We start from the raw sequence: 109,233 nt of genomic DNA, 5'->3' as shown, positions 1-109,233 counted from the left end.
ACACCACGCCTCAAGCATGTGGTCGCGCGCTGCGGCAGGGGCGCTCTGGCCTTGTCGTCGGGGCTTTGACCTGGTTCGCGTCAGGGCGCAAGCCGGTGCAGCCGTCACGCGGGGATGCCGAGTCGGCCATGTCTCCTTTCGGGGGCGGGCGGCCCGTGCGTCCTTGGCTTGTCGTGAATCCTGGCGAGGGAACGGCTACGCCTTGGGCTTCATGGCCGCAACCTTCCAGCGAAAACAATTTCCCCGCCGCTGCGCGGCTTCCTCGCGCGGCAAATTCTTTTCGCTTCCAGGTTCTCCACGGTGTTGCGACCGCTGCGCGGTGCGGCCAGCCCATCCCCCGCCGGCCGGATCACAACAAGGACGCACTGGCGCGACCTTGTTCAACCCGAAAGGAGAAACATCATGGCTAACATCGGCACCTTCACCGCAGAGAAAGACGGCTTCACCGGCCAGCTCCGCACCCTGACCCTGAACGTCAAGGTCAAGCTGGTTCCCAACGACAAGGGCGACAGCGAGAACGCCCCCGACTTCCACCTTCAGGCGGCCGGCCACGAGATCGGCGCGGCGTGGAAGAAGACCAGTGAGGCCGGGCGCGAGTACCTGTCCGTGAGCATCGACGACCCTTCGTTCCCGGCGACGGTCTATGCCCGCCTGATCGAGAACGAGGACGGCACGCACGACCTGATCTGGTCGCGCAGCAAGCCCAAGGCAGCCTGACGGCCGCCCACCGCGCCCCGTCCATTGCGGCGGGGCGCCGTGCTGCTGGCGCAGCACGTCACGCACGCGCCTACGGCGTGTCGCGTTCCTTCAACACCGCCTCCAGCTCCTGGCGCACCTGCGCCAGAAGCTGATCGGCCCTGCGCGTGCTGTCGCCGGCATAGGCCAGCGTCAGCAACGTGAGCGGATGCACGTCCATGACCTCGCACAGCTCGGTCAGCTTGTGCATGGTCGGGCTCTTCAGGTCGCGCTCCAGCAAACTCAGGTAGGTACGGCTGGACACGTCGGAGAACGCTTCCTGGCTCAAGCCGCGCGCTTTCCTGACCGTCCGTATTGCTGTCGCCAATGAGTCTTTCGCCGCCACCTATGGTTTTCCTTAGAAAACCAAGATGACAGCCGATTGCGCACTATAGGGCTACAAACTATAGTGCGCATTTGGTGTCGTTGATTTCCGTATTCGTGCCTTTGCAGAAATCCGCATGGGCGGATTCCGACAGAATCTGGGAACCGCATCTGTGTCTTTCCTGGCCTGCGCAATTCCGCTTCCGCGTTTCCGTGCATGTACGGATTCGATGGCTTGCGCCTTCGTGCTTTCCCGCCAAAGCACGCATCCGCTTCGGCGGTTCCGCGCTTCGGTGGAAAATCGTATCCGTGCATCCTCGGATGCGTGGGGATTCGGGCCATGACCCAGCCGCTCGTCACCGCTGAACAGCGGGCGCAACTGCTCGCCGTCGGCGCGGCACGCGCCGCTGGCCGAAGCATCGACCCAATGCCGGCGGTGCGACTGTTCACCCCCGACGCGCACGCCACCTGGCTGCTGGCCGCGCTCGACCCGGCCGATGGCGATACGGCATGGGGGCTGATCGACCTGGGAATAGGCATGCCCGGCCTGGGCCATGTGAAGCTGTCCGATCTGGCGTCCATCGTCGGGCCGCACAAGCAACCTGTGATGCGCGATCGCTACTTCCAGCCCGTGCGGCGGCTGTCGGAGTACCTGCGGCTGGCCGAGGAAAACGGTTCGATCACCGACTGAGCAGTCCCAGCCAACGACGGCGCATTCTGACTATTTCAGTCTTACCCAAGACCTGATTGGTCTGAATCCGCACTCTTGCACCGAAGCGGTGCGCTTCTGATGCAAACAGTCATGATCTATGGCGCGGGCTGCTGCACGGTGCTCCATGCTGCGCACCATTTTTGTGGCGCGCAACCGTCGCATTCAGACGATTTCCGCAATGCCCTGGAGCCAATCGGTCTTGACACCGCAGTTACAGAGTACCCCGATTTCGATGACGACTTGATGGCGACTCGATAGCTCCCGCACAGCGGAATCCGTGGCGACGTTCCTGCTGAATGACAGGAGGCTGCGTCATGGCTGACCCGAGCGCCGAACACTGGTATCCGACCGCCGCGTATCTCTACATGCTGCACCTCGACGGCCCCGCGCTGGCGTGGGAATACCTGCGTCGCCACCCCGACTACCGCCGCGACTGGCTGCGCCGCCGCCGCCGGCCAGAGGCCGCCGCGCGCTGGGGACTGCGCCTGCTGGAAGATCCCGCCCTGGATGCGCGCGACGCGCACCCGGCCTGGTTCCCCGATCACGATGCGGTAGTGCAGCTCTACCCGGACGCCGACCCGCCGCCCGACGCGGTGGCTTTCGCGTTCTGGTGCCTTCCCGGCCAGAAGCACCTGATCCACGACGGCAAGCGCCTGGTGCTGCTGACACGCTGGCTGGGCTGCTGCCTGCGGCTGGTGATCGCTCCCGGCCTGGCCGACGGCATGGCTTACGCCTATGCCATTCGCGCCTGCGCCGCATCCTGCGGACGCTATCAGGCGCTGGCGGCCGAACTGGACAAGCTGGCCGCCGCTGGCGATGCAGCGCCAGCGGGAACGGCACGGTCGCGGCCGGCACCCGCTGCGCTGCTGGAGTTGAACACGCTCCAGGCGCTCGACGGCACCCTCGCGGGCGCGTCCCTGCGCGACGTGGCCGAAGGGCTGTTCGGCGTCGATGCTGTCGCCGCCGACTGGTACGCCGATAGCGCCTTGCGCGCCCGCGTGCGGCGACTGGTGCACCGGGGCGATGCGCTGATGCGCGGCGGCTATCGCCGCCTGGCACAGCTTCCGCCCGTTGCACAGGGACGCGCTGCATCCCCTGCAAAACGTCCCTGAGCAGGAAGCCTTGCTTTCTTGAAAGTGCCTCTATCCGGCCGCGTGGTGTGGCCGGGCTTGATGGAGGTACATCCCATGCGACCCGCTCCCTTGCGGCCTGCCGCCGCTGCTGTCGCTGCGCCCGTGCAGCCCCAACGCTACCTGACCAACGACGAAGCCGCCGAATACCTGCGTCTGTCGCCGCGCACGCTGGAGAAACAGCGCGTGATCGGCGGCGGCCCGAAGTTCCGCAAGTTCGGCCGCCGCGTCATGTACGCGGTGGCCGACCTCGATGCCTGGGCCGACCAGCGCAGCTACGAGGCCACGTCCGACCCGGAATATGCCGAGCGTCACGCGGGCGACTACCGTGATGGCCGCTGATCGTCGGCTCGCCGGTGGCCATCGTCATGTCCAGCCCATCGCTGCCGTCGGGGCAGCGATCGCAGCAGCGGGAACAGCTCGACCTGTTCCGCGCGCTGCCGGGCGACGGCATGGCGCCGCGCGACAGCCAGGACTTGATGGCCTTTCCGTTCTTCTCGCTGGCGAAGTCGCGGCGCACGGCGCCGATCGACTTCCGCAGCGGGAACATCACCATCCGCGTGGAAGGCACGGCCGAGCACGGCATCGCCACGATATGGGATGCCGACGTGTTGATTTGGGCGGCCTCGCAGATCGTGGAGGCGCGCGACGCAGGCATTCGCCCGTCGCGCTGGATACACGCCACGCCCTACGAAATCCTGCGCTTCATCGGGCGCGGCACGTCCTTGAACGACTACCAGCGCCTGAAAGCCGCGCTCGACCGGCTGCAATCGACCAGCGTGGCGACTTCCATCCGCGAAACCACCGGGAGGCGCTTGCACCGCTTTTCGTGGGTGAACGAATGGCGCGAGCTGGCCGACGCCAGCGGCACGCCGCTGGGCATCGAGCTGATCCTGCCGGACTGGTTCTATGCCGGCGTGCTCGATGCCGCCCTGGTGTTGACCATCGACCCGGCCTATTTCCGCTTGAAAGGTGGCATCGAACGCTGGCTGTATCGCCTGGTGCGCAAGCACGGCGGGCGGCAGGAACACGGCTGGCAATTCGACTTCCGGCATCTGCACCGCAAGTCCGGCAGCGCGGCGCGCTTCTCGGACTTCGCCTACGACCTGCGCGTGCTGGTCGCGCGGCAGTCGCTGCCCGGCTACGTCCTGGGCATCGAGTCGATGCCGGACGAGAAGCTGGAACTGCTGACCTTCCGGCCCGTGCCGTTCACGGCACGGGGATAACTGCGGGAAAAGCTGTGGACGGCCTCGTGCTATCAGGAGTGCCGGGTATCGTGCTATCGGGAGTACGCCTATCGTGCTATCAGGAGTACGAAAACGCCGCAAAGCCAGTAACGGCGCGGGTTTGCGACCCCTCTAACTTACCTAACTATAAATCTCTAACTTTTAGTAGAAACGCGTCGTTTCGGTGGACAACCACGAAACGGCACGGCCAGGCCGGCTTTCCAGCAGGGAGGGCCGCGCCATGATCTTCGCGTTTCTCAACCAGAAAGGCGGCGTCGGCAAGACCACACTCGCTACCCACATCGCGGGCGAGCTGGCGATGCGCGGGCTGCACGTCATCCTGCTGGACGCCGACCCGCAGGGTTCTTCGCTGGACTGGACGCAGCGCAGAAGCCAGCAGGGCTTGCCACGGCTGTTCAGCGCCGTGGGCCTCGCCCGCGAAACGCTGCATCAGGAAGCGCCGGAGCTGGCCCGCCGCGCCGATCACATCATCATCGACGGCCCGCCGCGCATCGCCGCCCTGGCGCGTTCCGCGCTGCTGGCGGCCGAGCGCGTGCTGATTCCCGTGCAGCCCAGCCCGTATGACCTTTGGGCCAGCGCCGAGATGGTGGCGCTGATCCGCGAGGCACAGGTGTTCCGGCCTGCGCTGCGCGCGGCCTTCGTCATCAATCGGCGCGTCAGTACCACCATCATCGGCAGGGAAGCACGGCAATCGCTGGCCGAACAGCCGCTGCCGGCGCTGCACAGCGAAGTGCGCCAGCGCATCGTCTTCGCCGACAGCGTGGCCGCTGGCCGGCTCGCCCGCGAAACCGCGCCCGACAGCGCCGCCGCACGCGAGATTGCCGTGCTCACCGATGAACTGCTGCGGTGGCCGACATGAGCAGCCCGCGCAGCAAGCGCGTCGGCATCGGCGCACGTCCGCCCGCGAATCCGCACGCCGAGGCGTGGATTCGCCAGGGCGATGCCGATGCACTCAACAAAGGCGACCTCTACACCGCACGCCTGACGCTCGACGTGACGCCTGCGCTGCGCGCGCGCATCAAGATCGCCGCCTTCGGCCAGGGCGTGACCGTGGCCGAACTGCTGCGCGGCCTGCTGGAGCGGGAGTTTCCCGACAAGCGCCCGGAGAACCTGCCATGAACGGATCCGCCTTGCCTGCCGCTCATGCGGCGACGGCTGCACCGGCTGCTGCGCCGCCGCCTTCGCTTTCGACGCTCGCCGACCAAGCTGGCAGCGTGCCGCTGACTCGCGTATCGCTCGCCTACATCGAACCGCGCTTCAAGCTCTACCTGCGCTTCGGCGAGCCGGCGCGCACGCTGCGGCTCGACCGCTGGCGGCGCTGCGCGGTGTTCCTGCCGCGTGCAATGTTCTGCCGCGTGCGCTGGGAAGCAAACGACTACGGCACGATCCGCTGGCAACTCATGGTGATGCAAGCCGCCACGCCGCTGGACGACATGCAGCGCATCCCCGGCGTGCGGCCGGGCGCACGCCTGCTGCTGCACGCCGAAGGCGAAAACGCGGTGCCTGCCGTGCTGGAACGCATCGACGGCATCGAAGGGCAAGGCATCGCCGCCATCGACGTGTCGCCCGCGTACTGGCGCACGCTGGGCAACCGTCTGGCGGCCCGCCTGGCGCTGCCCGAATACACCGCCGAGCGGCACGCCGCCTGGCTGGCCGGAAAGGCGCTGCCATGACGACCCAATCCAACACCACATGCACGCACGAAGCCGCGCCGCATCCTCGCTCGCGCCTGCGCGTTCGCATCGTGCTGGCGGGCTTCGCTGCCGTCGGCCTCGCTGCGCTGGCCTGGGCGGCTTTCGTGTCGCCGCTGCCGCGTCTGACCTACAACCCGTCCGACAGCGTGGCGGTCGGCTGGTATCGCATCGAACCGTTCGACCCGCGCACCGCCTCGCTGCCACGTCCGTTGTCCGTGGACAGCATCGTGCTGGTGCCGCTGCCCGACAGGGCCGCCATGCTGGCTGCGCAGCGCGGCTACCTGCCGACCCGCGTTCCGCTGCTCAAACGTGTGGGCGCGGTCGCGCCGCAACACGTTTGCATGGTCGCCGGGCAGGTACGCATCGACGGCGTGCCTGCGGCCGCCTCGCTGCCTGCCGACCGGCTGGGCCGGCCGCTGCCATCCTTGCAGCTTTGCCGCCGCCTCGAACCGGGCGAGCTGTTCCTGTTGAGCGTGACCAATCCGGCATCGTTCGACAGCCGCTATTTCGGCCCGGTCAGCGCATCCGCCGTGATCGGCGTCGCGCACCCGGTCTGGCTGGAGACACGCCCATGATGGCCGTCGATTCGCTGCACGTTGCCGTGCCTCTCGTCGTGCCATCGAGCATGTCGTTCCAGTGGCTGCCGCCGTGTCGTCGCGCGTGCAGCGCGGGCGCATTCGCGCCGCGCCTCGCGCAACATCCGGCGCAGCCGTCCAGCGTGCAGGTGTCTTGCCTCGAACGCGCCCGGCCTGCGGCCATTGGCGCGTTCGCCGGCGGGCTGGCTGCAAGCAGCGCAGCGCCGCCGGGCCGCCGACGCCCGGAGCGACAGCGAGGGGCAAAGGCGGAAGGCAAGACAAAAGGACGCGGCACCGGGCCGCGTCGAAAGCCAGTCTGCACGTGGGGTTGGCGCGGCACGCAGCGGCTTCGCCGCCGTGCCGCGTGGGGCGCGAGGCCCGCGCCAATGCAGGCATGTCCGCGTGCTTCGCACGACAGGACACGCCAGAGCTTGCAGGAAGCGCAGCCATGAGCGGCCGCCGCGACGACGATTTCCGCGTGCGCCCCAGCGCCCCGAAGAACCGGGGCAAGGGCCAGGGGCAGAGCTTCGTTTCCAAGGTGCTCAAGCAGGCGGGCAAGGCCGGCAGCGGCAAGTCCACGGTGCGCCGTCCTGGCGCGACGGGTGGCACCGGCCAGCGGCCCGGATCGCGCTTGGGGCGCGGCCATACGGCGGCGCGCTTTGCCGGGGCGAAGCTGACGCCCATGTCGCGGCGCGTGACCATCAAGACGCTGCTGGTCAATCACCAGCGGGCCAGCTCGCAATCGCTCGCCAAGCACCTGCGCTACATCGAGCGCGACGGCGTGGGCCGCGACGGCGAGCCGGGCCAAGCCTATGGGCCACAGACCGACACCGCCGACCTCGACGCCTTCAAGGAGCACTGCGCCGACGACCGGCACCATTTCCGCTTCATCCTCTCGCCCGAGGATGGCGCGGAGCTGGAAGATCTGCGCACCTACACGCGGCACCTCATGGGCCGCATGGAGGCCGACCTGGGTACCGGCCTCGATTGGGTGGCGGTCAACCACTGGAACACCGACAACCCGCACACGCACATCGTCGTGCGCGGGCGCGACGACACCGGCAAAGACCTCATCATCGCGGGCGACTACATCGCCGATGGCTTCCGGCACCGGGCCTCCGAACTGGCGACCGAATGGCTGGGGCCGCGCACCGAACTGGAGATCCAGCAGACCTTGGGGCGCGAGGTGGAGCAAGAGCGGTGGACGAGCCTGGATCGCACCCTCAAACGTGAGATAGGCGAGGCCGGCGGCGATGGCCTGGTGCATGTCAAACGGCTCAACGAACCCCGGCTGCAACGCCAGCGCCTGCTGCTGATCGGCCGCCTGCAACGCTTGCAGCGCCTGGGCCTGGCCGACGAGACGCAGCCGGGCACCTGGGCCATCCATGCCGATGCGGAAAAGACCCTGCGCGCCCTGGGCGAGCGTGGCGACATCATCCGCACGATGCAGCGGGCCATGCGCGGCGAGCCGCGCGAGCTGGCCGTGTTCGAGCCGGGGGACGATGGCCGAACCATCCTCGGCCGCGTGGCCGCGAAGGGGCTGGCCGACGAGCTGCGCGACCGGGGCTATCTGGTCATCGACGGCGTGGACGGCAAGGCCCATTACGTCGCGCTCAACGCCCACGATGAGCTGGCGAACTACCCGACTGGTGCCGTAGTGGAGGTGAAAGGCTCGGCCGACGTGCGCGCAGCCGACAAGAACATCGCCGCGCTGGCGAGCGATGGCCTGTACCGCACCGACCACCACCTGGCCGTGGCACAGGGCCAGGCCGTCCCCGGACGCGACCCGCAGGAGGTCGTGGCCGCCCATGTCCGCCGGCTGGAGGCCCTGCGCCGTGCCGGCATCGTTGAGCGCGTGGCCGAAGGGCTATGGAAGGTGCCGGGCGACCTGCCCGAGCAGGGCCGCCGCTACGACGCGCAGCGCCTGGGCGGCGTGGCCGTGGAGCTGAAATCGCACCTGCCTATCGAGCGGCAGGCCCGCGTGATCGGGGCCACCTGGCTCGACCAGCAGTTGATCGGCGGTGGCTCGGGCCTGGGCGACCTGGGCTTTGGTGGCGAGGCCAAGCAGGCGATGCAGCAGCGCGCCGACTTTCTCGCCGAACAGGGGCTGGCCGAGCGGCGTGGTCAGCGCGTGATTCTGGCGCGCAACCTGCTGGGCACGCTGCGCAATCGGGAACTGGCGCAAGCCGCGAAGGACATAGCCGCCGATACCGGCCTGGAGCATCGCCCGGTGGCCGACGGCCAGCGTGTGGCTGGCATCTACCGCCGCAGCGTCATGCTCGCCAGCGGGCGCTACGCGATGCTCGATGACGGCATGGGTTTCTCGCTGGTGCCGTGGAAGCCGGTGATCGAGCAGCGGCTGGGGCAGCAGATCGCCGCCACGGTACGCGGTGGCGGGGTGTCGTGGGAGATTGGGCGGCAGCGCGGTCTATCAATCAGTTAGTGCCAACCCATGTATTTCGCTTTGTTTGAACGCCTCCGTCAGTTCCGAGAGTGCGGATTGCCAATGTGGATTCAACTCACGCATCACGTTGATCCCACGTTCAGTCAAGACAATTTCGATAACTCTACGATCTTGCGTGCGATCCACACGCTCCTGTGTCGCTCTTTGAATCATGCCCTTGTTGTCGAGACGGTCCAACAGCCTGGTCACCGAAGCCGAATCGACTGCCAGATTGCGAGCCAAATTGCTGGGCGTAGATGCTGGAGTGACTGACACATGGTGTAGTGCCATCATCTGCACGGCGGTCAAACCAAACGGAGCAGCCATGCGATTCAGCACTTGATTCCTGGCCGTGGAAAGCCGCGTGATGGCTGTAGAAAGCTCCATCACCCGAAGGGCATCGCTTGCTTTCCCCGTTTCGGTTGACCGATTCGGCATCATGATCGGGAACGTTTACTGGTCGCTTCCTCGCCTCGGCCGTAGGCACGCATGAATGTCACCACGGCTGCGTTCGCCCACTGGTCAATCTGCGCCGAGGAAGGCGCGGCATCCGGATGAGTCAGGCACTGAAGCTGAGGCTCGCCCCGAACCAGGTTGATGAACAGATTGGCGGCCGTCTCGCGGCCAATCTCGCCAAGATCGACCTCACCGGATGCCGCCGCATTGGCCAGTTGTTCGGCCACCATCGTCGTCATGACCTGCGGGCCGGCCAGGTAGAACGTCCGTGCCAGCCTAGGGAAGCGCTGCCCTTCGGCGATGACGACGCGGAATAAGGCCAGCCCGCCAGGGGAAAGCACAATGTCCAGATAGGCCTTGGCGAGCATGGTCAACGTCTCCCGCAGCTTTCCGGGGCGGAACTCGATGCCATGCACCGTGTTCGTGAATGACGCACATTCGGCCTCGATCACCGCGGTGAAGAGGGCCTCCTTGTTTGCGTAGTGCGCGTACACCGTGGACTTGGACACCCCAGCCTCGCGCTGGATCATGTCGGTGGTTGCTGCGCTGAACCCATGGGTCAGGAAGACGTTGCGCGCAGCGCGCAGGACGGTGAGAGCCTTGGCGTTCAGCTCGTTGCTGCTCGGCGTCGGGGCGGTCATGGCTTGGTTGGTGCGTGGCATCTGCTTGGCCTGGAAGTTTTGACACGGTGGCTTGATTTCGGTATAGTACCAAACCGCTCGGTACGAATCAACTTAGCCAACCATCTCATGGGTAGCTGCGCTTAGCAGTTACTGAAATCCCCTGTGAGTTGGTGGCCTAAATTTTGTTGTCGTAGTAAACCGAGCGGTTCGGTACTATTCGCATATTGGATGAGCCTTCATGACGTCACAACCGCTGCTCTCACAACTGCTGCGACAAGCAGGCACGGCGCTCTGCACGATCTCCCTGGTCGGCTGCGCGGTTGGTCCTGACTTCGTGAAACCCGACGACAGGCTCGCAGCCGTCCAACTGTCGCCCAGGGCGGACTACACGCAGGCTCAGGAAACATCCGCCGCGAGCTTCCCATCTTCATGGTGGACGTTGTTCAACGATGACGTGCTGGCGGATCTGCAAGTCCGTGCGCAGGCGGGCAACCTGAACCTGCAGATGGCTTCCGAGCGCATCGAGCAAAGCCGGGCGCAGTTGGGGATTGCCTCCTCGCTGCTGCTGCCCAGCGTGGGTGCCTCGGCGGGCTATTCCCGCGAGGCCCTCAGCGAGCACGGCAAGTTTGCCGCGCTGGGCGCACCGACGAGTGCGAGCGACTTCTGGCAGTTGGGGTTCGACGCCAGTTGGGAACTTGACCTATGGGGCCGTGCGCGGCGATCGCGCGAAGGTGCTGCGGCCGCCTTCGAGGCCACGGTGTATGAGCGCGAGGCGGCACGGGTGGCCCTGTCCGCCGAGGTGGCCCGCGCGTATCTCCAGTTGCGCGGTACGCAAGCGCAACTGGACATCACCCGGCAGAACCTGGATGTCGCCGATCGCACCCTCCGCCTTGCCGAAAGCCGTGAGCGCAATGGTGTCGCCACGCGCTTTGAAACCGCCTCGGCGCGCGCGCAACTGGCAACGGTCGAGGCGCTGGTGCCCGAACTGGTCCAGCGCCGCAACACGCTGATGAACGCCTTGGCACTGCTGCTGGGGGAGCAGCCGCGCGCCCTCGATGCGCAGTTGCTTGAAGCGATGCCCCTGCCGTCGCTTCCTTCCAATGTGCCGGTGGGCCTGCCTTCCGAATTGGCGCACAGGCGACCGGACATACAGCGCGCCGAAGCCCAACTGCACGCTGCGACGGCGGCCATCGGCGTCGCCAAAGCCGATTTCTACCCACGAATCGGCCTGAAAGGCAGGGTCGGCGTCGAAGCCTTCGAGTTCAACGACCTCGACAGTTGGGATTCCCGGTTCTTCTCCGTCGGCCCGACGGTCTATCTTCCTATCTTCCAGGGCGGGCGTCTGAAGCAGCGCCTTGCGCTGAACGAGGCACGGCAAAGAACTGCCGCCATCGCCTACCGGCAGACAGTGCTGCAAGCCTGGCATGAAGTGGACAACGCCCTGGACGCCTGGGCTGCCCAGCAGAACCGCCATACTGAACTGCTGGTTTCGTATGAACAGAACAAGCAGGCGCTGCATGCTGCCGAGCGCGGCTATCAGGAAGGTGCTGCCGACTACCTGAATGTCCTGGCCGCGCAGCGTGGCGTTCTTGCCAGCCAGACCAGCCTCAATGCCAGCGCCACCAACGCCGCGCTCACCCTGGTCAATCTCTACAAGTCGCTGGGCGGTGGCTGGGACCCCGACGCACTCACATCCGAGCGGCAGGCCGGCGGCGATGCGCCCCTGACGACCGCCGCATCGTCGGCCATCTCGCAACCCAAGGTTGAGCAATGAGTGCCGCAGCGTTACAGCCGACAGCGGCGCCGCCCGCACCTGCTGCTGCGGCAGCCCCGCCGAAGCGGGCGATTGCCGGGCTGGTCGGCATCCTCATCGCCGCCATGATGGCCGGACTGAACAACCGCGTGGGCGCATTGGCCCTGGCGGACGTGCGCGGCGCGCTGGGTTTCGGTCTGGACGATGCCTCCTGGCTCACCACCGTCTATAGCGCGGGTGAAGTGATCGCCATGCCGTTCTCGGCATGGTTCGCCATCACCCTCTCGGTGCGCCGATTCGAGCTGTGGATGATCGGTGTATGCACCTTGCTGGCGGTGTGCATCCCCTTCATCCATGACCTCGATCTGCTGCTGGCCATGCGCTTCCTGCAAGGCATCGCCAGCGGCACGATGATTCCCGTGCTGATGATGGCGGCATTGAAATTCCTGCCGCCTCACATCCGGCTGCACGGACTGGCGCTGTATGCGCTGACGGCCACCTTCGCGCCGAACCTTTCGATCTGGCTGGCGGGGCAATGGACCGATGGCCTGTTCGATTGGCGCTGGGTGTACTGGCAGATTCTTCCTCTGGCCGCCATTGCTGCCTTGCTGATCGGGTGGGGTCTGCCGAAAGACCCGATCCAGACAGACCGTTTCCCGCAGGCCAACTGGCCCGGTATGGCTTTCGGCGTGCCGGCATTCGCCCTGATTACCGTCGCCTTGGATCAGGGCGTGCGGCTGGACTGGTTCAATTCACCCCTCATCGTCGTCTCGCTGGTGGCTGGGCTGACGCTTCTGGGGGCCTATCTGCTGACGGAGTGGTATCACCCGGCGCCGTTCATCAAGTTGCAGATGCTCAGCCGCCGCAACCTGGCGCTGGGTTTCACCCTGTTCATCTGCCTTCTGGTTGTGCTGACCTCTGGCGTGATGTTGCCGATGACCTTTCTCGGGCCGCTACAGAGCTACCGACCACTTCAGATGGCACCGATCGGTCTGGTCGTCGCGCTGCCTCAACTGATCCTGGGTTCCGTGGTGGCGCTATTCCTGTACCGGAAATGGGTCGATGCCCGATTCGTGTTCGCGGGCGGCCTATTGCTGATCGCCCTGGCGTGCTTCTTTGGCGCACAACTGACTTCTGACTGGAACCGCGACCAGTTCGTGCTGACGCAGACGCTGCAAGCCTTCGGCCAGCCCATGGCTGTCGTCTCGCTGCTGTTCCTGTGTACCAGCGTCGTGCACCCCAGCGAAGGCCCGTATGTGTCGGGAAACATCAACACGCTGCGCGCCCTGGGCTCGGTATTCGGCGGCGCAATGGTCGGGCAGCTCGTGACCGTAAGGCAACGGTTCCACGCGGAAATGCTGCTGGATCACGCCGCGTCCGTAGGCAACTCCGTTCCGCTTGTCCCGGAGCCCGCTCAACTGATGGGAATCATCGGCCAGCAGGCATTGGTGCTGTCGGTCGCGGATGCCTACCGCGTGCTGGGCGTTCTGGCGCTGGTGATGGTCCCCTTCGTATTGCGGCTGACCTACATTCCCGCCCCCGATTTGCAGCCCGCTGCCCCTCATTCCACATCGTCGTCCCAAGGATAGTTCCACCATGGCCATGCCGAAGAAAGCCAAGATCACCAGTGCCCTGCTACTGCTCGCAGTGGCAGTGGGCTGTGTCATTTATCTGAATCGCCCCGAATCCAGCGCATCGACCCAATCCACGGACGACGCCTATGTACAGGCCGACTTCACCCTCGTCGCACCCCAGGTGTCGGGCGTAATCGGCAAGGTGCTGGTCGAAGAAAACCAGCCAGTGAAGGCTGGCGATCTGATCGCCGCGATCGACGATCGGGATTTCATCGTTGCGGTGGATGCGGCAAAGGCGCAAGTCGCTGCCGCCGAGGCCAGCGTCGCGGGGCTTGCCGCACGTGTGGCGCAGCAGGAAACAGCGATACGTCAGGCGCAGGCGGCCGTCGCGGTGGACGACGCAGAACTCAAGCTGGCAGAGGCCAACCAAAAACGCTACCGGAACCTCGCTTCAGACGGATCAGGCTCGATCCAGGCACAGCAGCAGGCCGAGGCGCAGTTGGCCATTCGGCTGGCCAGCCGCGACAAGAACCGCGCGGGCCTGCAAGCGGCGCGACAGCAGACGGACATCCTGAAAGCCGATCTTGAAAAGGCCAAGGCTGCACTTTCCCAGGCGCAGGCGGCGCAAGCCGCTGCGGAGTTGAAGCTCTCCTATACCCAAATCACGGCGCCCATCAACGGCGTGATCGGTCAGAAGTCGGTGCGCGTCGGCGCATTCGTGAATGCCGGCAAGCCATTGGTGGCGGTGATCCCGCTCGACGCGGTTTACATCACGGCCAACTTCCGCGAAACGCAATTGGCGCGTGTGCAGCCAGGGCAATCGGTGGACATCAAGGTGGACGCCTTGCCGGGTGCCGTACTGAAGGGGACCGTGGAAAGCCTGGGGCCCGCCAGTGGCGTCAGCTATTCGGCCGTCGCGCCGCACAACGCTACGGGCAACTTCACCAAGATTGTCCAGCGCCTGCCCGTGCGTATTCGCATCGACCCAGATCAGCCTGACGCCGAGAAATTGCGTGTCGGAATGTCGGTAACTCCAACGATAGAAATAGGGGGTGGTCATATCGCATCTAAATGAATGCCGTAATCATCGAACGAAATATGGAAGATCGACTTGCTATCAGACCCCAACTTTCAGCGAGCCTGAAAGCGAATCGATATTTGTCTGTGCATTTACACGGAGGTTGAATCATGAAAGCACAAACAGCGCTAATCGGTTTTGTCATTCTGGCAAGTTCGTCCCTATGTTGGGCAGGTTCCAGCAACCAAACCACAGGAGGTCAGTCACTAACCCGCGAACAAGTGAGGGCTGAACTGGAGGAGGCACGCCGCCAAGGTCTGCTGATGGAAGGTGATGTTTATCCGGTCGAGATACCGAAAACAGGCCGCAGCAAAACGCGCGCAGAGGTGCTGCAAGAGCTTCAGGAAGCTCGTGAGCAGGGCTTGCTGTATCTCCATGAGGGCGAATATCCGGGCAAATTTCAGCGTGATACGGGTCCGGGGAAAACACGTGCCGAAGTGTTGCGCGAACTTGAGCAAGCGCGCCAAGACGGCACCTATGTTGTGAATGAGCCTTGATGCCGGTGAGGTTGCAACTGTAATTCAAGAAACGGGTGTGCAAGTGCGCACCCGGGTCCGAGGCACCCATGGAGAGCGGAAACCAAGGGTCTGCCATGTCGGCCTATGAAACCCAGCTTCAATTGCTAACAGATGGGACTACATGACATGAAGAGACATCGCTATCGCTTGACCGTGGAGCATATTTCCGATTCCAGAGGTGGCCCTGTTCACAACAAGCCGCTGCAATTTGAAGTCATGAACCACGACGACATCATCGCCGTCGTAACGTGGCTTCGTGAAAGAGGAGATTTCAGCGACAAGGAATCAGCAGCGGCCCTTGGTGTCGGGCTGAAACTGCTTGGAGGCGTCCTGCTAGATAACAAGGACAACCCGCTGTTCTCTTCATTTCTGCCGCACCTATATCAGTTCGTGAAAGAGCTCAAAGCGGGAACAACCGACAGCCAAGGAAATGATTGATTCGGCTTCTTAGCGCGACACGGGGTATGAATCACTATGGAGCTTCGTCACCTTCGATACTTCCTGGCTGTGGCCGAAGAACTCCGTTTTGCTCGTGCAGCGGAGAAGCTACATATTGAGCAATCGCCGCTGTCGCGAGCCATCAAGGAATTGGAAGAAGAACTCGGTGTGTTGTTGTTTGCTCGAACCACGCGCAGCACACGACTAACTCATGCCGGAACACTGTTCTTGGAGCACGTGCGCCGCGTGCTGGCGGCCTTGGAACAAGCACGAGACAGCGTGAAGGCAGCGGCCAACGGCTTTCATGGGCAGTTGCGTGTGGCGCTGTCCGATGGCATCACGCCGTCGCGCCTATCTGCCTTGCTCGCGCTTTGTCGCCAGGAAGAGCCCGAAGTAGAAATCCGCTTCTTCGAAGTGCCGCTATCGCAGCAGATCAAAGGGCTTCATAACGATCTGTACGACGTGGGATTTGCCCAATCCAACGAGGTTGGCGATGGCATCGTCGCCATGCCTGCCTGGAGCGATGCGCTGATGGTGGCGGTGCCTGCCAGGCATCCGCTGCTGGCCCACAAGCGCATTCCATTAGACGAACTGCTGCGCTATCCGCTCGTCTTGTGCGATCCGCAAGTATGCGAAGGCCATGCCAAGCATGTCGAACGGGTGCTGCGCCGTACCGAAATGGAACCTCTGATCGCAGAGCGCGTCGCGTCCTGCGATCTGATGATGGCCTTGGTGTCGGCCGGGTTCGCGCTCGGGCTGGCTGGCGCTGCGCACATTGCCGCCAGCCGTGAGCCAGGTGTCGTGGCCCGACCGCTGGCGTTGCGCGTGCCGCCGTTGACGACCTACTTGCTCCACCTTGACGGCGATCCGTCCGACGAACTGGCGCGGTTCATTGAGCGCGTGCAGACCATCGAATCGCTGGAGCCTCCCAGGCCCATACGAGGTCGCAATCCCGATCAATCGGAGGAACTAACGCCATGAAGAAGATCGTCTCGTTCTTGCTGGTGGCCGCGTTGACTGCCTGCGGCCAGTCTGAAACGCCACAGAAGCCCGCTGATTCCGCAGCCAACATCCCGACGGTGGAAGAACTCGCGGCTAACCCCGAGCGGCTCAAGGAACTGCGCCAGCAGTGCAAGACCGAGCGCCCCAAGCTGGGCGACGTGCTGTGCAACCGGGTGGCCGAGGCCACGCGCAAGCGGTTCTATGGCGACGGCGAAACCCCGTACACACCGCCGAAAGAAGCGCCCAAGTTCTGATTGTTGGCGGTTCGCCGCATCACCTTCATTTTTCTGCCCGACACGCCGCAGCGCGCCCGCGCTTGCGGCGTTTTTCGTTGGCTCGCTACCGCGCTAATTCTTTCTTTTTCCTCGATCTTTCTGCTTAAAACGGTCTTTGACCGGCACTGACCCGGCACCGATCCTGACGCCTGCGGCACGTCCTTGTGCCGCTTTTTCCATGAGGAATCAGCGCAGGAGAAATCGGAGGCCAGGTCATGCAAGGGACGAACGTGCTGTTCGGTCAGATCGCCGTGGTATTCGGCATCGTGATCGCCGGAGTGTGGGGCGCCACACAATGGACAGCAGCCGCCCTTGGTTATCAAGTACGCCTTGGCTCGCCCTGGTTCGATCTTCTTGGCACGCCGATCTATCACCCGTGGAAGCTGTTTGAGTGGTGGTTTTCTTACGGCGCCTATACCCCGGAAATCTTCGACACCGGCGGAGCCATCGCTGGCAGCAGTGGCATGGTCGCCGTGGCCGTCGCCATTGCTATGTCGGTCTGGCGCTCGCGGCAGGCACGCCTTGTCACGACCTACGGATCGGCCCGCTGGGCGAACGCGCAGGACATTCGCAAGGCGGGACTCACGCAGCCGGCCGGCGTGTTCCTCGGTCAGCACGACCGCCAGTACCTGCGCCATGAAGGGCCAGAGCATGTCCTGACGTTCGCGCCCACGCGCAGCGGCAAGGGCGTCGGCCTAGTGGTGCCCACGTTGTTGAGCTGGCCGGCTTCGGCGGTCATCCACGACATCAAGGGCGAGAACTGGCAGATCACCGCTGGCTGGCGCAGCCGTTTCAGCCACTGTCTGCTGTTCAACCCCACGGATGCGAAGTCGGCGGCCTACAACCCGCTGCTGGAGGTGCGGCGCGGCGCGCATGAAGTGCGCGACGTGCAGAACATCGCGGACATTCTGGTTGATCCCGAAGGCGCGCTGGAGAAGCGCAACCATTGGGAAAAGACCAGCCACGCGCTGCTGGTCGGCGCCATCCTGCATGTGCTCTACGCGGGCGAAGACAAGACGCTGCGCGGCGTCGCCAACTTCCTCAGCGACCCGGCCAGCCCGTTCGAGCTGACCTTGCACCGGATGATGACCACGCCACACCTCGTGAACGAGGAAGGTGGTGGCCCGCATCCGGTCGTCGCTTCGGCCGCGCGCGAAGTGCTCAACAAATCGGACAACGAGCGTTCCGGCGTGTTGAGCACCGCCATGTCGTTCCTCGGCCTGTACCGCGATCCCACGGTGGCCGAAGTCACGTCGCGCTGTGACTGGCGCATTGCCGACCTCATTTCAGCCGCGCATCCGGTGTCGCTGTACCTGGTGGTGCCGCCTTCGGACATTAGCCGCACGAAGCCCTTGATCCGGTTGATCCTCAACCAGATCGGGCGACGCCTCACCGAATCGCTCGACGGGAGCGACGGCATCGAGCGCCGCCACAAGCTGCTGCTGATGCTCGACGAGTTCCCGGCCCTGGGCCGGCTCGACTTCTTCGAGACGGCCTTGGCCTTCATGGCGGGCTACGGCATCCGCAGCTTCCTCATCGCGCAGTCGCTCAACCAGATCGACAAAGCCTACGGCCAGAACCATTCGATTCTGGACAACTGCCACGTCCGCGTGACGTTTGCGACCAATGACGAACGCACGGCCAAACGTATTTCCGAGACGCTGGGCACCGCCACCGAACTGCGCGCACAGCGCAACTACGCGGGCCACCGGCTCGCGCCGTGGCTGGGGCACCTCATGGTGTCGCGCCAGGAGACGGCCCGCCCGCTGCTGACGCCGGGCGAGGTGATGCAGCTACCGCCGGACGAGGCCGTGGTCATGGTGTCCAGCGTGGCCCCGATCAAGGCCCGGAAGCTGCGCTATTACGCCGACGCCAATTTCAAGCGGCGCGTGCTGCCGCCGCCGGCGCTTGCGGGCGGACAGTACGCCGACGCGCCGCCGCTGCGCCCGGACGACTGGAGCGGGCTGGCGATTCCTGCCGTGCCCGCCGCGCCTGCGGCCGATGCCGCCGAAGGCTTCGGCGCGTCGGCCGACGACGGCGGCCCGCGCCGTCAGCCCGAGCTAACGGAGGCCGTCGCCTACGCCCCCGAGCTGGCCGCGCCCGCGGCCGACCTGGCGTTGCTCGATGACGACGACGACCTGCCGCTTCCCCTTCCTCGCCAGCTTGATCCGGCCATGCAGCGCGTGGCCCGGCTGGCGTCCCTCGATCCCAACGACGGCATCGACCTATGACCTACCGCCTGAATCTCTTTATCCAGCCCGAGCACGCCAAGCGGCTCGATGAACTGGCCGCCAAGAAAGGCGTGTCCAAGTCCAGCATCGTCGCCGCTGCCTTGGCGTCCTGGCTGTCGCCGGACGCGGCCGACCAACGTGAGGCGGCGATCGCCAAGCGGCTGGATCGACTGTCGCGCCAGGCCGAGCGCATGGAGCGTGACCAGAGCATCGCCATCGAAACGCTCGCGCTGTTCGTCCGCTACTACCTGACCGTCAGCACGCCGGTTCCCGAGGCGCACCAAGAGGCGGCCCGCGCTCAGGGCAAGGCGCGCTTCGAGCAGTTCGTGGAGCAGCTTGGCCGCCACCTGCTGCGCGGGCGCAGCCTGGTGCGCGACGTGGTGGAGGAACTGCACCCCGACCCGGTGCGGATGGAAGACGCGGCGGCAGCAGCCCAGGCGCGGGAGCGTGCGTCATGAGCGCCGTTCCGCAACTCCCGCCCGAGCCACGCTCATCCGCTGCGGCTTCGCTCGACCGGCGCATCCAGATGCTGCGCACGGCAATGGGGCCGCTGATCGCCACCGCGCTCGAAGACCCCGACGTGGTGGAAATCATGCTCAACCCTGATCGCACCCTTTGGCTGGATCGCCTGTCGTCGGGCCGCGCGCCTATGGACGTAGAGCTGCCCGAGGCCGATGGCGAGCGAATCATCCGCCTGGTCGCCGCCCACGTCGGCGCGGAGGTGCATCGCGGCCAGCCGCTGCTATCCGCCGAACTGCCCGAAACCGGCGAACGCTTCGAGGGCATCTTGCCGCCCGCTGCGCCGGGGCCGGCCTTCGCGCTGCGCAAGCGCGCCATCGGCGTGATCCCGCTGGAGCGGTACGTCGTGGACGGAATGATGACCGCCGCCCAGGCGGGCTTTCTGGTGCGCGCCGTGCGCGAGCACCAGAACGTCCTGATCGCCGGGGCCACCAGCAGCGGCAAGACCACGCTCGCCAATGCCTTGCTCGCCGAAATCGCCGCCACCGGCGACCGCGTGCTGGTGCTCGAAGACACGGTAGAGCTGCAATGCGCGGCCCGCGACCACGTGCCGCTGCGCACGCGCGCAGGCGTGGTGTCCATGACCGAACTGGTGCGCTCGTCCATGCGCCTGCGGCCGGATCGCGTCGTCGTCGGCGAAGTGCGCGGTGCCGAGGCGCTGGATCTCATCAAGGTGTGGGGCACGGGCCACCCCGGCGGCATCGCCACGATCCACGCGGGTTCCGCGCTGGGCGCACTGCTGCGCATCGAGCAACTGATTCTCGAAGTGGCGGTGAACCCGCCGCGTGCGCTGATCGCCGAGGCGGTCAACGTGGTGATCCACATCGCCGGACGCGGGCGCAAGCGCCGCATCGAGAGCATCGCCCGCGTCGTCGGCTTTGACGGCGTGGGCTACCAACTGGCGGACGCGCTGGAGACGCCGTTTCCCGAACTGCCGCCATTTCCCAACGCCGCACCCGCTGCGGCGACTTCACCATCCCTCGACCTTTCTGGAGAACTTCCATGACGACGCACGCCCATGCTTTCCGTGTTTCCGTAAATCCGCATTTCAGCCTGTCCGGCCCCGATGGCCTCTCGCGGCTGCACAGCCTGGCCCGTCCTGCGGCGCAAGGGCTGATGCTGGCCGCGTTGCTGCTGTTCCTGGCCGGAACCGCGCAGGCCGCCGGTTCCTCGATGCCCTGGGAAGGCCCGCTGCAATCCATCCTCGAATCCATCCAGGGGCCGGTGGCGCGCATCGTGGCCGTCATCATCATCATCGCCACAGGCCTCGCGCTGGCCTTCGGCGACACGTCGGGCGGCTTCCGAAAGCTGATTCAGATCGTGTTCGGCCTGTCCATCGCGTTCGCAGCTTCGAGCTTCTTCCTGTCGTTCTTTTCGTTCTCGGGCGGGGCTGTCGTATGAGCGGCCCGGATAGCTTCGCGGCCGGGTTCGAGGTGCCTTTGCACCGCTCGCTCACCGAGCCGATCCTGCTGGGCGGCGCGCCGCGTACCGTGGCGATCGCCAACGGCACGCTGGCCGCCGCCGTCGGGCTGGGCCTGCAACTGTGGATTCCGGGCGTCGTGCTTTGGATCGTCGGCCATTCGCTGGCGGTATGGGGTGCGCGCGTCGATCCGCAGTTCATGGCCGTGTTCGCCCGGCACATCAAGCACCGCCCGCTGCTGGACGTGTGAGGGGATGCCGCCATGCTGAACCTCGCCGAATACCGCCAGCGTCCGGCCTTGCTCGCCGACTGGCTGCCCTGGGCCGGACTGGTCGCGCCGGGCGTCGTGCTGAACAAAGACGGCTCATTTCAACGATCGTTCCAGTTCCGCGGCCCCGACTTGGACAGTGCGACACAGGGCGAATTGATCGCCACAGCGGCGCGGCAGAACAACGCGCTTCGCCGCACCGGCTCTGGCTGGGCCTTCTATATCGACGCCGAGCGGATGCGGGCATCGCGCTATCCGCAGTCCTCGTTTCCCGAGCCGCTGTCCTGGCTGGTGGACGAGGAGCGACGTGCGGCGTTCGAGGAGTCGGACAGCCATTTCGAGAGCATCTACCACTTCACGCTGCAATACCTGCCGCCGGAGGAGTCGCGCGCCCGGGCCGCCAAGATGCTCTACGAGAACACGCCGACGAATGGCGTGGACTGGCGCGAACGGCTGCAATCCTTCGTTGCGGAAACGGATCGGGTCTTTGATCTGCTCGATGGCGTGATGCCGGAAGTCTCCTGGCTGGACGACAGCCAGACACTGACCTATCTGCACTCGACCATCTCGACGCGACACTACCGCATCGGCGTGCCTGAAGTGCCGTTCCACATCGACGCACTGCTGACCGACTCGCCGCTGGTCGGTGGCCTCGCGCCCATGCTGGGCGACCAGCACCTGCGCGTGGTGTCGGTGCGGGGCTTTCCGACCTCGACCTGGCCGGGGATTCTGGACGACCTCAACCGCCTGGGATTTGGGTATCGCTGGAGTACGCGCTTTCTGTGCCTCGACAAATCCGAGGCGGAACGGGAATTGGGGCGTCTGCGCCGCCAGTGGTTCGCCAAGCGCAAGAACGTCATCGCGCTGCTGCGCGAAACGATCTTCCAGCAGGAAAGCCCGCTGGTGGATACCGACGCCAACAACAAGGCCGCCGATGCCGATGCCGCCTTGCAGGAGCTGGGCAGCGATCAAGTCGCCTTCGGCTACCTGACGGCGACCGTCACCGTCATGGACGAGGACGCCGGCGCAGCCGACGAGAAGCTGCGCATGGTGGAGCGCGTCATTCAGGGGCGCGGCTTCGTCACCATCCCCGAAACGCTCAATGCCGTGGATGCGTGGCTGTCCTCGCTTCCGGGCAACGCCTATGCGAATGTCCGGCAGCCGATCATCTCGACCCTCAATCTGGCGCACATGATGCCGGTGTCCGCCGTGTGGGCTGGCCCCGAGCGCAATGCCCACCTCGACGGCCCGCCGCTGATCGTCACCCGCACCGATGGCGCGACGCCGTTCCGGCTGGTGACGCACATCGGCGACGTGGGCCACACGCTGGTCGCCGGCCCGACCGGCATGGGCAAGTCGGTTTTGCTCGCCACGCTGGCGATGCAGTTTCGCCGCTATCGCGGCTCGCGCATCTTCGCGTTCGACATGGGGCGTTCGATGCGCGCCACCATCCTCGGGCTGGGGGGCGAGCACTACGACCTGGGCATGGATGGAGAAATCGCCTTCCAGCCCTTGGCCCGCATCGACCGCGAGGGCTACCGCACCTGGGCCGCCGAATGGATCGAGGGGCGCTTGCTGCACGAAGGCGTGGCGGTCGGCCCGGACGAGAAGGCGGCCATCTGGTCGGCGCTGCAAAGCCTTGCCGGTGCGCCGGTGGAGCAGCGCACGATGACCGGGCTGTCCGTGCTGTTGCAGAGCAATGCGCTGCGCCAAGCGCTCGCGCCTTATGTGCTCGGCGGCGCGCACGGCAAGCTGCTGGACGCCGATCACGACCGGCTGGGCATGGCTGACGTGCAGTGCTTCGAGATGGAGGAGCTGATGCACAGCAAGGCCGCCGTCATGGCCGTGCTGCACTACCTCTTTGCGCGCTTCGATGAACGCTTTGACGGTGCGCCCACGCTGCTGATCCTCGATGAAGCGTGGCTGTTCCTTGATGACCCGGTGTTTGCCGCGCGCATCCGCCAGTGGCTCAAGACGCTGCGCAAGAAGAACGTCAGCGTCATCTTCGCCACGCAGTCGCTTGCGGACATCAAGGATTCGAGTATCGCGCCCGCGATCATCGAAAGCTGCGCAAGCCGCATCTTCCTCGCCAACCCACAGGCGACCGAGCCGCAGATTCGCACGATCTACGAGGGCTTCGGCCTCAACAGGCGGCAGATCGAGATCGTCGCCACCGCGCAGCCCAAGCGCGACTACTACTACCAATCCCGCCTCGGCAACCGCCTGTTCGACCTCGACCTGGGGCCGGCGACGCTGGCCTTTGCGGGCGCTTCCACGCCGCAAGACCAGCGCGCCATTGATGAAGTTCTTGGCCGCGTGCTGCTGGACGCCGGCACGCCCGGCTTCGCGGGCGCCTGGCTGCGCCATCGCGGCCTCGATTGGGCGGCTGACCTGCTGCCCTCGTTCCCCGGCCTCGCGCCGGGTTCCCTCGCTGACCAACCCCTGGAGAACCTGCCATGAAGAAGCGCCTTGTCGCCGCTGCCATCGCGGCCATGCTTTGCACCGCCACCGCCCATGCGCAATGGGTCGTGATCGACCCTACGAACCTCGTGCAGAACACGATGACCGCGATCCGCACGTTGGAGCAGATCAACAACCAGATTCGCCAGCTCCAGAACGAAGCGCAAATGCTCATGAACCAGGCGCGCAACCTCGCCAGCTTGCCGTCCAGCGTGGTCGGCCAGTTGCGCGCCAACCTGGCAACGACCGAGCGGCTGATCGCTCAGGCCCGAGGATTGGCCTACGACGTGACGAATCTGGATCGGGAGTTCGCCCGCCTGTACCCGGAGCAGTACGCCGCCACCGTCAGTGGCGACCAGATGTACCGCGATGCCCAGGAGCGGTGGAAGAACACGCTCAACGGCTTGCAGACCACCATGCAGATGCAGGCGCAGGTGTCGCAGAACCTGGGCGAAGACGAAAGCGTGCTGGCCGATCTGGTCGGCAAGAGCCAGTCGGCGCAAGGCGCGTTGCAGGCGATGCAGGCCATGAATCAGTTGCTCGCCTTGCAGGCCAAGCAGTCGATCCAGTCGCAGCGGCTCCAGATCACGCAAGACCGGGCCGCCTCGCTGGAACTGGCGCGGCAGGCGGCGGCCACCGAGCGCGCCCGCGAAGTGCGGCGGCGCTTCCTCGGGGAAGGCACGCCGTACACGCCGCAGTCCGTCAACTTCTACCGCGACTGACGGGGGCCGACATGCGATGCGTCCTCGTCCTTGGTGCCGTGCTGCTGGCCGCTTGCGGCGAGCAGCCGGCCGACAACCTTGCCGATGCCTTGGCCGCCGATCCCGTGCGGCTCAAGGCATTGCGCGCGCAATGCGCGGCCGACCGGCAGGCCACGGGCGAGGACGCTTGCCGCGCCGCCGCCGAAGCCTTCCGGCGGCGCTTCTTTTCCGGCGAGGCCGGGCCAGATGAATACCAGACGCTGGCCGACCTGCCGCCGATCCCGCCCAGCTTCGAGGAACCGGAGGGCACGCCATGAATGACGTGACCATCATCGACCAGTTCCTCAACACCTTCGCCACCTACATCGACTCGGGTTTCGGGCTGCTGCGCGGCGAAGTGGCGTTCCTCACGGCCACGCTCATCGTCATCGACATGACGATCGCCGGCCTGTATTGGGCCATGAGCCACGCCACCGGCCAGGGCGAGGACGTGATCGCCAAGCTGCTGCGCAAGGTGCTCTACGTCGGTGCCTTCGCCTACATCCTCAACAACTTCAACTGGCTGGCCAGCATCGTGTTCCGCTCGTTTGCGGGATTGGGCATCACCGCCACCGGCTCGGCCATCACGATGGAGAACTTCTTGCAGCCGGGCCGGCTTGCCAAGACCGGCATCGACGCCGGAGCGCCGATTCTGGAACAGATCGGCGAGATGGCGGGCTTCCCCGAAGTGTTCGCCAATCTCGATCCAATCGTGGTGATGTTCCTCGCGTGGCTGGTCGTGGTGCTGTGCTTCTTCGTGCTGGCGATCCAGCTTTTCATCACGCTGATCGAGTTCAAACTGACCACGCTCGCAGGGTTCGTGCTGGTGCCGTTCGCGCTGTGGAACAAGACCAGCTTTCTCGCCGAGAAGGTGCTGGGCAATGTCGTGGCCGCCGGCATCAAGGTGCTGGTGCTGGCCGTGATCGTCGGCATCGGCTCGGGCCTGTTCTCGCAGTTCCAAGTCCATCCCGCCGAGCCGAACATCGACCACGCGCTGGTCATCATGCTGGCCTCGCTCACCTTGCTGGCGCTGGGGATCTTCGGCCCTGGCATCGCCACGGGCCTCGTGTCCGGTGCGCCCCAGCTCGGCGCGGGCGCGATGGCTGGTGCCGCTGTCGGCGCAGCCGGAACGGCGGTGGCTGTGGGTGCGGCGGCTACTGGCGTCGGCGGTGCGGTGGCCGCTGGTGCCCGCATGGCCCCGGCCGCCGCCAAGCTGGCCGGCAGCGGCGCGCGTGCCGCCACGTCGGCGGCTGGCAGCGCGAAGTCGGCGTTCCAAGCGGGTTCCGCCGCAGCAGGCGGCGGTGCCAAGGGTGCGATGGCCGGCTTGGGCAACGTCGCCAAGACCGGCGCGCAGTCTGCCGGACGCGCTGCCGCATCCCGCGCTTCCGCTGCTGGGCAGCGCATGGCCGCACCGTTCCGCGCCGGCTGGAACGGCGACGCCGGCGCGTCAGCCGGTCAGACCGCCACCAGCGAAGCCCCCGCAGGCGCTGCCGCTGCACAGCCCCCCGAGCAGCCTGCCTGGGCCAAGCGGCTGCAACGCCGCCAGCAACTCACCCACGCCGCGACCACCACCGCCCACACGCTGCGCGGTGGCGATGGCGGTGGCTCCGGCCAGGGGCCGAGCCTGCGCGATTCCGATTCATAAGGAGAACTGACCATGCGATTCAAGAAGCCGCAGGTGCGCTACGCCGACACGCCGCAGCCTGCCACGCCGTACCAAGCCGCCGGCCAGGTGTGGGACGACCGTATCGGCTCGCCGCGCGTGCAGGCGAAGAACTGGCGCTTGATGGCGTTTGGGTGCCTGACGCTCGCGCTGCTGATGGCCGGCGGCCTGGTGTGGCGCTCGGCGCAGTCCATCGTCACACCCTACGTCGTGGAGGTGGACAACGCGGGCCAGGTGCGCGCCGTCGGCGAAGCCGCTACGCCATATCGGCCCAACGATGCGCAGACGGCGCACCACATCGCGCGCTTCGTGACGCTGGTGCGCTCGCTGTCCATCGACCCCATCGTCGTCCGCCAAAACTGGCTGGACGCCTACGACTACACGACCGACAAAGGCGCAGCCGTGCTCAACGATTACGCGCGGGTCAACGACCCGTTCGCGCGCATCGGCAAGGAGTCGGTGACGGTGCAGATCACCAGCGTCGTGCGCGCCAGCGACACGTCTTTCAACGTGCGCTGGACGGAACGCCGCTACGTCAACGGTGCCGCGGCGGGCTTGGAGCGGTGGACGGCGGTGGTGTCCATCGTGCTTCAACCGCCGCGCACCGAAGAACGCCTGCGCAAGAACCCGCTGGGCATCTACGTCAACGGCCTGTCGTGGAGCCGCGAACTGGATTCTTCCGAAGGAGCAAAACCATGAACCTGTCTTTCCGCTTTCACGCTTTGCCGTTGATGCTTGTTGCCCTGGCGGGCTGCGCCACGCAGGGCAAGCCGCCGCCGACCATCTCGCTCGATGAGCCGGTGCAGGCCCAGCCGCTACCGGAGCCGCCCGCGCCGGTGGAAGTCGTGGCCGTGCCCGAAGTGCTGCCGATGCCGGCGCAGTTGATGCCGGTGCCGGAAGCCGAGGACGCCAAGCCCGCGCCCGAGCCGGCCGACGAGAAGGTGCGCGTCTCGCGGGCCAATGCCGAGGCCCGCGTCGCGCCGACGCGCGAGGGCTACGTCAACGCGATTCAGGTGTGGCCCTTCACCGATGGCGCGCTCTATCAGGTCTATGCGGCCGTGGGCCGCGTGACCGTGGTGTCGCTCCAGCCCGGCGAGGAGCTGGTGACGGTGGCCGCCGGCGATACCGTGCGCTGGATCGTGGGTGACACGTCCAGCGGCAGCGGTGCCGACTTGCGCGTGAACGTGCTGGTGAAGCCCATCCGCTCGGGCCTGAAAACCAATCTGGTCATCACCACCAGCCGCAGGACGTACCTGCTGGAATTGACTTCCACGGACAAGACATGGATGGCGTCGGTGTCCTGGGAGTACCCGCGCGACCGGATGCTGGCCTTGCAGCGCCAGGCGCAGGCGGCCAGCGCCGCCGCGCCGGTCGATAGCGGCCTGTCGCTGGAGAACCTGCGCTTCCGCTACGCGATCAGCGGCAGCAATCCGCCGTGGAAGCCGCTGCGCGCCTTCGACGATGGCGCGAAGGTCTATATCCAGTTTCCCGCCGGCATCGCGCAAGGCGACCTGCCGCCGCTGTTCGTGATCGGGGCCGAAGGTGACGGGCAACTGGTGAACTATCGCTTCCGCTCGCCGTACTACATCGTGGATCGCCTTTTTGGCGCGGCCGAGCTGCGCCTGGGCGGTGACAAGGGCGACGTGGTGCGGATCGAGCGCACGGATGGCGTGGCACGGAGGAACTGACAATGAGCCAGGACGACACCCCCGACCTCGCCACGCCGCAGGCGGGCAAGGTCGCGCCCGAGGCGGTGGCGCTGCGCGCCCAGCCGCGCCCGGTCACTCGCCTGAACCGGCGCACGCTGGCCGTCCTTGTCGGCGGCCTGTCGGTCGCCGTGCTCGGCGCCACGATCTGGTCGCTGCAACCGCAGAGGCGCGGCGCGGGCGAGCAGACCGAGCTTTACAACGTCGATCGCGTCTCGAAATCCGAAGGGCTGGACGGCCTGCCGTCCGACTACTCGAAGCTGCCGCAGAAGGTGCCCGAGCTGGGGCCGCCACTGCCGGGCGATCTTCGCCCAGCCATCGTGAACTCGCAGCAGCCCGCCGTGGCCGCCTACGCGGCCCCCGGCCACGATCCCAACGACGCCTTGCGCAAGGAGGCGGAAGCCGCAGCGGCTTCGTCGGTATTCTTCCGCTCGGGTGGCCAGGCGCAAGCTGCCGCCACGGTGGCGCAGGCGGCACCGGGGGCACCTGGCGCTGCCAGCACGCTCGCGGCCTTCGACCCGCTCGCGGCTGGGCCGGCCTCGGTGGCGGCCCAGCTTGCCGCCCCAGCCGCCGCGCAGAGCCGGCAAGACCAGAACGAGGCGTTCCTGCAAAGCGGTTCTAAGGAAACCCGCAATTCCGGCCATCTGGCGCTGCCGGCGTCTCCGTATCAGGTTATGGCCGGAACGGTGATCGCTGGGGCACTGGTGACGGGCATCAAGTCCGATCTTCCGGGCGACGTGATCGCCACGGTGACGGAGCCGGTCTATGACTCGGCCACGGGCAAGTTCCTGCTGATCCCGCAGGGATCGCGCATCCTCGGGCGCTACAACAGCCGGGTCAGCCACGGGCAGAGCCGCGTGCAGGTGGTGTGGAATCGGGTCATCCTGCCCGACACGTCCTCGCTGACGCTCGACAACCTCATCGGCACCGACCCGGCCGGCTACTCCGGCCTGGAGGACGACGTGGACTGGCATTGGGATCGCGTCGTCGCTGGCGCGGTGCTGACGACGCTGCTGGGCGTCGGTGCCGAGCTGGCCGCACCCGAGAACCGCCAGGACGGCAACCGCATCGTCATCGCCGGGCGCGACAGCGCCCAGGACAGCATCAATCAAGTCGGCCAGGAGATTACCCGGCGCAACATGGACATTCGGCCGACGCTGACCATCAGGCCCGGCCTGCCGGTTCGCGTCATCGTGAACCGGGATCTGGTGCTGCGGCCGTACCAGCCGCTGTTCTTCAACAGAGGGGCTTCGCAATGAGCGCGGCTAAGAAACTGCGGCTCGGGCCGCTGCCCAAGACCGAGAGCGTCAAGCTGGCCTTTGCCTGCCCGGCCAGCCTGAAAGCCGACCTCGACCGCTATGCCGCGCTGCACGCGCAGACCTACGGCGAGGCGGTCGATGCAGCAACGCTGATCCCGCACATGCTGGAGGCGTTCATGGCAGGGGATCGAGGATTCAGGAAGGGCACCACGACGCGGAGCGTGTCGTCCAAGCCGACATGATGGCCTCGAACACTGCCCAGCAGCATCCATCGAACGCGCGGCCCAAGGCCGCGCGTTCTTCATTCTGGATGCCGCCAAGAGCTGCCTGGGCTATGATGACAAGACAAGCCCGCCGTCCCTCGGCAATCCAGCACGACATAGTGCGATGCGGCTTTCTCTCCCAACGCTCCTATGTGGCTCCTAGCCCATGAGGCCACACTTCGCCAAAGTGGCCGAGAAAAGAGCTAACCTACTGTCCCATATACGGTTTCAAACCCTACGTGATTTGCACGAAGGACTTGACACCAGAACTTTTTTGTTTCCGGGGTCAGATGCACCGCCGTGTCGACCAAGGTCGACACCTACCAACAGCCGCAGGAAATTGTCGAAGGCAGGGTGGGCCCGGTTGCAGGGGCGTGAGCGCCATGGATGGCGCGACCGAGCCTCCATGGACGGATTCACGGCGTCCCCTGCAACCGGGCCCACCCCGCCATTCCACGGAGAGTCAGCTTTTGCTTTTGCCGTTGCAGTTGAAGTTGAAGTTGAAGTTGAAGTTGAAGTTGATTCAGCAGGTGCAGGGCTGCAAGCCCTGCCGCACCCACACTCCTCACACCACCGGAATACTGTGCTGTCCCAGCCCGCGATACGGCGGCGTGGCCATCACCATCTCGGCCAGCGAATAGGCCAGCTCACGCTCGGCCATCACCGTGCCATCCGCACCGTGCTCCAGCAGATGCTTCACCTCCGCATCGCTGTGCGCACGCGCCAGCAGGGTCAGCTCCGGATTGATCGCACGCAGCTTGGCCAGCGCCTCACCGGCTTCCAGCGGCTGAGGAATCGCCAGCACCGCAATCTTCGCGCGTTCCGGATGCGCTTCGGCCAGCACGCGGTCGGCAGCAGCACTACCACGGATCGCCGCCAGGCCCTTGGCGTGCGCCTGTTCGACGTGCTCCTTGTTGTCATCGATCACCAGCACCGGCACGCCACGATCGCGCAGCACCTGCGCCAGCTCGCTGCCGACCCGGCCGTAACCAATGACGATGGCATGGTCATGCAGGTCACGCGAGGGACCGGTGGCCTCTTCCGGCTCGGCGGCCTGGGGCGACTGCTCCTGCTTGGCCTGCCAACGGTCAAGCAGCCCGAACACCAGCGGGTTGAGCATGATCGACACCAGCGCACCGGCCAGCACCAGCGACTGGCCTTCCTTCGGCAGGATCTGCAGCGCGACGCCGAGGCCGGCGATGATGAAGGCGAATTCGCCGATCTGCGCCAGGCTGGCCGAGATGGTCAGCGCAGTGCTGGTCGGGTGGCCGAACGCGCGCACGATGAAGAATGCGGCGGCCGACTTGCCGAACATGATGATCAGCACCGTGGCCAGCACCTGCCACGGGTGCTGGACGAGGATGTTGGGGTCGAACAGCATGCCGACCGAGACGAAGAACAGCACTGCGAACGCATCGCGCAACGGCAGCGAATCATGCGCGGCCTTGTGGCTCAGCTCCGATTCGTTGAGCAGCATGCCGGCGAAGAACGCGCCCAGCGCGAAGGACACGCCGAACAGCATCGCCGAACCGAACGCCACGCCCAGCGCGATCGCCAGCACCGACAGGGTGAACAGTTCGCGCGAACCGGTGCCGGCGATACGCTCGAGGATCCACGGGATGACCCGGCGCCCGACCACCAGCATCACCGCCACGAACAGGCCCAGCTGCACGAAGGTCCAGCCGATGTCGGCCAGCACGCTGCCCAGCGAGTGCGATTCCTTGGCCGCATCGGGGCCGAACACACCGGCCATCACCGGCATCATCACCAGCGCCAGCACACAGGCCAGGTCTTCCACGATCAGCCAGCCGACCGCGATCTTGCCGCGCATGGTTTCCAGCAAGCGGCGTTCCTCCATCGCCCGCAGCAGTACCACGGTACTGGCGGTGGCCAGCGAGAAACCGAAGATGACGCCATGCAGGGCTGGCCAGCCCATCAGCGAGGCCACGCCCCAGCCGAGCAGGGTAGCGACCGCGATCTGGCCGATGGCACCGGGGATGGCGATGGCCTTGACCGCCATCAGGTCCTTCAGCGAGAAGTGCAGGCCGACGCCGAACATCAGCAGCATCACGCCCAGCTCGGCCAGCTGGTTGGCCAGCGCCTGGTCGGCGACGAAGCCGGGGGTGAACGGGCCTACGCAGATGCCAGCAACCAGGTAACCGACCAGGGGAGACAAGCGGAGCTTGTTGGCCAGCGCGCCGAAGATGAAGGCGAGCCCGAGGCCAACGGCAACGATGTTGATCAGGTCGGTGTCATGGTGCATCGGCACTCGCAGGAAAACGGGGGTATCCCGATTTTCACCGATGACGCCAGATACGGCAAACCTTAAATGCGAATGGGGTCAGATCCCTCTCCCGCAGGAAAAAGGATCTGACCCCACCAGGGAGTTGCCGGCCAGCGGCCGGCACTACCAGAGAGGCGCCCGCCAGCGCTTACCAGGTGTACTTGACCCGGCCGTACACGTACGCGCCGTTGAAGCCGAACGGCGAGTAGTTGCTGTACGGCAGCATGCCGAAGGTGGAGTTCTGCAGGTCTTCGGTGCGGTCCGGGTACTTGTCCAGCAGGTTGTCGGCGCCCACGGTCAGGGTCCAGTTGCTGCTCGGCTTGTAGCTGGCCGAGGCATCCACCACCCAGGCGTCGCCATAGGTCTGGTCGCGCAGCGCGGTGGCCGAGTTGCGCACGGTGAATTTGCCGTAGCGGGTCGCCGCCAGCCCCAGTTCCCAGTGGTCCGAACGCCAGGTGCCGCTCAGGATTGCCTTGTCGCGCGGATAGCTGTCCTCGATGCGGCCGATCTCATCGCGGCCGATCAGCGACTGGGTCAGGCCCAGCGTGCCGAACACCGCCGGGGTGCCGCCGACGCGGCGCACTTCGGTGTCGTTGTAGCTGTACGCGGCGGTCAGTTCCAGGCTGCTGGCGCTGAAGGGCAGCGTGTAGCTGGACACGAAATCGACACCGCGGGTGCGCGTATCCAGGCCGTTGGTGAAGTACGAGAACGCGGTCACCTGCGGCAGGCCCAGCGTGCCCAGCAGCGCGCTGGTGGCGGTGTTGGTGGTGATGCTGGACGACAATGCGATGCGGTCATCGATGTCGATCTGGTAGGCGTCGACGGTGATGTACAGGCGGTCGACCGGCTGCAGCACCAGGCCCAGGCTGTAGGAGGTGGAGGTCTCGGCCTTCAGCGGCGAGGCGCCCAGCGCCTGCGCAGCCGGGCTGGTGGTGGGGAAGGTGCCGCGCTCGACGAACACGCCGTTGAGGAACTGGCTGGTGACCGCCTGGTAGCCCTGCTGCGCCAGCGACGGTGCACGGAATCCGCTGGACGCGGTGGCCCGCAGCGCAACCTTGTCGGTGAACGCGTAGCGCGCCGACAGCTTGCCGGAGAAGCGGTCGCCGAAGTCCGAGTAATCCTCGTAGCGGCCGGTGATGCCGGCCGAGAACTTCTCGGTCAGGTCCGCTTCCAGGCCGGCATAGACCGCGTAGTTGTGGCGGTCGGCATGCACTTCATTGGTCGGGGTGAAGCCACCGAAGCCCTGCGCGCCACTGCCGGTGTACGAGTTCAGCTCGCCCGGCTTCTGGTCCCACTTTTCCTTGCGGTACTCACCGCCGAAGGACAGCGTGACCGGGTAGGCCAGGCCCCAGTCCAGCGACTTGGTCAGATCGGCGTTGAAGATGTCCTGCTGGTACTTCAGCGTGCCGTCGTAGAACGAGCGCGGGCTGGTCGCACCCAGGCTGTAGTTGATGCTGTTGCGGGTGTGGAAGTCGAGGGTGTTCTCGCCGTGGTTCAGGCTCAGGTCCCAGGTCCAGCCGTTGTCGGTGTTGCCCTTGACCCCGGCCACCAGCGAGCGGTCCTTGGAGTACTGGTTGATCTCCGGCACGAAGCCGTCCGGGTAGGTCTGCGCCAGCAGCGCGCTCTGCCCACTGTGGTTGCGCGAGCGGTAGAACGCGAACGAGGTGATGTCGCGGTTGCTGAGCAGCGCGCTGGCGTAGCCGGTCACGCGGTCGCTGAAATCGAAGCTGGCGTTGACCGAAGCCGCAGTCGCATCCACGCGCGGGTCGCCGACGATGAAGGTCTTCTGGCCGATGCTCGGGAAGTTGCCGGTGTTCGGGGTGGTGCCGCGGTACGGGCCGGCGCGGTTGCTTTCGTCCTGCTGGCTGATCTGGCCGGCCACGTGCACGCGGCCACGGCCGTTGCCGAACTCGACGCCGGTATCGCCGGAGAGCTGGTACTTGTTGCCGTCACCGGCCGAGTACTGGCCGTAGTCCACCGCCAGGCTGCCGCCACTGCCGCTGCCCTTGAGCACAATGTTGATGACGCCGGCGATGGCGTCCGAGCCGTACTGCGCCGACGCACCGTCACGCAGCACTTCCACGCGCTCGATGGCGGCGATCGGGATCGCATTGATGTCCACGGCCGATGAGCCACGGCCGATGCTGCCGTTGACGTTGATCATCGCCGAGGTGTGGCGGCGCTTGCCGTCGACCAGGACCAGCACCTGGTCCGGTGACAGGCCGCGCAGCTGCGCCGGGCGCACGCCGCTGGTGCCATCGGTCAGGGCAGGGCGCGGGAAGTTCAGCGAGGGCAGGGCGCGCGACAGCGCGGTGGCCAGCTCGCTGGTGCCGGTGGACTGCAGGGCTTCGGGGGTGATGATGTCGATCGGCGACTGCGACTCGGCCACCGTGCGGTCGGCCACGCGGGTACCGGTGACGATCACCGTGTCCAGGGTATTGGCGGCGGTGCCGGCCTGCTGGGCAGCGGCAACGAACGGAGAGCCACCGAGTGCGACAGCGACGGCGGCGGCGATCAGGCTGGTCTTGCGGGTCATCGGGACGGAGCTCCGGTTGGCGGGGGCGGCACCGGAATCGACATCACGGGGGTGAGGCGGACGGCGGTTGTTGCGGTGCGCAAAGCAGGAATTAACGGGATATTCAGTGCGTGTCAAATGCCGGTCATCGGAAAAAACGTTGCAGCAGCAACCATTTAGCCCGGATCGGCACTGGCGGGGGAGGGAGCCCGGGACGCGCGCGGCAAGGACGTGGGAGAGAGGAACGCCGGCCGCCGCGCATCCCGGGACGCGTCAAGTATTCGTTAACGCTAGAATTGCGTCGCAGGAACAGTGCTCACCAGCACATTCCATCTGGTTATATGGACGCCTCCCCCGATGATTTCCCTTCGTAATTTCGCCTTGCGCCGCGGCGAGCGGCTGCTGTTGTCCAATGTCGACCTGACCCTGCACGCCGGTTACCGGGTGGGTGTGGTCGGCCGCAACGGTGCTGGCAAGTCCAGCCTGTTCGCGGCGGTGAAGGGCGAGCTGGAGGCGGACAAGGGCGATGTCGATCTGCCCGGCAAGGTGCGCATCGCCAGCGTCGCCCAGGAAACCCCGTCGCTGCCCGACCCGGCGCTGAGCTTTGTGCTGGGCGGGGATACCGATGTGGCTGCGGTACTGGCTGAAGAGGCTGAAGCAACCGCGCGCGAAGACTGGGAGGCGGTGGCCAACGCGCACACGAAGATGGCCGAGATGGGGGCCTACGACGCCGAAGCGCGCGCCGGCAAGCTGCTGCACGGCCTCGGTTTCCCGGCCGAGACCCACCACCGCGCGGTGTCCTCGTTCTCCGGCGGCTGGCGCGTGCGCCTGAACCTGGCCCGCGCGTTGATGATGCCCAGTGACCTGCTGCTGCTGGACGAACCGACCAACCACCTGGACCTGGACGCGGTGTACTGGCTGGAGCAGTGGCTGCTGAAGTACCCCGGCACCCTGCTGTTGATCTCGCATGACCGCGAGTTTCTCGACAACGTGGCCACCCACACCCTGCACCTGCACGGCGGCGGCGCCAAGCTCTACCCGGGCGGTTATACCGATTTCGAGCGCCAGCGCGCCGAACAGCTGCGCCAGCAGCAGATCGCGCACGAGAAGGAACAGGCCGAGCGTGCCCACCTGCAGAGCTTCATCGACCGCTTCAAGGCGCAGGCCAGCAAGGCCGCGCAGGCGCAGAGCCGCATGAAGCGCCTGGCCAAGCTGGCCGGCACCGAAGCGGTGCGTGCCGAGCGCGAGTTCCGCATCGAGTTCGCGCCGCCGGCCAAGCTGCCGTTCTCGCTGATCCGCCTGAACCACGTCGAGGCCGGCTACGGCAAGGACGCGGTGATCCTGCACAACGTCGGCTTCGGCCTGGAAGCGGGCCAGCGCATCGGCCTGCTCGGCCCCAACGGTGCCGGTAAGACCACCCTGGTGAAGACCCTGGTGGGCGAGCTGGCGCCGATCGTCGGCGAGCGCATGGCGCACCCGGACCTGAAGATCGGCTACTTCGCCCAGCACACGGTGGAGTCGCTGCACGAAGGCCAGTCGCCGATGGAGCATTTCCGCGAGATCGCGCCGGACGCACCGAACCAGTCGTTCCGCGATTTCCTTGGCAAGTGGAACTTCCCGGGCGACCGCGCGTTCGAGCCGGTCGATGGTTTCTCCGGCGGCGAGCGCGCGCGCCTGGCGCTGGCGCTGATCGCCTGGCAGCAGCCGAATGTGCTGCTGCTGGACGAACCGACCAACCACCTTGACCTGGAAATGCGCGAAGCGCTGGCTGAGGCACTGGCCACCTTCGAAGGCGCGATCGTGATGGTCTCGCATGACCGCCATCTGATCGGCCTGGTCTGCGATACCTACTGGCGCGTGGCCGATGGCGTGGTCGAGCCGTTCGACGGCGACCTCGACGCCTACGCGGCCTGGCTGCGCACCCGTCCGCAGGCGCAGGGCACCAAGGCGCGGATGGAACAGGTGGAAGAGCCGGTGGTGGTCAAGACCGCGCCGGTGGCTCAGGTGGTCCAGAAGAAGCCGGTGAACCCGCACAAGCTGGCCGCCGCCGAAGCCAAGGTGGCCGAGCTGGAAAGCGCCCTGGCCGAGCTGGACCGCCAGCTGGCCGACCCGGCCAACTACGCCGATGCCACCCGCATGGCGGTGATCGGCCGTGACCGCGAAACCGCTGCCGCCCAGCTGGAAAAAGCTGAGGCAGCGTGGATGGAACTGCTGGAGTCCTGACCGGTAGTGCCGGCCGCTGGCCGGCAGCGCGATGCGCCCACGACGATCAAGGGGTTGCCGGCCAGCGGCCGGCACTACCTACGCGCCCTGCGCCTGCAGCCATTCGCGGAACCGCTTCGCCGGTTCACGCTCGGCACGCGAGCATGGCGGTGATCGGCCGTGACCGCGAAACCGCTGCCGCCCAGCTGGAAAAAGCCGAAGCCGCGTGGATGGAACTGCTGGAGTCCTGACCGGTAGTGCCGGCCGCTGGCCGGCAGCGCGATGCGCCCACCACGATCAAGGGGTTGCCGGCCAGCGGCCGGCACTACCTACGCGCCCTGTGCCTGCAGCCATTCGCGGAACCGCTTCGCCGGTTCACGCTCGGCACGCGAGCGCAGTCGCGTGAGCCAGTAGCGCCCCAGCTCCAGCGTGGTGCTGAATGGCTGCAGCAGGCGACCCTCGGCCAGTTCCTGCTCGAACATGCGCAGCGGCAGCAGCGCCACGCCGGCACCACCCACCGCGGCCATCGCCACCGTCAACGACGAATCAAACACCGGCCCGCGGGCTTCCACGCCACTCACTCCTGCCGCCTGCAGCCAGCGCGGCCATTCGTCGCTGCGGTAGGAGCGCAGCAGGGGCAGGGTGCCCAGGTCGCGTGGCTGTTTGAGCCGCCGCGCCAATGCTGGTGCGCACAGCGGTGCAAACGGCGCATCGAGGATCGCTGTGCAGGCCTGGCCCTGCCAGTCGCCATCACCGAAGCGGATCGCCAGGTCCAGGCCCTCGCCGGCCAGATCAATGCGATTGTTGTGGGTCTGCAGTCGCAGCTCGATGTCCGGGTGCGCGGCCTCGAACGCAGCCAGCCGTGGCAGCAGCCAACCGGTGGCGAAGGTGCCGACCACGCCCAGCGTCAGTACTTCACGGGCCGGGCCACCGGTGTAGCGCGCGATGCTGGCCGAGATGCGCTCGAACGATTCGTTGAGCACCGGATACAGCGCCGCGCCCTCCTCGGTGAGCGCCACGCCGCGCGGCAGGCGATGGAACAGGCGGATGCCGAGCCGGTCCTCCAGCCCGCGGATGTGGTGGCTCAGCGCGGCCTGGCTGACGCACAGCTCCAGCGCGGCACGCGTGAAGTTCTGGTGGCGTGCGGCCGCCTCGAAGGCACGCAGGGCGTTCAGCGGCAGGGTAGGGTGCAGCATCAGAGTAGTCGTGAGCCAGGGTGATGGCTGATCCTACCTGCCTCGCGCCCAGTTCAGGAGAATTAAGGGGTTGATTGCGACAGCCATTAATCCGGCTAATGCCTCCCGCTGATTTTTCGCGCTGGTCGCCTGCGTGCGAGGCTTCAATAATCGGGCGGTCCCCCAGGAGAACCCGCATGCTCGCCCGTCGCCGATTCCTGCAGTTCAGTGGTGCCGCCGTTGCTTCCTCGCTTGCCCTGCCGTTGCTGGCCCGTGCGGCGGGCAAGACCGCCGCCAGTGCACCGACCGATGCCGCCCTCACCGCCGCCACCGACTTCGCCGCACTGGAAAAGGCCTGTGCCGGCCGCCTCGGCGTGACCCTGTTGGACACTGCGAGCGGTCGCCGCATCGGTCATCGCCAGGACGAGCGTTTCCCGATGTGCAGCACGTTCAAGAGCGTGCTGGCCGCCACCGTGCTCAGCCAGGCCGAGCGCAGGCCCGCGTTGCTGGACACGCGCGTACCGGTGCGCGATGCCGACCTGCTCTCGCACGCGCCGGTCACCCGCCGCCACGCCGGCAAGGACATGACCGTGCGCGATCTGTGCCGTGCCACGATCATCACCAGCGACAATACTGCCGCCAACCTGCTGTTCGGCGTGGTCGGTGGCCCGCCCGCGGTGACTGCGTTCCTGCGCGCGAGCGGTGATGCGGTGAGCCGCAGTGATCGCCTGGAGCCGGAGCTGAACAGCTTTGCCAAGGGCGATCCGCGCGACACCACCACGCCGGCGGCGATGGCTGCGACCCTGCAGCGCGTGGTGCTGGGCGAGGTGCTGCAGCCGGCGTCGCGGCAGCAGCTGGCCGATTGGCTGATCGACAACGAAACCGGCGACGCCTGCCTGCGCGCGGGCCTAGGCAAGCGCTGGCGCGTCGGTGACAAGACCGGCAGCAACGGCGAGGACGCGCGCAACGACATCGCCGTGTTGTGGCCGCTGGCCGGCGGCACGCCCTGGGTGCTGACCGCCTACCTGCAGGCGGGTGCGATCAGCAACGAACAGCGTGCCACGGTGCTGGCACAGGTAGGCCGCATCGCCGATCGGCTGATCGGTTGAGGTAACCGGGGTCATTCAGAAGTGGCTTGCCGGATCGGTTCGGCGCGCGCATCCTGCGCGCGTTCGAACCACACGGAAGTTCCCCATGAGCCATGAACTGATCTACCTGCTGCTGATCTTCGCGCTGCTGGTGATCCCGCGCGCGCTGCAGCGTTTCAGCCTGCCCGCGCCGCTGACCTGCCTGCTGTTCGGTATCATCGGCATGCTCTGGCTGGGCGACCAGGCGCACGACGCGGTGATCGGTCTGTTGGCCACGCTGGGCATTTCCTCGCTGTTCCTGTTCGCCGGCCTGGAAGTGGATCTGCAGGCGCTGCGCCGTGGCATGTGGCCGCTGCTGGCGCATCTGGTGATCCGTACAGGCACGCTGTTCGGTGTGGGCTGGCTGGCCTGGCGTTACGCGGGGCTGCCGTGGCAGGCCGCCGGCCTGCTGGCGCTGGCGCTGCTGACGCCGTCCACCGGCTTCATCATGGATTCGCTGTCGCGGCTGGGCCTGAGCGAGGACGAGCGGTTCTGGGTGACCAGCAAGGCCATCGCTGGCGAACTGCTGGCGCTGGCGGCGTTGTTCATCGTGCTGCAGGCCGGCGACCCGGGCCACATGGCGCTGTCCAGCCTGGCGCTGCTGGCGATGATGATCGGCCTGCCGCTGCTGTTCATCGCGCTGGGCCGCTGGGTGGCGCCGCATGCGCCGGGCTCGGAGTTCTCGCTGCTGGTGATGGTCGGCATGGTGGCGGCCTACATCACCTATCTGCTGGGCGTGTACTACCTGGTCGGTGCGTTCATCGCCGGTCTGGTCGCGCGCCTGCTGCACCAGCGCATGCCGCTGCTGGCCTCGCATGAGAACCTGCACGCGCTGCGCCTGTTCGCCTCGTTCTTCGTGCCGTTCTATTTCTTCAATGCCGGCACCAAGGTGCCCAGCGAAGCACTCAGTTTCGAGGCGCTGGGGCTGGGCATCGTGATCACCCTGGTGGTGCTGCCGCTGCGCATCGGCGTGGTCTGGCTGCAGCGCCGGGTGATGTTCGGCGAGAGCTTCCGCAGCAGCCTGAGGGTCTCGCTGGCGCTGGCCCCGACCCTCATCTTCACCCTGGTGCTGGCGGCGATCATGCGCGAGCGCTTCCAGATCCCGGCGGTGCTGTTCGGCGCGCTGCTGCTGTATGCGGCGCTGACCACGCTGCTGCCGTCGCTGGTGTTCCGCACGCCGTTCGATGTCGATCCGGTTGAACAGGAACCTGCGGGTGAAGGCGAAGCCGCGCCGGTGGCGGTCACCGAAACGCTGCCAGCGGCATCTGCAGTCGATCGCTGAGCGGATGCTGCGCGTGCGGTTTGCGCACTTCGGCCATGGCCGTTAGGGTTGGGGCATGAAACTGCCTGCCGTTGTCACCGCTTCCGCCCTCCTGCTCAGCCTTGCTGCGTGTTCGCAGCGCTCCGATACGGTCGCCCATGATCTGGCGACCGCACCGGCCGATGCCTTCATGGCCGCCATCGCCGCGCATTGCGGCCAGGCTTACGCCGGCAAGGTGGTGGAGGACACGCCGGCACCGACCGGCAAGGATCCGTTCGCCGGGCAGCGCCTGGTCATGCATGTGCGCGGCTGTGCCGATCCGGCGCACGAGCTGCGCATCCCGTTCCATGTCGGCGATGACCACTCGCGGACCTGGGTGCTGACCCGTACGGAAACCGGCCTGCGCCTGAAGCACGACCATCGCCACGAAGACGGCAGCCCCGACGCGATCACCCTCTACGGTGGCGACAGCACGCCGCCGGGCACCGCCGAGCGCCAGCAGTTCCCCGCCGACGCCGATTCGGTGGCGATGTTCCGCCGCGCCGACATGCTGGCCTCCACGCACAACACCTGGGCGATGGAGATTGATCCCGACCAGACCTTTGTCTACGAGCTGACCCGCCCGGAGGGCCGCCGCTTCCGCGTGCAGTTCGACCTGAGCAAGCCGGTTGCCCTGCCGCCTGCACCGTGGGGCGACGATAAAGCGTCCGCCCCGTGATCCCAGGGTCGGATCCCTCCTGCGGAGGGCCTCGACCCCAGAAAGGCCCTCAGTAGATCCACGCCATGCGTGGATGCGGGATACCGGACCGGGGTCAGAGCCCTGGCCGTCGGCCAGGGATCCGACCGTGTACTTACCGCGTACCGAAACGCGCGCGGCAGCCGTTGCTCACCCACACCTGGCCACGTGAGTAGCCCCAGCTGCGGCCTTCCTGGCAGGCACTGCCGGACAGCTGCTGCTGCAGCACCGGGCGGCCCTGACGCTCATCCCAGTCGCAGGTCTGCGAGCGGTTGTTGTTGCTGCTGCAGGTAACCGAGTAATTGCTGTTGCCGCCGCCCCAGCCACCGCCACCGCCGCCCCAGCCGCGGGCTTCGGCGAATTCGGCACGGCAGCCGCCACTGACCCAGACCGCGCCGTTGCGCACGCCCCAGGTACGCCCTTCGTTGCAGGGGCTGCCGGACAGCTGGCGGACCAGGCGGGCATTGCGCCAGCCGACCGGGCAGCTGCGCTCACGGTTGTTCTGGCTCTCGCAGCGGATGGTCTCGCCAGGCCGGCCGTTGTTGCCGCCCCAGCCACCGCCATTGCCATTGCCATTGCCGCCGCCCCAGCCACCGCGGGCCTCGACGAATTCGGCGCGGCAACCGTTGGTGACCCAGATGCTGCCGTTACGGCTGCCCCAGGTGCGTCCTTCATCGCAGTCCGAGCCGGACAGCTGGCGCACCAGCTGCGCATTGCGCCAGCCGGTGTTGCAGACCCGTTCGCGGTTGTTCTGGCTTTCGCAGCGGACCACGCCGCTCTGCGCATGCGCGGAAGGGGCGGGCAGGGCAAGGGTGCCCGCGGCACCCAGGCTGAGGGTTACGGCCAGGCTGGCCAGGGACAGCGGTTTCATGGCGGCATCCCATACGGTGGCAGGTGCCCGACTATAGGGAGGGGGGCGATCAAGCCGGTGTGACTGGCCGGATTTGCCCCGGCCGGGGCCTCGGCCGCAGAATACGAGGCTTTCCGGCCCCCATCCGGTGCCGGCGTTCTCCAGCGGAGCTTCCCCCCATGCGTACCCACTTCTGCGGCCTGGTCGATGAGACCCTGATTGGCCAGACTGTCACCCTCGCCGGCTGGACCGACGTGGCCCGTAACCAGGGCGGCGTCTGCTTCATCGATCTTCGAGATCATGAAGGCATCGTGCAGGTGACCGTGGAAGTCGACAACGCCGACGTGTTCGCCGTGGCCGCGTCGCTGGGCTACGAGGACGTGCTGCAGGTGGAAGGCGTGGTGCGTGCCCGCCACGCGGTGAACGACAAGATGCGCACCGGCAAGGTGGAAGTGATCGCCACCGCCATCACCGTGCTGAACAAGGCCGCGCCGCTGCCGTTCCACGCCCACGAGAATCCGGGCGAGGAAACCCGCCTGAAGTACCGCTACCTGGACCTGCGCCGCCCGGAAATGCAACGCATGCAGCGCACCCGCATCAAGCTGGTGCAGGCCCTGCGCCGCCATCTGGACGAAAAGGGCTTCCAGGACATCGAGACCCCGATCCTGACCAAGGCCACCCCGGAAGGCGCGCGCGATTTCCTGGTGCCGGCGCGCATGCACCCGGGCGAGTTCTACGCCCTGCCGCAGAGCCCGCAGCTGTTCAAGCAGATCCTGATGGTGGCCGGCTTCGACCGCTACTACCAGATCGCGCGCTGCTTCCGCGACGAGGCCCTGCGTGCCGACCGCCAGCTGGAATTCACCCAGCTGGACATGGAATTCGCCTTCGTCCGCGAGCGCGACGTGCAGGATTTCGTCGAGGACATGATCCGCGCCATCTTCAAGGAAGTGGTCGACGTCCAGCTGGATGCCTGCTTCCCGCGCATGACCTGGGCCGAGGCAATGCGTCGCTACGGCTCGGACAAGCCGGACCTGCGCATCGCGCTGGAGCTGGTCGACGTGGCCGAGCTGGTCAAGGACAGCGAGTTCGCCGTGTTCACCGGCCCGGCCAATGACGCCGAAGGCCGCGTCGCCGCGCTGCGCATCCCGGGCGGTGCAGCGCTCAGCCGCAAGCAGATCGACGAATACGCAGCGCATGCCGCCAAGTACGGCGCCAAGGGCCTGGCCTACATCAAGATCGCCGACAACGGCGAAGTCAGCTCGCCGATCCAGAAGTTCTTCAGCGAGGAATCCTTCGCTGCGCTGGTCGCCCACGTCGGCGCCGGTAACGGCGACATCGTGTTCTTCGGCGCCGGTGGCTACAACAAGGTCTCCGACTTCATGGGCGCGCTGCGCCTGAAGGCCGGCAAGGACTTCGGCCTGGTCGCCGACGGCTGGGCACCGCTGTGGGTCACCGACTTCCCGATGTTCGAGTGGGACGAGGAAGAACAGCGCTACGTCGCCCTGCATCACCCCTTCACCGCACCGGCCGTGGACGACATCGCCGACCTGCGCGCCAATGCCCGTACCGCCGTTTCGCGCGGCTACGACATGGTGCTCAATGGCAATGAAATCGGCGGCGGTTCGATCCGTATCCATCGTCCGGACATGCAGAGCGCGGTGTTCGAACTGCTCGGCATCGGTGCCGAAGAGGCCCGCGCCAAGTTCGGCTTCCTGCTCGACGCGCTGAACTACGGCGCGCCGCCGCACGGTGGCATCGCCTTCGGCATCGACCGCATTGCCGCGCTGATGGCCGGCACCGAGTCGATCCGCGACGTCATCCCGTTCCCGAAGACCACCGGTGCACAGGATCTGATGACCGACGCGCCGTCGCCGATCGTCGACGCGCAGCTGGCCGAAGTGCACATCCAGGTTCGCCCCAAGACCAACTGATCAGGAGATCCAGGCAATGACCGAGTTTGCGTTTTCGCTGGAGTGGGAAAAGCTGGGCAATGAAGGCTCCGAGGCCACCCTGGTCACCGAGCGTGCGCGCGTGTTCGGTGGTTGGCTGGTTCGCGTCGGAACCAACCCGGCGGCGATGGCCCTGACCTTCGTCGCCGACGGCGAAGGCCGTTGGGACGGTGAAGACTTCGGCGTCGAGGATTACGAGGACGACGAAGAGGAAGAGTACGACGAGGACGAGGAAGGCGAAGAAGAGGACGAGGACGAAGAGGAGTACGAGGAAGAGGACGAGGAAGAAGAAGCGGAATCGCCTGAAAAGGCTTGACCCGCGCTTCGCCCTGACGTCAACTTCCTGCATGTATTCGATCCGCCGCGCCACCGTGGACGACGCGCCGACCCTGTCGGCGCTGGCTGCCCGCACGTTCACCGAAACCTTCGGCCATCTGTATCCGCCGCAGGACCTGCAGGCCTTCCTCGAGGAGGCCTACACGGTCGAGCGCCAGCGCGTGATCCTGGCTCACCCGGGTTACGCGGTGTGGCTGCTGGAGCTGGACGGGGAGGCGGTCGGCCATGCCGCCGCCGGCCCCTGTGGCCTGCCGCACCCGGACGTGAAGCCCGGTGACGGCGAACTCAAGCGCCTGTACCTGATCAAGACGCAGCAGAGCTGCGGCTGGGGCAGCCGCCTGCTGGAAACCGCGCTGGCCTGGCTGGAACACGAAGGCCCGCGCACGCTGTGGCTGGGCGTGTGGTCGGAGAACTTCGGCGCACAGCGTTTCTACGCCCGCTATGGATTCGAGAAGGCCGGCGAGTACCTGTTCCCGGTCGGTGATACCCAGGACCTCGAGTTCATCCTGCGCCGCGCACCGCGCGCGACCTGACGTTCACCGCCGCTTGCTGCGCGCGCGTGTTCAATCACCGTACGTTTCCGCCCCGCTGACCGCCAGGCTGTTTGCATGACTCCCCCCGTATTGCTGCTGCATGGCATCTGGAATGCCCGTGCCTGGGTCGGGCCGCTGGCCTGGCGCCTGCGCGCGCGTGGTTTCCAGGTGCACGCGTTCGGCTATTCCTCGGTGTTCGGTGGCCCCGACGTAGCCGTGCCGCAGCTGCTGGAACGCCTGGCCGATGCCGGGCCATTGTCGCTGGTCGGTCACAGCCTGGGCGGATTGCTCGCGTTGGAGGCCTTGCGCCGCCAGCCGCAGCTGGACGTGCAGCGCGTGGTCTGCCTGGGCTCGCCGCTGCGCGGCAGCGGCACTGCGCGCTCGTTGTCCGAGCACGGGTGGGGCCTGGCGCTGGGCCGCAGCAGCGAACTGTTGCTCGATGGCCTGCCGGACTGGCAGGGCAAGGCCGAAGTCGGGCTGATCGCCGGCTCGGTGCCGCATGGGCTGGGCAGCCTGCTGGGGGCGATCGACGATGCCTCCGACGGCACCGTGGCCCTGGCCGAGACCCGCCTGCCGGGCCTGGCCGACCATTGCGTGGTGCGTACCAGCCACAGTGGCCTGGTGGTGTCGCCCGATGCCGCGCGGCAGACCGCGCATTTCCTGCGCCACGGCCAGTTCGACCACAGCCGCGACGCCGCCGCTGCATGATTGAGTGGGTGCGACCGGCCTGCCTTGGTGGGTGCGAACCGTTGGTTCGCACGCTCTCCGCCGGGCATGACCTGGCGCCATCTCTCCGCCCTAGACACGGTTGCAGCGCCCGATCAGGTAGAATCCGCGCCTTGATCCTGAAGCAGCCAGACGGTAGCACCCATGGGTAGAGGCCCCTCCATCGAAGCCCGCAAGAACGCGTCCGACGCGAAGCGCGGCAAGATTTTCACCAAGATCATCCGCGAGATCGGCGTGGCCGCGCGCGGCGGTGGAGGCGACCCCAACAACAACCCGCGCCTGCGCGTGGCCGTGGACAAGGGCCTGGCCGTGAACATGTCCAAGGACGTGATCGAGCGCGCCATCAAGAAGGCCACTGGTGAACTGGAAGGCGTCGACTACGAGGAAATCCGCTACGAGGGCTACGCCCCGGGTGGCGTGGCCGTGATCGTCGACTGCCTGACCGACAACCGCGTGCGCACGGTGGCCGATGTCCGCCATGCGTTCAGCAAGTGCGGCGGCAACATGGGCACCGAAGGCTCGGTCGCCTTCATGTTCAAGCGCCTGGGCGTGCTCAGCTTCGCCCCGGGTGCCGACGAGGAAGCCATCACCGAAGCGGCCATCGAGGCCGGCGCCGATGACATCGTGGTCTACCCGGACGACGGCTCGATCGACGTGGTCACCAGCCCTGACGCGTTCAACGCGGTCAAGGATGCGATGGCCGCCGCTGGCCATGTCGCCGACCACGCCGAAATCACCTTCCGCGCGGACAACGACATCAAGGTCGAGGGCGAGGTTGCCCTGCAGGTCAAGAAGCTGCTGGACATGCTTGAAGACCTGGACGACGTGCAGGACGTGTACTCCAACGCCGAACTCGGCGCCGACGCCTACGCCTGAGCCGTCCTTGACGGCCTGGGCGCGGGCCGTTGAACGGTCACCGCGGACAGTCATGAGCCCATACGCCTGCCAGCGCCTCCCGTTCCGCCCCGCCAGGAGTGCAGCATGACCCGCATCCTCGGCATCGACCCCGGTTCGCAGCGGACCGGGGTCGGCATCATTGATGTCGACGCCACCGGCCGCGTCAGCCACGTGCACCACCAGCCGCTGGTGCTGCTCGGCGCCGACGATTTCCCGCAGCGCATGAAGCTGCTGGTGCTGGGCCTGGCTGACCTGTGCCGCGAGTACCAGCCGCAGGAAGTGGCCATCGAACGCGTGTTCATGGCCCGCAACCCCGATTCGGCGCTGAAGCTGGGCCAGGCCCGTGGCGCGGCGATTTCCGCCGTGGTGCTGCGTGACCTGCCGGTGCACGAATACGCCGCCAGCGAGATCAAGCTGGCGGTGGTCGGGCGCGGTGGCGCCGAAAAGCAACAGGTTCAACACATGGTCGGGCTCATGCTCAACCTGAAAACCAAGCTGCAGGCCGACGCGGCCGACGCGTTGGCAGTGGCGATCACCCATGCCCACGTAAGGGCAACGGCCAACCGCCTGGGGCTCAGTGCCCGCCAGGCGTGGGGCCGCAAATGAGGAGCTGCACGCAATGATCGGTCGACTGCGCGGCATCGTCGCCTACAAGGCGCCGCCGTGGCTGGTGGTGGACGTGAACGGAGTGGGCTACGAGCTGGAGGCGCCGATGAGCACCTTCTACGACCTGCCCGAGCTCGGCCGCGAGGTCACCCTGTACACCCATTACTCGCAGAAGGAAGACAGCGTCTCGCTGTACGGCTTCCTGCGCGAAGGTGAGCGGCGCCTGTTCCGCGACGTGCAGAAGGTCAGTGGCATCGGCGCGAAGATCGCGCTGGCCGTGCTGTCCGGCGTCACCGTCGAGGAATTCGCGCGCATGGTCCAGGCCGGTGACATCACCGCGCTGACCCGCATTCCGGGCATCGGCAAGAAGACCGCCGAGCGCATGGTGCTGGAGCTGCGCGACCGCGCTGCCCAGTTCGGTGCCGGTGGCGCACTGCCGACCGGCAGTGGTCCGGCCCCGGCCGATCCGCTGTCCGATGCCACCGTGGCCCTGCAGCAGCTGGGCTACAAGCCGGCCGAAGCGGCGCGGATGGCCCGCGATGCCTTCAATGAAGGTGACGAAGTGGCCACCGTGATCCGCAAGGCGCTGCAGTCGGCACTGCGCTGACCCGCCTTCCTTTCCCCAACCCACCGCCTGAGCTTCGCCAGGAGTCCCATGTCCAGCAGTCAAACCCCGCACGCGGCCGCCCCAGGCGGTCATGGTCACGCCCCTCCAGCCGGAGGCCTGGCGCTGATCATCGGTGCGATCGGCGTGGTCTTCGGCGATATCGGTACCAGCCCGCTGTACACCCTGAAGGAGGCGTTCTCGCCACACTACGGGCTCAACAGTGACCACGACACCGTGCTGGGCGTGCTGTCGCTGGCGTTCTGGGCGTTGAACATCGTGGTCACGCTGAAGTACGTGACCATCATCATGCGCGCCGACAACGACGGCGAGGGCGGCATCATGGCGCTGATGGCGCTGACCCAGCGCACGCTGCGCAACGGGTCGCGCTCGGCCTATGTAGTCGGCATCCTCGGCATCTTCGGTGCCTCGCTGTTCTTCGGCGATGGCGTGATCACACCCGCGATATCGGTGCTGGGTGCGGTGGAAGGCCTGGAAGTTGCCGCGCCAGGACTGCACGCCTTCATCGTTCCGATCACCGTGGTGGTACTGCTGGCCGTGTTCGCGGTACAGCGCTTCGGCACCGCGAAGATCGGCAAGCTGTTCGGGCCGATCACCTCGATCTGGTTCATTTCGCTGGCGGCGATCGGCATCTACAACATCGTCGATGCACCGGAAGTGCTGAAGGCGTTCAACCCGTGGTGGGCAATCCGCTTCTTCATGGAGCATGGCTGGCACAGCATCTTCATCCTCGGTGCGGTGGTACTGGCCGTGACCGGTGGCGAGGCGCTGTACGCCGACATGGGCCACTTCGGTGCCAAACCCATCCGCCACGCCTGGTATTTCTTCGTGCTGCCGTGCCTGGTGCTGAACTACCTGGGGCAGGGCGCACTGGTGCTCAACCACCCCGAGGCGCTGAAGAACCCGTTCTTCGAGGCAGTACCGCCGTGGGCGCTGTACCCGATGATCATCCTGGCCACGATGGCGGCGGTGATCGCGTCGCAGTCGGTCATCACCGGCGCGTTCTCGGTCTCGCGCCAGGCCATGCAGCTGGGCTACATCCCGCGCATGCGCATCAAGCACACCTCGCACGACACCATCGGCCAGATCTACATCCCGGGCATCAACTGGGGTATCGCGGTGATGGTGATCGGCCTGGTGCTGGCCTTCCGCAGCTCGTCGAACCTGGCCGTGGCCTACGGCATCTCGGTGTCGGCCACGATGCTGATCGACACCCTGCTGCTGGCCCTGGTCGCGCGCTCGCTGTGGCCGAAGGCCCGCAAGTGGATCCTGCCGCTGTGCGTGGTGTTCTTCATCATCGACCTCGGCTTCGTCATCGCCAACGGTGCCAAGCTGCTGCAGGGCGCCTGGTTCCCGGTGGTGCTGGGCATCTTCCTGTTCACCATGATGCGCACCTGGCGCCGTGGCCGCGAGCTGCTGCGCGATGAGATCCGCAAGGACGGCATCCGCCTGGATACCTTCCTGCCGGGCCTGATGCTGGCGCCGCCGGTACGCGTGCCGGGCACCGCGGTATTCCTCACCGCCGATCCGACCGTGGCCCCGCACGCGCTGATGCACAACCTCAAGCACAACAAGGTGCTGCACGAGCGCAACGTGTTCCTGCACGTGGAAACCCTGCCCATTCCCTATGCGATGGAAGGGCAGCGGCTGAAGATCGAATCGGTGGGCGACGAGTTCTACCGCGTCTACGTGCGCTTCGGTTTCATGGAGACCCCGGACGTGCCGCTGGCGCTGATGCGCTCGTGCGACCACGGCGGCATCTACTTCGACCCGATGGACACCACCTTCTTCGCCAGCCGCGAAACCATCGTCGCCACCGCCAACCGTGGCATGCCGATCTGGCGTGACAAGCTGTTCGCGCTGATGCATCGCAACGCCGCCCCGGCCACCGGCTTCTTCCGGATTCCGGGCAACAGATTGGTGGAACTGGGCGCGCAGGTGGAGATTTAATCTCCACCTGCGCTACGTCCCACGATTTGCTGCGCAAACCGTGGGTCCCGCGCGCATTCCACCTTATCCCCGCGCCTGTCGGCGCGCCCCCTTGAAACGCAGGCGCCTTGGGCGCCGGCGTTCCGCGCATTCCACCTTATCCCCCCGCCTGTCGGCGCGCCCCCTTGAACAACAAGGGGGCTCCACTTGCGGAGATGCCGCGCGCTTGAAGCTTGGCCCACTCTGCTCTCCAGTTTCCTCCACGCCTGGATCTATCGTGTCGACCAACGGTCGGCACCCACTAAAGCAGAACGCCGTTCCGACAGATCGCAGGAAACTGTCGAAGGCGGGGTGGGTCCGGTTGCGGGGGCGTGAGCCGCATGGATGCGGCGACCGAGCTTACATGGGTGAGGGCGCTTTGCTTGCGAAGCACTGCTTCGCAAGCGCCCGAACGCACAGCCGCCAGCGGCTGGGCCGGGCCCCGGAGGGGTACTTGCAGCGTCCCCCGCAACCGGACCCACCCCGCCATTCCCCAGGAACTCAGCTTTGGCTGTTGCTCCGGCCGTTGCAGTTGCTTCTGCGGGTGCCGGGCGCAGCCCGGCCGAAACCCGCGCTTTTGCCGCATAATCAGCACATGACCGACGACCGCATCATCGGCGCCGGCGCCACCCGCGAGGATGACGCCGCCGACGCCAGCATCCGCCCCAAGCGCCTTGCCGACTACCTCGGCCAGGTGCCGGTGCGCGAGCAGATGGAGATCTACATCCAGGCGGCCAAGGGGCGCGGCGACGCGCTCGACCATGTGCTGATCTTCGGGCCGCCCGGCCTGGGCAAGACCACCCTCAGCCATGTCATCGCCAACGAGCTGGGCGTGGCCCTGCGGGTCACCTCCGGCCCGGTGATCGAGAAGGCCGGCGACCTCGCCGCGCTGCTGACCAACCTGCAGCCGCACGATGTGCTGTTCATCGACGAGATCCATCGCCTGTCGCCGGTGGTGGAAGAGGTGTTGTACCCGGCGATGGAAGATTTCCAGATCGACATCATGATCGGCGAGGGCCCCGCCGCCCGCTCGATCAAGATCGACCTGCCGCCGTTCACCCTGATCGGTGCCACCACCCGTGCTGGCCTGCTGACCGCGCCGTTGCGCGACCGCTTCGGCATCGTCCAGCGCCTGGAGTTCTACAGTGTCGAGGAGCTGACCCGGATCGTGCGCCGTTCGGCGGCCATCCTGGCCATCGACTGCACGGCCGATGGGGCAGGGGAGATCGCGCGCCGCGCGCGTGGCACTCCGCGTATCGCCAACCGCCTGCTGCGCCGCGTGCGCGACTATGCGCAGGTGAAGGCCGGCGGCCACATCGACGAGGCCGTGGCCCAGGCTGCGATGAAGATGCTCAAGGTTGACCCGGAGGGCTTCGACGAGCTTGACCGGCGCCTGCTCAAGACCATGGTCGACTACTTCGATGGCGGCCCGGTCGGCATCGAATCGCTGGCCGCGGCGCTGTCCGAAGAGCGTGGCACGCTGGAAGACGTGGTCGAGCCGTACCTGATCCAGCAGGGCTTCCTGGTGCGCACCGCGCGTGGCCGCATGGCCACCCACAAGGCCTACCGGCACATGGGCCTGAAGCCGAAGAACCCGCCGCAGGACCTGTTCGCGGAGGTTCCCGATGTCGGTTGAGCCCCGATTCAGTTGGCCGACACGCATTTACTGGGAAGATACCGACGCAGGTGGCGTGGTCTACCACGCCCGCTACGTGGCCTTCATGGAACGGGCCCGGACCGAATGGATGCGAGCGCTGGGCTACGGCCAGGAGCGCATGCGCGCCGAGCACGGGATGGTCTTCGCGGTGCGCTCGATGCAGATGGATTTCATCAAGCCGGCACGGCTGGATGACACCCTGCAGGTGAGCGCCCGCCTGGTCCAGCTGAAGAAGGCCAGCATGGTCTTCGACCAGCAGATCCTGCGCGACGGCGAACTGCTGCTGTCGGCGCAGGTCCGCATCGCCGCACTGGAAGCGGCCAGTTTCCGCCCGCGTGGCATGGACGAGGCCGTCCTTGCCGTGCTGCAACCCCACCTCCACCCCGAATCCGAACACTGAGGAACAACGGATGATCGCAACGCTCCTGGCCCTGCAGGCCACGGTCACCGAGGCACTGCCGGCCGATGTCAGCAACGCCGCGACACAGACCCTTGCCCAGGCCACCACCGGCGGCGGCATCAACTACCTCGAACTGATGGCCAAGGCCAGCCTGCCGGTGAAGATCATCGTGCTGCTGCTGCTGGTCGGCTCGTTCGTCAGCTGGGTGATCATTTTCCGCAAGGCCCGCGTGTTCAAGCAGGCCACCCGCGAAGCCGACGAGTTCGAGAACCGCTTCTGGTCCGGTGCGGACCTGGGCAAGCTGTACAGCTCGGCCACCGACCGCAGCCGCAATGTCGGCGGCCTGGAAGCCATCTTCGAAGCCGGCTTCCGCGAGTACACCCGCCTGCGCGACAAGCGCCGCCTGGACGGTCGCGCCCAGCTGGAAGGCGCACAGCGTGCCATGCGCACCACTTACACCCGCGAAGTGGACCAGCTTGAGCGCAACCTGGAACTGCTGGCCAACATCGGCTCGACCGCGCCTTACGTGGGCCTGGTCGGTACCGTGTTCGGCATCATGGTGACCATGCACGACATGATCAGCAGCGGTGCGCAGGCCGGCATCGCCGCCGTCGCGCCGGGCATCTCCGAGGCACTGTTCGCCACCGCCATCGGCCTGTTCGTGGCGATCCCGGCGGTGTGGGCCTACAACCGCTTCACCACGCGCGTGGAGCGCATGTCGGTGCGGTTCGAGACCTTCGCCGAAGAGTTCAGCTCCATCCTGCAGCGCCAGAGCGCTGGCGACGAGTAAGCGCCTGACCCGGGAGTCCAAGCCATGTCCGCTGCCATCGGTCGCCGCAAGCGCCGCAAGCTGAAATCGGAAATCAACGTCGTTCCCTACATCGACGTCATGCTGGTGCTGCTGATCATTTTCATGGTCACCGCACCGCTGCTCACCCTGAGCTTCGACGTCGACCTGCCGCAGTCCAACGCCAAGGCGCTGGAGAGCAAGCAGGATCCGGTGATTGTCTCGGTGCGCCAGGACGGCCAGCTCAGCCTGAAGCTGCCCGACGCCAAGGAACCGACCGCCGTGTCGGCCGAGGAACTGGAAGGCCGTCTGGCCGGCATCGCCGCCCAGGACAAGGGCGTGCGCGTGATCGTCGCCGCCGACCGCGCCGTGGCCTATGAAAAGGTCATTGCTGCGATGGATGTGATCAAGCGCGCCAAGGTAGACAAGGTAGGCCTGGCCACCGATGCACGCTGACGCCCTGCCACCCCCGCATCAGCGCGAACCCGGCTGGGGCCTGCCCCTGGCGCTGGCGTTGCTGGTGCACCTGCTGGTCGCGCTGGTGTTCATCGTGGCTTGGTTCTGGTCGCCCGAGCGCAACACCGATGCCGCCGCCGGCGATCCCTCGGTCGAGGCCAGCCTGGCGCTGTCCGCGTCCGAGGCCTCCGCCGCGCGCCAGGCCCTGCGCCAGTCGGAGAAGCTGGAGGACCTGCCGCCGCCAGTCGCCGAGCCGATCCCGGTGCCGGAAGACACCATCCCGCCGCCGCAGCCGATTCCCGAACCGCGCCCGCAGGACGCCCCCACGCCGCAGCAGCAACAGGCGCAGGAGCGTGTCGCGCAGCCGGACACCAAGGACCAGGAAGCGGTGAGCGCGCTGGCCATCTCGCAGGAGAAGGCCAAGCAGGAACAGGAAGCCAAGCGCCGCCAGGAACAGATCGACCTGACCGAACGCAAGCGCCAGGAAGAAGCGGAGCAGAAGCTGCGCCTGGCCAAGCAGCAGGAAGCGGACGAAAAGAAGAAGCAGGCCGAGCAGGAGCGCGTGGCGGCTGACAAGGCCGAGGCCGAGAAGCAGAAGAAGATCGCCGAGATCCGTGCCCGCCGCGAGCAGGCCGAGAAGGAAGCCAAGCTGGCCGAGCAGAAGCTGCGCCAAGTGGCAGCCGCGCGTAATGCTGCCGGCAGTGCCGCTGCCGGTTCCAGCGGTGCCTCCCAGCCGGCCGCCGGTGGCGGTGGCAACAGCGATGATCTTTCGGCCAAGTACGCGGCCGCGATCCAGGCCAAGGTGCTGTCGCAGTGGGTGCGCCCGGATACGGTGCCGCTCGGCCAGCGTTGCCAGATCACCATCACCCAGATTCCGGGGGGCACGGTGATGCAGGCCAAGGTCAGCCCGAACTGCCCGTACGACGAGGCCGGCAAGCGTTCGATCGAGGCCGCCGTGCTCAACGCGCAGCCGCTGCCGTACCGCGGCTTCGAGTCGGTGTTCGCACGCACGCTCAACTTCACCTTTACTGCCCAGGATCGCTGAGGCGGGCAGGGCAAGGTGGCTCTCGGGTCACCTCCGCCCACGGATGTCGCGCTTGCCTCTAGCGGGCCCGGTTTCAGCCGGGCAGGCTGGGGGCTGCTGTGGAATACCACCCTGCGGGGCGGTGTGGCCGGGGCAGGCGGTGCGATGTTAGCCACGACGTTAACGGTGCGTGAGAGGACGGGCTGGAACTGACCCGGAATTCACGTACCCTTGGTTCATGATTGCGAAGCGGTTCACTCCCGCTTTGTTATCCCTCGTTCCGGTTTCCCCCTATTGAGCGCTCCATGAAAAAGATGCCTCGCTGGCTTGCCGTGTTTGCGGCCCTGTTGCTGCCCTTTGCTGCCGTCGCGCAGCAGAAGGGGCTGGATATCGACATCATCGGCGGCAATGCCTCCGCGCTGCCGATCACCATCGTGCCGATGCCCTACCAGGGTTCGGCGGCTGCACCGCAGACCGACGTCGCCGGCGTGGTCCGCGCCGACCTCGAGCGTTCGGGCCAGTTCCGCACGCTGCCGGAAGCACAGATCGTCGAAAAGCCCGTGCGGGGCGGCGACATCCAGTTCGCCACCTGGCGCGCGCTGAAGCAGAACTACATCGTGGTCGGCCGCGTGCTCGACGCCGGTGCCGGCGCCTACCGTGTCGAGTACGAACTGTTCGACGTACCGAAGGGCGAGCGCCTGCTGGGCCTGGCGATGACCGCCCGTGGCAACGCCATGCGTGACGTCGCCCACCAGATGGCCGACGCCATCTACGAGAAGATCACCGGTGTGCGCGGCGCCTTCTGGACCCGCATCGCCTACGTGACCGCCAGCGGCAAGGGCGACGCCATGCGCTACGCGCTGATGGTGGCCGACTCCGATGGCTACAACCCGCAGACCATCGTGCGTTCGGCCGAGCCGCTGCTGTCGCCGTCGTGGAGCCCGGATGGCAGCAAGCTGGCTTACGTCAGCTTCGAGCGTGGCAATTCGGCCATCTACATCCAGAACATCGGCACCGGTGCGCGTGAGCTGGTCACCAGCTTCCGCGGCATCAACAGCGCCCCGGCGTTCTCGCCGGACGGCCGCAAGCTGGCCCTGACCCTGTCGCGTTCGGGTAACCCGGAAATCTACGTGATGGACCTGGGCAGCAAGCAGCTGACCCAGCTGACGAACCACTTCGCCATCGATACCGAGCCGACCTGGGCACCGGACGGCAGCGCGGTGTACTTCACCTCCGACCGCGGCGGCCGTCCGCAGGTCTACAAGGTCGGTGCGGGCGGCGGCAGCGCCGAGCGCGTGACCTTCCAGGGCAACTACAATGCCAAGCCCTCGGTGTCCTACGATGGCAAGAAGATCGCCGTCGCCCAGGGCTCGGGCAACAGCTACAAGATCGCGATGATGGACAGCTCGCTGGGTTCGCCCCGCTGGAGCACGCTGTCCCCGGGTTCGCTGGATGAATCTCCGAGCTTTGCGCCCAACGCAAGCATGGTGTTGTACGCCGCCCGCGAGGGTGGCCGTGGTGTGCTGTACGCCGTTTCTGCCGATGCGCGCGTGCGCCAGCGGTTGGTTCTGGCTGACGGAGATGTGCGCGAACCGGCATGGTCCCCATACCGTACCCAGCGCTAAAAGAGTGTTAATATTTTCGCTGTCTTGAACCCCTCATCGGCCTAGGAGCCACAAAGGTATCGCCATGAACAAGTCCACCCGCGTTCTGCTTGTTTCCCTGCTGTCTGTGGCCGTCCTGGCCGGTTGCTCGAAGAAGGTGAAGGAAGAGCCGGCAGCCCCGGTTGACACCGGCACCTCGACCACCACCCCGACCGCTCCGTCGACCTCCGGCCTGTACGGCCCGGGCGACCTGGACACCGACGCTTGCCTGCGCCAGCGCGTTGTCTACTTCGACCTGGACAAGGAAGACGTGAAGCCGGAATTCCAGGCCATCATGGCGTGCCACGCCAAGTACCTGCGTGACCGTCCGTCCTCGCGCATCACCCTGCAGGGCCACACCGACGAGCGCGGTTCGCGCGCGTACAACCAGGCCCTGGGCGAGCGTCGTGGCAACGGCGTCAACTCGGCCCTGCAGGCCAACGGTGGCTCGGCTTCGCAGCTGACCGTCGTGTCCTACGGTGAAGAGCGTCCGGTCTGCACCGAGTCGAACGAGTCCTGCTGGTCGCAGAACCGTCGCGTCGAAATCGTCTACACCGCGCAGTAATCCATGCGTATTGGCATCAAACTGATGCTGGTCGTTGCGGCAGCCCTCGTGGCTGCCGCACCGGCGCATGCACAGCGACAGAGCCTGGCCGACCGCGTTGGCGCGATCGAGCAGCAGATGTACAACAACAGTGCCAACCAGGACCTGTTGAACCAGATCAATCAGCTGCGGCAGCAGGTCACCAGCCTGCAGGCCTCGATCGAGCAGTTGCAGCACGACAACGCCCAGCTCAAGCAGTCCGCCCAGGACCAGTACCTGGATCTGGACAGCCGCCTGAACCGGTTGGAAGGGGGCAATGCCGCCCCGGCCCTGCCGCCCGTTCCGGCGAGCGCGCCGAAGGCCGCCCCGGCCCCGGCAAAACCCGCAGCGGCGGCCACTTCCGAGCGGCCGCCTTCCGTCCATGGTGATGCCGGCAGCCTTGCCGCCACCGGCGACGAGCGCACCTCCTACAACGTCGCCTTCGATTCGCTGAAGGCCGGCAAGTACGATGATTCGGCGCAGCTGTTCCTGAGCTTCCTGCAGCTGTACCCGAACGGCGTCTACGCGCCGAACGCGCTGTACTGGCTGGGCGAGAGCTACTACGCCACACGCAATTTCCCGATGGCGGAGACCCAGTTCCGTGAACTGCTCTCGCGCTATCCGACCCACGACAAGGCCGCTGGCGGCCTGCTCAAGGTCGGCCTCTCGCAGTATGGCGAGGGCAAGGTCGACCAGGCCCAGCAGACGCTGGAGACCGTCGTGGCGCAGTACCCTGGCTCGGACGCCGCGCGCACCGCGCAGGACCGCCTGCAGTCGATCCGCCTCGGCAAGCAGATCCGCTGATCCGCTGACCGGGCGTACAATACGTGTCCTGTAGAGCCGAGCCCACGCTCGGCTGCTTTCGTTTCCGGACCGGCAAACCCGCCCGGATCCGGTAGCGCCGGGCCATGCCCGGCGGCTTGCATTACCGGCTGGGCCACACCCGACCGGCTTCAGTTGTAGAGCCGAGCCATGCTCGGCTGCTTTCGTTACCGGCCACGGTAGCCCACCCGCCACGTGTCCCACCAAGAAGTCCCCGCCATGACCGCCGTTACCTCGTCCAGCGCCGCCGCCACGCCCAGTGAGATCGTGCAGTCGCCCCTGCCACGCCTGAAGATCACCGAGATCTTCACCTCGCTGCAGGGCGAAGCCGATACCGCCGGCTGGCCGACCGTGTTCGTGCGCCTGACCGGCTGCCCGCTGCGTTGCCAGTACTGCGACACCGCCTATGCCTTCCATGGCGGCACCTGGTGGGACATCGACGACATCGTGGCCGAGGTACTGGCCCAGGGCGTGCGCCACGTCTGCGTGACCGGTGGCGAGCCGCTGGCACAGAAGCGCTGCCTGGTACTGCTGCAGAAGCTGTGCGACGCCGGCATGGATGTCTCGCTGGAAACCTCCGGTGCGCTGGACGTCAGCGCCGTGGACCCCCGGGTATCGCGCGTGGTCGACATCAAGACCCCGGGTTCGGCCGAAGTGGCGCGCAACCGCTGGGACAACCTGCCGTTGCTGACCGCCCGCGACCAGATCAAGTTCGTCATCTGCAGCCGCGAGGATTACGACTGGGCCAAGTCCCTGTTGGCCGAGCACGATCTGGTGAAGCGTTGCACCGTGTTCTTCTCGCCGAGCAAGGGTGAGATCACCGCGCGCCAGCTGGCCGACTGGATCGTCGAGGACCGGCTGCCGGTGCGCTTCCAGATGCAGTTGCATAAAATCCTGTGGAACGATGAGCCGGGCCGATGAGCCCAGGCAGCGTTCCCTGATGTAGCTCCGGCGCGGGACAGCGTGCTGGCTTTCCCCTCCCAACCGGATGTTTTACCCATGAAGAAGGCAGTCGTGCTTCTCTCCGGCGGCATGGATTCAGCCGCCGTCATCGCCATGGCCCAGGAACAGGGCTTCGCCGTGCATGCCCTGAGCGTGCGCTACGGCCAGCGCCATACTTCCGAACTGGATGCTGCCGCCCGCGTGGCCAAGGCCCAGGGCGTTATCGCGCACAAGACCGTGGACGTGGACCTGCGCAGCATCGGCGGCTCGGCGCTGACCGACGACATCGACGTGCCCGAGGCCGGCGGTGCCGGCATTCCGGTCACCTACGTGCCGGCGCGCAACACCATCATGCTGTCGCTGGCGTTGGGCTGGGCCGAAGTGCTCGGCGCCAACGACATCTTCTGCGGCGTCAACGCCGTGGACTACTCCGGCTACCCGGACTGCCGTCCCGAATTCGTGGCCGCGTTCCAGGCGCTGGCCAACCTGGCCACCAAGTCGGGCGTGGAAGGCGCGGGCATCAAGGTGCACGCACCGCTGCAGTTCCTCAGCAAGGGCCAGATCGTCAGCGAAGGTGTGCGCCTGGGCGTGGACTTCGGCCTGACCGTGTCCTGCTACAACGCCGACGCCAACGGCGCCGCCTGCGGCCACTGCGATGCCTGCCGCCTGCGCGCGCAGGGCTTCACCGAGGCCGGCGTAGCCGACCCGACGCTGTACGCCTGACCGCGCAATCACTCTCTCGGTGGGTGCGAACCGTTGGTTCGCACTCCTTTGCCTACCGCTGCCGCAACCACCCCGACGCGTCAATAAACGCCCGCACCGCCTCCGGATCGGCATAGTCCAGTTCGATCATCCGTGCGATCGCCGCCTTCTCATCGGCCTGCTGCCGCATGTACCCCTGCGCGATGCGATACCCGGCGTAGTACCCCACATCACTCACCCCGAACGGATTGCGGGCGCTGTTGTAGAGCCAGTTGTCGAGATTTTCCCCGTTCATCTCAGCAATGAAGCGCGTGCGGATTTCCGCTTCGTGTGTTGCGCCGTAGTCGTAGAAGGGTAATGCCGGCCGGCGCCCACTGATGCGCTCCGCTACATACTCGGCCACACCCTCGCGCACCGCGTACTGGGCCAGGCTGTCGGTGGTCTCGCGCTGCTGGGTATGTACGTACTCGTGCAGGTTGTTCTGCGCGTTGTTCGCCCCCGGGCGGCTGTCGTAGAAGATCCGCAGGCGGCTGCGCATCGGCTCCGGCAGCTCGCTCACGTCCACGCGCTCATCGCCCAGCGCCATCTCCGCTCCGATCAGCACCTTGTCACCCAGCGTCGTGCCGCCGGTACGCAGAACTCCGACCGCATAGGTGATGGTGGCGGGGCGCAGGGCGGGGTAGAGCGTACGGAAGGCGGTCAGGTCCCGTTCCAGTGTGGCGCTGGCCTGCTGCGCGTTGGTGGTCAATGGCCGTACCGACGTCCAGAAGCGCGGCCACGTACGCATGGCCGTGGCGTATTCGCGGGCGGTGTAGTTGCGCACCTGCATCAGCGCGTGCAGACCGGGGCTGCCCGGATCGATGTAGCGCTCCTGGACCAGTGCGACCTGGCGTTCAACGTCGGGCTCGGTGCGCACGGCGTCATAGGTAGCCCAGAAGCGGCCGATATCATCAGTGACGACCTGGGGCGGGGCGGCCAGTGCTGCGCAGGGCACCAGCAGGGCGGCAATGAGGCAGAAGGGCAGGCGCATCCGTGGCTCCGGGGAAGGATCACAGATGGGATGCGACGGAGGCCCGGAAGGTTTAAGCCGGCGGCCCAGATCGGGGTAGTGCCGGCCGCTGGCCGGCAACCTCATGCACCAGGGTTTCACCCGGCCCGGCAAAGTAGGGTAGAATGCCCACCCCGCCGAAAGGCTGGGGCAGTGCAATGGGCCGTTAGCTCAGTCGGTAGAGCAGAAGACTTTTAATCTTTTGGTCGAAGGTTCGAATCCTTCACGGCCCACCAATGCGATCAATGACTTAAAGCGCCCTAGTGGCGCTTTTTTCATCGCCTCCGTAATTCCCTCCGTAAAACACCCTGCGGTTTTCCTCAACGATCCTTCATCGTGGAAGGCTTCACGCGTGGCACGCTCTTGTCGTAGACCTTCATCATCGCGTCGGTGACGCCCAAGGCATCCTGTCTCTCGGCGCGGTTGCCGGCAGTGTCCGTGCCACCCTTTCGCTTGAGGTCGTGCAGGCTGAAGCGTTCCTCGGCCACGATGACCCCGGAGCTGATTGCGAGCTGGATGAAGCGCTGCCAGGTGCTGTCCAAGCTGGTCTTCTGCAGGGGCTCACCGTGCTCTGCAAGGAACAGGTGGCGCTGATCGGCCCGTAGCTGCACCGGCAAGCTGTGGCGCCCGATAATGGCTTCACGACGAGCGATCGCAGCATCCCATGCGCTTCGCAGCCGAGGGGTCCACTCGACCAGGTTGTCGCGACTGCGCTTCCGGCGATTAGTATGCAGCCCCTCGGTCGTGCCCTGCGCTTCAGTCAGGGTGAGGGTCTCAATGCCGCGCAAGCGACAGAGATATCCCAGCTCCATGATCATCCAGAGATAGGGTGGAACTGCGCCCTCAGTTCTTGCTGCACGCTGGGCTCGCTCTTGTGCGAAGTTCAGCAACTTGATGTATGCGTCATCGGTGGGCAGTCGCTGCCGCTTCCGCTCCTTCGCCTGCTCCAGGCCTTGGGCGGGATTGTGGTTCACGATGCCTCGATTCAATGCCCAGCGGAACACGAGCCGCGAGTACCGCAGCACCTTGTTTGCTTTGGTGGGTGTCCCTGCGGACTCAATCCGATCAACAAGGCGCTGGAAATTGTGATTGCGCAGTTTGTTCACCTGGAGCTTGCCGAAGGGCACGCCCAGGTTCGTGGGGTAGCCCACCAAGACATTGCGTGCTGACTCGTAGTCGGCGCGTGTACCGGCGGCGAGACCTTTGAACTTGGCGCTGTCGTGGTACTGAGTGCAGACCCACTCAACGGTTCCGGTGTTCTCCCCAGATTCCATGAGGCCATGCAGCTCGGAAAGCTTGGCCTCGGGGCCGGCGACCGTTCTGCGAGCCTTTCGCGGGCCGTCGATGCCAGTCGCGGCTTCGAAAATGTACCAGCGGCCACGGCCCGTTGCATCCCAGTACACGCCCTTTGGGATCTTCGCCTGGTCGATGTGTGGTGGGATGGACGGATTATGCTTTCGCGGACGTGGTGCCATCAGAAAAGGTCAGTCCCATATGTGTCGTTGGACGCCTGCTGCAGTCCGAGCGCAGCGTTCATGGCAGCGGCGGTCGTCCAGATGCCGCCTTTGCCGTCGTACTTGTAGCGAATCCCTTGCCCGCGAGCCCACGCCTCTACCGTTGACAGGCGTGGGCGCTCACCTGGTCGGCAGAGTTCTTGCAGATCCTGGAACTGGAGAACCTCTCCAATCATGCGAACAGGTCCAGTTGGGCCGGCAGCGCCGGCGGTGGGCTGGGGGCGGACGCCGGTGCTACCGGAGTACGGCGTGGCTTTGCCGCAGGCGGTGCATGCTGCACCAACTGCAGGTAGTCTCCGTCGCCGCGCATCTGCCAGGGTCGCCCCTTGATCGGGCAAACGTCGTGGTAGCCCGCGTCGTAGTGACCGGCAGGCGGCCCTTCGCGATACCTGAGCTGCACCTGGTAGTGCGGCCGACCCGCGAACCTTCCCGATTCGAGGTGTGGGCCAGTCACGCTCTTGACGGTAAACAGCGGAAAGCAACGACTCCAGTTGGTGTCGTCGCCCGGCTGATCGGGTTGACCGTAATCAGCCCTGGGCTCGTCTTTGTACCAAGCCCATACCTTGTCACCGACTTGGAACGCCCGCAGATGTTCAGTACCCGCATGAGTGCGATCAGGAAGCGGCGGGAACAAGTCGCGGATTGAGTACCAGTTTCCGCGACCGGTCATATCGCTCAACTGCGTCATCGGGAAGAGGGCGACGGCGATGATGCCGCCGCGCATCAGGTAGAACGCACGCCTGCATGGAGTGGGGCCTGCCTCGATGCTGGATAGGATGGTTTGACGCGACCACCCCTTGGCGAGCCTCCGCGAAACGATGCCGTCGGCGATTTTGAATGCCAGGTCCTGGTCGATGACAGGTTGGCCTTCCCACGGTGCAGCGGTGAGCGGCTGGTCAGCCGTGGGCGCCGCCGTGTTGATGGTGATCGCCTTCATCGCCAGCCCCTCAGATACTCGCCGAACGTCACGCCACCGTCGTAGCGCAGGAACTGTTGGTAGCGCTGCTGGGACCTAGTCAGTTTCGGCGGCGGCGGAGTGTGCTCCTGCACCGCTGCGCGGCCGGCAGCGGTGACCGTGAACAGGTCGTCGCCACCGGTGATCGCATTGCCCGCGCGCCGGGCCATGAATCCACGCTCGACCAGCGCCATGCAGTGCCGGTGGTCGGCTCCGCCCTCGCCGGTGACGAAGTGGTTCCGATAGCTGCGCTCCAGGCCGCCCTCGCCGACGCCCAGGGCGTGGCGGAGGATCTGCAGCTCGGCGTCCGGCAGCGCGGCTGTGGTCGTATGGTCAGCCATGGGCTTCATCCTCTCGGTCTGGGAAGCTCGCAACCATTGCCTTGACGGCTCCCACGATGTCGCCCACTTCAAACTCGCGTCGGCAGTCGCCGAGGTGATAGCGAATGGAATGGATAGCCATTTCCCAGCGGTCCTTTCGGACGATCTTCCCGTCCGCGCGGAACTCGTAGTCAGACGGCTCGCCCTCGGCGTATTTCGGGTGGCGCAGGTCGCGCTCGGTCACCTCTCGGCTCATTTGCCCACCGCCTGGCTGTCGAATGTCGCGAATGCAGCCTTGCAACCCGGCTTCCGGCACCGCTGACGCGCAGCGATGGTTCCGGCGTCCACCTCCGTCTCTTCGGTGTGGAAGGGGATTCCGCAAGCGGGACCGCGATCTGCCCCCCGCCTGTTGCCGGGGCGGTCCACGATGGCGTGCCACTTGGGCGCGCGCGGGTTGTGCCCGTGACCACTCGGGCAGGCGTAGAACGACGCATCACGCAGAGCGGCCTTCACGATTGCACCGCCGGGCTGTCGATCAGGTCCAGCTCGGCCAGGCGCTCAGCACGAGGGCGCATGTGCTGGAAGTCGACCGTGTGGCGTGCGATTGCATCGATCTCCGCGCAAGGCCACGGCACATCCGTATCGCGGGTACGGTTCTGCTTGACGGCTTCCTGCTCCGTGTAGCGGCCAGCTTCATCCAACCTGGTGACGTAGCCAGCCCCGTTCGGCGCCCACCACACCGGGCAGTTCCCCACGAACTGCCGCGTGTCTTGGATGTAGAACATGGGTTCCTGCGCCAGGTCCACGGCCTGCGCGGGCGGCTGCGGTGACGCGTAGAAGGCGGTCAGCGGACGCGCGTGCAGGAACGACTCTGCCAGTGCGCGATCCTGGTCCTTGGTCCAGAACCGGATGTTTCCGTTCTCGGCGAACTGAATCCACAGCGCTGCACGTTGCTCCCCCACCGGCTGGCGGGCGGCGAGTGCTTCTCGCAGCTCTGCGATGGCCGCAAGGATCGGCTCAGCGCCACCCTGCTCCGGATCGCAGCCCAGCTCCCGCGAAACCTCGGCCAGCGCGGCGCAGGCGTCCACGAACATGCGCTCGTAGTTCAATCCTCCCTGACCACCCGGGGAGGGCTGGGCGGAGAGGTAGAGCGGGACATACTCGCCGCGAAGCTCGACCGCCGTTTCAGATGGCGGATTGCGTCGGGCCGTGGCGGCGACAACACCCTTATTGAAGAAGTTCGGCGGAACCCATGCCGCAGGTTCATGCGCTCCAATCTGGCGGCTTTCTGCGGCAGCTCTCCACGCAGTCCATGCGCACCGAGTAGCGGCGAATTCATACCGCCCATCCTCCCGCGTCAGCGCATATCCAGCACCTTCGGCCCACGCCTCAAACCGCGCCCGCTCGGCCTGATCCCCCAGCCCCACCCTCCCACCGGGCTGCGCGTCCGCCAGGGTTATCTTGTCGTTGCTCATGCCTGATGCTCCTTGTGCTGGTGCCACTTGATCGAATGGATGCGCCGTTCTGCCTTGTGGCTGAACCGTCGCGGGTGGGCTGCAGAGCGCAGCCAGGGGAATCGGGTATGGACACGGCGCATCAGTCGGTGGCTTCTGGCGTGCTGCAGATGGCCAGCAAAGCTGGCGATGCGGTTGGACAGCTCACGGAAGTCCGCTGGGAAGCCGCGCAGCTTGTCGCCCTGAACGTGCATGCCTTCCCACTCGGCCAGCGCTGTGTGCAGGTGGCCAACCACGCGGCGGCGCGCCAAGGTGTGCGTCGGGTAGATCACGTAACCTAGGAAGTCCAGGCCGTCCGTGAGGCGACAGAGCTTCTGCTCGGCCTTCAGGCGCAGGCCGAGATGGTTCTTCAGGAACGCCTCGATCTGGTCTCGCCAAGCGGCCAGCTGCTCGCGGTCGTGGTGGAACAGCACGAAGTCATCGACATAGCGCAGGTAGCGCTTGGCCTTGAGGACGTGCTTGGCGAACTGGTCCAGCGCGTCCAGGTAGACGTTGGCGAAGAACTGGCTGGACAGGTTGCCGATGGGAAGGCCGCGGCCGGCTGGGGCGTTGGCGAGCTTCTTGTGCGGCGGCACCTGTGCCTGCTCGGCGGCGGTGGCCCGGTACTGGACACCCGCGTGCAGCGGCGAGCGGCGCAGCAGCGCGTGCGTGGCCTGCTGGACGATCAGCGGTGCACCACGGCGTCGCAGCCGGGTGCGCAGCATCCGCCAAAGGGATGGCCGGTGGATGCTGTTGAAGAAGTTGGCCACGTCCAGCTGTAGATACCAGCCGCCTCCCTGGCCGCTATGCACCTGACGCACGAACTGCTGAGCCCTGCGCACGGCTGCATGGCTTCCGCGCCCCTTGCGGTTGGCGTAGCTGTCGTGGATGAACGTCGGCTCCCACATCGCTTCCAGCTGCGGCACCAGCCAGTGGTGCACTACGCGGTCGGCGAAGTCCGGCGCATGGATCTCGCGAGCTTTCGGGCGGGTTGCCACGAAGCACGTCGAGGGCCGTGGCTCCCAGCGGCCGGCCAGCAGCTCCCGCTGCAGCTGCAGTAGGCCGTCGGTCCAGCGGTGATCGAAGCGCAGCTGGTTGAAGCTCGGAACCTTCTGGCGGCGCGCACGCCGCCATGCCTGGTACAACTCCTGCAGGCCTACCTCTCCCTGAAACTCACCGGCACGACGCACGGCCAACGCGAACCCGTTGTTGTTGCGGTGGTTGTTGTTGACGTTGCCGTTGTTGAAATTGACGTTCCACGCGGACGCCGAGGACCAGGCGGCCGCCTCCCCATACACTTGCGACCAGGCCGCGCAGCCCGGATGCGGATAGCGCGGCTTCGTCATGAGTTGGCCCCCGCAAGGGCGGTACGGGTACTCAGTTTCTTGCCACGCTGCGCGACGCCATCGGCTTGCGCATTCTGGGCATGGGAGACTTCGCGAAGGCGGCGGCGCCAGCCGCCGGCCTGCATGCCCAGCTCTTCGGCCAGGCGGATAAGCATTTCAAACTGGCGGAAGCTGGCGAAGGCGCCAACCCTCTTGCCGATCTGCAGGAGCTGCTTGAGGGCATCGATATCCCGCACCAGCACCGCCACCCATCGCGCCTGCTCAGCGCGCTCGCGCCAGGCGTTGTTGGCGTTGATGAACACCAACTGGGAACGCGCGCGCAGGTCACTGCCGATCTGGTAGCGATGGTAGCGAGCGAACCGGCGCACGGCGTTCTCGATCTCGACAGCCATGTGTTCGGCGGTCTTGATGATGGGTGGGGGCTGGAATCGGGAGGTCATCGGGGAAGCCTCAGCAGAAGATCAAATCACTGACCGGCACGACGCACGGCCAACGCGAACCCGAGGTTGTAGCGGTGGCCGTAGTCGACGCCGCCGTCGAAGAAACCGACGAGCCACGCGGACGCCGAGGACCAGGCGGCCGGAGTCTTCGACCAGTACCAGTCGTTCTGGATATCGCGGAAGAAGTCGGTGTTGATGGCCGGCGAGTAGCGGCTGCGGTCGATCAGCAGCTGCAGTTCCTCGATGGTCGGCAGATCCCAATCGGTGTGGCCGAGCAGGTCCAGGCGCTGGGCGGCGGTCTCGCACTCGGCGTGCGGAACGTCGCTGTCCACGATGTTGGTGGCGGTGAAGGTGAGGCCGTAGTCGGGCAGCAGCACGGCGACGTGGTCGGTGGCAGTGTCCGGCAGCTCGGAACCGTCGGCGGCGATCTTCTTGAACTTGATGGGGTTCATGGTTGCTCCAGGGAAAGGATCAAAAGGGCCAATTACTGACCGGCACGACGCACGGCCAACGCGAACCCGTTGCTGAGGCGGTGGTAGCTGTCGACGAGGCCGCTGCTGAAACTGACGAGCCACGCGGACGCCGAGGACCAGGCGCAGGGCGTGCTAGTCCAGTGCCAGCGGGGCAGCACGCCGGGGAACAGAGAGGTATCGATGGCCGGCTCATGGCGGGTGTCATCAACCAGGGCGGCAAGTTCTGCGCGGGTCGGCATGCCCCAGTCGTCGTAGCCCAGCAGTCGCAGCTCGCTGCAAGCCTTCTCGCAGTCGGCTTGGCTCATCGGGTCGCCATCGCTGTCGCCGATGGACTTGACCGCCCACATGAGGCCAGTGGCGTGGTCGATCACCGCGACGTGGTCGGTGCGCGGGTCGCTGCCGGCAGCGCTGGTGCCGTCGGCGAATAGCTTCGTGTGGCCGGTGGCATACCGGTTGATGGACTGGTCGTCATCGAGCTCGATCAGATGACCGGGTCGGAGGGTTTCGCTGGAGATGAAGATCTCCGCTTCACCCTTGGTGCGAATGGTGATGGCGTTCATTGGGTTTTCCTTGATGGATGGCGCGTTGAAGTGCGGCTATCAGGCTGGGTGGTGCTTGGTGTGATATGCCGATTTGGGGGTGGATAGTTCGCGCTTGTTCAGCGCTTCGATTGCCAGGGGCCGCACGAACCACGCAGCGAGGCCGTCTTCCGTCTCGCCTAGCCACGCCAGACGCCAGTCCTCTCCAGGTGCCTCCGGGTTCCAGTCGTGCAGTTCCTGTGCGGCGTTGTAGACACCAGAACCGATGCTCTCTTCGGAAAGCTCTCCCTCGACCACGACCAGGTCGAAGCCCTGGGCAAGGAACAGCGGCCGCAGCGATACCTCGCGACCGTCAGCCCACACGGGCACGTCGGGGTGACACAGAATCTCGCCGTCGGCATTTCGCGCTGGGAGGCGACTCGGGTGGTACAGGCCGCGCCACGGGTCGGCTGGATCGATCATGGTGCGGGTCTGATTCCTGACCAGCTCCAGCAGCTCGGTCGCCTGCGCCAGCCGGGCACGGGTGGTATCGCAGAGCGGCGTGTCGCCGTCCTGCAGGCTGCTACGCAGCGTCGAGACATACGCGGCTACGGGGGCTTCGAACACGCGCAGATCCTGCAAGCGCGGGAGGCGGTGATGCAGATCACGCAGCGCGTTCTGGGCCTGGGCGAGAGTGATGGCCTTCGCCTGGTTTGGCAGCCACACGGCCTCGACCGCGATCGCGTTGATCGTGTCGAATGCGTCGCGCAGGACGGGGCAATTTGTCGGCAGAGCCGTGGTGTTCGCAGTCATTGGCGGGCCTGATCGAATTGGGTGAAGGTGTTGACGAAGGCGCCGGCGAGCGGTGCATTGCAGACGGCATGCGCCTCGTCGGCAGGGCGACAGGGAAACGGAGGCGTGCGGCGGTACCGGCAGTTGGGGTCGTTGGCGTACTTGCCGTCCTTGAGTCGAATCACCTGGTACTCAGGGAACGCCTCATCAGGCAGCGTCTGACGCGCCTCCTGCATCAGCGCTACGAAGCGTGCCTGCCACTCGACCGGCATCGACTGCAGGGTGCGTCGCGGCACGACGTGGTAGGCCGCGCGACTGAGGCCGAATGCGTGCCATGCCGGGCCATCGGAGTAGGTACTGCCGGGCCTGCCGGGTTCTGTGACGGTTGCCGGGTGCGATTCGCTCATGCGTGCGCCACCGCCAGCAGTTCGCGCATTGCGCATCCGTGATGAAGAACGCGCGACGTGACGTGCGCGATCGCATCTGCATTGTTGGTTAGGACGAGCGTGTCGTGGAGCGGATACGCGGTGTGGCCATCCCAATCGTCCAATACGTCCTTCATGCCGAAGTGCTCGCGCAGCTCCTGCGCGTTGGTGGTTTTGCCGCAGCGTTGCGGCCCGTAGATCACAACTGAACGGCTCATGCGTGGATTCCTTTCGTGCTGCGCGTAGCGCGGTGGTTGGGGGAGATCGACCGAACACGCACGCCCTGGCGGTCGAGCCAGCGGCGCGCGGCCTGTGCGGCAAGTCGGTTGAGGGAAAACGTGACGCCGCCGAGGGTGAGCGAGTGGTGCGATACCCCCACGCTCCGGCTGGCGCTGGCGGCGACCTTCAGGAGCGACTCGCGGGGCGCAGCGGTGTAGAGGCCGGCCCATAGCCAGCCTTGGCACACCATCAGCACGAGCGACTCGCCCTGGTGGCCGGTGGCGAATTGCTGCTCCACTGGCAGGATGGGCTGCACGCTCATGCTGTGAGCGCCAGGTCGCGTGCCCTCGCGATCTCGGCCTCTGCGGCAGCGAGGCCGAGATCGGTCAGGGTCGCCTTGCGCGGCAGCTGCGGGTCGTCGTACCGGATTAGGACGCGCTCATCCAGCCAGTTCATGACGCGGCGCGTGAAGACCTTCTCCGGTCGGTTCGTGGGCGCGAATCCGGCGCGGGTGCGGTGCAGTGCGTGGTCCGAAGCGGCATGCGCTGCCAGCAGCGCGGCGCGTTCTTTCGGCTTGAGTGCGGCGGCCATAGCGTGTCTCCTGGTCAGGCTGCGATGGAGGTGGCAGGGGCGGCTGAGGCGAGTTCGGCCAGCACTTCGCCGCGGTGGCGGGCGAGGTGGGAGATCGGAATGCGGTAATGGGCCAAGGTGCTGTCGGTCCAGCGCAGCTCGGCCAACGCGGCACGGTCGCAGGGAACCGGTCGGGTCGCGATGCCGCAGCGGTGGCACTCGATGTGGACCAGGTCGGGGCAAGCCGTCCCCAGGCGATGGCCGGTGGGTGCGCCGCTGGTGGTGACGATCTGCGCGCGATGGCCGTGGCCGCAGGAGGGAACCGATGCAGGCAGCGGGCGGGAGGTCTGGCGCATGGTCAGCCCCTCACCGAACTGCTGGTTGCCCAGCGGGCCTTGGCCGCATTGCGGTCGGCGTGGGCGCCGTGGATCTCGGCGATGCGCAGCGGCACGACAACGGCAGCCAGAAGTGCAACTGCCAGCCAGGCGATGCGGAGGCGGCGGCTCATTGCGTCGCTCCGTCGGTGCTGGACTGAGAAGATGCGAGGAGCAGGCGGTTCAGCAGGTTGAGCCACTTGTTGAGGCCCTCGGCTTCCTTCTCGGGCACCCAGAAAATGGTGCTCTCCGCTTTAAGCAGTAGATGGCCGCGGTTGTCCCTCCGAATGCCCATCAGGCGGTCCGGTAGAAGGGTAAGCTGGGTCAATGTGGCGCCATCAATGCCGCGCGCTTTCTGTCGGGCGGTCGCATTGCGGCGGAGGGCCAGCGAGAACTGACGCTCGCCCTGGTCATATGTGATCGTCAGGGTGCAAGAACCGGCCATCTGCACGAGGTGCACCTGTTCCCGTTCGCCCACAAATGCGCAGCGCGTCATGCCCGCACCTCAGCAGACATGTCGCGCGAGCAGGCTTCCAGTCGGAGGCTGGCAACGCCCATGCGCCGGGAGCGGCGCAGCTGGTTGCGGCTGTGTTCGCCCTTGCTGCGAACCCACAGGGTTCGGGCGGTGCTGTGATCGCGTGCTGCTACGGCCCGCAGGGCCTTCACGGCCAACAGCGGCAGCAGGCAGGGGCTTGGATCGGCGTAGCGATGAGACATGGCGCGCTCCTGAGGCGGCGCAGGGCGATATGCTCTGCGCTCATGGAACTCAAAGGGGATGGGTATGGCTGCCGCTGGATGGCTGTCTTACGTGACGTTTGCGCTCGCACTGTTCGGTGCGGGACTCAGCGTTTTCAACACCGTCATTCAGTACCGTCGCGGCGCCATTCGCTGGCGTGTCGTTCCCGCAGTGAAGATGGCAAAGGACGGCCGCCTCGAACTCTGGGTCGATCTGGTAAATACCGGGCGCATAGCCGTTCCGATCGAAAAGGTGGCCTTGGCCTGCGGTCGCAAACTTCAGCCGCTGTCTGATGTGCTGAACGATCGGAATGGTCACCCTGGCTTCCCCTTGGAACTTGGGCCAGGGAAGAAGCGAACAATTGGTCCGGTGTACGCACACACACTGAGCGAAGTAGCGATGAAGCAGCCGACCACGGTCGTGGCCTATGCCGAGGATGGCCGCCGCGTCCAGGCTCGATGCCCCGCACTTCGACAGCTCTACGTGCAGCTCCAATCGGCACAGGCCGAGCACGCGGCGAAGCCAGTGAGGAATGCGGATCAGCCGGGTGACTGATGCGGGCAGGTTGCAAATAGCGTGATCGGCCATGACGTACTCCAGCTCCGATGGCTGCTGTGCTTATCGAGGGGCAAAAGTCCAATTACTGACCGGCACGACGCACGGCCAACGCGAACCCGTAGCTGGAGCGGAGGAGGTCGTTGACGCCGCCGAGGTAGAAATCGACGCTCCACGCGGACGCCGAGGACCAGGCGCACAGGTCGGCGGTCCAAAACCAGTCGGACGGGAAGTCGGGGAACGCGTCGGTGTCGATGGCCGGGCTGTAGCGGCTCAGATCGACCAGGGAGAGCAGCTCCTGACGACTGGTCAGGGCCCAGTCGCTGTGTCCGCCGATGCGGCAGCTGGCACAGGCGTCAATGGCGCCCTCATGGGTGACCGGATCGTCGGTTACCGAGCGGGCGGTGAATTCCAGCCCAGTGGTCGAGTCGATGACGGTCAGGCGGTTGCCGGCGTCGTCAGTCGTGTAGGTGAAGCGAGGATCGGTCTGGTTCATGGCGCTCTCCGTAGGAAGGAGGGCGCCGGCGGGTCATCAGCCGAGGGGCGGCTGCTGCCGGTCAGGGGGAGGCCGACAGGGTGGCGACCCGCCGGTCGCCCGCCGGCTGGTCAGCCGGCAAGCGAAGTAAAGCATGGCTTTATTGAAAAAGTAAAGCGGTGATTTATTAAATTTACTATTGGGCCTGCTCTGGGCTGGCTTTAGCTTCTGCGACCCTCATCGCAACGTCGAAGCGAGCCTGCCAGAGCCTGGCGTTCTCGCTTACAGCCGAGTACAAGGCGCCAGATCGCGGCACGTCCAGGCAGAGGAAGGAAACGTCGTGCGTGGGCGTGGCCATATCATCAACTACTACACGGAGATCTATCCGGTTTACAGTGGGAGTCTCCCGTCGCTTACCGGTCACGGCGCCAGCAATTGCACCAACTACGCCGAAAGCGAGGCCGCCAACTGCGGCGCCTAAGGCTTGGCTTGAACGCGAGGCTGAGCTAATGACAGAGCCGTCTTCATAGATGTCTGCCGAGATGACCGATGCATAGGGAACCAAGCGGTGAACTGTTCGTCCTGCGTTGCACTTGAGGAAACAGAAGATCTTCCTGGCCTCATCGACGCCGACGGCACTTTTGCCGTCTGCGCTCACATGAAGATGCGATGCGGTGAACCCTGGCACCTTGGAGAATCGACTTTGGAGACTCTGTACCTGATTGCTTCCCGACTTCCAGACGTAGGCGCTCACTAATGCAGTGGCGACCAGCATGACTACTATGGTTTCGATCACAGGGCCTTCCTTTGGCGCTACTTAGTTCAGGCGATCAATACGGTTACGCAGGTAGACCTTGCCTGCGATCATGCTGCCGTTTGGCAGTGGGAATGCCGGATACAGCGCCGCATTTGCACTTACAACGTAGACGGCGGCGCCACGGTCCTGCAGACCCTTGACCTGTTGCCCATTGCCGGTGTTGATTAGATAGATGCCATCGCCATCGAAGGATGTGATGCCGGTGTCCACCATCAATGATTCGCCTGGCTGGATTATGGGAATCATTGAGTCGCCTCGGCCAGTGACAAGAACCAGGCGACCGGGTGGTGGCACGAAGCCTACAAGTGAGCGGATATAGGCGCTTGTGAAGTCCATTGACTTGACGACTTCGGGGTAATCATCGTTGATACGTCCGTCTCCCATGTCCGCCTCTCCATCTAGTTGCTCGACGTGAACATGGTCGGTCCTGGCTATCTCAGAGTGCGAGACGGCATCGATTCGGCGGGGGCCTTCGCCGAGCTCTAAGCTGTCAGAGTCGTTTACAGAACCGTCTAGAAAGTACTCCACCCGGCGCCCAGTTAGGCGCGCCAGGGTCGGGATGTGGTTCCTGTCGATTGAGCCCTTTCGTTCCCAGCCGGTGATGGCTTGTGGATTGATCGCGCACTCTTTAGCGACCCTGGCCTTTGTGCCCCGGGACGAGTGTTCGAAGGCAAAGCGGATGCGCCTTGCGAGTTCCTGACTATCAAGCATTGGTTGATGATCCAAGCTTTGCGGCATCAGGCCAATAAACCACCGCTTTACATTGAAGAGAAAGCTGTGCTTTACTTGTGGCATGAGACCAATAGAAGCAGCTGTTCAGAAGTTCGAAGGAGGGCAGGCGGCGCTGGCGCGAGCTCTGCACGTGTCCCCTCAACAGTTGAACCAATGGGTCAGAGCGTTGAGGCCAGTACCTCCACGCCACGCTATAGCGATTGAACGCGCGACCGGGGTGTCGCGCTACGCACTTCGTCCAGATGTTTTCGGTTTGGAAGAGGGGGCGGAGCAAAATGGGCCGGAGGTTGGAGCCGCATGATCGCGTCGGTCTCGCCATTCGACGTAGTCGGGCTCGAAAAGCACCGCTACCACTCCGCCGACGCCCACGGCGGCGTCGAAGTTGCGGATTGCGGTGAAGCGCATTCGCTGAGGGAAGCTGATGATCTCTGCCATGGCGCCAATGTTGCGCCGAGCGCCGCCCGCCTTCCCACGATGATCGATGGCGCATTTCAGGGGGCAACGTGACCTGCCTCCGCTCTGACCTGTACTGGCGGGATGCGCTGCACAACGCAGTGGCCCGCGCCCCTGGTGGTCTACAGGATGCGGCCGCGCATATCAGCAGGCGCCGAGGCAGATCGATATCGGCGGAGACGCTGCGGAAGAAGCTTCGGGGCATCGATGGTGAGTCGATCTCCATGGAGATGGCCGAGATTCTGACGGACTACCTGCAGCTGTTCGTTGGTACGCAAGGGATTGCGACTGACTGGGTGTGCTCCCTCGCAGGGCAGTACGACCTGATGGTCGATTACGTGCCTCCGCCGCCCCTGGGAGGTTGGCCCGATGAGCTGGCGGCAATCCAGTCAAAGCTGCTGGAGCTGCACAAGCTGACGGGGGCATTGGCCGGTGCGGGCATCGATGCGATAGCCGATCAGCGCCTGACCGTTCCCGAGGCGGATCGAATCCAGGACCTGTCGCGCGAGGTTCGCCGGCTCTGCTACCGACTGGAGCGCAACGCTTGCCGTGCTGCTGGTCAACAGGGGATGGAGGACTGACGTGGCAACCCACCACGCCCATCGATCCCGATATCGACGGCGTGGCATAGCCAGCGCGTCTGCGCGGCAAGCGATGGAACTTGCAGCCCTGGCGCTGACTGATGCGGTGCCTGGGTTGGTTGGTGAAGAAGCTTTGGCAGAGCGCGAGCGCATCCGCCAGCGACAAGAGCAGCAAGACAACCGGCAGCACAGCCTGCCTTTGGGGAACCCTGATGTACCAAGCAAGCATTGATCTGGCCCCATCCCCCCGGGTGGCTTGTGAAAGGCCGCGTGCTGCCCGTGCTACTGAATCCGCCGTGGCATTGCGAGCTATTCGCGATACCAGCGATGGGTCCTCCCTGGATCTGACGAACGCGGGTATTCGGACGCGCATTTCCTGGGTACATAGCGGCTCGGGAAACTACTGAATGTCTGAGAATTATGGGGATGTGCTGCAGCAGCTGCAGTCTGCCGGCCTGCTGGTCACCGAACTGGACACCACCGGGCGCATGGTCCGGTGCCGCGTCGAAGGTTCACGCGAGCGCCGGGGCTGGTACGCGCTCCACGAACTGAACACCTCGGCCGGCGAAGTTCTGGTCGTCGGCACCTACGGCGTCTGGCACGGCAACGAGAACGGCGCGACCAAGGTTGATCTGCGTAAGCGCGACAAGACCTTCTCCGATGAACAGCGCGAAGCGCTGCGCAACCGCCTGGCCGAGGATCGGCGCAGGGCGGAGACCGCCCGGCAGACCCAGGCGAAGCGAGCGGCAGAGCGAGCGTCGTCCGCCTGGGCCAAGGCCAATGCCGTTGGCGAGGCCGACTACTTGGTCAGCAAGGGCGTGCAGGGTTTCGGCCTGCGCTATGGCACCACGGGCGCCGCACTTGTCCCGCTGCTCGACGTCAACGGACAGGTGCATGGCCTGCAGGTGCTGCGCAGCGCGAAGCTGGCGGCGGCAGGGCACAAGCCTGCGAAGGAATACTGGCCGGCCGGTATGGTCAAGAAGGGCCACTTCCACCTGATCGGCGGAAGTCCCCAGTGGATCCTGCTGGTGGCCGAGGGCTACGCCACTGCGGCCACGCTGCACATGGCTACGGGCTACCCGGTGGCCGTGGCGTTCGATGCCGGAAACATGCTGGCCGTCGCCTCGGCCCTGGCGAAACGCTATCGCGGCAGCAAGATGCTGCTGTGCGCCGACGACGACGTGTTGCAGAAGTGCCGGCACTGCAAGAGCCGCCTGGTGCTGGCCGATCATCCGCAGTTCTGCCCATCGTGCGCGCAGCCGCATGGCGCATCGAATGCCGGCCTGCTCGGTGCCGAGGCCGCAGCGCTCGACGTGGGCGGAGCGGTGCTGCACCCGGTCTTTGCCGATGAGCCGGCCAGGCGTGAGCGCTTCATCGACACTGGCCGCAAGATCAGCGACTTCAACGATCTGCACGCCCACGAAGGCCTGCATGTCGTGCGCGCGCAGGTCGAGGCCCGTCTCACGGAGCTTTCATGGCGGGTTCCTGCAGAAAAACGCGCGCCTTCCCTCACCAGCAACGGGGGCGAGGGCAATGATCGTCTTGCTCCCATCCACTCGCTGACCGAGCTGCTTGAGCGCTTCGCACTGGTGTACGGGCAGGGCGGCACGGTGTTCGACCACAAGGAACACATGCTGGTTGCGCTGGGCGACATGCGCGACGCCTGCGTGCGCAAGGAATTGCACCGTGCGTGGATGGAGCACTCGGATCGGTCCATCGTGCGTGTCCGCGAGGTCGACTTCGACCCTTCGGGCGAGAAGCCGGGCGTGACCTGCAATCTCTTCGCAGGCTGGCCGACGGTGCCGCAGGAGGGCAACTGCGACCGGCTGCTGCAACTGCTCTGGCACATGTGCGGGAACGAGGCCAACCAGAAGGCGCTGTACGACTGGGTGGTCAAGTGGCTGGCGTACCCGCTGCAGCATCCGGGTGCCAAGATGAAATCGACCATCGTCATCCATGGTCCGCAGGGCACCGGCAAGAACATGTTCTTCGATGAGTACATGAAGCTTTACGGTGAGTACGGCCGCGTGCTTGACCAGGCCGCCCTTGAAGACAAGTTCAACGACTGGGCAAGCCGCAAGCTGTTCCTGCTGGCCGACGAAGTGGTTGCACGCACCGAGGTCTACCACCTCAAAAACAAGCTCAAGGCGCTGATCACCGGTGATCGCATCCGCATCAACCCGAAGAACATCCAGGCCTACGAGGAAGACAACCACGCCAACCTGGTGTTCCTCTCAAACGAGGCGATGCCGGTCGTGCTGGAAGAGGATGACCGCGGCCATGCGGTGATCTGGACCCCGGACAAGCTGAGCCTGGAGTTCTACACCGAGGTGCTGGCCGATATTCGCAACGGCGCGACGGCGGCGCTGCACCACTACCTGCTGCAGGTTGACCTGACCGGCTTCACCAACGGCACCAACCCGCCGATGACGCAGGCCAAGGAAGAACTGATCGGCCTGAGTCAGGACAGCCCGCAGCGGTTTCTGGACGAGCTCTACGGCGATGACATTCCCGGGCTGAAACCCATGCCGGCGCTGTCGAAGGAGTGGTACGAGGTCTACAAGGCGTGGTGCGCGCGCGAAGGCCTGCCACGCCCGGCGCCGTCACCAAAGTTCATCAACGCGCTGGTGCGCAAGCGCCAGATCCTTCACCCCGACCGGGCGCGGAAGCGCTACCAGATTGAGCAGACCGTCAACGGGCCACATGGGTTCCTGATGCTGGGCGACTGCACGGTGCCTGACGGCAAGACAGAGGCCGCATGGCTGGGCGACCAGGTCGTGTTGTTCCGCCGCATGTACGCCGACTATAAGGGGCGTGCGTGATCACTATGCCCATCAATGTGCGGGGTGTGCGGGACGTGCGGGCAGATGTGCGGGCATTGAATTGCTGCGAATCGCTTGCGGCAGTAGACGTGTGCGGGACGTGCGGGTATTGGCCTACATGGGCGGGCGCGGGCGCGAACGGGTATCGCGATCCAATGACGCAATGCGCCTCGCGTGCATATATGGGTGACCGCACATCCCGCACACGCCGCACACGCCTTGTGCCACGTCGATTCAGCGGCTATCGCGTCCCGCACATGACGCCGCACAGCCCGCACATGCTCACGCGCGCGCGTTTTTCCGCTTTAACGATCTTCGAAGGAAATGGAGTAGGGGGAAGCAATGGCTGAGGAAGACGTGACGATCACTGGCAAAGAGCTGGCCTCGCTGATCGGCTGCAAGCCGTCCTACGTGGTAGAGCTGAGGAAGAAGGGCAGGGTGGTGATGGGTCAGGGCGGCAAGGGATTCCTGAAGTCCGCCTCCCTGGAGCTCTACGCACGCACCGCAGACCCGGTCTATGCCGGTGTCGCCCAGCGCCACGCAGATGAGCGCGGTAGCGCGCTGGTGGGGAGCGGGGAGGGGGCCGATGAAGTCGACGCCGACATCGATGACGACGAAGACGATGGCGACGACGACGATGCCAAGCCTTCACGGGTGGGTCGGCCCCAGACCCCGGACTCTGCGCGCAAGGCCAAGGCGCTGGCCGACAAGGCAGAAACCGACGCGCACATGGCCCACATCGCGCTGCAGAAGGAGCTGGGGCTGCTGCTGCCCCGCGCGGACGTGGAGGCGTTTCTCGCTGAGCATGCGACGACGTTCCGGGGTGCGATGGAGCGCCTGGCCGATACGCTGGCGCCGCAGCTCGCCGCAACGCTGGATGAGGCCGGTTGTCGGCGGCTGGTCTGGGATGAGGTGAGCCACGCCCTGGAAGAACTCAGCCAATGCTTCCGCACGTTGGCGGCCAAGGCAGCGGAGGCTGCGGAATGATGGAGGCACAGAGCTGCATGGCGTCGGTGCTGGCGCGATCGCTGCAGCCGCGGCGGCCCATGAGCGTTTCGCAGTGGTGCGACGAACACATGCGCCTGTCCACCAAGAGCGGCAGCAAGCCCGGGCGCTGGGTGACGGACCGCAACCCGCCACTGCGTGAGCCGATGGACAACATGTCCGCCCGCAGCCCGGTGCATGACCAGGTCTGCATGTTCCCGATCCAGTTCGGCAAGAGCCAGCTGGCGACCAATGCCATGGCCTACTGGATGGACTATGCGCCGGGCCCGATGATGTACGCGCTGCCGGGTGAGGTGTCCATGAACAAGTGGATCGCCCAGAAGCTCAACCCGATGATCGAGGTGTGCGCTGCGGTCAAGAAGGCGCTGACCAGCACCGCCAGCCGCGACAGCGCGAACCAGCGCACGTTCAAGGACTTCGCCGGCGGCCAGCTGTTCGTGGAGCACATGGGCAGTCCGCAGCGCCTGAAGTCTTCGACGGTGAAGTACCTCCAGGTGGATGAGATCGATGAGGCGCCGCAGCAGCTCTCCACGGGCGACGATCCGGTGAAGATGCTGGACGGCCGCACGTCGTCCTTCCCAACGACCTACAAACGCCAGTACATCAGCACGCCGGGCATTGCCGGGCTCAGCCGCATCGCCAAGCTGTACGACAAGAGCGATCAGCGCCGGTATCACGTGCCGTGCCCGCACTGCGGCCATTACCAGGCGCTGCAGTGGAGCGGCCTGGTGTGGTCGCCCGACAAGAGCCACGCGTGGTACGCGTGTTGCGAGTGCGGTGTCGCCATCGAGGAACACTTCAAGACCGACATGATTGCCAACGGGCGCTGGGTGGCGGCCAACCCGGACTCGCCGATTCGCGGCTACACCATCAATTGCCTGTACTACCAGTTTGGCCTGGGGCCGCGCTGGTTGGACCTGGTGAAGGAGTGGCTGGAGGCACAGGGTGATCCTGCCTCCCTCAAAACCTTCGTGAATGATCGGCTGGCCGAGACGTGGGAAGACCCGTCGATGCGCGCGGTCAAGCACAACGTGATCAAGGATCGTGCCGAGCCGTACGCCCTGCGGTTGGCTCCGCTCGGGGTGCTGGCGGTGACGGTGGGTGTGGATACCCAGGATGGTCGCCTGGCGGTCCACACCATCGGCTGGGGGCGTGGCATGACCGCCTGGACCTTGGACTATGTGGAGCTGCAGGGTGATCCCGCAGAGGATTCCGTCTGGGTTGCGCTGACAGACCTTCTGAACCGCGCCATCGAGCGAGCGGACGGCGCTCTTCTGCGCCCGATGGCCGTTGCCATCGATGCCGGTGGCCACCGCACGGAGGCGGTAAAGAACTTCGTGCGCCAGCGGCGTGTCACTAGGCCCATGTGTATTTTCGGCGCCGTGCCGAACAATGCCCCGGTTCTGTCGAAGGGCAAGCTGGCTGACGTGACCTGGAACGGTAAAACGGACAAGCGTGGCATCACCATTCACCACGTAGGCACCGTGGCTGCGAAGCACTATCTGTATAGCCGCCTCTCTGCCGATGCGGAGCGCGCCGTCGAATCGCGCCTGGTGCACTTCAGCGATGAGCTGCCGGATGAGTACTTCCCCGGTTTGGTGTCGGAGGTCTACAACCCGGTTAAGAACCGATTCGAGAAGAGAGTTGCACGTAACGAGCCGCTGGACACTTGGGTCTATGCCTATGCTGCCGCGCACCACCCGGAGGTCCGCCTGCATCGCTACACACGTGCAGACTGGGACGTGCTGGAGGCCCGCCTGCTGCTGACCGTGAACAGCACGGATTCCCGTGAAACAGAGGCTGCGCCTGCCGAAGTCGAGGCGAAGATTGTTTCGCGTGGAACCCAACAGGTCCGGCCGCGTAGCAGCGGACTGGCGCGAGATGGGTGGGCGCTGTAATGGCAAAACGTACCGAGTCGGCCGAAGAGCTGAGGGAGCGGATCCTGGCCGCCATGCGGGCCGACATTGGCATCAGTGAGCGCATGGCGCTGCCGTTCGTTGAGTCGGTGATGCAATGCTTCGCCGGCGAGCAGCCGTACTTCCCTGCCGCAGTTCGGACCTATCCCCTGGCCGAGATTCGTCGTTCTTTAGAGGCTGGGATTCCCGTGAAACAGGTCATGCGGGACTTTGACGTGTCGAGATCAAAGCTGCACGAGTTGTTCCCTGGCGGGCTCCCGAGAAAGGAAAAACAGGTGTAGTCCACGGTTTCAATGAAAGTGGAGACAAATTAGTTTTCTGCTTCTTTCAGATCAGTTAGTTACGCGGGCTGCTGTCCACGAATTTATTGAGTTCGTGGACAGCGCTATCCGTAGCCTATGTTGTCATGAAGACTGCTCAGGAAATGTTGGATTTCTACATCGACGCGGAGGTCGCCGTCCTTTCGGGCCAGACCGTTCGCATCGGTGATCGCCAGTTGTCCCGAGCGGACCTGGCTGAGATTCGTTCCGGTCGGAAAGAGTGGCAGGCTGCGGTCCTGCGTGCAGTCTCGGTTGCCGGTCGTCGGGCGCGCTGGGCGAATGCAGATTTCGGCGGGAAGACCTGATGTCCTCCGCGCAGATCGCCAAGGCACGGTTGGATGCCGCACTCAGCGCGGATCGCGCCATTCAATCGGCGCGGGCTCAGATGGCTCCGGTCATCGCTCGCGCGCACGAAGTCACGCGGCCGTCGCGAAACCGAAAGCTGGCGAGGGACTGGGGCAGTGGCAATGCCATCGCAGGCATGGATGCGCGCCAGCTCCGCGATCAGGCCCGCCATCTGGAGCGTGACCTTGATCTGGCGGACAACGCGTTGAACGTTCTGGTCCAGAACACGGTTGGCGCAGGCATCGACGTGCTCTCTGCACCTCGGCTCCCCGGGCAGCCGATCAACCGCGATCTGGCACTGCAGCTGGACGACCTCTGGGACGCTTGGTGGGACGCGCCCGAGGCCACCCGCACGCACGATTACGGCATGTGCCAGCAGCTGCTGGCACGCAGCTGGTTCCGCGACGGTGATGCGTTCTACCAGGACCTGATCGGCACAGTGCCGTTCTTCGAGCACGGCACTGTTGTGCCGTACAGCTTCGAGATGTTGGAAGCCGACCTGGTGCCGTTGGACTTCAACGATCCGGCGCGCAACATCCTGCAAGGTGTCGAGCGCAACGCCTGGGGTCGGCCTATCGCGTTCCACGTCTACAAGAGTCATCCGGGCGATCCGATGGGGACGCGGCTGGAGACCAAGCGGGTTTCTGCCGAGTTCATGCACTGCATCGCGCTGATGAAGCGCCTGCACCAGGTACGGGGGCTCAGCGTGTTCGCGAGCGCCATGTCCCGATTTGAGGACGTGAAGGACTACGAAGAATCCGAACGCATTGCTGCCAAGGTGGCGGCGTCGATGACGTTCCAGATCAAGAAGGGCGGCGGCGAGCAATACGGCGCGGACTTAGGCGGCCAGGCCATCCTCCAAGACGGTGTTCCGATTCGTGAGCTGCGCCTTGCCCCCGGTGCGATCTTCGATGATCTGTTGCCCGGCGAGTCGATTGAGAGTTTGGGCACCGACCGGCCGAATCCCAATGCCGCCACCTGGCGGAAGGAGCAGTTGCGCGCAGCTGCCGGTGGCATCGGCGTGAGCTATTCCAGCCTGTCGCTGGACTACAACGGAACCTATTCGGCACAGCGTCAGGAGCTGGTCGAGAAGTGGGGCAGCTACTTGATGCTGGCCGAACGCTTCATTGCGCTGTGCGTGCGACCGCAGCGCATGCGTTTCGTGGAGGCATGCGTGCTTTCGGGCCGCGTGCGCCTGCCCCGCGGCTGGACGCTCCGGGACCTGGCCGCTTCAACGTACGTCCGACCGGTGATGCCGTGGATTGATCCGTTGAAGGAGGCCTACGCGCGCGGCGAGGCGGAGGACCGCGGCTGGGTGTCGCCGCAGCAGAACACGCTTCAGTACGGCAACAACCCCGCTGAGGTCCTGCGTCAGCGTCAGGACTGGCAGGAGCAGACCCAGACCCTTGCGCCGCCGGCGCCCAACACCAGTGCAGAAGCGCGTGCCCAAGTCTTGGGCCAGCTGACGCGCGATCTCTCCAGGAGCGAATGACATGCATGCACGCCTGTTGGCCAGCGCGATCCAGAATACGATCCGCGCGGACGCGGCAACCGAAGCCGAGCTCGGCCCCGCGCTGTATCAGGTCCGCGCGGAGGCCGATGTCGCCGACGTGATGATCTATGGCGCCATCGGTGGCTATCTGTTCGAAGAGTCAGTGTCCGCTGCCGACCTGGTCGAGCGGATCGGCCAGATCACGGCGGGCACCATCCACGTGCGGTTGAACAGCGTCGGTGGTGTCGTCGCCGATGGCATGGCAATCCACAACGCGCTGCAGGCCCATCCGGCGCACAAGATCGTCACCGTGGAGGGGCAGGCCGCTTCCATCGCCTCGCTGATCCTGCAGGCCGGCGATGAGCGCCGTGTCTATGCCAGCTCCTTGGTCATGGTTCATGCGCCGCGTACCGTCGCTGCCGGCAGCGCTACGGCTTTTCGTCAGAACGCGGAGGCGCTGGACGCGCACGCGTCGGCAATGTTGGAGGCCTACGCGGCCCGCTCCGGCCGGCGTGAAGAGATGGAGCGACTGCTCACCGACGACGCCGACCACTGGTTCTCCGGTCCGCAGGCCGTAGATGCCGGTCTGGCCGACCTGGTGGTGGATGCCGACCCCGGAGCCACGGCTATGTGGTCGTCGGCATCTACGGTCGCCATTCGCGGCTATCTGCAGTCCATCGAGGGTGCTGGCGCTCCCGTGTTGTCCCAGCTGCGTCGAAGCATCGTCGCCAGCCTCTCTCCGCAAGTATTCGCCTCGCTTCCCGAGGTCAGCCAGTCGGCCGTGATCGGCCATATCGAGGATCCAACCATGAAGAAGCAGTACAGCGCCATCCTCGCGAACGCCGGTCGACAGAGCCCGGCAGTCGCAACCACCGCTGCCGCGCCGGTCACCCCGGTCGTCGCCGCGGCTCCCGTTCCCGCGCCGACGCCGGCCGATCCGGTCCAGGCCGCGCTGGGTGCGTTGCGTGAGCGCAACACCCAGATCCAGGCAATTGCGCTCCCGCACATGGGCAACGCACAGGTCCGTGAGTACGTGGATGGCGTAATGGCGCAGGCAGACTCCAACGTCACCGCCGACGCGGTGGGTCGCCACATCCTGGCACTGCTGGGCAGCAACGCTGCACCGCTCAATGGCGGTGCGGCCGTCACCGCTGGTACTGACCAGCGCGATCTGACCCGCTCGGCCATGTCCAATGCGATCCAGGCCCGTGCCGGTCTGGTCCAGGCGACGGACGGTAACGCCTTCCGTGGCATGTCCCTGACCGAGATCGCCCGCGCTTGCGTGCAGCAGGCCGGTGTGGATACCCGTGGTATGGAGCGACTGGAAGTGGTGGGCATGGCCTTCACCCACAGCAGCTCGGACTTCCCGCAGCTGCTGGGAGACGCTTCGCGCCGGGCGCTGCTGCAGGGCTACCAGGAAGTGGAAGAAACCTTCGACCAGTACACCCGCCCGGTGAATGTGAGCGACTTCAAGCCGACCAACCTGGTGGGTCTGGGCGCCTTCTCTGATCTGGATGTCGTCCCGGAAGGCGGCGAGTACAAGCAGGGTTCGTTCTCCGAGCAGTCGCAGGCCATGAAGATCGTGACCTACGGCAAGCTGTTCACCATCACCCGCCAGGCCATCATCAACGACGAACTGGGTGTGTTTGGCGACGTGCCGCGCAAGATGGGCCAGGCGGCACGCCGTACGCTCGCCAAGGCCGTGTTCGATCTGATCAACAGCAACCCGATCCTGGCTGACGGCAAGCGCCTGTTCCATGCTGACCACAAGAACCTGCTCCCGGCTGCACTGATCAGCACCGCCAGCGTCAGCGCGATGCAGGCTGCCATGCGCCTGCAGAAGGATGCGGACGGCAATCTCATCCAGGTGCCGATGCGCGGCCTGCTGACGCCGGTGGCGCTGAGCGGCCTGGCAAAAACCGTGCGCACCGCCCAGTTCGCCGTGGGCGGGGGCGTTGGCAGCAACGACCCCAACATCGTGCGCGAGACCTTCGAAGTCTGGGATGACGGCCGTCTGGACGCCAAGGATGCACAGGCCTGGTACGGCATCTCCAACCCCGCCTACGTGGATGGGATCGTGGTGGGCTACCTCGACGGCAACCAGACACCGTACCTGGAACAGCACCAGGGTTTCACCGTCGATGGCGTGGCTTGGAAGGTGCGCCTAGATGCGGCGCCGGCGATTGCCGATTTCCGCGGCATCTACAAGAACCCCGGTAACCCGGCACCCGCTCAGGGCTGATCGCCCGCCATGGAGATCGCCACGAAAGCGGCGGTCTCCTGAACCCTTTCACGCATCCGGAGAGTATTTATGAAGAACGCACATCAGGACGGTCGCGTGCTCGACGTGACCCTGACCGCTGACACGAAGAGTGGCGAGCTGGTGGTACAGGGCAAGCTGGTTGCCGTCGCCGTGACCGATGGGAAGGCCGGCGAGACCATCGCTACGCACGTCGAAGGCGTGTTCGAGCTGCCCAAGCTGCCGGCCGCCGTGTTCGCTGTCGGTACCGCCGTCAACTGGGACACCGATGCTGGGCACGCGACCGCCGGTGCAGCCGGTGCCGACCAGGTGGGCGACATCGGCTTCGCTGTCTACCCGGCCGAGGCCGGCGCCCTGACCGTTTTCGTCCGGCTGACGCCGGGCTCCGCCGCAGCAGGCGCGTAACCGAACAGGCCGGCACCGCTCACATACGCCCGGGTGGCGTGAGCGGTGCCGGTTCTTCCACAGCGACTACGGGGGATCGCATGGGCACCACCAACACGCCGCGCGGCGTACGCAACAACAATCCTGGCAACATCGACCGCACCAGCACGCCGTGGCAGGGTGAGGACCGGTCAGCTGCGGCTATCGCCCGTGAGCAGCGCTTCTGCGTGTTCCTGACCCCGCAGGCTGGGTTCCGCGCCCTCGCGAAGACCCTGCTCACCTACCAGCGCAAGCACGGCCTGCGCACGGTGAAGGAGATCATCGGGCGCTGGGCCCCACCGGTGGAAAACGATACCGGCGCTTACGTCCGGCAGGTTGCCACCGCCGTTGGTGTTGCGCCTTCGGAAGTCATCCGCTTGGACAACGCGATCACCCTGAGTCGCCTGGCTACGGCCATCGCCAAGCATGAGAACGGAGGCATGTACTGGCGCCCGGATGTGATCGACGCCGGCGTTGCAGAGGCGCTGCGCTGATGGTCGGCGGCGGCGTCACTGGCTCGGCACCCTGGTGGGCTGCGGGCAGCGTGGTAGCGCTGTGGGTGCTACGCGAGACGTGGACGGCGTTCCTCGCGCACAGGAAGGAGCGCACGGAAACCGACGCGAACGTGGATCTCATCAAGGGCCTTTCCGAGCGCATCGGGTTCCTCGAGCAGCGTGTCACTGCTCAGGACGAGCGGCTGCAGGCCGAGATGCAGATGCGCCTCAAGGCGCAGGAGGACGCAAGCGCGCTGCGTATTCGCGTCCGCCAGCTTGAATCCACGCTGCGCGGCCTTGGTGCGGTCATCCCGCCCGAAGACCCGGTAGTGTCCGCATGATCCGCGCCCTCATCGTTGCCATCCTCCTGCTGCTGGCTGTCGTTGTCTGGCAGCGCGGCTCGGTCTCCATCGCGCACCGTGCGGCCGACCAGGCCGCGTCGGCCCGTGACGCTATGGAAGCTGAGCGTGATGCTGCCCGCGCCGAAGCCAATGCCGCGGCCGAAACCCTGAAGGCGGAGCGCAGCAGCGCCGCCGCCGCGAACGCCCTGGCCTCCAAGTACGAAAAGGAAAAGAACGATGCACAGACGGCATCTGATCGCCTTGTCGCTGATCTTCGCGCTGGCAACCAGCGCCTGCACCAGCGTTGGCAAGCGTCCATCGCCACCGCAGAGCTGTCCGCAGCCGCCGCTGCCGCCAGCCAGCCTGATGGTCGAGCCGACGACCGAATCGAAAGTGCGGGCCGAGCTGTTGGCGCCGCCGCCCAGTGCGACGCCCAGGTGAGGGGGCTGCAAGCGTACGCGCTTCTGTGTTCGGGGGGTGTCCGGTGAGCGAGCGGGACTTCTTGCGTCAGATGGACGCAACCATTCATGGTGCGCTGGCAATCGCGGGCATGGTATCCACCGCCACGGTCAAGTCGGAGAAGTCCGGCGTCGTGACAGAGGGCGTACGGGCCTACGTCGACTGCGATGTGGAGACCATCGGGGATCTGCAGCAATTCGTTGCTGGACGGGTCGAAATCGCCTACCTGCGAGCCGATGTTGACCCGGAGCAGGGGGATCGCGTCGAGGTCGATGGCGAGGTCTTCGTGAACGTGAAGAAGCTCAGTGACGACGGCTCACGCAGCCGCTGGCTGGTGCGCCGTGGCTGAGCTGGCTGAACCCCTCTCCTGGCAGCTGGTCGAGTTCTTGCGTGATCGCGTGAAGCTGATCCGCACGTCGGCTGGATTCCGCACCGATATCGGAAGCGGGCTGATCGTGGTGGACGATGATGAGGTGCCCGAGGACCAGTCCGAGCCCGCCACCGTCATCTCGGTCCAGCAGCTCTCGCGGAGTGGAGGCGGTAGCGCCCAGGCCAGTTCCGACGCCGCTATCACCATCGAGTTCGAAGTTCCTCGCGGGAGCGGTCGGGAGAACCCACGGTTGCTGGTTCACCGTGCCAGGCACGACCTGATCCGCGCCCTGACGCTGAACGCCAAGATGCTGCCGATAGGCGTCACCGCCTTCGAACTGCTGACAACCCAGATGGCAACTCTGGAAGACGACGCAGGGCACTCCGCCGTAGTCGCTCAGATCACCGCGCGGGCTGGTCTGACCGAGACCTTCGAGCCCGTCCCCAACCCGAACCCGTAGGAGCAACACCATGGCACAGCCCAAAGTCCGCAAGTTCGCAGGCGATCTGCGTTTCTGGGAGCACGGCGCGAACGGCGCCCGCATTCCCGTTATCCCCGAGCCGGCCGACAAGTTCGGCAACCAGCCGCTGGAACAGTCGTCGCTGACGTTCAGCTATGAAGCCGGCGACTCGGTGGAGATCAAGAGCAAGCGCCGCGATGCGCGCTATCAGCAGATCATTCACAAAGACTCCAATCCTGGTGTCACCAGCGTGTCCATCACCGCGCTGGAAGTGCCGACCGCCATCCTGGCCCGCATGCTGTACGGCACCTTGGTGGCTACCCAGGTCGCCGCTGGTACCGCCACCGACGTGTCCGTGACCGTGGGTAGCGTGGACACCCCGGTCAAGCTGCCGCACAACTTCCTGCTGGCCGACACCGCGCCGGTCTTCAAGAAGGGTACCGTCGACTTGGTGGAGGGCACCGACTACACCCTCGATCCGGTGCACGGCCTTCTGATTCCGAAGGCCGGCGGCGCTCTGCAGGCCGGCAATACCGTGGTGGCCAGCTACACCTACGACGCCTACTTGGAAACCGCCATCAGCGGCGGCACCACGCCCAGCAAGTCCTTCCAGATCCTGGGCGACATGCAGGACCGCATCAGTGGCGATGAAGGCCTGCTCACGATCCCGAATGTCGACCTGACCGTGGATGGCGACGTGGACTGGTTCAGCGATGAGCCGATCCAGGTGACCCTGACCGGCCCGGTGATCTTCCAGTCCGGCGAGACCGATCTCTACACCTTCAAGATCGCGGCGCAGTCGGCGGATTGAGCGGGGCGGTGACCTCGGCAAGGGGAGGGCGCCTGTGTGGCGCCCTCCCGGCATGAATCAGGAAGGGCTTCGTGGCATCCAATCGCGCCAACAACCTGCTCAAGTACTACGTCAGCGGCCGTCGCGCGAAGGGCTTCCACGGCCTGACCGACCTGGCTGGCGCGGTGCTGAATCGCTATGACCTGTCGGTGCAGCGGGCGTTCATTGGGCTGCAGCGGCGCGCTGGGCCGGCCACCACGCAGGAAGTCCGGGCTTCGTACAACATCCGCGCCTCGGCGCTACGCGGGAAGTACCGCGTGGAGACCGGCGAACGCGGCTACAGCAGCGGCAAGCGCGGCAGGGACGATTTCCTTTCCATCTGGGCGAGCACGCGCCAGATCTCGCTGATCGAGTTCGGCGGCCGCTGGGCGGGCCGGAAGTCAAAGGGCGCGACGGCCAGCATCGGCCTGGGCGAGTCTAAGACCTACGAGGGTGCCTTCATCGCCACGATCAAGGGGCGCAAGGCCATTCGGGTGCGCAGTTGGGACCGTGCGCAGCAGAAACGTCACGGCCGCGGCCCGGTGCGCATCCTGCGCGGTCCCAGCCCGTTCGAGATGCTCTCCGGCGCCGATGGCAACAGCCGCGCTCTCACCGCACGTCGTCGGCTGATGGATCGCCTGCATACCACCTACGTGACTGAACTGCGCCGCCAGTGGCGCATCAATGGAAGTTCCAATGGCTGATCGGCTTGAAGAAGCAATTCGCGTTGTCATCGAGACGCAGGGTCGCGAGGGCGTGGACGAACTGCGCGCGGCGTTCGGAGACCTGGGCGATGTATCAGTCGAGACCGCCAGCAAGGCATCCAAGCTGCTGGACTCGCTGACCGGGCTGAATGAGGCCGCATCCAAGGCGGACGCCTACGACGGCATGCTGACCGACCTTGCCGAGCTGGAAAAGCAGTTCGGAGCCAACCAGCAGGCTGCGCTGTCCCTCAGCCTCAGCATCGGCGAGATGGAGAAGCCGTCGCGCGAGGTGCTGGCTGCCCAGCGCGAGCTGCGCAAGAGGGGGAGCGCCTGCAGAAGGCGCTTACCGAGCAGTGGGACGCGGTTGCCAAGGCAGATACCGAACTGTCCTCGCTCGGCGTCAACACGGCCAACCTGGCCGACCACCAGCAGCGGCTGCGTATCGAGGCCACCCGCAGTGCGGCCGCGCTGACCGAGCAGGCCCGTGCCGCCGCCGCCGAGGCCGAGGCCGGCCGCCGCCGCAAGCAGCAGATCGAGGAAGGCGAGGCCGCCTTCCGCAAGCAGGCCACCACCAGCAAGGCCGCCGCGAAGTCGCTGGCCGAGTACCGCGAGCGCGCTGCTGATGCTGCCGCCGGCAGCGGCGATCTTGCCTCGGCCACCGAGAGCACTGTCAGCTGGTTCGGCAGACTCAAGGCAGTCGCCGCTGGTGCGATCGCGTTCGTCGGCCTGAACCGAGTGGTTGACGGCATCAAGGCCATCGTGAAGGAGGGCAGCGACGCTGAGCAGGAACTGGCTCAGCTGGAAGCGGCCTTGCACGCCACGGGTCGCACCAGCGAGTTCACTGCGCAGAGCTTGGCCGCCATGCGCCAGCAGCTGCAGAGTGGGCTTTTCGATGATGGGCAGATCAGCGCCGCCCAGGTCCGCCTGCTGTCGTACACCAACATCGTGGGCGAGCAGTTCCCGGCGGCGATGCAGATCACCATCGACCAGGCCCAGCGGCTGGGCATGTCGCTGGAGCAGTCTGCCGAGGTCGTAGGCAAGGCGCTGCAGACGCCGTCGAAGGCAATGGAGAGCCTGAGCAAGCAGGGCTTTACGCTGGATGACAGCCAGAAGTCGCTGATCAAGAGCCTGGAAGCTACCGGGCAGGTGGCAAAGGCGCAGGCCATCATCCTCGATCTGCTGGCCGAATCCTATGGTGGCGCAGCCGCCGCTGCAAAGGTTGGCACCATCGCCGGCCTGTGGAAGACGGCCACCGATCGCTTCAAGGATTGGAAACAGGAGGTCGCAGACCAGGGCGTGCTGACCTACTTCAAGGAGCAGCTCACCACCCTGCTGACCACGCTGGATCGGCTGGCCGCCGATGGCAGCCTATCGCGCTGGGCCAAGCAGACCGCCCAGGCCATCATCACCATGGCCGAGGCGGTGAAGGGCACGACGCAGTGGGTTGTGGACCATGCCCGCGTGATCGGCCTGATGGCCGCCGCATATGCGCAGTTCAAGATCGTGGGGGCCCTGCTCCAGCTGAACGCATGGCGCGCAGCCCTGATCGCGACCACGAACGCGCAGATCGCCAACAATGCAGCGGTCGCAAGCGGCAGCCGGGGTATCGGTCGGTTCGGTGCGTTGCTGCGCGGTTTGCCGAAGGCAGTCCCCATCACGGTGGCCGTGCTGGGATTGGAAGCGGCGATGGGCGGTCTGGATGTCCTCAAGACCGTGGCGCAGGACATCTGGAAGCAGCACGACCCGGCGCTGAAGCGTGCCGGTCAAGCGCAGCGGGCCTACATCAGCCAGGTACGCGATTCGGCGCTGCAGCTGCGTGAACAGGCAGTGTCCTTCGCTGCGTACCGTGACGTAGTTATCAAGTCGGCCGAGGAAGTCGCCAAGCTGGGCGAGGCCGAGCGGCAGGCATACGAGAAGCGTCTGTTCGGCTTGGAGCAGTACCTCACAGCGCAGGAAGGCTTCCTGCTGATGCAGCAGAAGGCCGGTGTCGCGACGGCGGAGCAGCTGCAGGAGCTGGGTCAGGTCTCCGCACGTCTCTTGGAGGTATCCACCGGCTTCGCTGCGATGGCCAAGGGTGCGAAGACGGCTGCCGATTCGCTGAAAAATGGCATCGGCGGTGCGGCGCAGCTGGTGGTCCAGCAGTTGGAGGGAATCGAGGGAAATGCCAAGCTCGCAAAGGAATCAATCGGCAAGGTCTTTGAAGGGCTGAACTTTGTCGACACAGGAAGCTTGGAGGCCGTAGGAGCTGCGCTCGGCTATGTGGCTACCCAAGGCGGGGCTGCAGAACGGAACGTGCGAGACGGTCTGCTGGAAGCGCTGAACAAGCTCTCCGGAGAGGAGTTAGCCCGCTTCCAGGCATCGGCGCAATCTGCGTTCGAGGCGCTGCCGCAGGGCGCTGTTAATGCATCGGCCGTCCTTGAAACCACGCTGCTGTCGGCCATGCAGAAGCTCGGTGTTGAGGCTTCCAAGATGGGGTTTCGTTTCACTGCCGCCGGCAAGGATGCGATCGCTTCGTTCGGTGCCGTCACAGAGAGCGCGGTGGCTACGGGCGCCCAGATCGAGACCGCATTCAAGGCAGCGCTTGGCAAGGTCGCGACGCTGGACGAAGCGCGCACGCTGGGCGCGCTGCTGGAATCGGCAGGGCGGCAGGGTAAGGTCGGCTTCGATGCGGCCGCGCGGTCAGCCGCAGCGCTGAACGCTCGCATCCGCGAGATTCAGGTCGCCATCGATCCGCTGGCGGACGAATTTGCCAGGCTTGGCATCCAGTCCCAGGCATCGCTCAATGCGACGCGCGACGCTGCCAAGAGCGCCTTCGAAGCGATTCGTGACGGCGCGGCTCGCGGCAAGGCCTCTGTCGAAGACGTTCGTCGCGCTTTCCGGGCATATGCCGATGCAACCCGCGCTGCAGCTGCGGACAGTGACCAGTGGCGCCGGGACAACGTCGATAGCCAGCTCGCAGTGCAGGAATCGATCTACGACACCGAGCGCAGCATGCAGCGGCTGGGTGATGTGAGTGACGTGGCAATGCGCCAGCTGCAGGACGGTGCCAGCCGCAGCCGCGAGCGGCTGGAGGAGGTGCGCGAGAGCGCGGGTGGTGCGGCGGACCAGGTTGACCGGGTAGGGAGTAGCTCCGAACGAATGGGCAAGCAGATGGGGCAGGCCGGGGCCGCTGCGCAAGGAATGGCGTTCAGCATTGGCGAGGTCTCCGAATCTGCATTGCAGGCAATGCGCAAGCTCAGCGGACCCAACCCGCTTGTGCAGTTTGCCAATGCGCTGAACCGGGTCACTGAGCAGCGCAAGCAGCTGGCTGAGTACAAGGCAGAGCTTCAGGCGACCGCCGAGGCGGAGGACGAACTCTCCAAAGCAGCGAAGGAGCGGCTGGCAGGACAGTTCGACTACGTGGGCAAGGGCGAAATCGCAGAGGTGGCGCAGTTGGAGGCCCAGGTCGTGCGGCAGCGGCAGCAGCGAGACCAGGAGGCCGCTGCCGCGCTCGCCGAGCGCCGCAAGCAGGCTGAAGCTGAGGCAGAGGCGCAGGCGAAGGCGGACGCGGCTCGCATCGGCAGCAACGGCACCAACGAGCAGGTCATTGTCATTGACTGGAAGCTGCCTTCGAAGGAAGTGGTGGCCGGCGCCACCGCCGCCGAGGTGCAGCAAGCGCAGCGCCTCGCGGGCCTCGTCGCTCCGTTGGTCCTGCGGCAGGTTCAGCAAAGCAGGGCCGTTTCCGTTCGGGGGCGTAGCTGATGACCCGCATCGTTCTTGCTGGAATCGAACTGCCGGCTGACCTTCAGTGGACCGATGAGTTCACGGCCTGGAAGGTAGGGCAACAGGCGCGTACAAGCCTGACGGGTGCCTTGATCGTCCAAGAGTCTGCGCGGCAGGCCGGGCGGCCGATCACTCTCCAGACAACCCGGGACGGTACTGCCTACGTCGGCGTCGTCAGTCTTCCTGTTCTACGGGCGCTGCAGGCCAGTGAGAGCGAGGCTCGCCTGGCGCCGCTGGATCTGGTCATGCCGGCCCACAACAGCGGCGAGCGGTCATTCCAGGTCCGGTGGCGCCGCACGGATGGGCCGGCCATCGAAGTCGATCCCACCCGCTTTGCTGTCCCCGCGCTTGATGCGGACCTTTTCTCCATCACCCTTCGCCTCATGACGGTGTAATCCATGACGATTCTTGCTACCGATATCAAGCTGCGACAGTCGCAGCGCTTGACAGATAACCCTGACGGCGGTGGCCGCATGGTTCAGACCGAAATCATTGATGGGGCGATGAACAACCTCTTTCCGGATATCGGTGATGAGGAGCGGACCACTGGCCGAACCACCCTCCGCAAGATGTTTGTGCATGTGGATACACCTGCGCCTGACGTGCTGAAGGACGCGATCGCGGTGCTGATCGATCCTCCGGCAGACCCGCGCGTGACCGTCACGATGTTTGCCACGGGCTCTTACAGTGACGTGCGCCTCGACGCCAAGAACCGCGTCGAGAGCTACATCACGCGAGGCACAGAGTCCCGCTTTGTCCTACTGGGGAACCACTTCAGCGGCCAGATGACTATCCAGGTCTACGCGATGAAGGACGCGCCGAGCCCCGACATCAATGACAACTTCTCGCTGCTGACCCTCGCCAGCTCCGGGCACGATCCGGCAGAACAGTACGTGCGGGTCAAAGGTGTGCTGTCCCGTACGACACGGACTTTCACCGATGACCAAGGGGCATTTGAGCGGGATGTCCTGGTGATCGAGCTGGTGAACGCGTTGCTGCGCGATTTCTACGGCCAGGAGGTGGTGCGGTACTCGGCCACCAAGCCCGCGACCAGGATCTACGAGACCAACGTGGTGGAGGCCACGAGCTATCACAGCGTCAAACGCCTCACCGCCGCTGGGAAGCCTGGCGATCTGGCTGTGCAAGTCGATACCCCGTACGTGTCCATCGTTCCTACCTCCACGGCTGAAACCCCGGTCAGTGACGTTCTGGCCGGCATGGGCACCATCAGCCAGGTCCCGTCCGGCCCTGCCGGCAGCCTCGGCCAGAACTTCAGTGCCAGCTTTGCTGCTGGCGTGCCGGTCAGCCGATACCTCGGTACTGGGTTGGTGGTGGGCGCAGTAAGGGTTGTCGCAGGCAGCGTCGAACTCACCGACGACGGTACTGGCGGGCTCGCTTCCGCCGTGGCGACGCCCTGGAGCGGTACGGTCGACTATCAGGGTGGGGTCGTAGCCTTGACGCATGCGACTGGCGTCGGCAGTACCAGTATCAGCATCACCGCGTCCCCGGCTGGCTCCATCCCCATGCAGGGCTTCACCGACGAGATCGAGGTGACGCAGAACAACCAGGGCATGGTCTGGCTGTTCCAGCTGACCCCGTTGCCGGCCCCGGGAACGGTGGTGGTCGACTACCGCGCCCTGGGGCGCTGGATCAGGTTGACCGACAACGGCCGCGGCCGTCTGATAGGCAAGCCGGGCCAAGGCACCGGGACGATCAACTACCAGACCGGCTCCGTCGTGGTGACCGCTGGCGCGCTGCCGGATCTGAAGAGCAGCATCATCTCCAACTGGGGCACTCCCATCATCGCGGAGGCCCGGGTTGGTGATACCGCCATCCTGCCGCCGGCGCTCCGCTTTGTGCTGGGCGAGGGCTCGGCGGTACCGGGGACGGTGCAACTGACGCTGCGTGTCGGCGGCTCCAATGTGGCGGTCACAGATAACGGGAACGGCGGCTTGCTGATTGGCGGGCAGGTTCGTGGACAGATCAGCTACTCGACCGGTGAGATCTCGCTCCGGCCGCTGAGTCTGCCTGATGCGGATAGCCAGCTTTCGATCGCCTACGATTGGGGGCAGCCGCTCCATGCAGCACCTCAGCCTGTCCCTGATTCGGCCGGGATCGTGTCGTTTACCCTGCCGCAGGGACCGGTGAGGCAGGGCACCGTGCTTCTCGACTGGCTTGTGAGTGTGCGGCGCGATCGCGATGACCTGTCGTCGGCCCCTCAGGCGATGCGGGTCATCGCCAAGGATGATGGCGCAGGCAACCTGGTGGGCGTTTCGGTTGGTGACACGGCCTTCAGCACGGTGCTGGGGTCGGTGAACTACAGCACGGGCGCGGTCTCGCTGCAGGCCGGAAAGTTCATGGTCCGGCAGGTTTCCTATCCGGTGTATGAGATCCGGTCAGGGCGCCTGAAGGTCGTTGGCTACGAGCGCCTGGACGTGCTCGCACAATTCTCCGCCGGCAGTATCGTGTCGGCCGGTTGGATGCTCGCCGGGGAAGCGGCTCAGTCCGCGCAGGAGGTCATGCCGCTGCCGGCGGTCCAACTGCAGCTCACCCCGACGATTAGCGACAGCATCGTTCCGGGCAGCGTTCGCTTCGCATTCCGGGGGCGCACCTACGTTGACCGTAGCGGCGGCTTGTATCACTCCATCGATCCCACGACCGGCTCGGGCATCTATGCAGGGACGATCGACTACGCGGCAGGTGTGGTGAACCTGGTGCAATGGCTGGCGGGCGGCGAGAACACGGTCCAGATCCAATCCCTCCTGACACGGATAGCCGATCCGGGTGTGGCGGTCAGCTTCTTCCGTGCGCCAGGTTCACCGCTTCGGCCAGGCATGTTCACGCTGCGCGCGACCCGCATCGACGGTGAGCTGCTTACGGCGACTGCGGACATTAACGGTGTGCTGTCAGCTGCCGAAGTTCGTGGCAAGGTCGATTGGGAAAGTGGTGTCGTCAAGGTTCAGTTCGGCCAGCTGGTGCCCGTGGCCGGGAATGAGGGCAAGCCCTGGTTTGATCCCGACCAGGTTGAGGGGGATCAGGTCTGGAGGCCGACGCTCGTGCTGCCGGGCACGATCTACATGGGCGCGGTCGTGTATCGATCGATTCCGCTTTCGGAGGTAGTGATCGGCTTGTCGTCGGTGCGTCTGCCCAGCGACGGCCGTGCGCCAGCGTTCAAGCCGGGGCAAACCGTGCTGATCCACCACACGGCCAAGCACGTGGTGCCGTCGCCGCAAGCGGGACAGGTGGTCACCTTTGGTCGCGGCAGGATCGCAGGTATTGAAGTGCGTGACGCCGAGGGGCGTCCGGTCGACGCCGCATGGTTCACGGCGGATCTGGACGTTGGCAATCTGCGCTTCAGTGACCCGCTGAACCTGGCCGCGTACACGCTGCCACTGACGATCAGCGAGCGCGTCGAGGACCGGCGTTTGGTGGTTCAGCCTCAGATCACCGGTGAGATCGAGATCAACACCTCTCTGACGCACGACTATCCGGTGGGAGAGTCGATGATCAGCACCGCGCTGCGGTTGGGCGAAGCCAATGGATCGCTGGACCTGCAGGCGCGTGTGGTGAGTCTGTTCGACCAGGCCGCATGGACCAACGTGTGGGCCGATTCCCCGAGCGGCAGTGTCGCGCCCGGCACCTACAACGACACGGACTATCCGCTCGCGGTGACGAACAAGGACGCGATCACTGAGCGTTGGGCAGTGCGGTTCACCAGTGCAACCCAGTTTGAGGTGATCGGCGAGACGGTCGGCACCATCTCTGCCGGAAACACGACCACGGATCTTGCGCCCGTCAATCCTCGTACCGGGCAACCGTACTTTGTGATGAAGAAGGACGGTTGGGGAACTGGCTGGTCTACGAACAACGTCGTTCGCTTTAACACCGTTGGTGGTTTGGCGCCCGTGTGGATGATGCGCACGACGCTGCCAGGCACGCCGGAGGGCGCGACCGACTCCACCCGCTTTCAGGTCATTGGCAATATTCCAGGCGAGTAACCCTCTATGAGTCTTGTACCAACCGTTTACGAAAGCACCGATCCGGGCGCGCCGCAGCTGACAGGCCAGCCTGGGAGCCTTACCGCTTTGCTTGACGCGGTACTTGTCGATGGGTACGGGGTGGGAGCCGCACGCAAGGCCGGGGCTGGCTGGACCCGCGAGTTCAGCGGTACGAACGTCAGGGCTTATCGCGGCAACATTGGATCTGGCAGCGGATACTACTTGCAGATAGATGATTCCGCTTCAGTCGGCAACGCTCGACATGCCTGGGCACGTGGGTTTGAGGCGATGAGCGCTATAGGAGTGGGCGAGAACGCAGTGCCCACTTCCACCCAGCGAGCTAGGGGTGCGCTTCTCCCGAAATCAACCTCAGTGGATTCCACCTCCCGTCGCTGGCGGGTCGTCGCTAACGAGCGATTCCTTTACCTGTTCGTCGACACTTCTACGAGAGGGTTTTTGTATCCATGGTTCGCTGGTGACATCATCAGCTATAAGCCTGGCGACGCGCATGGCTTCGTAGTGTCTGCTAACAACGCGCAAAGTTGGACTGGAAGTTTTGATTGGTCGACGAGGCTGTTCACGAACTCTGTGTATACGGCGGAACCTGAAAATATTTCCTGCAGTATGTACATAGCGCGGAATCACATTGGGGTGGTTGGAGCTAAATCCTGCGATCACTTCGGTGTCATCAATGGCAACTGCTTTGGCGGAACAGGTAGTGGGGGGTTCCCTAGCGGAATTAATCAAGGTCTCCTCTACGAGCCGGCGCGGTTTGTCAATGGCGCCTTCTTCCCTCGTGGCGAGCTTCCAGGGCTGCTTGCGCCAATGCAGATTCTGACTGGTGCCTCGCAGTTTGCGGATGGTGCCGTCCTAGAAGGGGTTGAGGAGGGTGGCGGGGATAAGCTAATGGCAATCCGCTTCTCTCGCGCATTAGATTCAGATCCAAGCCCGTCATTCACTGGCGTCGTGCTAGTCCGGATCAACTCGGAGTGGAGCCAATGAACTCGCGGCGATTTAGCTTCGGTGTTTCGAGACCGATCGATTATTGCGGTCGCGGTTATCTGGGGGGATTTCCGCCTGTAGAAGACGGCCCGGACGGGCGCCTCCGCAAGCTCAACCAACCTTTCCGGGGGCGGGTTCTGGTGCTCGAGCGGAGCACCTTAATCTGTTGTGCTTCGGTCTTGAGTAATGGGGATGGTGAGTGGATTGTTCGGGGGTTGTCCCCGAACTACCGCTACATGGTGATCGGGACTGATGCGGCTGGTACGGTGAACTCTGCAATTCAGGACTGGGTCCAGCCGTACGTGGAAGCCTAATGAACGGTGCATCCGCATTGCGCCTACGGTTGAATTTGGGCCCCCTTGTCGGAGCGGACGCGCGACGGTCTGACCTCAATCTTGGTGTGTATTGGGACGACGATGCGCCTGAGCCGGTTATCCGGGGTGTTCGCCAAGTTGCATCGATCGCTTGGGCTGCAGCGAGCAGGCTCGGTCGGTTGTCGTCGTCGATGCAGTGGCGGGGGGCGGATGCTGCTTCCCTGGTAGTTCACCACCGGTGGGGTGAGTCACCTCGAGCGCACCGGCAATGTGCCGTCAGTTGGGGATTGAGTGGCTTGATTCGGGGCGAGGCCGGCTTCCGTTGGCGAACCGGTATGGGATTGATGGATAGCAAGTGGCGAACCGGTTGGGGCGCGCTTGCTCTGGCAGGCTGCCAGGCTCATCTTTCATGGAACTCAGCAATGCTTGTTCTGAGCCGTTCGTCCGCGATGCCGATGCGCTGGCTCAGGGCTGGAGCGCCCTCTTACGGTATGCGTTGGCGGCGTCGAGCACCTTCGACCGAGTCCGGCGGCTCGATGGTTTGGGCGAGTTCCGGTGTCGGTCGAGCCGCTGGGTGGCTGCCCTGGGGAGCTGCTCGGCGCGTTCCATGGGGCGTTCGACCAGGGCCCGGCCCAGGGCCTGATCCTGATCCAGACCCGACGTTCCCACCCGGCAACCGTGTCGGCCTCAATCTCGGTTGCGCCGTGACCGGCGTGCCCGGACTGGCTCCCCTGAATCTAGGTATCTCGGCGTGCTATGTGGTGCGCCCCCAACGTAGGACCTACGTCGTGATCAATGAGGTTTCATTTGTGCGGCTTCCTGATCGGGTGCCGATCGAGTTGGCCCGCGTCTCTCTCAGTGCCGGCCGCTCGGCTTGGGGCTGGACCTTTGACATCGAGCTGGCCGATGCCGATCAGCTGGGACTGCTCAAGCCCACAGCCTCGGGCCCGCGACAGTTCGAGTTGGTGCTGAACGGCTACGTCTGGACGGGCATCATCGAGAGCTTCCAGAAACAGCGCGAGTTCGCTGGGGGCGGTGTGCGTTTGAGTGGGCGATCAAGGACAGCGCTACTGGCACCGCCTTACGCCCCGGCTCGCGTCAAGGCCACGACGGAAGAGCGCAGCATGGCCCAGCTTGTTGCCGAGGAGCTGGCCGACTCGGGCTTTGCCAGTAGGTACGACACGGTTGATTGGTTGGTTCCGCCCGGCGCATGGTTCTATGACGCGAACACGCCGCTGGATGCCATCAGTGCGCTCGCCGGTGCGAGTGGCGGGGTGGTGCAGTCCCATCCCTCGGACCTGGCGCTGGTTGTCCGCGCCAGCTACCCGGCCAGTCCGTGGCTCTGGCGGGAGACAACGCCGGATCACGTGTTGCAGGAAGACATTGTGTTAACCGAAAGCCTGCAGATGCGCAGCGCGCCGCTGTATGACGCGGTGGTGGTCACGGGAGAGCTGGCCGGGAAGGGGGTCACCTGCAGGGTGCGCAAGACCGGGGAAGCGGGCCAGCTCTTCGCGCAACAGGTAAGTAGCCCCTTGATCAGCGTTGCCGCCGCCGCTGCCGAGCGCGGACGCAACATCCTGTGCGATCGCGGTGAACAGGCTGCAGTGGATCTGACCGTGCCTCTTTTCCCGAAGCCGCTGAAGGCAGGGGAGATTGGGGTGATTCTGCCGCTCGACCTGGTGCAGGTGCTGAGTTCTGAAGGAACCTGGCACGGCCAATGCGAGTCGATCCGAATTGAGGTCGTCGTGGATCAACAGGCTGTCGTGATCGAGCAGACAGCAACTCTGGAGAGGCATTTCACTGATGCGGACTGATCTGTGGGATCAATTCGGCGAACTCGTCAGCGGCCGGCCGCGATTACTGGCAACGGTCACTGCACACAATGCAGACGGCACCAGCAGCCTGACAACCTATGACGGCGCGCAGATGCGTGCCTTCGGTCAGCTGCAGCAACCCATTCCGTACAACGTTTGGGTCAGTGGTGGCCGACTGCTGGAAGCCGCGCCCAATCTTCCGTTGGTAGAAGTAGTCGTCTGACGAAACAGGGCGCTGCCCAGATGCCGGCAAGCATCCAGACAGCGCCGCAACACAGGTGATCTCAGCATCTGGCATTGGCCGTGGCCCTGCCGCCCTCGCGAGAGCGGCGGGATTGTCGGCTGCTGGCGGTTGGGCGTTGCCTCCGTTCCCACCGGAAGTTAGTAATTTTGCTAAAATGGCGCAACTCCCTTGATGGGGTGTTGTGGCGACAAAAAAAAGATGTTAAATTCCGCTCAACGACAAGAGGATATTGACTTGAGCGCCAGCGGAACCGAAAACATTGCCGAATTGTTGTCGTCCCAGCTTGATCGCGGATTGCTTCTTGACTTGCAGCGTTTGGTCTTGCGAGCTTTGGAGCGGGCTCAGGAGGCAAGTGCGGATTTTGCAATCGGTCATCGGCCAACCGCCGAGGGCTTTCTGAGGCACTTGATTCTGAACGAGGCGATGGAGAGGGGGCTGGCTGAGGCGGACGTTCCGCGAACCCCTTTGAAGGGCAACTCAATCATGGTTGGCCAGGTCGGAATCGTGACGCTCGGTCGTGTCCATATGGGCAGCGGGAAGTGGAACAACGCCAGACGCAGTAAAGGAAAAGTTAAACTTTGCCGTAACAATGACGTCGTGCGACGGCTGGTTGAACCGGATCTGTTTTCCGATGTCCGGGTTGATGACGTTCACCAGGTCGCGGTCTTCTTGGTGACCGAGACTGGCCGGGGCGAGGCTAGTGCGCGGATCTATCTGGCTGTCCCGGATGAGACTATGGATTTGAGGAATTGCGTCTTTAAAGAAGAGGTCTCGTTGTTCCTGCAGAGATACGCCAAGCCCACTGATGTTGTGGATAAGGTTGGTCCGAAGCTAAAAAGTGGGATCAAAAAGAAGCGCGATGGCGATGAAGATGAGCCAATGAGATGACACGTTCTATCCAGAATTTTGTACCTGAGCGGCTGACGCAAGCGTTGGCCGCTCGCGGTTTTTCCGCTACGGAATTGGCGGCGCGAGTTGGTGTCACGAGCACCACAATTAGCCGATGGCGAAATGCTGTCCAGATTCCGTCTGCGGCCATGTTGGAGGCAATCGCATCGGAGTTGCGGGTGACTGCGGAGTGGTTGACTCGCCCAGTTCGCGAGTCTACTTCCCGGCCCTGCTATCGCGGCAGCATTGCTCAGTTGAAGCAGGATCGTGCGCTCCTTGGAACTCGCATGTCGTGGTTGGAGGAGTTGTCCTCGCAGTTGGAGGAGTATGTCGATTACCCCGAGGTCTGCATTCCGCAGATGGGGCCGCTGCGGCTGTCTGATATCACCAATGCTGTGGTCGAAGAGGCAGCTGAGCGTTGCCGCCGTGCGTGGGGCATGGGGGAGGGGCCTGCCGGGGATATCCTCTTACTCTTGGAAAATGCTGGGGTGGTGGTGGCCCGAGAAGAGACCGGAGTTGCGCGCATCGAGGGCTTGTCAGCTTGGAGTGCTAGCGGGCGACCCTTGGTGCTTCTTTGTGCTGACAAGGGCAATGCGTTCCGTAGTCGATTCGACGCTGCGCATGAACTCGGGCATCTGGTACTCCATAAGGGTATAGATGCTCCTGGGGATGCTGCGACTCACAAGTTGATGGAGAGTCATGCGCATCGTTTTGCTGGAGCGTTTCTTCTTCCTGCAAAGGGGTTTGCCGCTGAGGTCAATACTCCAGTGACGCTCAATGGGCTGCTTTTTCTCAAACAGCGATGGGGGGTTTCTGTCGGTGCGATGATCATGAGGCTGCGCAACTTGGGCATCATCGGTGAAGAGGATTACCTGCGGCTGATCAAACATCGTTCGGCAAAATGGGGCCAGCGCAGTGAACCTGGTGATGGTGATCGGGAGCCAGAGCAACCGCGCCTTTTGCGCCGAACAATGGAACTGTTGGCGAACGAGGGTGTTGTCGTGCCTGGGGCACTACCAGATCTTGTAGGCCTTTCCAGTCGAGATGTTGAGGGCCTGATGGGGCTGCCATTTGGCCATCTTTCAGGGCGAAAAGCCGACATCGTAGAGCTGTCACTGAAACCGCGCGACCGTGTTGAGCGCGAAGTGCCTAACGATAATGGGACATCCGCTGCGATCCTTCCATTTAACCGAAGAGATGGTTGACAAATCGCGGTCGGGCTTAGAGAAGATGGTCGGAACTGGCATGCGGATCGTCCTGGCCCGCATGCCATCGTCCGTAAAACGCAAGATTACGCAGTTGGGGTGCAATGGCTACGGTTGCGCCTCTCCGTAGAATGCAACCATCTAAGTGCATGATTTTACTTGAAAAATAACGAGACTTTTAATCTTTTGGTCGAAGGTTCGAATCCTTCACGGCCCACCATTGCATTCAATGACCCAGGTCATTCAGAAAGGCACCGCAATGCGGTGCCTTTTTTGTGGCGCTCGTCCAAGGCAACTACTTTGTCCGCGCATTCTTCGCTTTAGCCGCCGCCGCGTCGGCAGCCTCCTGTGCGGCCGTTGCTGCCGCATTCGCGGAACGAACCGCCTCCACTTGAGCCGCCTCAAAGTCGGCTCTGCGCTGGGCGCTGATTCGGCGTTCCAGTTCTGCCGATGCGACGTAGCTTTCCGGATGCTTCGAGGCGCAGGCCTGCTGCAGTAGCGGGATCGCGCGGTCGGACAATCCCGGTTGAAGGTGGGCGAGCAGGCAGTCCGCATACGCTGCGGATGCTGCGGGAATGCTGCTGGCCTGCGGTGAGCCGGCAGCAAGGGTGATGGCGATCAATACACTCAACATGGGAACCTCCTTGTGAATATGAGCCTGGCGGTGACCAGTCCGTGAGCCAAGGTGCGCGTTGCATGACCATCACCGACTCCATGGTGCTCCAATTCCAGTAGATCGGCAAAGTGCCGCGAACGACAATGTCTCCGGCGGTCTATGCTCAGCGCTTTCCTGGAATGGACCACCCCATGCGTCTGATCGTGCTGTCGCTGTTGTTGTCCGCCATCTCCGCCGCACCCTTGATGGCCGCCGAGCCGGCGCCGTCCGCACAGGCCGCCGCCGCAACCCCGCTGGTCATCGGCGAGACCTTCACCATTGAATCGAAGGCGCTGGGCGAAACCCGCCGCATCAATGTCTACCGCCCGCAACCCTGGGGTCTGGACCCGAAGGCACCATTGCCGGTGCTGTACATGGCCGATGGCGGCATCGGCGAGGACTTCCTGCATGTGGCAGGGCTGGTGCAGGTGCTGAGCGGCAACGGCAGCATGCGTCCGTTCCTGCTGGTAGGTATCGAGAACACCGAACGCCGCCGCGACATGACGGGCCCCAGCAGCGACCCGCAGGACCAGAAGATCGCGCCCCGCATCGGCGGTTCAGCGGCCTACCGCAGCTTCCTGCGCGATGAACTGATGCCGCAGGTGCGCCAACGCTACCCGACCACCGACGAGCGCGCGCTGATCGGTGAATCGCTGGCCGGCTTGTTCGTGGTCGAGACGTTGCTGCAGGAGCCGACACTGTTCAACAGCTACATCGCGCTGGACCCCAGCCTGTGGTGGAATCGGGGCACGATGTTGGCCGCTGCGGCCAAGCAGTTGCCGGCGGTGACGCGTGCGCAGCCGCGCGTATTCCTGGCCAGCAGTGGGCAGCCGGAGCTGGCTGCGTCCGCCGCGCAGTTGGCCACGCTGCTGCAGCAGGCGTCGCCGTCGCCGCTGGTGAAGTACCTGCCGCTGCCGGAGGAAACCCACGCTACGATCTATCACCCAGCCGCCTTGCAGGCGCTGCGCACGCTGTTCCCGGCACCGCCGCCGGCCTCGCCCTGATCCGGCGTGGCACTGCACCGCACGACGTGTGAGGATGCGGTAGCGGCGCCACCTGGGGGCGCCGCCCGCAACGGGAGAGCGTGGATGCAGCGTGTGCGTGGATGGAGTGTGGCGGCCTGCCTGGCCGTGGGTGGCTGTGCGATGTCGGTGGCACCACCGGCAACGCAGAGTGACGCGAAGGAAAGCGCGGCAACGGCGGTGCCGGGCGTGGTGCTGCCGGATACCGAAGCGCTGCGCGTACATGACCCGGTGGGCCGCGACTATCCGATCTGGGTGGCGCTGCCGGCCGACTATGCGGCGCATCCGGAAAAGCACTATCCGGTGCTGTACGTGACCGATGCGCTGTACAGCTTCCCGCTGGTGCGCAGCGTGCGCAATCTGGTGGGGCAGCAGGGCGTCAACATCGAGAATTTCATCCTGGTCGGTTTGCCGCCGCAGGAAGGCCTGACTTCAAAGCAGAGCCGCTCGCGCGACTACACGCCCAGCAATCCGGCGCGCACGGTCGATGGCTATTACAGTGATGACGTCACCTACGGCGGTGCCGCGCACTACCGTGATTTCCTGGCGACACAGGTGCTGCCGATGGTCGATGCGCGTTATCGCACCGATCCCGCCCGGCGCGTGTTCGCCGGTCATTCCTATGGCGCGCTGTTCGGTACCTATGTGCTGACCACACAACCGGACATGTTCAGCACCTACATCCTGTCCAGTCCTTCGTTGTGGTTCGACCAGCTTCTGCTGCCGCGCATGCAGGATGCCGCCGTCATCCCTGCGCAGCCTACGCGCGTGCTGCTGTCGGTGGGCAGTTACGAGACGGACAAGCCAGGGCCGCGTTATTCCACCGGCAATGACATGCTGAAGCAGACCGCGGACTTCACTGCCCAGCTGAAGCGCACGGGGCGCAAGTTGAAGGTGGACAACGTGGTGATTGACGGCGAGGACCATCTTACGGTCTACCCGCGGGTGATCACTCGCGCACTGCTGGAGGTGATGCCGGGTGAAGGGCCGTACACTGGCGGTTGATGGGGGCTGCATCCACGCATGGCGTGGATCTACCGGTGGTGTTGACGCGGATCCATGCCGAAGAGAAACGGAATCAGTAGATCCACGCCAGGCGTGGATGATTGCCTCAGGCCGCGCTGGCTTGCGGCGGCGGTATCAAGGTGGCATCTGCTGCATGGCGGAAACACAGGCGGATGGCATCGAGCAGTTCGCTCATGCTGTACGGCTTGGGCAGGAAGTGGATGCCGGCGCGCAGCTGCGGCAGCACGCGGTGCTGGTCCATGCCGGAGGTGACCAGGATCGGCAGCTGCGGCAGGTGCTCGCGCACGCGGTTGGCGGTTTCGATGCCGCTGATGCCGCCCAGGCAGACGTCGGTGAACAGCAGGTCGAACGGTTCACCGGCGTTGAGCAGGCCCAGCGCGGCCTCGGCGCTGCTGACAGCGGTGACCTGGCAGGCCTGGCTTTCCAGGGCGAGGCGACTGAGTTCCTGGGTTTCCTCGGCGTCCTCGATCAGCAGGACGCGCGGTTCCACAAAGCGCTTGGACAGCAACATGACGCGGCAACTCCGGACAACAGGGGGAGCGAAAGGCGCGCAAGTATGCGCAAGCCGGTAGTGAGCCCGGCGTGCACGGCAAGCTAAGTGGGCGTTACAGCCGCCCGCGCCGCTGGCGGCGCACGTGCCAGGCCAGCACCAGCACCGCCAGCAGGGCCGTGCCGATGCGCAGGCTGGTGGCCGGCCAGCCGAGCGCGACGGCGTCATCAAGGCTGAACACATTCCAGGCCAGGTTCATCGAAACGTGCAGGACCAGGCCGCACCACAGGGTGTCACCGTCGAGGTGGTCGAGCCAGGCGAAGATGAAGCCGCCGAGGGCGATCACCGCGCCGACGAACAGCGCGATGCCGCCACCGTCGAACCCACCGAAGCCCAGCCAGTGCACCATGCCGAACAGCAGCGCCTGCGGCAGCGCGAGCAGCGGCCACGGACCACGCACGATCTTCACCAGCAGCACGAAGCCCAGGCCGCGGAACAGCACTTCCTCGGCCAGTGGGAACAGCACGGCCAGCATCGTGGCATCCAATGCGGTCAGCGCGGTGTTCGGGGTACCGAGCAGCGCCAGGCCCAGCCAGCAGGGCAGGCTGGCCAGCAACACCCACATTGGGCCGCCCCAACCATTCCCGCGCAGCCCGAGGCTGGCCAGCAGGCCCATGCCACGGGGCCGCAGCAGCGTGGCCAGCAGTAGTGCCACCAGCACCGCCAGCGCGTTGTCCAACAGGCTGCCGCCGTAGGGTATGGGCAGGGCGGGAATCGGTGTGCCGATGGCTGAGGCGATATCGCGCAGGTTCAGGCCCAGGCCGACGCCCAGCAGGACCAGCAACAGGCGCGCGGCGTTGGGCAGGCGGGACAACGCGGTCATGTACGCACTCCCTGCGGAACAGGGGCTCAGTGTGTGCGACTGCTGCCGCATCGGCGCGCGTCGGAAGTCCCTGTGCCATCGGTCATGCGTTGCCGCACAGTCATCACCGCACAGGTACAGTCGATGCAGGACCGACAGGAGCAATGCCGATGCTGTGCCCCGTGTGCAAGACCCAGACCCTGCAGATGGCCGAACGCCATGGCATCGAGATCGACTACTGCCCCGGCTGCCGGGGCGTGTGGCTGGATCGTGGTGAACTGGACAAGATCATCGAGCGTGCCGGTGCCGGTGCCGGTGCGGCCGTGCCGCCGCCCGCGCCTGTGCAGCAGCATCCGGCATCCTCTCCGCCGCCGGTGATGCACCGTGATACCCGCCACTTGGGCCAGCGCTACGAGGACAATCGGGGCCACGGATACAAGAAAAAGAAGAAGGACAGCTTCCTGTCGGAGCTGTTCGATTTCTGAGGCGCTGTAGAGTCGAGCTTGCTCGACTGGCTCTTGTTACCAATAGTCGAGCAAGCTCGACTCTACGGATCAGGTGCAGTCGAGCATGGCTCGACTCTATATGGAGCGCGTGATCACGGCCGCCGCAGGATGAACTCGCGGTCGTGGGTGTCGCCGACGATGAAGTCGTACTCGCCAACCTTGCTGCAGCCGTAACGCGCATAGAAGCGCTGTGCGCCGAAATTCTCTTCCCACACGCCCACCCACAGGGTGCGGCGCTGCGGCTGGTCCAGCCAGGCCATAAACGCGTCCATCATGCGTGCACCGTGGCCGTCGTTCTGGTGTGCGGCCAGGATGTAGAACCGCTTCAGTTCGATGTCGCCGTCGCGTGCATCCGTGTGCGGCAGGGTGTTGGCACCGGCGGCCAGATAGCCGACCACGGCGTCACCGTCCATCAACAGCCAGATGGCACTGCGTGGATCGGACAGTTCGATGCGCTGCGGCTCGCTGCTGTAGTGCGCCTGCAGGAAATCGTGCAGCTCCTGCGGCGGATAGGAATCGCCCCAGGTTTCGTTGTAGGTGGCAATCGCGATGGCCGACAACGCGTCGACGTCGGCAAGGGTGGCGCGGCGGATCTGCAACGACATGGCGGTGCCTGCATTGGAACGTGGCGCAGTGTAGCCGGCCCCGGCGGCTGCCGGGGCTGGCCATTGCTCACGAACTGCTGCTCAGAACCACATGCGTACGCCGGCCACCCAACGTGTGTCGCGTGCGTGGTCACCGGCGTAGTCGGCGGTGTCACCAAACGTGCGTTCGTGGCTGATGCCGATGTAGGGCGCGAAGCGGCGGCTGAACTCATAGCGCAGTCGCAGCCCGGCTTCGACCTTGTTCAGGCCACGGCCGATGCCGTACTCCTTTTCGTCCTTGGCCGCGACGGTGGCTTCCAGCAGCGGCTGCAGAATCAGGCGGTTGGTCAGCAGCACGTCGTACTCGACCTCGGCCTTGGCCAGCACCTGGCCGCCGGAGCCCATGTACAGCGTGGCCGAGCTCTCGAACTTGTACGGCGCCAGGCCCTGGATGCCGACGGCCGCCCATGTGCGCGAGTCGGCCGGGCGGAAGTCCTGGCGCACGCCGACCAGCACGTCCCACCACGGCGACACGCTGCGGCCATAAAGCGCTTCCAGCGACGACGATTCGGTGCGGCCACGGCTGCGTTCGCCATCGGTGCGCAGCCACAGGCGGTTGATGTTGCCGCCGATCCAACCGGTCGCCTCCCAGGCCTGGCCGTTGCTGCTCTTGCCATCCCAATGTTCCAGACGGTCGATCAGCAGCAGGCTGTTGATCTCTGGCGCATGCTCCATCGCACCGTGGGCGATGGGCGGGAAGGCAGCGGCGCGGTCGGCGTCGGTCGGCACCGGGATGGGTTCGCGCGGTTCGGTCGGTGCAGGCGATCCGTGGCCCATCGCGGCGTGATCCATCGTGGAATGGTCCATCGTGGAATGGTCCATCGTCGCCGGCTGCCTCGCGCCATGGTCCATCTTCGAGTGATCCATGGCTGAGTGGTCCATCGCGCCCGAATCCATCTTCGAATGATCCATCTTCGAATGATCGACCGGTTCGACCGGTGCCTTCACGGTCTTCGCGGGCGGATCCATCGCGGCCATGTCATGACCAGCGTGCGACTGCGCGAACACCTGCATTGCAGCGGCCAGGCCCAGGGCCAGCAGGCTGGGGGAAAGCAGTGAGCGGCTCATTCTTCGATCCTCACTTCGCGCATCATGCCCGCTTCCATGTGGTACAGCAGATGGCAGTGGTAGGCCCAGCGGCCGAGTGCATCGGCGCGCACGCGATAGCTGCGGCGGGTGCCCGGCGGCATGTCGATGGTGTGCTTGCGCAGCTGGAACTCGCCCTGTGCGTTTTCCAGGTCGCTCCACACGCCGTGCAGGTGGATCGGGTGCTGCATCATGGTGTCGTTGACCAGCACGATGCGCATGCGCTCGCCGTAGTTCAGCCGCAGTGGTTCGGCGCTGGCGAATGGGATGCCATCGAACGACCAGGAGAACTTCTCCATGTGTCCGGTCAGGTGCAGCTCGATCTCGCGGTTCGGCTCGCGGCCATCCGGGTCTTCGAACAGGCTGCGCATCGCACCGTAGGTCAGCACCTGGCGGCCGTTGTCGCGCAGGCCGATGCCGGGGTCGTCCAGCTTCGGTTCGGAGGCCGAGCTCTGCATGTCCACCAGCGGGTTGTTGCGTTCGCTGGCAGGGTGCTTCGGTGCCCTGCTGGCGGCATCGCCGCCGCCGTGCGCGCCGTGGCCCATGCTGGCGCCGCAGCCACCTTCCATGCTTTTCATCGCGGCCATGTCGTGACCGCCGTGGCCACCACTGCCCATGTCGTGACCCATGTCGCTCATCGTCAGCAACGGACGTGGGTCGCGCGCGGGAATCGGTGCCTGCAGGCCATGGCGAACCGCCAGTGTTCCGGCGGCGTAGCCGGTGCGGCCCATGTCCTGGCAGAAGATGGTGAAGGCGTCCTGGCCGCTCGGTTCGACGATCACATCGTAGGTTTCGGCCGGGGCGATGCGGAACTCATCGATGCTCACCGGGTGGATGTACTGGCCGTCGGCAGCGACCACGGTCATCTTCAGGCCAGGAATGCGTACGTCGAAGTAGGTCATCGACCCGCCATTGATGAAGCGCAGCAGCACCTTCTCGCCGCTGCGGAACAGGCCGGTCCAGTTGCCGGCCGGGGCGGTGCCGTTCATCAGGTAGGTATAGGTGTGCGCGTTGATATCGGAGATATCGGTGGGCGTCATCCGCATCCGGCCCCACATGCCACGGTCGGACAGCGCCGCCGACCAGCCGTCGCGTTTCGCGTCGCGCAGGAAGTCCGGCAGCGTGCGCTTGTAGTAGTTGTCGTGCTCGGCCAGCTTCTTCATGCGGCGGAACAGCGCGCCCGGGTCCATGTCGGTCCAGTCCGACAGCATGATCACGTGCTCGCGGTCGTGGTGGTACGGCGCCGGTTCGGCCGGGTCGATGATCAGCGCGCCGTACAGACCAGCCTGCTCCTGGAACATGGAGTGGCTGTGGTACCAGTAGGTGCCCGACTGCTTCAGCTCGAAGTGGTAGTGGTAGGTCTCGCCGGGGCCGATGCCGTTGAAGCTCAGGCCGGGCACGCCGTCCATGTTGGCGGGCAGCAGGATGCCGTGCCAGTGGATCGAGGTCGGGTGGCGTTCCAGCGTGTTGTGCACGAACAGGTCGACGGTCTGGCCTTCGCGCCAGCGCAGGATCGGTGCCGGCAGCGAGCCGTTGACGGTGATCGCCGGGCGGGTGCGGCCGGTGAAGTTGGCCAGCGATTCGCCGATGGCCAGTTCGATGCGGGTGTCGCTGAGCACGGCGGGGGCGCCGGCCAGCCGTGGGGCGGCCGTGGCGGCGGCGAGCGCGCGCTGCGGCACGCCGACTGCGGCGATGCCGGCAACCACGCCGCCGGCGGCCAGGCCCTGCACGAACAGGCGGCGCGACGGCATGGGCACAGCGCCCGGACCGGGGGGAATACGGGTATTCATGGTGGTGACTCCAGACACGTAAAGACGCCGGCAGGCGGCCGGCTGCGGTGCGCAGGGCGCACGGTGCGTGTGGAATCAGCCGATGGGAGGACGCGAAATCGGCGGCAGTGGCGGCGCCGGACGGCCAGTGGCCGGCATCGGCTGCGGGGCCAGCGACAGCGCCGGGCCGGCCATGACCGGCAACGGCAGCACTACCAGCAGCGGGTGCTGGGCACAGCTGCGCACGCAGTCCTTGATCTGGCAATGAGCGTCATGGGCGGGGGCCTTGGCCTGCGGAGCCTCGTCGGCCTGCATGCCGGCGTGGTGGTGGCAGTCGGCGGTGCCGCCATCAACGGCAGCGGCTGCGGCGTGGGCCATCCGGCCCATTTCCTCGTGACCGCTGGCCATGGCCGCGTTCAGCCCGTTGAGCAACAGGCTGAGCATGAGCACGACACGGAGCAGGGTCGAGGCCAGGGACATGACGCTAATCTAGCTGCAAGCGGGCGCGGATGCACTTCCGGCTGAATGGCCGGTTCAAGGTTGGAGCAGCACCAATGTAGAGCCGCTACCCTTCTTCGCGCACGATCTCGACCAGGCGCGGGCCATAGCGGCTCAGCTTGGTGCCGCCGATGCCGCCGACCCGGGCCAGTTCGTCCAGGCTCGTCGGGCGCTGTTCAGCGATGTTGCGCAGGGTGCTGTCGTGGAAGATCACGAAGGCCGGCACGTTCTGTTCGCGGGCCAGTTCGGCACGCAGGCCGCGCAGCGCGTTGAACAGCGCCAGATCCTGCGGCAGCACCGACAGGCCGGTGCGCTGCGCGCTGCGCTCGCGGCCGCTGGTACTGCTGGCCGGATCGCGGCGCATGCTGATCTGGCGGCGGCCGGTCAGCACGTCGCGGCTGGCGTCGGTCAGGCGCAGGCCACCGTGGCCCTCGCTGTCCACTTCCAGCAGGCTGGCGGC

Annotated in this window: 120 protein-coding genes and 1 tRNA gene (1 of these 121 only partly in view); 83 read left to right on the top strand and 38 right to left on the bottom strand. The window is 65.5% G+C overall.

The window, feature by feature from the left end:
- The first annotated feature begins 402 nt into the window (after positions 1–402).
- Positions 403–717, top strand: a complete 315-nt coding sequence (locus ACZK33_RS18380) for a DUF736 domain-containing protein (protein WP_014646114.1) — start codon at positions 403–405, stop codon at positions 715–717.
- A gap of 70 nt (positions 718–787) precedes the next feature.
- On the opposite strand, the gene ACZK33_RS18375 is transcribed toward ACZK33_RS18380, so the two are convergent.
- A complete protein-coding gene (locus ACZK33_RS18375; RefSeq protein WP_028240161.1) occupies positions 788–1,024 on the bottom strand; it encodes a helix-turn-helix domain-containing protein in 237 nt (78 codons plus the stop codon).
- Between the two features lie 375 nt (positions 1,025–1,399).
- Between ACZK33_RS18375 and ACZK33_RS18370 the strand changes: the two genes are divergently transcribed.
- The 9 genes from ACZK33_RS18370 to ACZK33_RS18330 all read left to right on the top strand — a co-directional run bounded on the left by ACZK33_RS18370 (position 1,400) and on the right by ACZK33_RS18330 (position 8,860).
- Positions 1,400–1,750, top strand: a complete 351-nt coding sequence (locus ACZK33_RS18370) for a DUF2958 domain-containing protein (RefSeq protein ID WP_015476702.1) — start codon at positions 1,400–1,402, stop codon at positions 1,748–1,750.
- Positions 1,751–2,085: 335 nt separating this feature from the next.
- A complete protein-coding gene (locus ACZK33_RS18365; protein WP_028240160.1) occupies positions 2,086–2,883 on the top strand; it encodes a DUF2285 domain-containing protein in 798 nt (265 codons plus the stop codon).
- Between the two features lie 75 nt (positions 2,884–2,958).
- A complete protein-coding gene (locus ACZK33_RS18360; RefSeq protein ID WP_026069907.1) occupies positions 2,959–3,243 on the top strand; it encodes a helix-turn-helix transcriptional regulator in 285 nt (94 codons plus the stop codon).
- Positions 3,244–3,257: 14 nt separating this feature from the next.
- Positions 3,258–4,127, top strand: a complete 870-nt coding sequence (locus tag ACZK33_RS18355) for a replication initiator protein A (protein ID WP_028240159.1) — start codon at positions 3,258–3,260, stop codon at positions 4,125–4,127.
- A gap of 241 nt (positions 4,128–4,368) precedes the next feature.
- On the top strand, positions 4,369–5,007 hold the full coding sequence (parA, locus tag ACZK33_RS18350; RefSeq protein WP_015476698.1) for a ParA family partition ATPase: 639 nt from the start codon (positions 4,369–4,371) through the stop codon (positions 5,005–5,007).
- Positions 5,004–5,267, top strand: a complete 264-nt coding sequence (locus ACZK33_RS18345; protein ID WP_023094609.1) for a hypothetical protein — start codon at positions 5,004–5,006, stop codon at positions 5,265–5,267. Before parA ends, ACZK33_RS18345 begins: the two co-directional genes overlap by 4 nt.
- The gene (locus tag ACZK33_RS18340) at positions 5,264–5,821 is read left to right on the top strand and encodes a DUF2840 domain-containing protein (RefSeq protein WP_015476696.1); all 558 of its coding nucleotides are present in this window, start codon (positions 5,264–5,266) and stop codon (positions 5,819–5,821) included. The genes ACZK33_RS18345 and ACZK33_RS18340 overlap by 4 nt, the downstream gene beginning before the upstream one ends.
- The gene (locus ACZK33_RS18335) at positions 5,818–6,417 is read left to right on the top strand and encodes a S26 family signal peptidase (protein ID WP_028240158.1); all 600 of its coding nucleotides are present in this window, start codon (positions 5,818–5,820) and stop codon (positions 6,415–6,417) included. The genes ACZK33_RS18340 and ACZK33_RS18335 overlap by 4 nt, the downstream gene beginning before the upstream one ends.
- A gap of 448 nt (positions 6,418–6,865) precedes the next feature.
- Positions 6,866–8,860: a relaxase/mobilization nuclease domain-containing protein gene (locus ACZK33_RS18330; protein WP_033476315.1), complete on the top strand. Its 1,995-nt coding sequence runs from the start codon at positions 6,866–6,868 to the stop codon at positions 8,858–8,860.
- Here ACZK33_RS18330 and ACZK33_RS18325 read toward each other — a convergent pair.
- Both ACZK33_RS18325 and ACZK33_RS18320 read right to left on the bottom strand, forming a co-directional pair.
- A complete protein-coding gene (locus ACZK33_RS18325; RefSeq protein WP_213896505.1) occupies positions 8,849–9,301 on the bottom strand; it encodes a MarR family winged helix-turn-helix transcriptional regulator in 453 nt (150 codons plus the stop codon). The genes ACZK33_RS18330 and ACZK33_RS18325 overlap by 12 nt on opposite strands.
- On the bottom strand, positions 9,298–9,957 hold the full coding sequence (locus ACZK33_RS18320; protein ID WP_033476316.1) for a TetR/AcrR family transcriptional regulator: 660 nt from the start codon (positions 9,955–9,957) through the stop codon (positions 9,298–9,300). The genes ACZK33_RS18325 and ACZK33_RS18320 overlap by 4 nt, the downstream gene beginning before the upstream one ends.
- A 220-nt stretch (positions 9,958–10,177) precedes the next feature.
- Between ACZK33_RS18320 and ACZK33_RS18315 the strand changes: the two genes are divergently transcribed.
- From ACZK33_RS18315 to ACZK33_RS18220, 20 genes are all read left to right on the top strand, one after another.
- Positions 10,178–11,713, top strand: a complete 1,536-nt coding sequence (locus ACZK33_RS18315) for an efflux transporter outer membrane subunit (protein WP_033476317.1) — start codon at positions 10,178–10,180, stop codon at positions 11,711–11,713.
- Positions 11,710–13,281 carry an MFS transporter gene (locus ACZK33_RS18310; RefSeq protein ID WP_033476318.1) on the top strand — a complete coding sequence of 524 codons (1,572 nt, stop codon included), beginning with the start codon at positions 11,710–11,712 and terminating at the stop codon, positions 13,279–13,281. Before ACZK33_RS18315 ends, ACZK33_RS18310 begins: the two co-directional genes overlap by 4 nt.
- A 7-nt stretch (positions 13,282–13,288) precedes the next feature.
- Positions 13,289–14,341, top strand: coding sequence for an HlyD family secretion protein (locus tag ACZK33_RS18305; RefSeq protein ID WP_033476319.1), 1,053 nt, complete (start codon positions 13,289–13,291; stop codon positions 14,339–14,341).
- A 113-nt stretch (positions 14,342–14,454) separates the two neighbouring features.
- Complete coding sequence (locus ACZK33_RS18300; protein WP_080709091.1) at positions 14,455–14,841, top strand: DUF4148 domain-containing protein; 387 nt, start codon at positions 14,455–14,457, stop codon at positions 14,839–14,841.
- 147 nt (positions 14,842–14,988) lie between these two features.
- Positions 14,989–15,300: a DUF3861 domain-containing protein gene (locus tag ACZK33_RS18295; RefSeq protein ID WP_080709092.1), complete on the top strand. Its 312-nt coding sequence runs from the start codon at positions 14,989–14,991 to the stop codon at positions 15,298–15,300.
- A gap of 36 nt (positions 15,301–15,336) precedes the next feature.
- Positions 15,337–16,281 (top strand): LysR substrate-binding domain-containing protein, encoded by a 945-nt coding sequence (locus tag ACZK33_RS18290; RefSeq protein WP_033476321.1) that lies wholly within the window; start codon positions 15,337–15,339, stop codon positions 16,279–16,281.
- A complete protein-coding gene (locus ACZK33_RS18285; protein WP_033476322.1) occupies positions 16,278–16,556 on the top strand; it encodes an EexN family lipoprotein in 279 nt (92 codons plus the stop codon). The genes ACZK33_RS18290 and ACZK33_RS18285 overlap by 4 nt, the downstream gene beginning before the upstream one ends.
- Before the next feature lie 236 nt (positions 16,557–16,792).
- Positions 16,793–18,808, top strand: coding sequence for a conjugal transfer protein TraG (locus tag ACZK33_RS18280; protein ID WP_085371722.1), 2,016 nt, complete (start codon positions 16,793–16,795; stop codon positions 18,806–18,808).
- Positions 18,805–19,266, top strand: a complete 462-nt coding sequence (locus ACZK33_RS18275) for a ribbon-helix-helix protein, CopG family (protein WP_033476325.1) — start codon at positions 18,805–18,807, stop codon at positions 19,264–19,266. Before ACZK33_RS18280 ends, ACZK33_RS18275 begins: the two co-directional genes overlap by 4 nt.
- Before the next feature lie 68 nt (positions 19,267–19,334).
- Positions 19,335–20,333, top strand: a complete 999-nt coding sequence (trbB, locus tag ACZK33_RS18270; protein WP_478455104.1) for a P-type conjugative transfer ATPase TrbB — start codon at positions 19,335–19,337, stop codon at positions 20,331–20,333.
- Positions 20,330–20,728 carry a TrbC/VirB2 family type IV secretion system protein gene (locus ACZK33_RS18265; RefSeq protein ID WP_033476329.1) on the top strand — a complete coding sequence of 133 codons (399 nt, stop codon included), beginning with the start codon at positions 20,330–20,332 and terminating at the stop codon, positions 20,726–20,728. The genes trbB and ACZK33_RS18265 overlap by 4 nt, the downstream gene beginning before the upstream one ends.
- A complete protein-coding gene (locus tag ACZK33_RS18260; RefSeq protein WP_008786754.1) occupies positions 20,725–20,997 on the top strand; it encodes a VirB3 family type IV secretion system protein in 273 nt (90 codons plus the stop codon). Before ACZK33_RS18265 ends, ACZK33_RS18260 begins: the two co-directional genes overlap by 4 nt.
- A gap of 12 nt (positions 20,998–21,009) precedes the next feature.
- The gene (gene trbE, locus ACZK33_RS18255) at positions 21,010–23,475 is read left to right on the top strand and encodes a conjugal transfer protein TrbE (RefSeq protein WP_033476330.1); all 2,466 of its coding nucleotides are present in this window, start codon (positions 21,010–21,012) and stop codon (positions 23,473–23,475) included.
- On the top strand, positions 23,472–24,197 hold the full coding sequence (trbJ, locus tag ACZK33_RS18250) for a P-type conjugative transfer protein TrbJ (RefSeq protein WP_033476331.1): 726 nt from the start codon (positions 23,472–23,474) through the stop codon (positions 24,195–24,197). Before trbE ends, trbJ begins: the two co-directional genes overlap by 4 nt.
- Positions 24,198–24,208: 11 nt before the next feature.
- Positions 24,209–24,493, top strand: coding sequence for a hypothetical protein (locus tag ACZK33_RS18245; RefSeq protein WP_033476332.1), 285 nt, complete (start codon positions 24,209–24,211; stop codon positions 24,491–24,493).
- Positions 24,490–25,860, top strand: a complete 1,371-nt coding sequence (gene trbL / locus ACZK33_RS18240; RefSeq protein WP_033476333.1) for a P-type conjugative transfer protein TrbL — start codon at positions 24,490–24,492, stop codon at positions 25,858–25,860. The genes ACZK33_RS18245 and trbL overlap by 4 nt, the downstream gene beginning before the upstream one ends.
- Positions 25,861–25,872: 12 nt before the next feature.
- Entirely contained in the window at positions 25,873–26,577 is a 705-nt protein-coding gene (gene trbF / locus ACZK33_RS18235; RefSeq protein ID WP_033470270.1) for a conjugal transfer protein TrbF, read from the top strand.
- Positions 26,574–27,566 (top strand): P-type conjugative transfer protein TrbG, encoded by a 993-nt coding sequence (trbG, locus tag ACZK33_RS18230; protein ID WP_033476335.1) that lies wholly within the window; start codon positions 26,574–26,576, stop codon positions 27,564–27,566. Before trbF ends, trbG begins: the two co-directional genes overlap by 4 nt.
- A gap of 2 nt (positions 27,567–27,568) precedes the next feature.
- Positions 27,569–28,843 carry a TraB/TrbI/VirB10 family type IV secretion system protein gene (locus tag ACZK33_RS18225; protein WP_033476336.1) on the top strand — a complete coding sequence of 425 codons (1,275 nt, stop codon included), beginning with the start codon at positions 27,569–27,571 and terminating at the stop codon, positions 28,841–28,843.
- Positions 28,840–29,085 carry a DUF2274 domain-containing protein gene (locus ACZK33_RS18220; protein WP_033476337.1) on the top strand — a complete coding sequence of 82 codons (246 nt, stop codon included), beginning with the start codon at positions 28,840–28,842 and terminating at the stop codon, positions 29,083–29,085. The genes ACZK33_RS18225 and ACZK33_RS18220 overlap by 4 nt, the downstream gene beginning before the upstream one ends.
- Positions 29,086–29,671: 586 nt before the next feature.
- Here the strand turns inward: ACZK33_RS18220 and ybaL are convergent.
- Together ybaL and ACZK33_RS18210 are read right to left on the bottom strand one after the other, a co-directional pair.
- The gene (gene ybaL, locus ACZK33_RS18215; RefSeq protein ID WP_182266583.1) at positions 29,672–31,369 is read right to left on the bottom strand and encodes a YbaL family putative K(+) efflux transporter; all 1,698 of its coding nucleotides are present in this window, start codon (positions 31,367–31,369) and stop codon (positions 29,672–29,674) included.
- A 169-nt stretch (positions 31,370–31,538) separates the two neighbouring features.
- Positions 31,539–33,926 (bottom strand): TonB-dependent receptor plug domain-containing protein, encoded by a 2,388-nt coding sequence (locus ACZK33_RS18210; protein ID WP_423174886.1) that lies wholly within the window; start codon positions 33,924–33,926, stop codon positions 31,539–31,541.
- A gap of 336 nt (positions 33,927–34,262) precedes the next feature.
- Between ACZK33_RS18210 and ACZK33_RS18205 the strand changes: the two genes are divergently transcribed.
- Positions 34,263–36,128, top strand: a complete 1,866-nt coding sequence (locus ACZK33_RS18205; protein WP_132810663.1) for an ABC-F family ATP-binding cassette domain-containing protein — start codon at positions 34,263–34,265, stop codon at positions 36,126–36,128.
- A gap of 308 nt (positions 36,129–36,436) precedes the next feature.
- Here the strand turns inward: ACZK33_RS18205 and ampR are convergent, their stop codons facing one another.
- Complete coding sequence (ampR, locus tag ACZK33_RS18200; protein ID WP_423174885.1) at positions 36,437–37,303, bottom strand: LysR family transcriptional regulator AmpR; 867 nt, start codon at positions 37,301–37,303, stop codon at positions 36,437–36,439.
- 176 nt (positions 37,304–37,479) lie between these two features.
- Between ampR and blaL2 the strand changes: the two genes are divergently transcribed.
- The 3 genes from blaL2 to ACZK33_RS18185 all read left to right on the top strand — a co-directional run bounded on the left by blaL2 (position 37,480) and on the right by ACZK33_RS18185 (position 40,388).
- Positions 37,480–38,391: a L2 family extended-spectrum class A beta-lactamase gene (blaL2, locus tag ACZK33_RS18195; protein WP_049400784.1), complete on the top strand. Its 912-nt coding sequence runs from the start codon at positions 37,480–37,482 to the stop codon at positions 38,389–38,391.
- An 85-nt stretch (positions 38,392–38,476) separates the two neighbouring features.
- Positions 38,477–39,691 (top strand): cation:proton antiporter, encoded by a 1,215-nt coding sequence (locus tag ACZK33_RS18190; RefSeq protein ID WP_423174884.1) that lies wholly within the window; start codon positions 38,477–38,479, stop codon positions 39,689–39,691.
- A gap of 55 nt (positions 39,692–39,746) precedes the next feature.
- Positions 39,747–40,388 carry a hypothetical protein gene (locus ACZK33_RS18185; protein WP_049422905.1) on the top strand — a complete coding sequence of 214 codons (642 nt, stop codon included), beginning with the start codon at positions 39,747–39,749 and terminating at the stop codon, positions 40,386–40,388.
- Positions 40,389–40,521: 133 nt separating this feature from the next.
- Here ACZK33_RS18185 and ACZK33_RS18180 read toward each other — a convergent pair whose 3' ends face one another.
- The gene (locus ACZK33_RS18180; RefSeq protein WP_180868529.1) at positions 40,522–41,277 is read right to left on the bottom strand and encodes a DUF3011 domain-containing protein; all 756 of its coding nucleotides are present in this window, start codon (positions 41,275–41,277) and stop codon (positions 40,522–40,524) included.
- Positions 41,278–41,435: 158 nt separating this feature from the next.
- On the opposite strand from ACZK33_RS18180, the gene aspS reads away from it, so the two are divergent.
- The 18 genes from aspS to queC all read left to right on the top strand — a co-directional run bounded on the left by aspS (position 41,436) and on the right by queC (position 57,933).
- Entirely contained in the window at positions 41,436–43,187 is a 1,752-nt protein-coding gene (gene aspS, locus ACZK33_RS18175) for an aspartate--tRNA ligase (protein ID WP_423174883.1), read from the top strand.
- A 16-nt stretch (positions 43,188–43,203) separates the two neighbouring features.
- A complete protein-coding gene (locus tag ACZK33_RS18170; RefSeq protein WP_032128534.1) occupies positions 43,204–43,521 on the top strand; it encodes a hypothetical protein in 318 nt (105 codons plus the stop codon).
- A 31-nt stretch (positions 43,522–43,552) separates the two neighbouring features.
- Positions 43,553–44,074 (top strand): GNAT family N-acetyltransferase, encoded by a 522-nt coding sequence (locus ACZK33_RS18165; protein ID WP_423174882.1) that lies wholly within the window; start codon positions 43,553–43,555, stop codon positions 44,072–44,074.
- Positions 44,075–44,149: 75 nt separating this feature from the next.
- Positions 44,150–44,782 (top strand): esterase/lipase family protein, encoded by a 633-nt coding sequence (locus ACZK33_RS18160; RefSeq protein ID WP_014038228.1) that lies wholly within the window; start codon positions 44,150–44,152, stop codon positions 44,780–44,782.
- Between the two features lie 162 nt (positions 44,783–44,944).
- The gene (locus ACZK33_RS18155; protein ID WP_032128531.1) at positions 44,945–45,676 is read left to right on the top strand and encodes a YebC/PmpR family DNA-binding transcriptional regulator; all 732 of its coding nucleotides are present in this window, start codon (positions 44,945–44,947) and stop codon (positions 45,674–45,676) included.
- 105 nt (positions 45,677–45,781) lie between these two features.
- Positions 45,782–46,303, top strand: a complete 522-nt coding sequence (gene ruvC, locus ACZK33_RS18150; protein ID WP_032128530.1) for a crossover junction endodeoxyribonuclease RuvC — start codon at positions 45,782–45,784, stop codon at positions 46,301–46,303.
- Positions 46,304–46,316: 13 nt separating this feature from the next.
- Positions 46,317–46,910: a Holliday junction branch migration protein RuvA gene (ruvA, locus tag ACZK33_RS18145; protein WP_005410756.1), complete on the top strand. Its 594-nt coding sequence runs from the start codon at positions 46,317–46,319 to the stop codon at positions 46,908–46,910.
- A 48-nt stretch (positions 46,911–46,958) separates the two neighbouring features.
- The gene (locus ACZK33_RS18140) at positions 46,959–48,878 is read left to right on the top strand and encodes a potassium transporter Kup (RefSeq protein ID WP_423174881.1); all 1,920 of its coding nucleotides are present in this window, start codon (positions 46,959–46,961) and stop codon (positions 48,876–48,878) included.
- A 613-nt stretch (positions 48,879–49,491) separates the two neighbouring features.
- Complete coding sequence (gene ruvB / locus ACZK33_RS18135) at positions 49,492–50,532, top strand: Holliday junction branch migration DNA helicase RuvB (protein WP_010481595.1); 1,041 nt, start codon at positions 49,492–49,494, stop codon at positions 50,530–50,532.
- On the top strand, positions 50,522–50,953 hold the full coding sequence (ybgC, locus tag ACZK33_RS18130; RefSeq protein ID WP_071229045.1) for a tol-pal system-associated acyl-CoA thioesterase: 432 nt from the start codon (positions 50,522–50,524) through the stop codon (positions 50,951–50,953). The genes ruvB and ybgC overlap by 11 nt, the downstream gene beginning before the upstream one ends.
- A 10-nt stretch (positions 50,954–50,963) precedes the next feature.
- The gene (tolQ, locus tag ACZK33_RS18125; RefSeq protein WP_006438802.1) at positions 50,964–51,743 is read left to right on the top strand and encodes a protein TolQ; all 780 of its coding nucleotides are present in this window, start codon (positions 50,964–50,966) and stop codon (positions 51,741–51,743) included.
- A 24-nt stretch (positions 51,744–51,767) separates the two neighbouring features.
- The gene (gene tolR / locus ACZK33_RS18120) at positions 51,768–52,196 is read left to right on the top strand and encodes a protein TolR (protein WP_005410751.1); all 429 of its coding nucleotides are present in this window, start codon (positions 51,768–51,770) and stop codon (positions 52,194–52,196) included.
- Positions 52,186–53,241 (top strand): cell envelope integrity protein TolA, encoded by a 1,056-nt coding sequence (gene tolA / locus ACZK33_RS18115; RefSeq protein ID WP_005410750.1) that lies wholly within the window; start codon positions 52,186–52,188, stop codon positions 53,239–53,241. Before tolR ends, tolA begins: the two co-directional genes overlap by 11 nt.
- A gap of 284 nt (positions 53,242–53,525) precedes the next feature.
- Entirely contained in the window at positions 53,526–54,845 is a 1,320-nt protein-coding gene (gene tolB / locus ACZK33_RS18110; protein WP_032128528.1) for a Tol-Pal system beta propeller repeat protein TolB, read from the top strand.
- Between the two features lie 64 nt (positions 54,846–54,909).
- A complete protein-coding gene (gene pal, locus ACZK33_RS18105) occupies positions 54,910–55,428 on the top strand; it encodes a peptidoglycan-associated lipoprotein Pal (protein WP_032128527.1) in 519 nt (172 codons plus the stop codon).
- Positions 55,429–55,431: 3 nt separating this feature from the next.
- Positions 55,432–56,250, top strand: coding sequence for a tol-pal system protein YbgF (ybgF, locus tag ACZK33_RS18100; RefSeq protein ID WP_010481611.1), 819 nt, complete (start codon positions 55,432–55,434; stop codon positions 56,248–56,250).
- Positions 56,251–56,487: 237 nt separating this feature from the next.
- Entirely contained in the window at positions 56,488–57,189 is a 702-nt protein-coding gene (gene queE, locus ACZK33_RS18095) for a 7-carboxy-7-deazaguanine synthase QueE (RefSeq protein ID WP_049463254.1), read from the top strand.
- A gap of 78 nt (positions 57,190–57,267) precedes the next feature.
- Positions 57,268–57,933, top strand: a complete 666-nt coding sequence (gene queC, locus ACZK33_RS18090; protein ID WP_049422913.1) for a 7-cyano-7-deazaguanine synthase QueC — start codon at positions 57,268–57,270, stop codon at positions 57,931–57,933.
- A gap of 52 nt (positions 57,934–57,985) precedes the next feature.
- Here the strand turns inward: queC and ACZK33_RS18085 are convergent, their stop codons facing one another.
- Complete coding sequence (locus tag ACZK33_RS18085; protein WP_423174880.1) at positions 57,986–58,942, bottom strand: DUF2268 domain-containing putative Zn-dependent protease; 957 nt, start codon at positions 58,940–58,942, stop codon at positions 57,986–57,988.
- 178 nt (positions 58,943–59,120) lie between these two features.
- Between ACZK33_RS18085 and ACZK33_RS18080 the strand changes: the two genes are divergently transcribed.
- A tRNA-Lys gene (locus ACZK33_RS18080) sits at positions 59,121–59,196 on the top strand.
- 84 nt (positions 59,197–59,280) lie between these two features.
- On the opposite strand, the gene ACZK33_RS18075 is transcribed toward ACZK33_RS18080, so the two are convergent.
- The 18 genes from ACZK33_RS18075 to ACZK33_RS17990 all read right to left on the bottom strand — a co-directional run bounded on the left by ACZK33_RS18075 (position 59,281) and on the right by ACZK33_RS17990 (position 69,116).
- The gene (locus tag ACZK33_RS18075) at positions 59,281–60,435 is read right to left on the bottom strand and encodes a site-specific integrase (RefSeq protein ID WP_049400774.1); all 1,155 of its coding nucleotides are present in this window, start codon (positions 60,433–60,435) and stop codon (positions 59,281–59,283) included.
- A gap of 211 nt (positions 60,436–60,646) precedes the next feature.
- Positions 60,647–61,411 (bottom strand): hypothetical protein, encoded by a 765-nt coding sequence (locus ACZK33_RS18070; protein ID WP_049400772.1) that lies wholly within the window; start codon positions 61,409–61,411, stop codon positions 60,647–60,649.
- Entirely contained in the window at positions 61,408–61,770 is a 363-nt protein-coding gene (locus tag ACZK33_RS18065) for a hypothetical protein (protein WP_049400771.1), read from the bottom strand. The genes ACZK33_RS18070 and ACZK33_RS18065 overlap by 4 nt, the downstream gene beginning before the upstream one ends.
- Positions 61,763–61,993, bottom strand: coding sequence for a hypothetical protein (locus ACZK33_RS18060; protein ID WP_204373570.1), 231 nt, complete (start codon positions 61,991–61,993; stop codon positions 61,763–61,765). The genes ACZK33_RS18065 and ACZK33_RS18060 overlap by 8 nt, the downstream gene beginning before the upstream one ends.
- A gap of 265 nt (positions 61,994–62,258) precedes the next feature.
- Positions 62,259–63,224: a phiTE_015 family protein gene (locus tag ACZK33_RS18055; RefSeq protein ID WP_080355134.1), complete on the bottom strand. Its 966-nt coding sequence runs from the start codon at positions 63,222–63,224 to the stop codon at positions 62,259–62,261.
- The gene (locus ACZK33_RS18050) at positions 63,221–64,588 is read right to left on the bottom strand and encodes an RNA-directed DNA polymerase (protein ID WP_049465572.1); all 1,368 of its coding nucleotides are present in this window, start codon (positions 64,586–64,588) and stop codon (positions 63,221–63,223) included. The genes ACZK33_RS18055 and ACZK33_RS18050 overlap by 4 nt, the downstream gene beginning before the upstream one ends.
- Positions 64,585–65,028 (bottom strand): four helix bundle protein, encoded by a 444-nt coding sequence (locus tag ACZK33_RS18045; RefSeq protein WP_049400542.1) that lies wholly within the window; start codon positions 65,026–65,028, stop codon positions 64,585–64,587. The genes ACZK33_RS18050 and ACZK33_RS18045 overlap by 4 nt, the downstream gene beginning before the upstream one ends.
- A gap of 26 nt (positions 65,029–65,054) precedes the next feature.
- Entirely contained in the window at positions 65,055–65,480 is a 426-nt protein-coding gene (locus tag ACZK33_RS18040) for an Lcl C-terminal domain-containing protein (protein WP_478453686.1), read from the bottom strand.
- Between the two features lie 32 nt (positions 65,481–65,512).
- On the bottom strand, positions 65,513–66,061 hold the full coding sequence (locus ACZK33_RS18035) for an Lcl C-terminal domain-containing protein (protein ID WP_478453684.1): 549 nt from the start codon (positions 66,059–66,061) through the stop codon (positions 65,513–65,515).
- A gap of 39 nt (positions 66,062–66,100) precedes the next feature.
- Positions 66,101–66,832, bottom strand: a complete 732-nt coding sequence (locus tag ACZK33_RS18030) for a hypothetical protein (RefSeq protein WP_049400539.1) — start codon at positions 66,830–66,832, stop codon at positions 66,101–66,103.
- A complete protein-coding gene (locus tag ACZK33_RS18025) occupies positions 66,829–67,218 on the bottom strand; it encodes a hypothetical protein (RefSeq protein ID WP_049400538.1) in 390 nt (129 codons plus the stop codon). Before ACZK33_RS18025 ends, ACZK33_RS18030 begins: the two co-directional genes overlap by 4 nt.
- Positions 67,215–67,454, bottom strand: coding sequence for a hypothetical protein (locus ACZK33_RS18020; protein ID WP_049400537.1), 240 nt, complete (start codon positions 67,452–67,454; stop codon positions 67,215–67,217). The genes ACZK33_RS18025 and ACZK33_RS18020 overlap by 4 nt, the downstream gene beginning before the upstream one ends.
- Complete coding sequence (locus ACZK33_RS18015) at positions 67,451–67,777, bottom strand: hypothetical protein (protein ID WP_004152667.1); 327 nt, start codon at positions 67,775–67,777, stop codon at positions 67,451–67,453. The genes ACZK33_RS18020 and ACZK33_RS18015 overlap by 4 nt, the downstream gene beginning before the upstream one ends.
- On the bottom strand, positions 67,774–68,046 hold the full coding sequence (locus ACZK33_RS18010; RefSeq protein ID WP_049400536.1) for a hypothetical protein: 273 nt from the start codon (positions 68,044–68,046) through the stop codon (positions 67,774–67,776). The genes ACZK33_RS18015 and ACZK33_RS18010 overlap by 4 nt, the downstream gene beginning before the upstream one ends.
- A 14-nt stretch (positions 68,047–68,060) precedes the next feature.
- Entirely contained in the window at positions 68,061–68,381 is a 321-nt protein-coding gene (locus ACZK33_RS18005) for a hypothetical protein (protein ID WP_049400535.1), read from the bottom strand.
- Between the two features lie 2 nt (positions 68,382–68,383).
- Positions 68,384–68,533, bottom strand: a complete 150-nt coding sequence (locus tag ACZK33_RS18000) for a hypothetical protein (protein ID WP_176698904.1) — start codon at positions 68,531–68,533, stop codon at positions 68,384–68,386.
- Positions 68,530–68,895: a hypothetical protein gene (locus ACZK33_RS17995; RefSeq protein WP_049400534.1), complete on the bottom strand. Its 366-nt coding sequence runs from the start codon at positions 68,893–68,895 to the stop codon at positions 68,530–68,532. Before ACZK33_RS17995 ends, ACZK33_RS18000 begins: the two co-directional genes overlap by 4 nt.
- A complete protein-coding gene (locus ACZK33_RS17990) occupies positions 68,892–69,116 on the bottom strand; it encodes a hypothetical protein (RefSeq protein ID WP_049400533.1) in 225 nt (74 codons plus the stop codon). Before ACZK33_RS17990 ends, ACZK33_RS17995 begins: the two co-directional genes overlap by 4 nt.
- A 91-nt stretch (positions 69,117–69,207) precedes the next feature.
- Here ACZK33_RS17990 and ACZK33_RS17985 point away from each other — a divergent pair, with 91 nt between their 5' ends.
- Positions 69,208–69,690, top strand: coding sequence for a hypothetical protein (locus ACZK33_RS17985; protein WP_153856538.1), 483 nt, complete (start codon positions 69,208–69,210; stop codon positions 69,688–69,690).
- 85 nt (positions 69,691–69,775) lie between these two features.
- Here the strand turns inward: ACZK33_RS17985 and ACZK33_RS17980 are convergent, their stop codons facing one another.
- The 3 genes from ACZK33_RS17980 to ACZK33_RS17970 form a co-directional block, all read right to left on the bottom strand.
- Positions 69,776–70,186: an Lcl C-terminal domain-containing protein gene (locus tag ACZK33_RS17980; protein WP_478453679.1), complete on the bottom strand. Its 411-nt coding sequence runs from the start codon at positions 70,184–70,186 to the stop codon at positions 69,776–69,778.
- 175 nt (positions 70,187–70,361) lie between these two features.
- Positions 70,362–70,961 (bottom strand): hypothetical protein, encoded by a 600-nt coding sequence (locus ACZK33_RS17975; RefSeq protein WP_152906916.1) that lies wholly within the window; start codon positions 70,959–70,961, stop codon positions 70,362–70,364.
- A 21-nt stretch (positions 70,962–70,982) separates the two neighbouring features.
- Positions 70,983–71,777, bottom strand: a complete 795-nt coding sequence (locus ACZK33_RS17970; RefSeq protein ID WP_228756445.1) for a S24 family peptidase — start codon at positions 71,775–71,777, stop codon at positions 70,983–70,985.
- Here ACZK33_RS17970 and ACZK33_RS17965 point away from each other — a divergent pair.
- The 19 genes from ACZK33_RS17965 to ACZK33_RS17875 all read left to right on the top strand — a co-directional run bounded on the left by ACZK33_RS17965 (position 71,776) and on the right by ACZK33_RS17875 (position 86,988).
- On the top strand, positions 71,776–72,015 hold the full coding sequence (locus tag ACZK33_RS17965; protein WP_080355136.1) for a transcriptional regulator: 240 nt from the start codon (positions 71,776–71,778) through the stop codon (positions 72,013–72,015). The two genes, ACZK33_RS17970 and ACZK33_RS17965, sit on opposite strands and share 2 nt — an antisense overlap.
- Complete coding sequence (locus tag ACZK33_RS17960; protein ID WP_049400530.1) at positions 72,012–72,221, top strand: hypothetical protein; 210 nt, start codon at positions 72,012–72,014, stop codon at positions 72,219–72,221. The genes ACZK33_RS17965 and ACZK33_RS17960 overlap by 4 nt, the downstream gene beginning before the upstream one ends.
- Positions 72,218–72,748, top strand: coding sequence for a hypothetical protein (locus ACZK33_RS17955; protein ID WP_049400529.1), 531 nt, complete (start codon positions 72,218–72,220; stop codon positions 72,746–72,748). The genes ACZK33_RS17960 and ACZK33_RS17955 overlap by 4 nt, the downstream gene beginning before the upstream one ends.
- A gap of 73 nt (positions 72,749–72,821) precedes the next feature.
- Positions 72,822–72,980 (top strand): hypothetical protein, encoded by a 159-nt coding sequence (locus tag ACZK33_RS17950; RefSeq protein ID WP_219629383.1) that lies wholly within the window; start codon positions 72,822–72,824, stop codon positions 72,978–72,980.
- 175 nt (positions 72,981–73,155) lie between these two features.
- Positions 73,156–75,570, top strand: coding sequence for a DUF5906 domain-containing protein (locus tag ACZK33_RS17945; protein WP_478453675.1), 2,415 nt, complete (start codon positions 73,156–73,158; stop codon positions 75,568–75,570).
- Positions 75,571–75,912: 342 nt separating this feature from the next.
- Positions 75,913–76,557: a hypothetical protein gene (locus ACZK33_RS17940; protein ID WP_049400527.1), complete on the top strand. Its 645-nt coding sequence runs from the start codon at positions 75,913–75,915 to the stop codon at positions 76,555–76,557.
- Between the two features lie 59 nt (positions 76,558–76,616).
- Positions 76,617–78,473, top strand: coding sequence for a phage terminase large subunit family protein (locus ACZK33_RS17935; protein ID WP_239669735.1), 1,857 nt, complete (start codon positions 76,617–76,619; stop codon positions 78,471–78,473).
- Entirely contained in the window at positions 78,473–78,772 is a 300-nt protein-coding gene (locus ACZK33_RS17930; RefSeq protein ID WP_049400525.1) for a helix-turn-helix domain-containing protein, read from the top strand. Before ACZK33_RS17935 ends, ACZK33_RS17930 begins: the two co-directional genes overlap by 1 nt.
- A gap of 125 nt (positions 78,773–78,897) precedes the next feature.
- The gene (locus ACZK33_RS17925) at positions 78,898–79,116 is read left to right on the top strand and encodes a hypothetical protein (protein ID WP_049400524.1); all 219 of its coding nucleotides are present in this window, start codon (positions 78,898–78,900) and stop codon (positions 79,114–79,116) included.
- Positions 79,116–80,648: a phage portal protein gene (locus ACZK33_RS17920; RefSeq protein WP_049400523.1), complete on the top strand. Its 1,533-nt coding sequence runs from the start codon at positions 79,116–79,118 to the stop codon at positions 80,646–80,648. Before ACZK33_RS17925 ends, ACZK33_RS17920 begins: the two co-directional genes overlap by 1 nt.
- 1 nt (position 80,649) lies before the next feature.
- Complete coding sequence (locus ACZK33_RS17915; protein WP_049400522.1) at positions 80,650–82,890, top strand: ClpP-like prohead protease/major capsid protein fusion protein; 2,241 nt, start codon at positions 80,650–80,652, stop codon at positions 82,888–82,890.
- 69 nt (positions 82,891–82,959) lie between these two features.
- Positions 82,960–83,313, top strand: coding sequence for a DUF2190 family protein (locus ACZK33_RS17910; protein ID WP_049400521.1), 354 nt, complete (start codon positions 82,960–82,962; stop codon positions 83,311–83,313).
- Between the two features lie 80 nt (positions 83,314–83,393).
- Positions 83,394–83,825 (top strand): structural protein P5, encoded by a 432-nt coding sequence (locus ACZK33_RS17905; RefSeq protein WP_049400520.1) that lies wholly within the window; start codon positions 83,394–83,396, stop codon positions 83,823–83,825.
- Positions 83,825–84,166, top strand: a complete 342-nt coding sequence (locus tag ACZK33_RS17900) for a hypothetical protein (RefSeq protein WP_049400519.1) — start codon at positions 83,825–83,827, stop codon at positions 84,164–84,166. Before ACZK33_RS17905 ends, ACZK33_RS17900 begins: the two co-directional genes overlap by 1 nt.
- Positions 84,163–84,654 carry a lysis system spanin subunit gene (locus ACZK33_RS17895; protein WP_049400518.1) on the top strand — a complete coding sequence of 164 codons (492 nt, stop codon included), beginning with the start codon at positions 84,163–84,165 and terminating at the stop codon, positions 84,652–84,654. Before ACZK33_RS17900 ends, ACZK33_RS17895 begins: the two co-directional genes overlap by 4 nt.
- Before the next feature lie 23 nt (positions 84,655–84,677).
- Positions 84,678–84,974: a head-tail joining protein gene (locus tag ACZK33_RS17890; RefSeq protein ID WP_239669737.1), complete on the top strand. Its 297-nt coding sequence runs from the start codon at positions 84,678–84,680 to the stop codon at positions 84,972–84,974.
- The gene (locus ACZK33_RS17885; RefSeq protein WP_049400516.1) at positions 84,967–85,455 is read left to right on the top strand and encodes a hypothetical protein; all 489 of its coding nucleotides are present in this window, start codon (positions 84,967–84,969) and stop codon (positions 85,453–85,455) included. The genes ACZK33_RS17890 and ACZK33_RS17885 overlap by 8 nt, the downstream gene beginning before the upstream one ends.
- A 10-nt stretch (positions 85,456–85,465) precedes the next feature.
- The gene (locus ACZK33_RS17880) at positions 85,466–86,266 is read left to right on the top strand and encodes a phage tail tube protein (RefSeq protein ID WP_049400515.1); all 801 of its coding nucleotides are present in this window, start codon (positions 85,466–85,468) and stop codon (positions 86,264–86,266) included.
- A 71-nt stretch (positions 86,267–86,337) separates the two neighbouring features.
- Complete coding sequence (locus ACZK33_RS17875) at positions 86,338–86,988, top strand: hypothetical protein (protein WP_049400514.1); 651 nt, start codon at positions 86,338–86,340, stop codon at positions 86,986–86,988.
- 174 nt (positions 86,989–87,162) lie between these two features.
- Here ACZK33_RS17875 and ACZK33_RS17870 read toward each other — a convergent pair whose 3' ends face one another.
- Positions 87,163–87,804, bottom strand: coding sequence for a hypothetical protein (locus tag ACZK33_RS17870; protein WP_478453669.1), 642 nt, complete (start codon positions 87,802–87,804; stop codon positions 87,163–87,165).
- 45 nt (positions 87,805–87,849) lie between these two features.
- Here ACZK33_RS17870 and ACZK33_RS17865 point away from each other — a divergent pair, with 45 nt between their 5' ends.
- From ACZK33_RS17865 to ACZK33_RS17835, 7 genes are all read left to right on the top strand, one after another.
- On the top strand, positions 87,850–90,729 hold the full coding sequence (locus ACZK33_RS17865) for a Laminin subunit alpha-2 (RefSeq protein ID WP_478453667.1): 2,880 nt from the start codon (positions 87,850–87,852) through the stop codon (positions 90,727–90,729).
- Entirely contained in the window at positions 90,729–91,145 is a 417-nt protein-coding gene (locus tag ACZK33_RS17860) for a hypothetical protein (protein WP_043402241.1), read from the top strand. Before ACZK33_RS17865 ends, ACZK33_RS17860 begins: the two co-directional genes overlap by 1 nt.
- 3 nt (positions 91,146–91,148) lie before the next feature.
- Complete coding sequence (locus ACZK33_RS17855) at positions 91,149–94,748, top strand: hypothetical protein (protein WP_478453665.1); 3,600 nt, start codon at positions 91,149–91,151, stop codon at positions 94,746–94,748.
- Between the two features lie 2,104 nt (positions 94,749–96,852).
- On the top strand, positions 96,853–97,878 hold the full coding sequence (locus ACZK33_RS17850) for a hypothetical protein (protein WP_239669739.1): 1,026 nt from the start codon (positions 96,853–96,855) through the stop codon (positions 97,876–97,878).
- On the top strand, positions 97,868–98,101 hold the full coding sequence (locus tag ACZK33_RS17845; protein WP_043402219.1) for a hypothetical protein: 234 nt from the start codon (positions 97,868–97,870) through the stop codon (positions 98,099–98,101). Before ACZK33_RS17850 ends, ACZK33_RS17845 begins: the two co-directional genes overlap by 11 nt.
- Positions 98,102–98,356: 255 nt before the next feature.
- Entirely contained in the window at positions 98,357–99,010 is a 654-nt protein-coding gene (locus ACZK33_RS17840) for a hypothetical protein (protein ID WP_152907058.1), read from the top strand.
- The gene (locus ACZK33_RS17835) at positions 99,007–100,215 is read left to right on the top strand and encodes a helix-turn-helix domain-containing protein (protein WP_080355138.1); all 1,209 of its coding nucleotides are present in this window, start codon (positions 99,007–99,009) and stop codon (positions 100,213–100,215) included. Before ACZK33_RS17840 ends, ACZK33_RS17835 begins: the two co-directional genes overlap by 4 nt.
- Before the next feature lie 295 nt (positions 100,216–100,510).
- Here ACZK33_RS17835 and ACZK33_RS17830 read toward each other — a convergent pair whose 3' ends face one another.
- Complete coding sequence (locus ACZK33_RS17830) at positions 100,511–100,849, bottom strand: hypothetical protein (protein ID WP_180837836.1); 339 nt, start codon at positions 100,847–100,849, stop codon at positions 100,511–100,513.
- A gap of 173 nt (positions 100,850–101,022) precedes the next feature.
- Here ACZK33_RS17830 and ACZK33_RS17825 point away from each other — a divergent pair, with 173 nt between their 5' ends.
- Both ACZK33_RS17825 and ACZK33_RS17820 read left to right on the top strand, forming a co-directional pair.
- Complete coding sequence (locus ACZK33_RS17825; protein WP_423174879.1) at positions 101,023–101,874, top strand: alpha/beta hydrolase; 852 nt, start codon at positions 101,023–101,025, stop codon at positions 101,872–101,874.
- A gap of 84 nt (positions 101,875–101,958) precedes the next feature.
- Positions 101,959–102,897, top strand: a complete 939-nt coding sequence (locus ACZK33_RS17820) for an alpha/beta hydrolase (RefSeq protein ID WP_423174878.1) — start codon at positions 101,959–101,961, stop codon at positions 102,895–102,897.
- Between the two features lie 106 nt (positions 102,898–103,003).
- On the opposite strand, the gene ACZK33_RS17815 is transcribed toward ACZK33_RS17820, so the two are convergent.
- Both ACZK33_RS17815 and ACZK33_RS17810 read right to left on the bottom strand, forming a co-directional pair.
- On the bottom strand, positions 103,004–103,429 hold the full coding sequence (locus ACZK33_RS17815) for a response regulator (RefSeq protein WP_049400506.1): 426 nt from the start codon (positions 103,427–103,429) through the stop codon (positions 103,004–103,006).
- Between the two features lie 94 nt (positions 103,430–103,523).
- Complete coding sequence (locus ACZK33_RS17810; protein WP_423174877.1) at positions 103,524–104,291, bottom strand: CPBP family glutamic-type intramembrane protease; 768 nt, start codon at positions 104,289–104,291, stop codon at positions 103,524–103,526.
- A gap of 149 nt (positions 104,292–104,440) precedes the next feature.
- Here ACZK33_RS17810 and ACZK33_RS17805 point away from each other — a divergent pair, with 149 nt between their 5' ends.
- The gene (locus tag ACZK33_RS17805) at positions 104,441–104,755 is read left to right on the top strand and encodes a TFIIB-type zinc ribbon-containing protein (RefSeq protein WP_032128518.1); all 315 of its coding nucleotides are present in this window, start codon (positions 104,441–104,443) and stop codon (positions 104,753–104,755) included.
- 113 nt (positions 104,756–104,868) lie between these two features.
- On the opposite strand, the gene ACZK33_RS17800 is transcribed toward ACZK33_RS17805, so the two are convergent.
- From ACZK33_RS17800 to recQ, 5 genes are all read right to left on the bottom strand, one after another.
- Positions 104,869–105,381 carry a GNAT family N-acetyltransferase gene (locus ACZK33_RS17800; protein WP_423174876.1) on the bottom strand — a complete coding sequence of 171 codons (513 nt, stop codon included), beginning with the start codon at positions 105,379–105,381 and terminating at the stop codon, positions 104,869–104,871.
- 81 nt (positions 105,382–105,462) lie between these two features.
- The gene (locus ACZK33_RS17795; protein WP_423174875.1) at positions 105,463–106,488 is read right to left on the bottom strand and encodes a copper resistance protein B; all 1,026 of its coding nucleotides are present in this window, start codon (positions 106,486–106,488) and stop codon (positions 105,463–105,465) included.
- Entirely contained in the window at positions 106,485–108,296 is a 1,812-nt protein-coding gene (locus ACZK33_RS17790; protein WP_423174874.1) for a copper resistance system multicopper oxidase, read from the bottom strand. Before ACZK33_RS17790 ends, ACZK33_RS17795 begins: the two co-directional genes overlap by 4 nt.
- A 75-nt stretch (positions 108,297–108,371) precedes the next feature.
- On the bottom strand, positions 108,372–108,755 hold the full coding sequence (locus ACZK33_RS17785) for a CopL family metal-binding regulatory protein (protein WP_182266569.1): 384 nt from the start codon (positions 108,753–108,755) through the stop codon (positions 108,372–108,374).
- An 85-nt stretch (positions 108,756–108,840) separates the two neighbouring features.
- Positions 108,841–109,233 carry the end of a DNA helicase RecQ gene (recQ, locus tag ACZK33_RS17780; RefSeq protein ID WP_423174873.1) on the bottom strand. Its footprint extends 1,413 nt past the window's final position, so 393 of the gene's 1,806 nt are visible here — the last part of the coding sequence; its start codon lies beyond the right edge, outside the window; the stop codon is at positions 108,841–108,843.

The organism is Stenotrophomonas sp. 86156_Sma (assembly GCF_056481625.1).
This window is presented reverse-complemented; position numbering and strand designations above follow the sequence as displayed.

What these genes read in the sequence shown, in the direction of transcription:
- ACZK33_RS18380 (WP_014646114.1), top strand. Translation starts at nt 403, where the DNA reads ATGGCTAACATCGGCACCTTCACCGCAGAGAAAGACGGCTTCACCGGC.
- ACZK33_RS18370 (WP_015476702.1), top strand. Translation starts at nt 1,400, where the DNA reads ATGACCCAGCCGCTCGTCACCGCTGAACAGCGGGCGCAACTGCTCGCC.
- ACZK33_RS18365 (WP_028240160.1), top strand. Translation starts at nt 2,086, where the DNA reads ATGGCTGACCCGAGCGCCGAACACTGGTATCCGACCGCCGCGTATCTC.
- ACZK33_RS18360 (WP_026069907.1), top strand. Translation starts at nt 2,959, where the DNA reads ATGCGACCCGCTCCCTTGCGGCCTGCCGCCGCTGCTGTCGCTGCGCCC.
- parA (WP_015476698.1), top strand. Translation starts at nt 4,369, where the DNA reads ATGATCTTCGCGTTTCTCAACCAGAAAGGCGGCGTCGGCAAGACCACA.
- ACZK33_RS18345 (WP_023094609.1), top strand. Translation starts at nt 5,004, where the DNA reads ATGAGCAGCCCGCGCAGCAAGCGCGTCGGCATCGGCGCACGTCCGCCC.
- ACZK33_RS18340 (WP_015476696.1), top strand. Translation starts at nt 5,264, where the DNA reads ATGAACGGATCCGCCTTGCCTGCCGCTCATGCGGCGACGGCTGCACCG.
- ACZK33_RS18335 (WP_028240158.1), top strand. Translation starts at nt 5,818, where the DNA reads ATGACGACCCAATCCAACACCACATGCACGCACGAAGCCGCGCCGCAT.
- ACZK33_RS18330 (WP_033476315.1), top strand. Translation starts at nt 6,866, where the DNA reads ATGAGCGGCCGCCGCGACGACGATTTCCGCGTGCGCCCCAGCGCCCCG.
- ACZK33_RS18325 (WP_213896505.1), bottom strand. Translation starts at nt 9,301, where the DNA reads ATGATGCCGAATCGGTCAACCGAAACGGGGAAAGCAAGCGATGCCCTT.
- ACZK33_RS18320 (WP_033476316.1), bottom strand. Translation starts at nt 9,957, where the DNA reads ATGACCGCCCCGACGCCGAGCAGCAACGAGCTGAACGCCAAGGCTCTC.
- ACZK33_RS18315 (WP_033476317.1), top strand. Translation starts at nt 10,178, where the DNA reads ATGACGTCACAACCGCTGCTCTCACAACTGCTGCGACAAGCAGGCACG.
- ACZK33_RS18310 (WP_033476318.1), top strand. Translation starts at nt 11,710, where the DNA reads ATGAGTGCCGCAGCGTTACAGCCGACAGCGGCGCCGCCCGCACCTGCT.
- ACZK33_RS18305 (WP_033476319.1), top strand. Translation starts at nt 13,289, where the DNA reads ATGGCCATGCCGAAGAAAGCCAAGATCACCAGTGCCCTGCTACTGCTC.
- ACZK33_RS18300 (WP_080709091.1), top strand. Translation starts at nt 14,455, where the DNA reads ATGAAAGCACAAACAGCGCTAATCGGTTTTGTCATTCTGGCAAGTTCG.
- ACZK33_RS18295 (WP_080709092.1), top strand. Translation starts at nt 14,989, where the DNA reads ATGAAGAGACATCGCTATCGCTTGACCGTGGAGCATATTTCCGATTCC.
- ACZK33_RS18290 (WP_033476321.1), top strand. Translation starts at nt 15,337, where the DNA reads ATGGAGCTTCGTCACCTTCGATACTTCCTGGCTGTGGCCGAAGAACTC.
- ACZK33_RS18285 (WP_033476322.1), top strand. Translation starts at nt 16,278, where the DNA reads ATGAAGAAGATCGTCTCGTTCTTGCTGGTGGCCGCGTTGACTGCCTGC.
- ACZK33_RS18280 (WP_085371722.1), top strand. Translation starts at nt 16,793, where the DNA reads ATGCAAGGGACGAACGTGCTGTTCGGTCAGATCGCCGTGGTATTCGGC.
- ACZK33_RS18275 (WP_033476325.1), top strand. Translation starts at nt 18,805, where the DNA reads ATGACCTACCGCCTGAATCTCTTTATCCAGCCCGAGCACGCCAAGCGG.
- trbB (WP_478455104.1), top strand. Translation starts at nt 19,335, where the DNA reads ATGCTGCGCACGGCAATGGGGCCGCTGATCGCCACCGCGCTCGAAGAC.
- ACZK33_RS18265 (WP_033476329.1), top strand. Translation starts at nt 20,330, where the DNA reads ATGACGACGCACGCCCATGCTTTCCGTGTTTCCGTAAATCCGCATTTC.
- ACZK33_RS18260 (WP_008786754.1), top strand. Translation starts at nt 20,725, where the DNA reads ATGAGCGGCCCGGATAGCTTCGCGGCCGGGTTCGAGGTGCCTTTGCAC.
- trbE (WP_033476330.1), top strand. Translation starts at nt 21,010, where the DNA reads ATGCTGAACCTCGCCGAATACCGCCAGCGTCCGGCCTTGCTCGCCGAC.
- trbJ (WP_033476331.1), top strand. Translation starts at nt 23,472, where the DNA reads ATGAAGAAGCGCCTTGTCGCCGCTGCCATCGCGGCCATGCTTTGCACC.
- ACZK33_RS18245 (WP_033476332.1), top strand. Translation starts at nt 24,209, where the DNA reads ATGCGATGCGTCCTCGTCCTTGGTGCCGTGCTGCTGGCCGCTTGCGGC.
- trbL (WP_033476333.1), top strand. Translation starts at nt 24,490, where the DNA reads ATGAATGACGTGACCATCATCGACCAGTTCCTCAACACCTTCGCCACC.
- trbF (WP_033470270.1), top strand. Translation starts at nt 25,873, where the DNA reads ATGCGATTCAAGAAGCCGCAGGTGCGCTACGCCGACACGCCGCAGCCT.
- trbG (WP_033476335.1), top strand. Translation starts at nt 26,574, where the DNA reads ATGAACCTGTCTTTCCGCTTTCACGCTTTGCCGTTGATGCTTGTTGCC.
- ACZK33_RS18225 (WP_033476336.1), top strand. Translation starts at nt 27,569, where the DNA reads ATGAGCCAGGACGACACCCCCGACCTCGCCACGCCGCAGGCGGGCAAG.
- ACZK33_RS18220 (WP_033476337.1), top strand. Translation starts at nt 28,840, where the DNA reads ATGAGCGCGGCTAAGAAACTGCGGCTCGGGCCGCTGCCCAAGACCGAG.
- ybaL (WP_182266583.1), bottom strand. Translation starts at nt 31,369, where the DNA reads ATGCACCATGACACCGACCTGATCAACATCGTTGCCGTTGGCCTCGGG.
- ACZK33_RS18210 (WP_423174886.1), bottom strand. Translation starts at nt 33,926, where the DNA reads ATGACCCGCAAGACCAGCCTGATCGCCGCCGCCGTCGCTGTCGCACTC.
- ACZK33_RS18205 (WP_132810663.1), top strand. Translation starts at nt 34,263, where the DNA reads ATGATTTCCCTTCGTAATTTCGCCTTGCGCCGCGGCGAGCGGCTGCTG.
- ampR (WP_423174885.1), bottom strand. Translation starts at nt 37,303, where the DNA reads ATGCTGCACCCTACCCTGCCGCTGAACGCCCTGCGTGCCTTCGAGGCG.
- blaL2 (WP_049400784.1), top strand. Translation starts at nt 37,480, where the DNA reads ATGCTCGCCCGTCGCCGATTCCTGCAGTTCAGTGGTGCCGCCGTTGCT.
- ACZK33_RS18190 (WP_423174884.1), top strand. Translation starts at nt 38,477, where the DNA reads ATGAGCCATGAACTGATCTACCTGCTGCTGATCTTCGCGCTGCTGGTG.
- ACZK33_RS18185 (WP_049422905.1), top strand. Translation starts at nt 39,747, where the DNA reads ATGAAACTGCCTGCCGTTGTCACCGCTTCCGCCCTCCTGCTCAGCCTT.
- ACZK33_RS18180 (WP_180868529.1), bottom strand. Translation starts at nt 41,277, where the DNA reads ATGAAACCGCTGTCCCTGGCCAGCCTGGCCGTAACCCTCAGCCTGGGT.
- aspS (WP_423174883.1), top strand. Translation starts at nt 41,436, where the DNA reads ATGCGTACCCACTTCTGCGGCCTGGTCGATGAGACCCTGATTGGCCAG.
- ACZK33_RS18170 (WP_032128534.1), top strand. Translation starts at nt 43,204, where the DNA reads ATGACCGAGTTTGCGTTTTCGCTGGAGTGGGAAAAGCTGGGCAATGAA.
- ACZK33_RS18165 (WP_423174882.1), top strand. Translation starts at nt 43,553, where the DNA reads ATGTATTCGATCCGCCGCGCCACCGTGGACGACGCGCCGACCCTGTCG.
- ACZK33_RS18160 (WP_014038228.1), top strand. Translation starts at nt 44,150, where the DNA reads ATGACTCCCCCCGTATTGCTGCTGCATGGCATCTGGAATGCCCGTGCC.
- ACZK33_RS18155 (WP_032128531.1), top strand. Translation starts at nt 44,945, where the DNA reads ATGGGTAGAGGCCCCTCCATCGAAGCCCGCAAGAACGCGTCCGACGCG.
- ruvC (WP_032128530.1), top strand. Translation starts at nt 45,782, where the DNA reads ATGACCCGCATCCTCGGCATCGACCCCGGTTCGCAGCGGACCGGGGTC.
- ruvA (WP_005410756.1), top strand. Translation starts at nt 46,317, where the DNA reads ATGATCGGTCGACTGCGCGGCATCGTCGCCTACAAGGCGCCGCCGTGG.
- ACZK33_RS18140 (WP_423174881.1), top strand. Translation starts at nt 46,959, where the DNA reads ATGTCCAGCAGTCAAACCCCGCACGCGGCCGCCCCAGGCGGTCATGGT.
- ruvB (WP_010481595.1), top strand. Translation starts at nt 49,492, where the DNA reads ATGACCGACGACCGCATCATCGGCGCCGGCGCCACCCGCGAGGATGAC.
- ybgC (WP_071229045.1), top strand. Translation starts at nt 50,522, where the DNA reads ATGTCGGTTGAGCCCCGATTCAGTTGGCCGACACGCATTTACTGGGAA.
- tolQ (WP_006438802.1), top strand. Translation starts at nt 50,964, where the DNA reads ATGATCGCAACGCTCCTGGCCCTGCAGGCCACGGTCACCGAGGCACTG.
- tolR (WP_005410751.1), top strand. Translation starts at nt 51,768, where the DNA reads ATGTCCGCTGCCATCGGTCGCCGCAAGCGCCGCAAGCTGAAATCGGAA.
- tolA (WP_005410750.1), top strand. Translation starts at nt 52,186, where the DNA reads ATGCACGCTGACGCCCTGCCACCCCCGCATCAGCGCGAACCCGGCTGG.
- tolB (WP_032128528.1), top strand. Translation starts at nt 53,526, where the DNA reads ATGAAAAAGATGCCTCGCTGGCTTGCCGTGTTTGCGGCCCTGTTGCTG.
- pal (WP_032128527.1), top strand. Translation starts at nt 54,910, where the DNA reads ATGAACAAGTCCACCCGCGTTCTGCTTGTTTCCCTGCTGTCTGTGGCC.
- ybgF (WP_010481611.1), top strand. Translation starts at nt 55,432, where the DNA reads ATGCGTATTGGCATCAAACTGATGCTGGTCGTTGCGGCAGCCCTCGTG.
- queE (WP_049463254.1), top strand. Translation starts at nt 56,488, where the DNA reads ATGACCGCCGTTACCTCGTCCAGCGCCGCCGCCACGCCCAGTGAGATC.
- queC (WP_049422913.1), top strand. Translation starts at nt 57,268, where the DNA reads ATGAAGAAGGCAGTCGTGCTTCTCTCCGGCGGCATGGATTCAGCCGCC.
- ACZK33_RS18085 (WP_423174880.1), bottom strand. Translation starts at nt 58,942, where the DNA reads ATGCGCCTGCCCTTCTGCCTCATTGCCGCCCTGCTGGTGCCCTGCGCA.
- ACZK33_RS18075 (WP_049400774.1), bottom strand. Translation starts at nt 60,435, where the DNA reads ATGGCACCACGTCCGCGAAAGCATAATCCGTCCATCCCACCACACATC.
- ACZK33_RS18070 (WP_049400772.1), bottom strand. Translation starts at nt 61,411, where the DNA reads ATGAAGGCGATCACCATCAACACGGCGGCGCCCACGGCTGACCAGCCG.
- ACZK33_RS18065 (WP_049400771.1), bottom strand. Translation starts at nt 61,770, where the DNA reads ATGGCTGACCATACGACCACAGCCGCGCTGCCGGACGCCGAGCTGCAG.
- ACZK33_RS18055 (WP_080355134.1), bottom strand. Translation starts at nt 63,224, where the DNA reads ATGAGCAACGACAAGATAACCCTGGCGGACGCGCAGCCCGGTGGGAGG.
- ACZK33_RS18050 (WP_049465572.1), bottom strand. Translation starts at nt 64,588, where the DNA reads ATGACGAAGCCGCGCTATCCGCATCCGGGCTGCGCGGCCTGGTCGCAA.
- ACZK33_RS18045 (WP_049400542.1), bottom strand. Translation starts at nt 65,028, where the DNA reads ATGACCTCCCGATTCCAGCCCCCACCCATCATCAAGACCGCCGAACAC.
- ACZK33_RS18040 (WP_478453686.1), bottom strand. Translation starts at nt 65,480, where the DNA reads ATGAACCCCATCAAGTTCAAGAAGATCGCCGCCGACGGTTCCGAGCTG.
- ACZK33_RS18035 (WP_478453684.1), bottom strand. Translation starts at nt 66,061, where the DNA reads ATGAACGCCATCACCATTCGCACCAAGGGTGAAGCGGAGATCTTCATC.
- ACZK33_RS18030 (WP_049400539.1), bottom strand. Translation starts at nt 66,832, where the DNA reads ATGACTGCGAACACCACGGCTCTGCCGACAAATTGCCCCGTCCTGCGC.
- ACZK33_RS18025 (WP_049400538.1), bottom strand. Translation starts at nt 67,218, where the DNA reads ATGAGCGAATCGCACCCGGCAACCGTCACAGAACCCGGCAGGCCCGGC.
- ACZK33_RS18020 (WP_049400537.1), bottom strand. Translation starts at nt 67,454, where the DNA reads ATGAGCCGTTCAGTTGTGATCTACGGGCCGCAACGCTGCGGCAAAACC.
- ACZK33_RS18015 (WP_004152667.1), bottom strand. Translation starts at nt 67,777, where the DNA reads ATGAGCGTGCAGCCCATCCTGCCAGTGGAGCAGCAATTCGCCACCGGC.
- ACZK33_RS18010 (WP_049400536.1), bottom strand. Translation starts at nt 68,046, where the DNA reads ATGGCCGCCGCACTCAAGCCGAAAGAACGCGCCGCGCTGCTGGCAGCG.
- ACZK33_RS18005 (WP_049400535.1), bottom strand. Translation starts at nt 68,381, where the DNA reads ATGCGCCAGACCTCCCGCCCGCTGCCTGCATCGGTTCCCTCCTGCGGC.
- ACZK33_RS18000 (WP_176698904.1), bottom strand. Translation starts at nt 68,533, where the DNA reads ATGAGCCGCCGCCTCCGCATCGCCTGGCTGGCAGTTGCACTTCTGGCT.
- ACZK33_RS17995 (WP_049400534.1), bottom strand. Translation starts at nt 68,895, where the DNA reads ATGACGCGCTGCGCATTTGTGGGCGAACGGGAACAGGTGCACCTCGTG.
- ACZK33_RS17990 (WP_049400533.1), bottom strand. Translation starts at nt 69,116, where the DNA reads ATGTCTCATCGCTACGCCGATCCAAGCCCCTGCCTGCTGCCGCTGTTG.
- ACZK33_RS17980 (WP_478453679.1), bottom strand. Translation starts at nt 70,186, where the DNA reads ATGAACCAGACCGATCCTCGCTTCACCTACACGACTGACGACGCCGGC.
- ACZK33_RS17965 (WP_080355136.1), top strand. Translation starts at nt 71,776, where the DNA reads ATGAGACCAATAGAAGCAGCTGTTCAGAAGTTCGAAGGAGGGCAGGCG.
- ACZK33_RS17970 (WP_228756445.1), bottom strand. Translation starts at nt 71,777, where the DNA reads ATGCCACAAGTAAAGCACAGCTTTCTCTTCAATGTAAAGCGGTGGTTT.
- ACZK33_RS17960 (WP_049400530.1), top strand. Translation starts at nt 72,012, where the DNA reads ATGATCGCGTCGGTCTCGCCATTCGACGTAGTCGGGCTCGAAAAGCAC.
- ACZK33_RS17950 (WP_219629383.1), top strand. Translation starts at nt 72,822, where the DNA reads ATGGAACTTGCAGCCCTGGCGCTGACTGATGCGGTGCCTGGGTTGGTT.
- ACZK33_RS17945 (WP_478453675.1), top strand. Translation starts at nt 73,156, where the DNA reads ATGTCTGAGAATTATGGGGATGTGCTGCAGCAGCTGCAGTCTGCCGGC.
- ACZK33_RS17940 (WP_049400527.1), top strand. Translation starts at nt 75,913, where the DNA reads ATGGCTGAGGAAGACGTGACGATCACTGGCAAAGAGCTGGCCTCGCTG.
- ACZK33_RS17935 (WP_239669735.1), top strand. Translation starts at nt 76,617, where the DNA reads ATGAGCGTTTCGCAGTGGTGCGACGAACACATGCGCCTGTCCACCAAG.
- ACZK33_RS17930 (WP_049400525.1), top strand. Translation starts at nt 78,473, where the DNA reads ATGGCAAAACGTACCGAGTCGGCCGAAGAGCTGAGGGAGCGGATCCTG.
- ACZK33_RS17925 (WP_049400524.1), top strand. Translation starts at nt 78,898, where the DNA reads ATGAAGACTGCTCAGGAAATGTTGGATTTCTACATCGACGCGGAGGTC.
- ACZK33_RS17920 (WP_049400523.1), top strand. Translation starts at nt 79,116, where the DNA reads ATGTCCTCCGCGCAGATCGCCAAGGCACGGTTGGATGCCGCACTCAGC.
- ACZK33_RS17915 (WP_049400522.1), top strand. Translation starts at nt 80,650, where the DNA reads ATGCATGCACGCCTGTTGGCCAGCGCGATCCAGAATACGATCCGCGCG.
- ACZK33_RS17910 (WP_049400521.1), top strand. Translation starts at nt 82,960, where the DNA reads ATGAAGAACGCACATCAGGACGGTCGCGTGCTCGACGTGACCCTGACC.
- ACZK33_RS17905 (WP_049400520.1), top strand. Translation starts at nt 83,394, where the DNA reads ATGGGCACCACCAACACGCCGCGCGGCGTACGCAACAACAATCCTGGC.
- ACZK33_RS17900 (WP_049400519.1), top strand. Translation starts at nt 83,825, where the DNA reads ATGGTCGGCGGCGGCGTCACTGGCTCGGCACCCTGGTGGGCTGCGGGC.
- ACZK33_RS17895 (WP_049400518.1), top strand. Translation starts at nt 84,163, where the DNA reads ATGATCCGCGCCCTCATCGTTGCCATCCTCCTGCTGCTGGCTGTCGTT.
- ACZK33_RS17890 (WP_239669737.1), top strand. Translation starts at nt 84,678, where the DNA reads ATGGACGCAACCATTCATGGTGCGCTGGCAATCGCGGGCATGGTATCC.
- ACZK33_RS17880 (WP_049400515.1), top strand. Translation starts at nt 85,466, where the DNA reads ATGGCACAGCCCAAAGTCCGCAAGTTCGCAGGCGATCTGCGTTTCTGG.
- ACZK33_RS17865 (WP_478453667.1), top strand. Translation starts at nt 87,850, where the DNA reads ATGCGCCAGCAGCTGCAGAGTGGGCTTTTCGATGATGGGCAGATCAGC.
- ACZK33_RS17860 (WP_043402241.1), top strand. Translation starts at nt 90,729, where the DNA reads ATGACCCGCATCGTTCTTGCTGGAATCGAACTGCCGGCTGACCTTCAG.
- ACZK33_RS17855 (WP_478453665.1), top strand. Translation starts at nt 91,149, where the DNA reads ATGACGATTCTTGCTACCGATATCAAGCTGCGACAGTCGCAGCGCTTG.
- ACZK33_RS17845 (WP_043402219.1), top strand. Translation starts at nt 97,868, where the DNA reads ATGCGGACTGATCTGTGGGATCAATTCGGCGAACTCGTCAGCGGCCGG.
- ACZK33_RS17835 (WP_080355138.1), top strand. Translation starts at nt 99,007, where the DNA reads ATGACACGTTCTATCCAGAATTTTGTACCTGAGCGGCTGACGCAAGCG.
- ACZK33_RS17830 (WP_180837836.1), bottom strand. Translation starts at nt 100,849, where the DNA reads ATGTTGAGTGTATTGATCGCCATCACCCTTGCTGCCGGCTCACCGCAG.
- ACZK33_RS17825 (WP_423174879.1), top strand. Translation starts at nt 101,023, where the DNA reads ATGCGTCTGATCGTGCTGTCGCTGTTGTTGTCCGCCATCTCCGCCGCA.
- ACZK33_RS17820 (WP_423174878.1), top strand. Translation starts at nt 101,959, where the DNA reads ATGCAGCGTGTGCGTGGATGGAGTGTGGCGGCCTGCCTGGCCGTGGGT.
- ACZK33_RS17815 (WP_049400506.1), bottom strand. Translation starts at nt 103,429, where the DNA reads ATGTTGCTGTCCAAGCGCTTTGTGGAACCGCGCGTCCTGCTGATCGAG.
- ACZK33_RS17810 (WP_423174877.1), bottom strand. Translation starts at nt 104,291, where the DNA reads ATGACCGCGTTGTCCCGCCTGCCCAACGCCGCGCGCCTGTTGCTGGTC.
- ACZK33_RS17805 (WP_032128518.1), top strand. Translation starts at nt 104,441, where the DNA reads ATGCTGTGCCCCGTGTGCAAGACCCAGACCCTGCAGATGGCCGAACGC.
- ACZK33_RS17800 (WP_423174876.1), bottom strand. Translation starts at nt 105,381, where the DNA reads ATGTCGTTGCAGATCCGCCGCGCCACCCTTGCCGACGTCGACGCGTTG.
- ACZK33_RS17795 (WP_423174875.1), bottom strand. Translation starts at nt 106,488, where the DNA reads ATGAGCCGCTCACTGCTTTCCCCCAGCCTGCTGGCCCTGGGCCTGGCC.
- ACZK33_RS17790 (WP_423174874.1), bottom strand. Translation starts at nt 108,296, where the DNA reads ATGAATACCCGTATTCCCCCCGGTCCGGGCGCTGTGCCCATGCCGTCG.
- ACZK33_RS17785 (WP_182266569.1), bottom strand. Translation starts at nt 108,755, where the DNA reads ATGTCCCTGGCCTCGACCCTGCTCCGTGTCGTGCTCATGCTCAGCCTG.